This window comes from Flavobacterium sp. B183 (assembly GCF_023539155.1).
Classification (GTDB): domain Bacteria; phylum Bacteroidota; class Bacteroidia; order Flavobacteriales; family Flavobacteriaceae; genus Flavobacterium; species Flavobacterium tructae.
In genome coordinates this window covers 3,747,357-3,862,699 of the sequence record NZ_CP097434.1, presented here as the reverse complement: position 1 = coordinate 3,862,699, position 115,343 = coordinate 3,747,357, and the positions used below count along the sequence as shown (strand labels likewise).

General features: G+C 37.1%; 77 protein-coding genes, 2 tRNA genes and 3 rRNA genes (1 of these 82 only partly in view). 47 read left to right on the top strand and 35 right to left on the bottom strand.

Going from position 1 to position 115,343, the window contains the following annotated elements; translation table 11 throughout:
* From gldF to M4I44_RS16290, 3 genes are all read right to left on the bottom strand, one after another.
* A protein-coding gene (gene gldF, locus M4I44_RS16300; protein WP_249965382.1) for a gliding motility-associated ABC transporter permease subunit GldF crosses the window boundary here: on the bottom strand, positions 1 to 148 show its start. The gene continues 578 nt to the left of window position 1, outside the view; 148 of the gene's 726 nt are visible here — the first part of the coding sequence; the start codon lies at positions 146 to 148; its stop codon lies beyond the left edge, outside the window.
* Between the two features lie 195 nt (positions 149 to 343).
* Positions 344 to 640, bottom strand: a complete 297-nt coding sequence (locus M4I44_RS16295; RefSeq protein ID WP_089078387.1) for a putative quinol monooxygenase — start codon at positions 638 to 640, stop codon at positions 344 to 346.
* Between the two features lie 163 nt (positions 641 to 803).
* Positions 804 to 1,631 carry an S-adenosyl-l-methionine hydroxide adenosyltransferase family protein gene (locus M4I44_RS16290; RefSeq protein ID WP_249965381.1) on the bottom strand — a complete coding sequence of 276 codons (828 nt, stop codon included), beginning with the start codon at positions 1,629 to 1,631 and terminating at the stop codon, positions 804 to 806.
* Positions 1,632 to 1,870: 239 nt separating this feature from the next.
* Between M4I44_RS16290 and M4I44_RS16285 the strand changes: the two genes are divergently transcribed.
* From M4I44_RS16285 to M4I44_RS16260, 6 genes are all read left to right on the top strand, one after another.
* Entirely contained in the window at positions 1,871 to 2,821 is a 951-nt protein-coding gene (locus M4I44_RS16285) for a PhoH family protein (RefSeq protein WP_017496394.1), read from the top strand.
* Between the two features lie 147 nt (positions 2,822 to 2,968).
* Positions 2,969 to 3,331 (top strand): DUF1801 domain-containing protein, encoded by a 363-nt coding sequence (locus tag M4I44_RS16280; RefSeq protein ID WP_249965380.1) that lies wholly within the window; start codon positions 2,969 to 2,971, stop codon positions 3,329 to 3,331.
* 138 nt (positions 3,332 to 3,469) lie between these two features.
* Positions 3,470 to 4,300 carry a Cof-type HAD-IIB family hydrolase gene (locus tag M4I44_RS16275; RefSeq protein ID WP_249965379.1) on the top strand — a complete coding sequence of 277 codons (831 nt, stop codon included), beginning with the start codon at positions 3,470 to 3,472 and terminating at the stop codon, positions 4,298 to 4,300.
* A 186-nt stretch (positions 4,301 to 4,486) separates the two neighbouring features.
* Positions 4,487 to 6,835 (top strand): prolyl oligopeptidase family serine peptidase, encoded by a 2,349-nt coding sequence (locus tag M4I44_RS16270; protein WP_017496390.1) that lies wholly within the window; start codon positions 4,487 to 4,489, stop codon positions 6,833 to 6,835.
* 122 nt (positions 6,836 to 6,957) lie between these two features.
* Positions 6,958 to 7,434 (top strand): GNAT family N-acetyltransferase, encoded by a 477-nt coding sequence (locus M4I44_RS16265; protein WP_249965378.1) that lies wholly within the window; start codon positions 6,958 to 6,960, stop codon positions 7,432 to 7,434.
* A gap of 93 nt (positions 7,435 to 7,527) precedes the next feature.
* Positions 7,528 to 8,481 (top strand): phosphoribosylaminoimidazolesuccinocarboxamide synthase, encoded by a 954-nt coding sequence (locus tag M4I44_RS16260; RefSeq protein WP_070905695.1) that lies wholly within the window; start codon positions 7,528 to 7,530, stop codon positions 8,479 to 8,481.
* A gap of 84 nt (positions 8,482 to 8,565) precedes the next feature.
* Here M4I44_RS16260 and M4I44_RS16255 read toward each other — a convergent pair whose 3' ends face one another.
* A complete protein-coding gene (locus M4I44_RS16255; protein ID WP_249965377.1) occupies positions 8,566 to 9,105 on the bottom strand; it encodes an SRPBCC family protein in 540 nt (179 codons plus the stop codon).
* 358 nt (positions 9,106 to 9,463) lie between these two features.
* Between M4I44_RS16255 and M4I44_RS16250 the strand changes: the two genes are divergently transcribed.
* Positions 9,464 to 9,844 carry an ankyrin repeat domain-containing protein gene (locus M4I44_RS16250; protein WP_017496386.1) on the top strand — a complete coding sequence of 127 codons (381 nt, stop codon included), beginning with the start codon at positions 9,464 to 9,466 and terminating at the stop codon, positions 9,842 to 9,844.
* A gap of 295 nt (positions 9,845 to 10,139) precedes the next feature.
* Here M4I44_RS16250 and M4I44_RS16245 read toward each other — a convergent pair whose 3' ends face one another.
* From M4I44_RS16245 to M4I44_RS16215, 7 genes are all read right to left on the bottom strand, one after another.
* Positions 10,140 to 13,238: an efflux RND transporter permease subunit gene (locus M4I44_RS16245; protein WP_017496385.1), complete on the bottom strand. Its 3,099-nt coding sequence runs from the start codon at positions 13,236 to 13,238 to the stop codon at positions 10,140 to 10,142.
* Positions 13,239 to 13,314: 76 nt separating this feature from the next.
* Positions 13,315 to 14,580 (bottom strand): carbohydrate porin, encoded by a 1,266-nt coding sequence (locus M4I44_RS16240; protein ID WP_249965376.1) that lies wholly within the window; start codon positions 14,578 to 14,580, stop codon positions 13,315 to 13,317.
* Positions 14,581 to 14,584: 4 nt separating this feature from the next.
* The gene (locus M4I44_RS16235; protein WP_249965375.1) at positions 14,585 to 15,670 is read right to left on the bottom strand and encodes an efflux RND transporter periplasmic adaptor subunit; all 1,086 of its coding nucleotides are present in this window, start codon (positions 15,668 to 15,670) and stop codon (positions 14,585 to 14,587) included.
* Between the two features lie 11 nt (positions 15,671 to 15,681).
* Complete coding sequence (locus tag M4I44_RS16230) at positions 15,682 to 16,926, bottom strand: TolC family protein (RefSeq protein WP_070905699.1); 1,245 nt, start codon at positions 16,924 to 16,926, stop codon at positions 15,682 to 15,684.
* Positions 16,927 to 17,010: 84 nt separating this feature from the next.
* Positions 17,011 to 18,372, bottom strand: a complete 1,362-nt coding sequence (locus M4I44_RS16225) for a HAMP domain-containing sensor histidine kinase (protein WP_249965374.1) — start codon at positions 18,370 to 18,372, stop codon at positions 17,011 to 17,013.
* Positions 18,369 to 19,049 (bottom strand): response regulator transcription factor, encoded by a 681-nt coding sequence (locus M4I44_RS16220; RefSeq protein ID WP_017496380.1) that lies wholly within the window; start codon positions 19,047 to 19,049, stop codon positions 18,369 to 18,371. The genes M4I44_RS16225 and M4I44_RS16220 overlap by 4 nt, the downstream gene beginning before the upstream one ends.
* A gap of 183 nt (positions 19,050 to 19,232) precedes the next feature.
* Positions 19,233 to 20,321 carry a M42 family metallopeptidase gene (locus M4I44_RS16215; RefSeq protein WP_249965373.1) on the bottom strand — a complete coding sequence of 363 codons (1,089 nt, stop codon included), beginning with the start codon at positions 20,319 to 20,321 and terminating at the stop codon, positions 19,233 to 19,235.
* A gap of 81 nt (positions 20,322 to 20,402) precedes the next feature.
* On the opposite strand from M4I44_RS16215, the gene M4I44_RS16210 reads away from it, so the two are divergent.
* The 9 genes from M4I44_RS16210 to M4I44_RS16170 all read left to right on the top strand — a co-directional run bounded on the left by M4I44_RS16210 (position 20,403) and on the right by M4I44_RS16170 (position 35,971).
* Complete coding sequence (locus M4I44_RS16210) at positions 20,403 to 21,086, top strand: DUF4294 domain-containing protein (protein ID WP_017496378.1); 684 nt, start codon at positions 20,403 to 20,405, stop codon at positions 21,084 to 21,086.
* A 306-nt stretch (positions 21,087 to 21,392) separates the two neighbouring features.
* Positions 21,393 to 28,292, top strand: coding sequence for a S8 family serine peptidase (locus M4I44_RS16205; RefSeq protein ID WP_249965372.1), 6,900 nt, complete (start codon positions 21,393 to 21,395; stop codon positions 28,290 to 28,292).
* A 961-nt stretch (positions 28,293 to 29,253) separates the two neighbouring features.
* A 16S ribosomal RNA gene (locus tag M4I44_RS16200) occupies positions 29,254 to 30,767 on the top strand.
* A gap of 125 nt (positions 30,768 to 30,892) precedes the next feature.
* Positions 30,893 to 30,966, top strand: a tRNA-Ile gene (locus M4I44_RS16195).
* Positions 30,967 to 31,108: 142 nt separating this feature from the next.
* Positions 31,109 to 31,182, top strand: a tRNA-Ala gene (locus M4I44_RS16190).
* 154 nt (positions 31,183 to 31,336) lie between these two features.
* A 23S ribosomal RNA gene (locus M4I44_RS16185) occupies positions 31,337 to 34,215 on the top strand.
* Positions 34,216 to 34,369: 154 nt separating this feature from the next.
* A 5S ribosomal RNA gene (rrf, locus tag M4I44_RS16180) occupies positions 34,370 to 34,479 on the top strand.
* Together the 16S, 23S and 5S rRNA genes with 2 tRNA genes alongside form the textbook arrangement of a ribosomal RNA operon.
* 589 nt (positions 34,480 to 35,068) lie before the next feature.
* Positions 35,069 to 35,521, top strand: coding sequence for a DUF1569 domain-containing protein (locus M4I44_RS16175; RefSeq protein WP_249965371.1), 453 nt, complete (start codon positions 35,069 to 35,071; stop codon positions 35,519 to 35,521).
* 15 nt (positions 35,522 to 35,536) lie between these two features.
* Positions 35,537 to 35,971 (top strand): nuclear transport factor 2 family protein, encoded by a 435-nt coding sequence (locus M4I44_RS16170; RefSeq protein ID WP_026110194.1) that lies wholly within the window; start codon positions 35,537 to 35,539, stop codon positions 35,969 to 35,971.
* Positions 35,972 to 35,976: 5 nt separating this feature from the next.
* On the opposite strand, the gene nth is transcribed toward M4I44_RS16170, so the two are convergent.
* Both nth and M4I44_RS16160 read right to left on the bottom strand, forming a co-directional pair.
* Positions 35,977 to 36,621: an endonuclease III gene (gene nth / locus M4I44_RS16165; RefSeq protein ID WP_249965370.1), complete on the bottom strand. Its 645-nt coding sequence runs from the start codon at positions 36,619 to 36,621 to the stop codon at positions 35,977 to 35,979.
* A gap of 48 nt (positions 36,622 to 36,669) precedes the next feature.
* Positions 36,670 to 37,536 carry an alpha/beta hydrolase gene (locus M4I44_RS16160; protein ID WP_249965369.1) on the bottom strand — a complete coding sequence of 289 codons (867 nt, stop codon included), beginning with the start codon at positions 37,534 to 37,536 and terminating at the stop codon, positions 36,670 to 36,672.
* A 139-nt stretch (positions 37,537 to 37,675) separates the two neighbouring features.
* Here M4I44_RS16160 and M4I44_RS16155 point away from each other — a divergent pair, with 139 nt between their 5' ends.
* From M4I44_RS16155 to M4I44_RS16130, 6 genes are all read left to right on the top strand, one after another.
* Positions 37,676 to 39,103: a glycogen synthase gene (locus M4I44_RS16155; RefSeq protein ID WP_249965368.1), complete on the top strand. Its 1,428-nt coding sequence runs from the start codon at positions 37,676 to 37,678 to the stop codon at positions 39,101 to 39,103.
* A complete protein-coding gene (locus M4I44_RS16150) occupies positions 39,093 to 40,373 on the top strand; it encodes a glucose-1-phosphate adenylyltransferase (RefSeq protein ID WP_249965367.1) in 1,281 nt (426 codons plus the stop codon). The genes M4I44_RS16155 and M4I44_RS16150 overlap by 11 nt, the downstream gene beginning before the upstream one ends.
* A gap of 36 nt (positions 40,374 to 40,409) precedes the next feature.
* Positions 40,410 to 42,314 (top strand): 1,4-alpha-glucan branching protein GlgB, encoded by a 1,905-nt coding sequence (gene glgB / locus M4I44_RS16145; protein ID WP_249965366.1) that lies wholly within the window; start codon positions 40,410 to 40,412, stop codon positions 42,312 to 42,314.
* Between the two features lie 291 nt (positions 42,315 to 42,605).
* The gene (locus M4I44_RS16140; RefSeq protein ID WP_249965365.1) at positions 42,606 to 45,005 is read left to right on the top strand and encodes a glycoside hydrolase family 31 protein; all 2,400 of its coding nucleotides are present in this window, start codon (positions 42,606 to 42,608) and stop codon (positions 45,003 to 45,005) included.
* An 86-nt stretch (positions 45,006 to 45,091) separates the two neighbouring features.
* Positions 45,092 to 45,904 carry a M48 family metallopeptidase gene (locus M4I44_RS16135; RefSeq protein WP_017498477.1) on the top strand — a complete coding sequence of 271 codons (813 nt, stop codon included), beginning with the start codon at positions 45,092 to 45,094 and terminating at the stop codon, positions 45,902 to 45,904.
* Positions 45,905 to 46,049: 145 nt separating this feature from the next.
* The gene (locus tag M4I44_RS16130; protein WP_249965364.1) at positions 46,050 to 47,369 is read left to right on the top strand and encodes an MFS transporter; all 1,320 of its coding nucleotides are present in this window, start codon (positions 46,050 to 46,052) and stop codon (positions 47,367 to 47,369) included.
* Between the two features lie 142 nt (positions 47,370 to 47,511).
* On the opposite strand, the gene M4I44_RS16125 is transcribed toward M4I44_RS16130, so the two are convergent.
* The 5 genes from M4I44_RS16125 to M4I44_RS16105 all read right to left on the bottom strand — a co-directional run bounded on the left by M4I44_RS16125 (position 47,512) and on the right by M4I44_RS16105 (position 52,355).
* Positions 47,512 to 49,341 carry a serine hydrolase domain-containing protein gene (locus M4I44_RS16125; RefSeq protein ID WP_249965363.1) on the bottom strand — a complete coding sequence of 610 codons (1,830 nt, stop codon included), beginning with the start codon at positions 49,339 to 49,341 and terminating at the stop codon, positions 47,512 to 47,514.
* 123 nt (positions 49,342 to 49,464) lie between these two features.
* On the bottom strand, positions 49,465 to 50,196 hold the full coding sequence (locus M4I44_RS16120; protein ID WP_249965362.1) for a head GIN domain-containing protein: 732 nt from the start codon (positions 50,194 to 50,196) through the stop codon (positions 49,465 to 49,467).
* Between the two features lie 101 nt (positions 50,197 to 50,297).
* A complete protein-coding gene (locus M4I44_RS16115) occupies positions 50,298 to 51,281 on the bottom strand; it encodes a hypothetical protein (RefSeq protein ID WP_249965361.1) in 984 nt (327 codons plus the stop codon).
* The gene (locus tag M4I44_RS16110; protein ID WP_249965360.1) at positions 51,265 to 51,804 is read right to left on the bottom strand and encodes an anti-sigma factor; all 540 of its coding nucleotides are present in this window, start codon (positions 51,802 to 51,804) and stop codon (positions 51,265 to 51,267) included. The genes M4I44_RS16115 and M4I44_RS16110 overlap by 17 nt, the downstream gene beginning before the upstream one ends.
* A complete protein-coding gene (locus M4I44_RS16105) occupies positions 51,801 to 52,355 on the bottom strand; it encodes an RNA polymerase sigma factor (protein ID WP_026110196.1) in 555 nt (184 codons plus the stop codon). The genes M4I44_RS16110 and M4I44_RS16105 overlap by 4 nt, the downstream gene beginning before the upstream one ends.
* Positions 52,356 to 52,640: 285 nt before the next feature.
* Between M4I44_RS16105 and lon the strand changes: the two genes are divergently transcribed.
* From lon to M4I44_RS16075, 6 genes are all read left to right on the top strand, one after another.
* Positions 52,641 to 55,094, top strand: a complete 2,454-nt coding sequence (gene lon, locus M4I44_RS16100; RefSeq protein ID WP_089077906.1) for an endopeptidase La — start codon at positions 52,641 to 52,643, stop codon at positions 55,092 to 55,094.
* Positions 55,095 to 55,316: 222 nt separating this feature from the next.
* A complete protein-coding gene (porQ, locus tag M4I44_RS16095) occupies positions 55,317 to 56,336 on the top strand; it encodes a type IX secretion system protein PorQ (RefSeq protein ID WP_017498485.1) in 1,020 nt (339 codons plus the stop codon).
* A gap of 4 nt (positions 56,337 to 56,340) precedes the next feature.
* Complete coding sequence (locus M4I44_RS16090) at positions 56,341 to 56,943, top strand: murein L,D-transpeptidase catalytic domain-containing protein (protein WP_249965359.1); 603 nt, start codon at positions 56,341 to 56,343, stop codon at positions 56,941 to 56,943.
* Between the two features lie 122 nt (positions 56,944 to 57,065).
* Entirely contained in the window at positions 57,066 to 57,668 is a 603-nt protein-coding gene (locus tag M4I44_RS16085; protein ID WP_249965358.1) for a murein L,D-transpeptidase catalytic domain-containing protein, read from the top strand.
* A 46-nt stretch (positions 57,669 to 57,714) separates the two neighbouring features.
* Positions 57,715 to 58,407, top strand: coding sequence for a (d)CMP kinase (cmk, locus tag M4I44_RS16080; RefSeq protein WP_249965357.1), 693 nt, complete (start codon positions 57,715 to 57,717; stop codon positions 58,405 to 58,407).
* Positions 58,408 to 58,474: 67 nt separating this feature from the next.
* Complete coding sequence (locus M4I44_RS16075; protein ID WP_249965356.1) at positions 58,475 to 59,851, top strand: nucleoside permease; 1,377 nt, start codon at positions 58,475 to 58,477, stop codon at positions 59,849 to 59,851.
* Between the two features lie 74 nt (positions 59,852 to 59,925).
* On the opposite strand, the gene M4I44_RS16070 is transcribed toward M4I44_RS16075, so the two are convergent.
* Positions 59,926 to 61,578 carry a hypothetical protein gene (locus M4I44_RS16070; RefSeq protein ID WP_249965355.1) on the bottom strand — a complete coding sequence of 551 codons (1,653 nt, stop codon included), beginning with the start codon at positions 61,576 to 61,578 and terminating at the stop codon, positions 59,926 to 59,928.
* Between the two features lie 306 nt (positions 61,579 to 61,884).
* Here M4I44_RS16070 and budA point away from each other — a divergent pair, with 306 nt between their 5' ends.
* The 3 genes from budA to M4I44_RS16055 all read left to right on the top strand — a co-directional run bounded on the left by budA (position 61,885) and on the right by M4I44_RS16055 (position 65,590).
* Positions 61,885 to 62,667 (top strand): acetolactate decarboxylase, encoded by a 783-nt coding sequence (gene budA / locus M4I44_RS16065; RefSeq protein ID WP_249965354.1) that lies wholly within the window; start codon positions 61,885 to 61,887, stop codon positions 62,665 to 62,667.
* Positions 62,668 to 62,713: 46 nt separating this feature from the next.
* A complete protein-coding gene (locus M4I44_RS16060; protein WP_249965353.1) occupies positions 62,714 to 64,126 on the top strand; it encodes an L-dopachrome tautomerase-related protein in 1,413 nt (470 codons plus the stop codon).
* Positions 64,127 to 64,771: 645 nt separating this feature from the next.
* Positions 64,772 to 65,590: a helix-turn-helix domain-containing protein gene (locus M4I44_RS16055; protein WP_249965352.1), complete on the top strand. Its 819-nt coding sequence runs from the start codon at positions 64,772 to 64,774 to the stop codon at positions 65,588 to 65,590.
* A gap of 103 nt (positions 65,591 to 65,693) precedes the next feature.
* Here the strand turns inward: M4I44_RS16055 and M4I44_RS16050 are convergent, their stop codons facing one another.
* Positions 65,694 to 66,164 (bottom strand): Lrp/AsnC family transcriptional regulator, encoded by a 471-nt coding sequence (locus M4I44_RS16050; protein WP_017497155.1) that lies wholly within the window; start codon positions 66,162 to 66,164, stop codon positions 65,694 to 65,696.
* 189 nt (positions 66,165 to 66,353) lie between these two features.
* Here M4I44_RS16050 and M4I44_RS16045 point away from each other — a divergent pair, with 189 nt between their 5' ends.
* The 9 genes from M4I44_RS16045 to M4I44_RS16005 all read left to right on the top strand — a co-directional run bounded on the left by M4I44_RS16045 (position 66,354) and on the right by M4I44_RS16005 (position 84,232).
* Positions 66,354 to 67,169, top strand: coding sequence for a DUF1338 domain-containing protein (locus tag M4I44_RS16045; RefSeq protein WP_249965351.1), 816 nt, complete (start codon positions 66,354 to 66,356; stop codon positions 67,167 to 67,169).
* A gap of 83 nt (positions 67,170 to 67,252) precedes the next feature.
* Positions 67,253 to 68,806: an aldehyde dehydrogenase family protein gene (locus M4I44_RS16040; RefSeq protein WP_017497157.1), complete on the top strand. Its 1,554-nt coding sequence runs from the start codon at positions 67,253 to 67,255 to the stop codon at positions 68,804 to 68,806.
* A 156-nt stretch (positions 68,807 to 68,962) separates the two neighbouring features.
* Positions 68,963 to 72,094, top strand: coding sequence for a TonB-dependent receptor (locus M4I44_RS16035; RefSeq protein WP_249965350.1), 3,132 nt, complete (start codon positions 68,963 to 68,965; stop codon positions 72,092 to 72,094).
* 24 nt (positions 72,095 to 72,118) lie between these two features.
* Entirely contained in the window at positions 72,119 to 73,618 is a 1,500-nt protein-coding gene (locus tag M4I44_RS16030; RefSeq protein ID WP_249965349.1) for a RagB/SusD family nutrient uptake outer membrane protein, read from the top strand.
* 186 nt (positions 73,619 to 73,804) lie between these two features.
* On the top strand, positions 73,805 to 75,811 hold the full coding sequence (locus tag M4I44_RS16025) for a trehalase family glycosidase (protein ID WP_249965348.1): 2,007 nt from the start codon (positions 73,805 to 73,807) through the stop codon (positions 75,809 to 75,811).
* A gap of 220 nt (positions 75,812 to 76,031) precedes the next feature.
* Positions 76,032 to 78,167, top strand: coding sequence for a beta-galactosidase (locus M4I44_RS16020; protein WP_249965347.1), 2,136 nt, complete (start codon positions 76,032 to 76,034; stop codon positions 78,165 to 78,167).
* A gap of 133 nt (positions 78,168 to 78,300) precedes the next feature.
* On the top strand, positions 78,301 to 80,598 hold the full coding sequence (locus M4I44_RS16015; RefSeq protein WP_249965346.1) for an aminotransferase class III-fold pyridoxal phosphate-dependent enzyme: 2,298 nt from the start codon (positions 78,301 to 78,303) through the stop codon (positions 80,596 to 80,598).
* Between the two features lie 143 nt (positions 80,599 to 80,741).
* Positions 80,742 to 83,693 (top strand): FAD-binding and (Fe-S)-binding domain-containing protein, encoded by a 2,952-nt coding sequence (locus M4I44_RS16010; RefSeq protein WP_249965345.1) that lies wholly within the window; start codon positions 80,742 to 80,744, stop codon positions 83,691 to 83,693.
* A gap of 290 nt (positions 83,694 to 83,983) precedes the next feature.
* Complete coding sequence (locus M4I44_RS16005) at positions 83,984 to 84,232, top strand: hypothetical protein (RefSeq protein WP_017497164.1); 249 nt, start codon at positions 83,984 to 83,986, stop codon at positions 84,230 to 84,232.
* Between the two features lie 209 nt (positions 84,233 to 84,441).
* On the opposite strand, the gene M4I44_RS16000 is transcribed toward M4I44_RS16005, so the two are convergent.
* The 4 genes from M4I44_RS16000 to M4I44_RS15985 form a co-directional block, all read right to left on the bottom strand.
* Positions 84,442 to 85,938 (bottom strand): TolC family protein, encoded by a 1,497-nt coding sequence (locus M4I44_RS16000; RefSeq protein WP_249965344.1) that lies wholly within the window; start codon positions 85,936 to 85,938, stop codon positions 84,442 to 84,444.
* Between the two features lie 8 nt (positions 85,939 to 85,946).
* Positions 85,947 to 89,060 carry an efflux RND transporter permease subunit gene (locus M4I44_RS15995; protein WP_026110058.1) on the bottom strand — a complete coding sequence of 1,038 codons (3,114 nt, stop codon included), beginning with the start codon at positions 89,058 to 89,060 and terminating at the stop codon, positions 85,947 to 85,949.
* Positions 89,061 to 89,092: 32 nt separating this feature from the next.
* Complete coding sequence (locus tag M4I44_RS15990) at positions 89,093 to 90,193, bottom strand: efflux RND transporter periplasmic adaptor subunit (RefSeq protein WP_070908160.1); 1,101 nt, start codon at positions 90,191 to 90,193, stop codon at positions 89,093 to 89,095.
* Between the two features lie 223 nt (positions 90,194 to 90,416).
* Positions 90,417 to 90,851: a hypothetical protein gene (locus M4I44_RS15985; protein ID WP_249965343.1), complete on the bottom strand. Its 435-nt coding sequence runs from the start codon at positions 90,849 to 90,851 to the stop codon at positions 90,417 to 90,419.
* A gap of 173 nt (positions 90,852 to 91,024) precedes the next feature.
* Here M4I44_RS15985 and M4I44_RS15980 point away from each other — a divergent pair, with 173 nt between their 5' ends.
* Both M4I44_RS15980 and M4I44_RS15975 read left to right on the top strand, forming a co-directional pair.
* Positions 91,025 to 91,876, top strand: a complete 852-nt coding sequence (locus M4I44_RS15980) for an AraC family transcriptional regulator (protein ID WP_249965342.1) — start codon at positions 91,025 to 91,027, stop codon at positions 91,874 to 91,876.
* Positions 91,877 to 91,962: 86 nt separating this feature from the next.
* A complete protein-coding gene (locus M4I44_RS15975) occupies positions 91,963 to 92,526 on the top strand; it encodes a DUF417 family protein (RefSeq protein WP_249965341.1) in 564 nt (187 codons plus the stop codon).
* Positions 92,527 to 92,613: 87 nt separating this feature from the next.
* Here the strand turns inward: M4I44_RS15975 and M4I44_RS15970 are convergent, their stop codons facing one another.
* The 7 genes from M4I44_RS15970 to M4I44_RS15940 form a co-directional block, all read right to left on the bottom strand.
* Entirely contained in the window at positions 92,614 to 93,645 is a 1,032-nt protein-coding gene (locus M4I44_RS15970; RefSeq protein WP_249965340.1) for a hypothetical protein, read from the bottom strand.
* A 246-nt stretch (positions 93,646 to 93,891) separates the two neighbouring features.
* Positions 93,892 to 94,563 (bottom strand): hypothetical protein, encoded by a 672-nt coding sequence (locus tag M4I44_RS15965; RefSeq protein ID WP_017497173.1) that lies wholly within the window; start codon positions 94,561 to 94,563, stop codon positions 93,892 to 93,894.
* A gap of 79 nt (positions 94,564 to 94,642) precedes the next feature.
* On the bottom strand, positions 94,643 to 95,389 hold the full coding sequence (locus M4I44_RS15960; RefSeq protein WP_249965339.1) for a DUF5018 domain-containing protein: 747 nt from the start codon (positions 95,387 to 95,389) through the stop codon (positions 94,643 to 94,645).
* 14 nt (positions 95,390 to 95,403) lie between these two features.
* Entirely contained in the window at positions 95,404 to 96,189 is a 786-nt protein-coding gene (locus tag M4I44_RS15955) for an HmuY family protein (protein ID WP_249965338.1), read from the bottom strand.
* Positions 96,190 to 96,198: 9 nt separating this feature from the next.
* A complete protein-coding gene (locus tag M4I44_RS15950) occupies positions 96,199 to 96,915 on the bottom strand; it encodes an HmuY family protein (protein ID WP_249965337.1) in 717 nt (238 codons plus the stop codon).
* A 31-nt stretch (positions 96,916 to 96,946) separates the two neighbouring features.
* Complete coding sequence (locus M4I44_RS15945) at positions 96,947 to 99,331, bottom strand: TonB-dependent receptor (RefSeq protein ID WP_249965336.1); 2,385 nt, start codon at positions 99,329 to 99,331, stop codon at positions 96,947 to 96,949.
* A gap of 485 nt (positions 99,332 to 99,816) precedes the next feature.
* Positions 99,817 to 100,743: a phytanoyl-CoA dioxygenase family protein gene (locus tag M4I44_RS15940; protein WP_249965335.1), complete on the bottom strand. Its 927-nt coding sequence runs from the start codon at positions 100,741 to 100,743 to the stop codon at positions 99,817 to 99,819.
* Between the two features lie 396 nt (positions 100,744 to 101,139).
* On the opposite strand from M4I44_RS15940, the gene M4I44_RS15935 reads away from it, so the two are divergent.
* The 3 genes from M4I44_RS15935 to M4I44_RS15925 all read left to right on the top strand — a co-directional run bounded on the left by M4I44_RS15935 (position 101,140) and on the right by M4I44_RS15925 (position 106,865).
* Complete coding sequence (locus M4I44_RS15935; protein WP_249965334.1) at positions 101,140 to 102,195, top strand: hypothetical protein; 1,056 nt, start codon at positions 101,140 to 101,142, stop codon at positions 102,193 to 102,195.
* Positions 102,196 to 102,198: 3 nt separating this feature from the next.
* Positions 102,199 to 103,479: an amidohydrolase family protein gene (locus tag M4I44_RS15930; RefSeq protein WP_249965333.1), complete on the top strand. Its 1,281-nt coding sequence runs from the start codon at positions 102,199 to 102,201 to the stop codon at positions 103,477 to 103,479.
* Between the two features lie 479 nt (positions 103,480 to 103,958).
* The gene (locus M4I44_RS15925) at positions 103,959 to 106,865 is read left to right on the top strand and encodes a S8 family serine peptidase (protein WP_249965332.1); all 2,907 of its coding nucleotides are present in this window, start codon (positions 103,959 to 103,961) and stop codon (positions 106,863 to 106,865) included.
* An 841-nt stretch (positions 106,866 to 107,706) separates the two neighbouring features.
* Here M4I44_RS15925 and M4I44_RS15920 read toward each other — a convergent pair.
* The 4 genes from M4I44_RS15920 to M4I44_RS15905 form a co-directional block, all read right to left on the bottom strand.
* Positions 107,707 to 108,738 (bottom strand): hypothetical protein, encoded by a 1,032-nt coding sequence (locus M4I44_RS15920; RefSeq protein WP_249965331.1) that lies wholly within the window; start codon positions 108,736 to 108,738, stop codon positions 107,707 to 107,709.
* Between the two features lie 114 nt (positions 108,739 to 108,852).
* Complete coding sequence (locus M4I44_RS15915) at positions 108,853 to 110,385, bottom strand: sulfatase-like hydrolase/transferase (protein ID WP_249965330.1); 1,533 nt, start codon at positions 110,383 to 110,385, stop codon at positions 108,853 to 108,855.
* A gap of 705 nt (positions 110,386 to 111,090) precedes the next feature.
* Complete coding sequence (locus M4I44_RS15910; protein ID WP_249965329.1) at positions 111,091 to 112,698, bottom strand: class I SAM-dependent methyltransferase; 1,608 nt, start codon at positions 112,696 to 112,698, stop codon at positions 111,091 to 111,093.
* A 203-nt stretch (positions 112,699 to 112,901) separates the two neighbouring features.
* A complete protein-coding gene (locus M4I44_RS15905; RefSeq protein WP_249965328.1) occupies positions 112,902 to 113,882 on the bottom strand; it encodes a GlxA family transcriptional regulator in 981 nt (326 codons plus the stop codon).
* Between the two features lie 260 nt (positions 113,883 to 114,142).
* On the opposite strand from M4I44_RS15905, the gene M4I44_RS15900 reads away from it, so the two are divergent.
* Positions 114,143 to 114,550: a VOC family protein gene (locus tag M4I44_RS15900; protein WP_017497187.1), complete on the top strand. Its 408-nt coding sequence runs from the start codon at positions 114,143 to 114,145 to the stop codon at positions 114,548 to 114,550.
* A 10-nt stretch (positions 114,551 to 114,560) separates the two neighbouring features.
* Entirely contained in the window at positions 114,561 to 114,998 is a 438-nt protein-coding gene (locus M4I44_RS15895; protein WP_249965327.1) for a VOC family protein, read from the top strand.
* The last annotated feature ends 345 nt before the right edge of the window (positions 114,999 to 115,343 follow it).

Sequence of the window (115,343 nt, the reverse complement as noted above, 5' to 3'; positions counted from 1 at the left end):
AATCAGCATAACCTGAATTTAAAATGTTGTAGTCGCCCTCAAATACCCATAAAAATAGTCCGTTGCTGATTAAGAAAATGGCAATGACCAAATAACCTATAGGAGAGCCAAAAAAGGATTTTATTTCTCTTAAAATGATTGATTTCATGTATAACGTTTATTCGTTTATTTGTTTAATCGTTTAATTGTTTTTTTTGTTTCAGGTTTCAAGTTTCAAGTTGCTTTCCTTTGCGAACTTTGTGTTTTGTTAAACCTTTTAAATGTGATCTTTGTGTTCTTTGTGGTTAAACGGTTTCAATTTTCAAATCCAGCATATAACATGAAACTTGAAACTTGAAACAAATTAATTTAAACTTACCAGCTTATCCACACTCCAGGCTTCGGGTTTGGCGTTGAAAAGTTTTTTGGTGAAATTCCAAACCGTATTAAAGAGTTCAGATTGTCTGTAATTTTCTAAATCTTCTTCAGTTTCCCAGTAGCTGTAAGTGAAAAATATGCATTTATTATTTTTATCCTGATACAACTCTAAAAAACGATTTCCATTCGCTTCCCGTATTTTATTTTTTACACTTTCGAAATTCTCCAGAAAATCAGGGATTTTCTCTTCATGAAAACTCATTTTTACTATTCGAACAAACATATTGCAATTTTAAATTTCTGATTTTAGATTTTAGATTATGGATATCTCAAAAACTAAAGGTGCGCAAAAATACCAAAATTGATTGTTCTTTTGATGAAAAAAAATAAATTCGAAATTTTACGTATTTTAAGTTTGAAATTCCAGATCTGAAATCCAAAAAATATTATAAAAACTTAATCGTAATAACATCTCTGTAATTTAATCCTAAAAGGCTATTCGCTGAACCCACTTTAGACGGATTGCTTCTGAAAATGGCGATTTCAAGGAATCCGGCTTCGTTAAAAATTGCCAGTTTCTCTCCTTCGTAAGTTTTTATAGGGTATTTATCCGAACTAGCAATGGCAGAGTAATTGGGTAAAATGGTTTTGATACTTTTGGGTTTCATTACAATTTCATAAGCCCGACCTTTTGCAACTTCTGTAAACTGCCTTTTCGAAATATTGGTTACTACGTTACCGAAATGGTCAATGTAAATTACGTATCCTTTTATAGAGTTGTTGTCGCCGGCAACTACGGGCTGTAACTCTGTAATTTGCTTGATTTCTTTGATTTCTTTGCCAATAACATTAAGTAAGCCGCCTTTAGAAATGTGACAGGCCACCTTAATGAAAATATCCAAATCGTTAAATTCGCTGGGAAAGCGGTCGTGTATATTGATGGCAACAATTTTTTGCGGAACAATTTTCTGCGTAAGCATACTCAAAATACCATTATCAGCACAAATAAAGTAATGATCGTTCCATTGCATGGCAATATGCTGATTTTCTTTATTGCGTTCGATATCTACTCCAATTAAGTGAACGGTTCCTTTTGGGAAACTCAAATACGACGCGCCAATAACGTAACTTGCTTCGGCTGTGTTAAATGGGTCAATATCATGCGAAATGTCAACAAGTGTAACTTCCGGATATTCCGATAGTATTTTACCCTTTAGTGAACCAACAAAGTGGTCCTTTAAGCCGTAATCGGTAGTGAGGGTAATTATTGACATAATTTTGTTTATAACTATTGGTAGTATTTAAATCTAATTTTCATTAAATTTGAGAAATGCAAAGCTAGTAATAGTAATTGCAAAAATGAAGAAATGAAAAGACAAATTGCAATTATTGGCCAGAGTTTTCAGTCTCGGTCACACCAGCCGAAAACTCCCGCCGAAACTGCGACGAAAAAAAGACCCGACAACTACTGATTTATAAAAACTGATTTATTTTTAATTTAAAACTATCTCATTTGAACGAAAGAATTATTGAGCTCATAGACATCGCTCCAAAAGACTTTTGGGGTGCTCAGGATACGCATCTTGAAATCATTAAAAAGTATTACCCAAAGCTTAAAATAGTAGCGAGAGGGACCACTTTGAAGGCATTTGGCGAGAAAGAAGTTTTAGATGAATTCGAAAAAAGATTCCAGAGGCTTATGCTTCATTTTACCCGATACAATAACATTGATGATAATGTAATCGAACGGGTAATTATGAGCGATGGACAAGATGAAAAAAAAGCATACGATCATGACAAAATATTAGTTCATGGTGTTGGCGGAAAAATCATTAAAGCCATGACGCCTAACCAGCAGTTACTGGTAGATACCATCAAAAAAAATGATATGGTATTTGCTGTTGGACCTGCCGGAACCGGAAAAACGTACACGGGTGTTGCAATGGCGGTAAAAGCACTTAAAGACAAAGAAGTAAAAAGGATCATATTGACGCGACCGGCAGTAGAAGCAGGTGAAAACCTGGGATTTTTACCCGGCGATATGAAAGAAAAACTCGATCCTTACATGCAGCCTCTTTATGATGCGTTGCGCGACATGCTTCCCAACGAAAAACTCGAAGATTACATTTTGAAAGGAATTATTCAGATTGCACCATTAGCCTTTATGCGTGGGCGCACACTTGATAATGCTTTTGTAATTCTGGATGAGGCACAGAACACGACACATTCGCAAATGAAAATGTTCCTGACCCGTATGGGAAAAAATGCCAAATTTATGATTACAGGTGATCCCGGACAGGTCGATTTGCCACGCAGAACTATTTCCGGTCTGAAGGAAGCGCTTTTGGTACTGAAAGACATTGAAGGTATCGGAATTATTTATCTCGATGATAAAGATATTGTACGTCACCGATTAGTCAAAAAAGTAATTGATGCTTACAAGCAGATCGAAAATCACGACTAAGTTTAATTATAGTGAAATGTTAAATGTAAATCGTAAAATGTGTTTTAACATTTATTAATATTCGTTTTATACCTACTCTTTAATTAGAGAGGTGTAAAACGAATATTTTTTTTAATTAAGGTATGCAGATTTTAAATTAATAGTAAAATGAAACAACTAGATGATTTCTACCTAAAACAAGAAGAACCCGGGAAAGGAGTCTTTTTGGCCTTAAAAGAGATTATCTTAAGACAGGACAAAGAGATTACTCATGTTTTAAAATACGGAATGCCTTTCTTCTGTTATAAAGGGAAAATGTTTTGTTACTTATGGACGCATAAAAAATACAAAAAACCGTATATCGGAATTGTAGAAGGAAAACACTTTGATGAACCTTTTTTACTCCAGGAAGCCCGATCCAGAATGAAAATTATGCTTTTTGATCCTGAAGAAGATTTACCTGTAGAAAGAATAGAACAAATTATAGGACAAGCTCTCCATTTATACAAAAACGGAATTATTAAAGTTTGAATATTTAAAATGGAATAGTTAACGTAATAGTTAAATATATAATAAACTTGCTGTTTTTGAAGCTTTCGAAGCGGGTAATTTTTGCTCTTCTGCAAGCAAAGCCGTAATTTTGTCATTCATAAATACCTGAATTTTAATATGACGAAGCTTAAAAATATAAAAGTTGTAGTAACCGATTTAGACGGAACGTTACTCAACCCTCAACACAGAATATCAGATTATACCAAATGCATTTTTCAGGAACTTCACCATCAAAATTATCTTATTATCGTAGCAACAGGCCGTCATCATTTAGATGCCATGGCTATTATTGAAACACTTGAAATTCCCGTTTATCTGGTGAGTTCAAACGGAGCAAGGATTCATTCCCCTGAAAGAGAAGAGCTTTTTGCATTCGATTTAAAAAGTGATGTGGTAAAAGCGGCTTTAGATGTCGAGATTGATCCTGAAATTACAGTAGTTTTATTCAAAGAAAACGTTTGGCAGACGAATAGAATTAATGAGCGATTAAATGCTTTTCAGGCTGAATTAAAATACCGCCCTGAATTGGTAGATTATAAAACGCTGGAAGATTTTGCAGCCATTAAAATTTTCTTCTCGCATGAGAATCATGAAAAACTGGTAGCCCTAAAAGAGGCGATTTTGGCAAATTCATCCAGTGATTTACACCATGCATTTAGCTTGCCAACCTGTTTGGAATTCATGGACAAATCGGTTGATAAAGCTGTATCAATTCAGCGTGTTTTAGAAAAAGAAGGTTTTTCTTTAGAAGAGGCAGTCTCTTTTGGTGATGGTTTTAACGATGTACAAATGTTATCTGCAACCGGAAAAGGTTTAATTATGGGTAATGCTCCGGTCTTGCTAAAGGAAACTTTGCCTGATCTGGAGGTAATTAAAACCAATGCAGAGGACGGTGTTGCCAATTACATTGCTTCTAAGATTTTGAATAAAGAATTCGTAATGGATTAAAAATAAGAATTTGCTGTATTGCTTTTAAGTTTTAAACAGTTTTACAATCAAAGAATCTGAAAGTCTTCAAAATATGTTTTTGAAGGCTTTTTTTTTATCTCTTTTATGGATTGGCTGCTTGAAGTTGTAAAAACATTTTTTTAGTAAGTTTCAAAGTGTATTTTTGTTTTATCAAAAAACTATACCATGACAAAAAACATCTTTATTCTTGCCTTTTTTATGCTATCTATTTCAGGCAATAGCCAAACTCTGAAATTAGAAGAAATAATGAAAGGGGAAGGTTTTACTGGAAATCAACCGACTTACGGACGCTGGTCTTTAGACGGTAAAAAAGTATATTTCGAATGGAATCCAACCAATGATTTGGGTGCAAATACCTATTCCTGGCAAAAAGGAGCGGCAAAGCCAACTTTGGTAGAGCCAAAAGAAGCCGCCTTTTCTAAGCTGGATTTTAAAAGAAAACCAACTTCAGACGTAGTGTATTACAGCGACAAAGGAGGTTTGTACTCGTATTCCATCAGCACAAAAACAGTTAAGAAAATTATTCAGCAAAGCACTCCGGTTTCAAATGTTGAACTTGGGGCGACTTCAGGGATTGTTTTCTTTGAACAGAATGATAACATTTTCAAGTACAATGCAAAAGAAGGAACCGTTTTGCAGTTAACAAACTTTAAAAAAGGAGTAAAAAAGGAGAAAACGCCTGATAAAGAGTCTTTTTTAAAGACACAGCAAAAAGAACTGTTTCAGTTTGTGAGAGATGCTGCGGCTAAAAAACAATGGAATCTTGCCAAAAGCAAAGCCGTTAAATCTGATTTTGCAAAAGAATATTTTTATGGAAAAGACAACTTTTACAATTTAAAAGCAGATCCAAACGGAAATTTTGCCACTTTTAGTTTGGCTGAAGAATCAGACAATAAAAAAGAAAAGATGGAGGTTTTTATAACAGATGACGGTTATAACCAAACTCCTGATACAAAACAAAAAGTTTCGATAGCCAATCTGGTAAAGACTAAATTGGGAATTTATTCTGTGGCCAAAGACACGGTTTATTATGTTAATTTTTCGACTTTAAGTCATATTCAGGACAATCCGAAATATTATGAAACGTACGATAACTTAAAAAATAAAGCTAAGGAAGATCGTTTTATTACAGCTCAGGCTCCTGTGTATAACGAGAATGGTTCTGCAGCAATTGTAGAGATCAGAAGTCAGGACAACAAAGACAGATGGTTGGTGAATCTGAATCTTGAGAACGGGACATTTAAAGAAATCGAACATCAGCATGACGATGCGTGGATCGCAGGCCCTGGAATTCCATCCTATTCATTTGATTCCGGAGTTTTAGGTTTTTTAGCAGACAATGAAACTATTTATTTCCAATCTGAGGCGACTGGTTATTCACATTTGTACACATACAACCTAAAATCAGGGAAAAAGACTCAATTGACTACAGGAAATTGGGAAGTTCGTGATGTAGCCTTGTCTAACGATAAAAAAACATTTTATTTAACAACCAATACAACGCATCCGGGGAATAGAAATTTCTATAAACTGCCTGCAGCAGGTGGTGCTTTGGAACCTGTTTTAACCAAAGACGGAGCACATGAAGTAGTAGTTTCTCCGGACGAGAAATCACTTTTAGTACGTTATTCGTATAAAAATATTCCTTGGGATTTTTATATTGCTGACAATAAAAAGAATGCGAGTTTACAGCAAATATCATCTTCAGTTTCTGCAAGTTTTAAAGAATACAAGTGGAGAGAACCGGAAGTAATCACTTTCAAAGCTCAGGATGGAACTCCTGTAAACGCCAGATTATACACTCCAAAAACGGAAAATGCCAACAAAGCGGCAATCATTTTTGTTCACGGAGCAGGTTATTTGCAAAATGCGCACAATTACTGGAGTAATTATCACAGAGAATATATGTTCCATAATTTATTGACTGATTTAGGGTATACTGTTTTGGACATAGATTATAGAGGAAGTGATGGTTACGGTCGTGATTTCAGAACCGGAATTTACCGTTTTATGGGAGGAAAAGATTTGTCTGATCATTTAGATGGAAAAAAATATTTGGTTGAAAAATACGGTATTGACGCCAACAGAGTGGGTATTTATGGAGGATCTTATGGTGGTTTTATTACTTTAATGGGAATGCTGACTGCTCCGGGTGAATTTGCCTCAGGAGCTGCCTTACGTTCTGTTACGGATTGGGCACATTACAATCACGGATATACCGGAAATATTTTAAACTTTCCTGAAACAGATCCGGAAGCCTTCAAAAAAAGTTCACCTATTTATTATGCCGATAATCTAAAAGGAAATTTAGTGATGTTACACGGAATGGTAGACGATAATGTTGAATACAAAGACATTGTTCGTTTGTCTCAACGTTTTATAGAACTTCAGAAAAAGAATTGGAGTCTGGCATCATTTCCTGTGGAGGCTCACGGATTTAAAGAGACCTATTCCTGGATTGACGAATACAGCAGGATTTTAAACTTGTTTAATGCTACTTTATTGAAAAAATAAAATATACGCTAGTAGCTGTAAAGTCCCCATTTATGTATCATGAAAGGGGACTTTGCATTTTAAAGCAGAATTGAAACGAATTATAGGATTAAAAGAGAATAGTAACTTCTAATAAAGATAAAGTGATTGATAAAGTAGAAATTAGTGAGTACAAAGCTTTGATGTATGTTTGGGAATCTTCAGTGAAAGCTACACATGATTTTTTAAAGAATGAAGATTTTGAATTTTATAAAACAATAATCCCTGGTTTTTTTGACCATGTAACACTACATTGTATAAAGAATAGTACAAAGGAGATTGTTGGATTTATGGGCACGAATGATGAAAATCTGGAAATGCTGTTTGTTTCGGCAAATGAAATAGGAAAAGGTATTGGAAAAGAACTTTTACTGTATGCCATTCAAAATTTAAATGTAACAAAAGTTGATGTTAATAAAGATAATATACAAGCTTTGGAATTCTATCAGCATTTTGGTTTTGAAGTAAAATCGATGTCTGATGTAGACGGTTGCGGAAAACCATATCCGATTTTACATATGGAATTAACAAATGCGGAAAGGAATAACAGTAGCAGTTTACAAACCGGTAACTGCGACTGAGACCGTGACTAAAAAAAAGAATCTGAATAGGTTCTTTTTTTCTTTTAATTAGTTTTAAATTTGCATTCATAAAAAACAACACAACACTAGATAATGAGTAATACAATCACAACTACAAACTTTAGTTTCCCAAATCAGAAATCGGTTTATCGCGGAAAAGTAAGAGAGGTTTACAACATCAATGACGATCTTTTAGTAATGGTAGCAACAGACAGACTTTCGGCTTTTGATGTGGTTTTGCCAAAGGGAATTCCGTATAAAGGGCAAATTTTGAATCAGATTGCTACAAAGTTCATGGAGTTAACTCAGGATATTGTACCAAACTGGCTGATTGCAACTCCGGATCCAAATGTAGCTGTGGGACATTTATGTGAGCCTTTTAAAGTAGAAATGGTGATTCGCGGTTATGTTTCAGGACACGCTGCACGTGAATATGCAGCCGGTAAAAGACAAATTTGCGGAGTTACAATGGCTGAAGGGTTAAAAGAGAACGATAAATTTCCGGAGCCTATTATTACGCCTACTACAAAAGCAGATAACGGTTCTCATGATGAAGATATTTCACGCGAAGACATTTTGGCAAAAGGAATTGTTTCTGAAGAAGATTATCTTGTTTTAGAAAAATACACCCGTGCTTTGTTTCAAAGAGGAACTGAAATTGCGGCAAGCCGTGGTTTAATTTTGGTAGATACTAAATATGAGTTTGGGAAAACAAAAGAAGGTGTAATCGTTTTAATTGACGAAATTCATACACCGGATTCTTCCCGTTACTTTTATGCGGATGGATATCAGGAAAGACAGGAAAAAGGAGAGGAGCAAAAACAATTGTCTAAAGAGTTTGTACGCCGCTGGTTGATCGAAAACGGTTTTCAGGGGCAGGAAGGACAGCAAATTCCGGATATGAGTGACGAATATATTCAATCTGTTTCCGAAAGATACATCGAATTGTATGAAAATATTCTGGGAGAAAAGTTCGTAAAAGCAGATATTGATAATATTGATCAACGTATCAATAAAAATGTATTAGAGTACCTTTCAGGAAAATAATAATTTTTATACCTACCATATTACTAAACCCGACAGATTTTAAAAATCTGTCGGGTTTGTTATATAAAAAAGATTCTATAAATTTTATCCTTCCATTTTGGCTTTTAAATTTTCGAGACCTTTCTGCAGGTCATTGCCAATCATTTGGTCCATTTTCATCATTGGCAGCATAATATTCATTGGATAAGGAATAACACCGCTGATTCCCCATTTTACTTTAGTCTGATTTCCCGGTGCAGTCTCCGTTGACATAAAACCTACAGCTGTATCGTCCATTGGTTTTTTGAAACGTAAAGCAAAGTCAATGCGTTTTCCTTCTGTAATTTTCGTGATTTCCTGTTCTCCTTCACCAACTTCTTTTACTGTGCTTTCCCAGGCAGATACTGATCCAACATCTCCATCGGTTCCTGTATAAGTAGATTTCATTTTGGGATCTAGATTGGCCCAAACACTAAATTCATTTTGATTTTTTAAAGATCTGACATATTTAAAGACGCTGTCAACAGGTTTGTTAATGGTGATTTCTCTTTCTATGGCATAAGTCTTAGGCATAAAATTAGCTGCAATCAGTACGATAGCAACGATCAGGATTAAAACAATTAGAATTCTTTTTAAGATCTTCATAGTTTGTGGTTTTAGGTTGTTAGTTTTTTCTTTTCTGTAATTAAAAGTGTAACACCTTTGTTTGCAGAGTTTTTTGTTTCGTAAAGTTAAAAAAGTTACGGTTCTTATTTAATGCCATGAAAAAAAATAATAAGATTTTTTATATTTTTTTACTGTAAACTGTAACAAATCGAATCTTCCGGCGTCTATTAAGAAAGCTGACAATTAACATTCAAATTACTTTTTACAGCTTATATTAATTGAATGTTAAGAATTAGTTAAAACATGGTACTTTGTTATGCATAATACATGAGAATAAATTACCTTTACAAAGAATTTAAAAATCATCATCAATCAATCAATTAAAAAATCAATCATTATGAAAAATTCAATCGTTTATTTAGGAGTAGCTTTAGTAGCATTTGCAAATGTTTCAATGGCATCAAATCACACAACAGTTGTGAAACCACAATTAGAGATCGTAAATAGTTTCTCAACACCATTAAATGTGGCAGTTAGTAAAGGAGATTTAGATTTCGTTAAAAAATTATTAGAATATGGAGCTGACGTAAACGAGATGTCAGAAGGTTTATCACCTTTAATGATCGCTGCACGTTATAACAAAGTGGATATTTTGAAAGTATTATTAGCAAAAGGAGCTGATGCTTCTGCTAGAAATGAGAAAGGTTTTACCGCTTTGAAATATGCAGAGTTATCGAATGCGACAGATGCAATAGCCATTTTAAAAGGTTTAAAATAAGAGTTTAGAAGTTTAAATCTAGTTTTGAGTTAGTATATGAAACGACCTTCCTTGAGCAGAAGGTCGTTTTTCATTTTATAGGGGTGATGTCTTGTTTCTATTATTATTCCACAAAGCCACACAAAGCCACACAAAGCGCACACAGAGCATCACAGAGATTTAAAATGATTTAATGAAAGGAGGTGTATTTCTTTTCCTGAAATGATATAAAAAAAGCACCATTAAAAATAATGATGCTTTTTTCGAAAAAAACTTAATCAAATTAATTTAACCAATTAATCTATCTTCAATATTTTTATTCAATTGGAACATGTTTTTTGCGGTTGAATACCCAGAAGATTATAGGAAATACCAAAAGGGTTAGAATCGTTGCTGTAATTAAACCTCCAATGATTACAATGGCCAACGGTTTTTGTGATTCAGAACCAATTCCGGTAGAAATGGCGGCTGGCATTAAACCTATCGAAGCCATCAACGCGGTCATCACAACAGCTCTTGTACGGGCTTTTACTCCCATAAAAATAGATTCTTCGAGTGAGAATTTCGCTTTTAAATTATGATGGAATTCAGAGATCAGAATTACACCGTTTTGAATACAAATTCCCAGTAATGCGATAAAACCAACACCAGCAGAGATTCCAAAATTCATTCGGGTAAGATGCAGGGCAATGATTCCGCCAATAATGGCGAACGGAACATTAGCCAGAACCAAAAGCGAATCTTTAATATTTCCAAACAGAATGAATAAGAGCACAAATATCCCAATTAAACTGATCGGTACCACTTGCGCCAATCGGGCACTGGCACGAACCTGATTTTCAAATTCCCCTGTCCAGCCAACAGTATAGCCTGTTGGAAGTTTCAATTTAGCTACTTTTGCCTGTGCTTCGGCAATGGTACTTCCCAGATCTCGATCACGAACCGAGAATTTTACCCCAATAAAACGCTTGGTATTATCTCGATAGATAAAAGCAGGACCTGTGATAGTCTTTAAATCGGATATTTCTTTTAATGGAATTTTAATTCCGCTAATCGTTGGAACCTTAAGTTCGGCGATATCATTTTCATCTTTACGATACTCTTTTGAAAAACGTACTCTCACGTCAAATTTTTTGTCGTCTTCATATTTTTGAGTAGCTGTTTTTCCTCCAAATGCTAATTCTAAAACGGCCTGTGCATCACTCAGCGTTACACCGTAAGCAGCCATTTTATCTCGGTCCAGAACAACACTAATTTCAGGTTGCCCAACATTTCGTAGGATTCCGGCATCTTTAATACCCGGGATGTTTTTAATCTGTGCCAAGACTTCATTTGATAGTTCATCCAATTTGTCAAGATCATCTCCATAAATTTTTACGGCATTCGAGGCTTTAAAACCGGCAACAGATTCGGCTACGTTATCAATTACGGGCTGTGAGTAGTTATACGTAATTCCCTGATGAACTTTTAATTTATCGTCCATTTCGTTAATTAGTTCGTCCATTGTTATTTTTCGCGTCCATTCTGATTTTGGCTTTAAATCCACCTGAAGCTGTATAAAGCCGAAACCATTCGGATCTGTTCCGTCGTTACTTCTTCCGGTTTGCGACAAAACATTTTTAACTTCGGGAAAACTTTCCAAATCTTTTCGAATCATCGCTGCTGTTTTAACACTTTCAGGCAATGATGTACTCATCGGTAATTCGGCTGTTACCCATAAGGCACCTTCATTTAACTGAGGTAAAAATTCGGTTCCTAAAAAGGTAGCCGAGAAGAAAACCGTTACTAAAAGCGCTATAGATCCTACAAGCGCTTTTACCTTGTGTTTGAAAGTCCACGCAAAACCTTTACTTACTATTCGATCCCAGAAATTAACAAACGGATTGTTTTTTTCCTTCACATTCTTATTCAATAAAATATGTGATAAAACAGGTACCAATGTTAGTGTAAATAGTAAGGCTCCCATTAAAGCAAAACCAAGGGTATACGCCAAAGGTGAGAACATTTTTCCTTCTACTTTCTGGAAAGAGAATATAGGAAGCAGGGCTGTGATAATAATTAACTTAGAAAAGAATATGGCTTTACCCATTTCTGCTCCGGTTTTTTTAATCAGACTTCCTTTTGCTATTTTATTGTAGGCCGTCATTCCCAGTTGATGTGCCCGATGATCTAAAACTACGAATAAGCCTTCGACCATAACTACAGCACCATCAATAATAATCCCGAAATCGACCGCACCTAAACTCAACAGGTTAGCGCTCATTCCCATCATTTTAAGACATAAGAAGGCAAATAATAAGGAAAGCGGAATAACAATCGAAACGGTGAAAGTGGTCCTCCAGTCGGCCATGAAAAGGAATACCACACAGGTAACCAGAATGATTCCTTCAAATAAGTTGTGCATAACGGTTTCCGTCGTGAAGTTCATTAAATTATCACGATCGTAAAAGGTTACTAGTTTAATGTCTTTTGGAAGCACATTATCGTTCAGATCTTGTATTTTGGCCTTAATTAAAGCTAAAGTTTCTTGTGGATTTTCGCCTTTTCGCATGACGATGATACCTTCAACAACATCATCGTTCTTCGCTAAACCGGTTTGTCCGACTCTTGGCATCGCACTTTCATACACAGTGGCTAAATTCTTGACTAAAATTGGGTTTCCTTTGGCATCGTCGACAATAATATTTTCGAGGTCCTGGATTGATTTTAAAAGACCAACTCCACGAACAACAAAGGCCTGACCATTTTTTTCGATGATGTCACCACCAACATTCAGGTTGCCACCATTTACAGCATTATAAACCTGAAGTGGTGTAATGTTGTATTTGGCTAATTTTATCGGATCAACTCCAACTTCATAGGTTTTAGTTTGCCCTCCAAAAACGTTTAGATCGGCAACACCGGGAACAGAACGAAGTTGTTTGTCTATTACCCAGTTTTGATAGGTTAACAATTCTCTACTGTCTCTACTGTCACTTTTTACAATATATCTGAAAATCTCACCCGTTGGTCCATAAGGCGGCTGAACATCCGGTTCTACATCGTCGGGAAGAGATACATTTTTTAGTAAGTTATTGACCTGAAGACGTGCAAAAGTATCATCGACTCCATCGTCAAAAATAATTTTGATCACTGACAGACCAAACATTGTAATACTGCGAACGCTGGTTTTCTTTTGCACCGAGTTCATTGAGATCTCGATAGGTGAGGTTACAAAACGTTCGACTTCCTCGGCACTTTTCCCATTCCATTGAGTAATGATGATAATTTGGGTATTGGTTACGTCCGGAAAAGCATCGATTGGCATATTCTTGAAAGAAATGAATCCTGCTACGGCCAATAATCCCACCCAGAAAAAGGTAAAGGCCTTATTTTTAAGGGAGAAAGCTATAATGTTTCTTATGAATTTGTTCATTTTAAAAAGTATTTTTAAGGATGAATTTTTATTTATGATGCTTTTTTCTGAAGCATTTTATATGATATATTTCCGCTTAGAATTCTGTATGAAACCGCAAGGCAAAAAATTGTACCGGACCTCTGTCTTTATTATAGGCAGGATTGATGGCAAACTGATAATCCGGGGAAAGAGTAATATGAGTATTGGGTACTAAGAACGAATAGAAAACTTCTGCAATTTGTTCTATACCGTAGTTTAAAGTACCGTCACCAATCATGAAACCATCTCCGCCAAGTTTTTGATATTGTTTATGCGAATTGGATAATCCGTTAGCCACTATGGCAATACCGGCAAAATCCTTATTTCGGTTCCACATCTTTCCGTTCAAATGCATTCCTAACTGTGCCGATCGGTCAATTTCGGTAAAGGCCCAGGTTTCATTTTTACCGTCATTATAGCTCATTCGGGCAAACAATCCCCAAGTATCTCCGTGCGTATAATCCATGTTTAAACCAATGCCATATTTGGTGCGCCCATTTTGTCTGGTACTTTTTATGTCAGGCATTGTTATAAAATTTGAATTGGCTTCGTCGTAATTCCCCATTCCGGCAACATTTCGAAAGCCCAATAGTTTTAAGGTTGCCGTATCATTATTTTCAAAGACGAGCTGTTTTTCAATTTCAACGTTTATTGCGTTGGAATTTTTAAAACTGAATTCAACGTTCGGTCCGTTGGCATAAGTAGGTAAAGCACTTATAGAAGCTCTTACCTGCCAGGAATCAAACTGATAATTAGCGTACAATCCATCTGTATATCCTCGAGTATTTGCGGCATAATCCCAAGCTCCATGTGTCATTAATGCCCAATTTAAGAACTGTGTTCTGGGATCGTGTGAATAGGAGTTATTGTCAAAATAGTCAGCTAGCCCAAATTTTCCGAAAACCAGTTGTAATGATTGGTTGTTTTTAAACTGGAACTTTTGTTCTAAAAGCATTCTTGCTACATAAACAACGGGTTTGGCATCTCCAATTCTAAAGGTTTCCCCGTTAGGAAAGCCTCCCAATCCTCTTGCCTGAGACAAACCTTGACCTCCTGACATTTCAGGGTTAAAGGTCAAGGTAGCTCCTTTCCATAGCGGAACATCAAGGTATAAGGTTGATGTTAAGGATAAAGCGCCTTCTTCTTTAGGAGACATACTATTGGTACCTGAATAATTAGCATGAAAAGCCGGATGGTACTGGTATATAGATGTCATTTGAAAACCCAGACTATATTTTCGAATCGAATCTGTTTCCTGTGAAAAAGATAGTGTTGAAATAAATAGTGTGGCAAAACTCAATATTTTTACAGATTTCTCCATGTATTTATTCGTTTAGAGCGCGATAAATAAATAACTGATTGTTGGTAATTACTTTTTCGTTGTCTTTTAAGCCTTTTGAAATGTAGGTTACATCACCAACGACTCTGTATACGTCTACTTGTCTGGTCTCAATGTTGTTGCGGTCTTTGAAAATCATGACAAAGTTTTTACTCTTATCAAAAACAATTGCTTTACTGGGTACGGCTATCATAGAATCACCTTCATTGTAAGATAGTTTGATATTGGCATTCATATCAGGTTTTAACATGTACCCGGGATTCTCCAATTTTATACGTGCCTGCATGGCTTTAGTTTCGGGATCAATTACATTAAAGATTTTATCTACTTTTCCTTTGAAAACTTTATCAGGATAACTTAGCGTGGTAACATCAGCATCGATACCCAGTTTTACTTTGTTGATATCAATTTCGTTGATGTTGGCTAACGCCCAAACTTCACTGATTTCGGCAATATCAAAGATGTTTTCGGAGCGGTCATTTCGCAATAACATGTCCTGATTAATGCTTTTTTGAATGATAAAGCCACTAATTGGGGCCGTTACTTCGTAAATAGACCCCGCTTTGATATTGTAAATTTTATAGGTTTCCTGAACTTTACTCAATTGCGATTGCGCTTTATTTACTTCTGATTTCGCCTGAAGTACATCACTTTCAGAGTTTAATTTTCCGTCAAATAATTCCTGAGCTACTTTCAGATGATTTTTAGCAACCAACAAATCATTTTTGGCATCAATGGATTGTTTTTCAAAATCAGCAATATCAGTACTTTTTATGGTGGCCAAAACCTGACCTTTGCGGACATAATCTCCGAGTTCGACATTTACTTTGATTACGTTTCCGCCAACGAGAGGATAAACATCAATCATTTTGTTATTATCAGCCGTAATTTTTCCGTAAAAGCTCAATACATTTTTTACCGGTTGTGTTTTTGCTTCTGCTGTGGTAGTCGTTTTTAGCATCGATTCGCTTAAAGCAAAAGAAGTATTAGTGCTTGGGTTTTCAATTTCTTTTTTGCAGCTTAGGACTGATAAACTTACGAGAACAATTCCTAATAGTAGTTTATATTTCATTTTGTTTAGTTTTAGAATAAGTCTTTGTTGATGGTACTATTTAGTTCTTCACCCGAAAGGATAACTTTTTTCTTGAGTTCATTTACCTGAACAGAAGCCTGATTGTAACTTTCCATAAAATCAGTAAATTCTAATAAACTGATATTTCGTTTCTGGAAATTGGTTAAGATTCCTTTATAAACTGCTTCAAAATCTGAATTAACAGTAGGTTTTATGATCACATAGTTTTTACGGGATTCTTCCCATTTGTTCCATGCAGTTGTAATTTCGGTTTGCAATTGAAGGTCAAAATTTTGCTTTTCAATTTTTGATTGCTCGAGAATTGTTTTTGCGTACTTAATATTTCCTTTGTTTTTGTTCCAAAGAGGTAGCGGAATTCCTAGTGTCAGATTGGCTTCTCTGTTAAAGGCACCACTGCGCTGATCGTAAGTGGCACCAACGGTGATATCAGGAACAGAAAGGGCTTTTTGCCATTTTACATTGATTTCATTGGCTTCGATATCTTTTTGTTTGGCTAAATAGTCCGGGCGATTTGCAATGGCTTCATCCTGAAATGTTTTAAGATCAAAAGGGATGGTTTTGGTATACTTATTAAATTCTTCCTTAGTAACTTCCGGAACTACATTTTCGGTAGAATTTAGTAATAGTTTTAAGTTGCCCTGTTCTTCGATATTTTCATTGACAACCTCCATACGCTCATTTTTGAAGTTTAAGTAAAGCGATTGCAGACGAACAAGATCTCGTAAAGGAATATTACCTTTTTCGACCTGTATAGAGTAGGAGCTTATCAAATCTTCGATATGCGCTAGCTGGTTGTCAGTAGTTTCGAGACTTTTTTTGTTGTAGTATACAGTGTAAAAGCTCTTTCTCAATTGAAGTTTTAAAGTTCGCAGTAAATCATTGAACTGTAACTCGGCCAATTGTTCATTGGTTTGCGCCAGTTTTATTTCATTGCGCTTTTTTCCGCCTAAATAGATCAACTGCTCGATACCAAATGCTTTTTGCCCTTGTTTGCCAATATCAAAATATTGATTTCTTTCGGGGTTGTAAGCATTCAGCTCTGCTGTTAGTGACGGATTATCCCAAATCCGGGCCTGAATAGTTAATGCTTTTGACGCATCAATATTATATTGTGATGCCAACAAAAAGAGGTTGTTTTTAAGGAATTGGCTTTCACAGTCCTGAAGGCTGACCGTTTTTTGAGCCAAAACTACCGGACCGATAAGTACAAGTAGGAATGCACAGAGTTTTCTCATTGTATCAAATTTAATTTATACAAATATGCTATCACGGGACTTTAAGAGACCTTAAAATCTACCTTAAAAATAACTTAAAATAAATTACAAATGAAAAAATAACTGAAATAAATTCGTGTTAATATCTGGAACACTGTAGGTTATTGACGCATTGTGAAGTGTGAGAATGCGATGAACAATCCTTAATCCAAGACCAAAGCCAGTAGTGCCTTTCGAGTTTTTACCACGCATAAAAGGCTGAAAAAGATTTTTTTGTTCTTCTTCGTTTAAGGTTTGTCCTGTGTTTGAAATGGAGATGACTAAGTGATCATCCTGCGTACTTATAATTACTTTGGCTTGTTTATTATCTGAATAAACACAGGCATTTTTCAGGATATTGCTTATGGCAATTTCCAATAAGTTCTTATTACCATTTATTTCTAAAGCGGTATCCAGATTGTTGCTTTCTTCTATTTCAAATAAAATTAGAAATTCCGGATAACTTTTGTTCAGATTTTCAATAGCCGAAAACAAAATTTCATCCATACGATGAACTTCTTTGTTTTCGTTTTTCTTATTGTCTATTTTAGAAAGGATCAATAGCGAATTAATTAATTCAGTCAATTGATTGATGTCTGACAATATCGTTTTTAGAAAGTTTTTTCCTTTGTCAGATGTTGCTGGATCTGCAATTGTATTTTCAATCTGTGAGGTAATTCTGGATAGGGGAGTTCTCAACTCATGTGAGGCATGGGCTGTAAATTCTTTTTGTTTTTGATAGGAAACTTCAATTCGATCCATCATGAAATTAAATTCATTGGCGATCAGATCAATTTCATTTTTGTTGTTTTTTGAAGCAACACGAGTATCGAGATTATTCTCGTTGATATTTTTTATTTTTTGGTGAAAAATATTTAACGGGCTCATGGCTTTTTTAACCATAAAAGAGGTTAGAACCCAACAGATACAAGTAAAAAAGATATAGGAAATAATAAGCGTATACCTTAGGAAAAGTAATTTTCGTTTACCATAATCGTCGGTGGCAGATATCAGAGCATAAAAATCCCTGTCTTTTGTATCATAAAAAACACCATATACTTCGTAATCACCCTGCTGTTTAAAGAATGTTTTATGTTTTCTAAGGTATTTCAGATCTTCAATTGACCAATTAATCTTGGCATCGTCAATACTACTGTAGATGAGTTTGAAGTTAGAATCAAAGACCAGTGTTTTCTCATCATACAGTTGGTTAATGGAATTCTGATCAATAACTTTTAAAAGCTGATCGTCGACTTCTTTAACGTTAACGAGAAGTTTAATGTTTGAAAGAGCTTTAATTTCCAATCGATCACGAAATTCCTCTTTTCTAAAATTAGAGTATAAAACAAATATCAATGTAGAAGCCAATCCGAAAAGGATTGTAAATAATAAACTTACTAAAAGTGATATTCGGTTTTTTAAAGTCATTCCTGATCGCTTAAATAATATCCGTAACCCACTTTGGTACGAATAAGTTTAACAGTATGGTCCTTGTCTATTTTCTTTCTTAAAAAATTAATATAAACTTCAATGGTATTCTGATTGGTTTCGATGTGATAATCCCAAAGTTTTTCAGCAATAAATTGTTTCGATAAGACTTTACCTTTGGCATGGGCCAAGATTAAAATGAGCTTGAATTCTTTAGGAGTAAGTTTGATTTCTTCGTTTGATCGAAACACTTTCATATCGCTTTCCAGAATTTCCAGATCTGCAATCGTTATTTTAGTTTCTACTTGTTGTGGAATTTCTTTTCGACGTAGTAGAGAAGTGCTTCTGGCATACAGTTCCTTAAAATGAAAGGGTTTAACCAGATAATCGTCGGCTCCATTATCAAAAGAAGCCAGTTTATCCTCAATTTCACTAAAAGCAGTGAGCATAATAATCGGAGTTTTTTTATCGACTTCCCGAATACCTTTACACACTTCAATTCCATTACTTCCGGGAACATTAATATCCAGAATAATTAAATCATATTCATAGGGGAAATACTTCTTCAATAGTAATGAACCATCATAATAAGAAAAACACTCGAATCCATTTGAAGTAAAGAATGCAGAGATTTCTTTCGATAAGGTAAAATCGTCTTCGAGCAGGAGTATTTTCATAGTGTTCTGTTTGCGTTATGAGATTTGAGATGTAAAAAGTAAAAAGTAAAAAGTAAAATGTAAAAAGTAAAATGTAAAAGCAACAGACTAATCACTCTTAGCAGACGATACGCACCTCACATCTCACATTTTACATCTTACTTTTCACAAAAGGCTAGGGACTAATTACTAATCACTAGGGACCTATTTAAAATAAGAAAAAGTTTCGTTGTTTTCAATTTTCAGTAGGGATTCATAAATCAATTGAATCACATTTTCAACATCCTCTCTTTGTACCATTTCTACGGTAGTATGCATATAACGTAAAGGCAGGGAAATTAATGCCGAAGCCACACCGCCATTACTGTAAGCAAAAGCATCAGTATCTGTCCCGGTAGCACGCGATGTTGCATGACGCTGAAACGGTATTTTTTTCTCTTCGGCAGTATCAACAATAAGATCACGCAGTTTATTTTGTACAGCCGGGGCATAAGCAATAACCGGTCCTTTCCCCATTTTTAGATCTCCTTCTACTTTTTTATCAATCATGGGAGTGGTAGTATCATGACAAACATCAGTTACAATAGCCACATTAGGTTTAATAGTCTGAGCAATCATTTCAGCTCCGCGTAGACCAATCTCTTCCTGAACAGAATTTACGATGTACAAACCAAACGGTAGTGTTTTATTATTTTCTTTTAATAAACGAGCTACTTCGGCAATCATAAAGCCACCCATTCTGTTGTCGATCGCGCGGCATACAAATTTATTTTCGTTCAAAATCATAAATTCATCCGGATAGGTAATCACACATCCTACATGAACACCCAATGCTTCAACCTGCTCTTTAGTTTCACAACCTAAATCAATAAAGATGTTACTGATTTTTGGTGTTTCTTCCTTATCGCGCAAACGGGTATGAATGGCTGGCCATCCGAAAACACCTTTTACAATTCCTTTTTTAGTATGAATGTGCACTCTTTTTGAAGGTGCAATCAGATGATCTGAACCACCATTTCTGATTACGTATAATAAACCGTCATCGGTGATATAATTAACATACCATGAAATTTCATCGGCATGACCTTCAATAACTACCTTGAATGGAGCATCGGGGTTAATAACTCCCACAGCCGTTCCGTAAGTATCCGTAATAAAAGTGTCTACGTAAGGTTTTAGATAATTCATCCAAAGTTTTTGCCCTTCGCTTTCGTAGCCCGTAGGGGAGGCATTATTGAGATAGCTTTCCAGGAAAGCAATTGAGGTATCATTTAAGATTGATTTTGTGCTCATAAAAATATTTTTTTGCTAATTTATAAATTTGGTATCAGAGTTGTATATAAATATATAATTTTACATTTAAATTATGACTCGATGAGATTTACTGCCCCTATTTTATTTTTTATATTGATTTCGTTAACAAGTCAGGCTCAGGTGAAACCGAAAGAGAATGAGCAAATGGGTTACATATTAACGGAACAGGATTCTATTTTGAATGACACGATTGAACTGCCCGAAATTATTATTTCGAAGGAAAAGCTGGATCCCGAAGCACAAAAACAATTTGCGATTCTTCAAAACCGTGTTTACAAAGTATACCCGTATGCAAGACTTGCAGCTGATCGATTAACAGCGTTGAATAACGGAATGGCGCGCTTGAAAACCAACCGCGAAAAGAAAAAATACTTTAAGATTGTAGAAGATTATCTCAATAACGAATTTGAAGCTAGACTTAAAAAACTTTCCCGTAAACAAGGACAGATTTTAGTCAAGCTTGTTCACAGGCAGACTGGAATAACGACCTATGAATTAATCAAAACCTTAAAAAGTGGTTTTAAAGCTTTTGTGTCTAATACAACGGCAAGTCTATTCGACATTAGTCTGAAAATGGAATACAAGCCATTTGAATCCAATGAGGATTATTTAATTGAAACGATTCTGGTCAGGGCATTTGATTCCGGAAAACTCGTGAATCAAAAAGCAGCAAATCCTGTAAATTATGATGATTTGATGAATCATTGGGAAACAAAAGCAAAAGAGACTAAAGTCGAAAAATAGCACTATTTTATTTAAAGCATAATTGATAAAGACCTACAGATAATTCTGTAGGTTTTTTTTATTGTTTTAAGTTTTGGATTACAAGGTTAACTTAGGTTTAAGAGAATATACTTACTTATTTTTGCGAACTGAGATTTCTCTCTGACAGCCCGTAAAATCAGTGTTTTTTGTTATATATTTTGTAGTTAAACGATGATTACTTTGTTTTTTTAACAAATTAACTGGGAATATAATTTGTTAATTATAGTTTAATTTGTAGGTTTACGATCTTAACAACCACTAAGTTAACCAAAAACCAATTTATTTATGAGATTAAAACTACTTACACTATTGGTGTTATTAGTGGCCATTCCCATTTGGTCGCAGAAGACATCAGAAAGTGATTTTGTAATTTCTTTAAATGGAAACAAAATCACAACTACTTCAAATTTTAAACAGCAGTTTAAAGACAAAAAAAGTACAGCTAAGCAGAGCCTGAAAACAGAGTATACTTTGCTGCAGTTTACAAAAATTCCTTCTGTAGAAGAACAACAAAAGTTGAAAACACAAGGAATAACTTTACTTAGTTATTTATCGAATAACGCTTATTATGTAGAAATTGCTCCTGAGTTTTATAACAAAAGCAGTGTTTCTGATAACATAAGAGCAGTGATTGCAGTCGATCCGAAATATAAATTGGATCCTATGATTGTGGATAACGCTATCCCGGATTATGCTGCAGCAGGTGGTAACGGAATTAAAGTTGTTGTGAGCTATTTTAAAGGCGTTGATCGCAAGCGTGTTGAGCAGGATTTAGCAGGCTTGTTTTTAAAAAACACTAATAACGATACAACGTTTAATGAAATTTATATCCAAGCCTCCAAAGAAAAGTTAGAAGAGGTAGCAAAATTCAATTGGGTACAAAACATTGACTTGGTTGCTCCACCGGTAGAAAGTGATAATAAGCCGGGTGTAACTTCGCATAAAGCAAATGTTTTGGGATCTACTATTCCTGGTCTTGGTTATGGATTAACTGGTAAAGGAGTGAAAATTGGTGTGTGGGATGGTAACCTTGAACCTCACAAAGATCATACTGGCAGAGTTATCAATAGAGAATACGAATCAAATTCTTCACATGGAGATCACGTTTCAGGTACTATTGGCGGTGCCGGTTTATTGGATCCTAAGGCAAGAGGTATGGCTCCGGAAGTACAAATGTACGGTTGGAATTTTAATACTCAGTCTAACGGTTTAAGCGTTCAGCAAGAAAGAGTGAAAGCCGCGAATGAAGATGGTATTGAATTAACATCAAATTCGTATGGAGTAAATTTAACTTCAGGTTATAATACCAGAAGATACGATACCGGAGATCGTGGTGACGATAATGTTACCGTCTTATTTCCTTATCTTTTGAATATTTATTCGAATGGAAATGCACAAACAGCATACCCTAGCGGATTTAACACATCAACAAAAAATTCAAAAAATGCACTGCATGTAGCGGCAAATAATCCTGATGATTTAATCAGTTCTTATAGTAGTTTTGGGCCAACTATCGATGGACGTTTGGTTCCTCAAATTGCTGCTGTAGGTACAAATGTGTATTCATTAGATTATAGCAATTCGTATCAGATCATGAGTGGTACCTCTATGGCTACTCCTGGAACTACAGGTACAGTTGCTTTATTGTATGAAAGATACAAGAATATTTACGGGACAAAACCATTAGCATCTTTAATGAAGGCCTTAGTGACAGGAACTTCTAAAGACGCTGGAAATCCTGGTCCTGACTATAAATATGGTTTCGGAAATTTAAATGGTCTTAGAGCTGTTAGAGCTTTAGATAATAAAACGTTTTATTCTAACACAGTAGCTAACGGTCAAAGCTATGAGAAAGAAATTGTTGTACCGGCAGGATTAGTGACTTTAAAAGTGTTACTTGCTTACACAGATTTGCAGGGAACACCAGGAGCCTCTTCTGTTTTGGTAAACGATTTGGATGTGAAAATTGTAAAAGACGGTGTAACCACTTTGCCTTGGGTTTTAAATGCTACAACACCAAATGCTAATGCGGTTCGCGGAGTGGACAATTTAAATAATATTGAACAAATCACTTTGGATAATCCTGCTGCAGGAACGTATAAAATTATCGTTAGCGGTACTAGAGTGCCTATTGGTACACAAGAGTTTTCTGTAGTGTATGATTTAGTAGCTCCTGAATTAGTTTTAACTTATCCTATCGGAGGAGAGAAATTTAATACAGATACTACAGAGTACATTCGTTGGGACTATGAAGGAGAAGCAAAACCTTTTACAATCGAATATTCTGTTGATGGAGGGATTAACTACCAGGTTATAGCGAAAGATGTTCCTTCTGCTGCGAGAAATTTTGCATGGAAAGTTCCTGCAGGAATTGTGGCTAATGCAAAAGTAAGAGTAATTGCAGGTTCAAAAGTAGACACTTCAAGAGAGGTGTTCAATATTATTACAGAGCCTAAAAATTTAGTGATAGCGCCATCAGCATGTGGTGTTTCATCTTATAAAATGGATTGGGATCCAATTCCGGGAGCAAAGTATGAAGTGCTAAAAATGAATGGATACAACTTTGATGTTGTTGCAACAGTAACTGATCCGACTTATACTTTTGCAGTATCAGTTGGAGAAGATAACTGGTTTTCAGTAAGATCCATTGATATCGCAACAGGAATTGTTTCTGAAAGAGTAAGGGCAGTAAACGTTGAGCCGGTTTCTAAAGCTGTGGTAAGTGCTGCGACTCTTCCTTTCACAGAGAACTTTAATTCCAGAAAAGCTGCAAATTATGTCTTTTCAAAAGGAACAACTGGTGTAGTAAAGTATGAGTATATTAATGCAGATTTTGTAGACGGAGCAAAAATGGCCGGATCAGGTGATGTATCAGCTTCTCCTTGGGCAGCAAGCACATCGGCAAATGCTTTTGCTAACAACTCTAATTTTGTTAAGAAAGTTTCATTTTGTGATATCGACGCTACAAGTTTGACAGGTAAAACAATTGGACTTAAATTTAATTTAATCTGGACTACAGTTGGTGCTTCACCACTACCAAACAAAAACTTCTTTAGACTTGTTGTAAACGGAACTCCAGTGAATAGTTACGAAAATATAGGTGTTTACGGTGGAACAGCTACGTCAGGTAATACAGAGTTATTATACGATTTATCGGCTTATGCGGGAACTATCTTTAGTGTAGCTTTTGAATCGGTTATGGATAACGATGTGCAAGTAATAGCGAATGATAACGTTTACAATTCTGTTTTTATTGATAATGTTTCTATTTTTGAGGCAACTGCGACGGATGTTGAATTAACTTCATTAACTCCAAATGCAGGAATTACAGCCAGTGAAACTGTAAAAGTAAAAGTATTCAATCACTCTCCTGTAGCGGTAAGCAATGTACCCGTTTCTTATAAAATTGATAGTGGAGCAGAAGTGATTGAAACTATTCCGGGACCAATTAATCCTTTTACTGAAGTATCTTATGATTTTGTACAAAAAGCAGATTTTTCAACACCAAAACTTTATAAAGTAGTTGGAAATGTAAATTATACAGGTGATACAGTTATAGATAATAATACGTTAGTGGGAAGTGTTCGTAATACAGGAACTGATGTTTTAATGGGCGGAGCTGCTCCGGCATCTACTTGTGCAGCGACATTTACAGATAGTGGTTCGCGTTATGCAAATTATGGAGATAATCTTACGCAAACTATTACTTTTAAACCTGCAACAGCTGGAAATAGTATTAAGGTAACTTTTTCTGCCTTTAATGTGGAGCAGGACTATGACTACTTATATGTGTACAACGGAACAACTACATCTGCTCCTTTATTAGGTACCTTTACAGGAAATACTTTACCTCCTTCATTAACGTCAACAGCTGCAGGAGGGGAGTTGACTTTTAGATTTACTTCAGACAGTAATACAAATGAATTAGGATGGATTGCTGATATAGAATGTGTAGTGAAACCAACAGTAACAGATGTATCTGTAGTTTCAATTACTACACCTGAAGTTTTAGGTAAAAAGACTAATGCACACAATGTGACTATTAGAGTTAGTAATTTAGGAACGACTGCTTTGACCAATCATCCGGTATTTTATCAGGTAAACGGAGGAGCAAAAGTTACAGAAACTGTTCCAACTATAGGAGCTAATGCTACTGTAAATTTCACTTTTGCAACTAAAGCAGATCTATCAGTTGTAGATGCTACTTATACTATCAAAGCGGGAGCTGATTTGCCGGATGCAAATGCGGCTAACGATGCAGTCGAAAAAGTAGTGTACAATAAAAACGAATTACCGGTTCACACCAATACAAATGGATATGCTATTTCGCGCTTCAAATGGAATGATGTGGTTAATAATTCTGGAACTACAGCGTATTCAGATTTTAAAAACATAAAAATTCCGGTTTATGCTGGCTTTACTTATCAGCCAGAAGCAACAATTACAAAAACCGAAACACCAATAACCAGAGACTTATCAGCAACTGCAACGGGAGTTTTCACAATGGTTGTTATTGACTTGAATGGAGATGGTAATCTGACAGATGAATTTTATGCAGGGAATTTTTGGGTAAACACTACTCCAACTTCTGCGGCACCTGCTATACCATCAACAACAAGTACACATTATTTTAGACATAATGCTACATTAGCAGGAGGATTTACTATTCCGGCTAACACGACTTCTGGCGAGAAATTAATGCGTGTTCTTCATATGTTCCGTTCACCTTCAGAATATTTCAATGTGAATCTTGGGCCAACTTTTGATGGATTAACAAGTTCAAGAAGTGATTTTGAAGTAGAGGAGTACACTATTAACGTACTACCTTTTACAGCTGCCGATGCTAGTATTGATGCAATTTCAGCACCAATTAAACCAGGTAATGCTCCTGTGACAGTTTCAGCTGTAATTCGTAATTATTCAACAGTAGCTATTAATAATTTCCCGGTTGCTTACAAGATTAATGGAGGAGCTGAAGTAGTTCAAAATCAGACAACTTCAATTCCGGCAGGTGGAACAGCTCCTATTGTATTTACTACTAAAGCAGATTTAGGAGCACCTGGTGATTATACAATTCAGGTTTACACTAAACTGTCAGGGGATACCGATCCTTTAAATGATGCTAAGTCAATAAGTCTTTCGCATGCTGCAAATCATCCTGTAAATGTGACTGGAACTTTTGATGGAGTAAATGACTTTATCAAAATAGACGCTACAGCGGCATTGAATCTTACTAGTAATTATACTTATGAGCTTTGGGTAAATCAAAAACAACCTACAACTTTTGCAAGACTTTTAGATAAGAGTACAGCGTTAGTGTTTATTCATACTAATAATAGTTTGAGTTTGTATAAGGAAAATAGTTTAGTGATCTCTATTACTACTGCTACAGGATCGTACGTAATTAATACAGGAGTAAATACCATTAAACAAAACACATGGCATCACATCGCTTATACGGTAAGTCCGGCTTTCGTGTATACAGTTTATATTGATGGAGTTTCGGTTCCTTATACCAGTACAGGTACTGCTGGGGCAGCAAGCTCAAATGCTAGCGCACCTGCTTATGTAGGTAATAATACAGGACTAGCTCGTGGTTTAAATGGTAATATTGATGAAGTTCGTATTTGGTCAGGAGTTCGTAATCAGGCAACAATTGCTGCAAATTCAACGACGAAATACGTTGGAAACGAACCAGGATTATTAGCGTATTACAGTTTTTCAGAAGGGGACAAACCGTTCGTTTTTGATAGTACAATAAGTGATAACACTGCTGTTGTAACCAATGCTGATACTAATGGTTTAGGAGATGGTAAATTCTGGAATGTACCAGTTCTATTGCAAAAAATAGATTTTGTAAATCAATTATCTACAAGTTATGATGCACCTACCAAAACGTTTACTGTAATATTAAACAATGGGTCAGATATTACAAATGCAATTGCTAACTATACTTTAGGAATGAAAAGTATTGCAAAAATTGGAGGTGTGACACAAGTGAACGGAGTGACGCCAAACGATTTTACCAATCCAATTACTTTAACAGTAGAAGGTGTTGGCTTTAATACCGGAATTACCGAAACTTATACTGTGAAAGTAGTTACTGGTTTAAGTAATGAAAGTAAATTACTTTCTTATGATTTTAAAACAGTTTCGAATCCAGGTTTACCACAGGAAATTTACACAGATATTGTTGGAAATAACGCTACTAAAACAGTACCGTTCGGTTACAATGTTTCAAGCCTAGTTGCAGATTTTACAGTTTCGCCAGGCGCTGAGCTTTATGTTGACGGTGTAAAACAGCTTAATTCTAAAGTAACTGCTTCAGATTACCGTAATAGCTTCTTAGTAACAGTTGTTTCAGAGAATAAGCAATCTCAAACTAACTATACGGTAGATATTAATGCAAAAAATACTAAAGCAGGTATCTTGTCTTATTCAGTAGCTAATCAGGTAGGAACAAGTGTTATTGATCCTGTAGCTAAAACGGTAAAAGTTCAGGTAAATAATAATGCTAATTTAAGCGCTTTAGTACCTAATGTTCAGGTTTCTGATTTCGCTACATTGCGTATCGGTACTTATATTCAGACTAGTGGAGTGACAACACTTAATTATACTGGACCAGTATCTTATAATGTATTGGCACAAAGCGGAAATATTGAGTATTGGACGTTGACAATTGAATCGGCTAAACCTACAATTACACTTTTAGGTAATGCAGTCATTTCAATTGATAAAGGTTGTGTGTACACAGATCCAGGTTATACAGCTGCAGATAATACAAATGCTGATATTACTTCTTCGGTTATCGTTTCAGGTACTGTTGATGTAAATACTCCGGGACAATATGTAATAACATATACGGTAAAAGATGCATTACAAAATCAAGCTACAGTAACACGTACAGTAAATGTATCAAGTACAACATGTACATTGGGACTACCAACTAATGCTATTGAAGGTTTTGTATTATATCCAAATCCGGTTACCGAAGGTAAGGTTCACATACAATCAGCTTCAAGTAGTCCTAAAAACATTGTGATATCTGATATGACAGGAAAGAAAATACTTTCTGTTCAAACAGAAAAAACAGAATTGAATGTTTTAGGCTTGCCAAGCGGTGTGTATTTAATAAGAGTAGAACAAGATGGGAATACATCTATAGAAAAATTAATCATTAGATAATTTCACAGACTAGTTCTAGGTAATTAGCAATTTACAACCCGACAGGTTTTCAAAACCTGTCGGGTTTGTTTTTTTACTACCTATATATAAGGAGTAATTCTGTCCAGCTGAGCGAAAATGCAATAAAAGCAGTTTCTGTCCAGCTGAGCGAAGTCGAAGCTTGGTATTTGAGGTTCTATACTATATAAGGAGTGATTCTGTCCAGCTGAGCGAAGTCGAAGCTTTATCCCGCTATCCGCTGCAATCTTTTGCTTTTTAAAGGAAAAATCAAAAGGATTTCCACTACTATCGGGGCTAGGGTATGGGTTTTCAAAGGAAATAAGACAAGAAAAACAAAAACTTCGCGCCTTTGCGACTTTGCGAGATTAGTAAAAAACCAGTAAAAACGGGGCTTTGTATCTAAGAGTTTCATTTGAACGAAGAAAAACCTTTCAAACCTGAAAAAAGTTTAATTTGTAAAAGAGGTGTTATCAGAGTGTTAGGGGAAAGTTTCGAAAAAGATTAAAAATAAGTTTAAAAAAAGCTTGTAAAAGCGAATAAAGTGACTACTTTTGCACCCGCAACAGCGATAAACGTTCACTGAAATACTGACAAGCGAAGGAATTAAAACGAAAAGAAATTTTCAAAAAAAGATTCCAAAAAGCTTGCGAGTAAAGAAAGAAAGTTTTAAGTTTGCACCCCGCAAAACAAGGGGAGTTCATTGAAAGATTGGTAAGGAGAGAAGTTAAAAACGAAAAGAAATTTTCTAAAAAAAACTTCAAAAAACTCTTGCCGATTAGAAATAAGTTTTCTACTTTTGCACCCGCTTTGAGAAACAAGCGAGATTAATAAAAAAGAATACGTTCGTAGACATATTGAATTGACAGCTGTCCCGATTAATCGGGACAAAAGAATAAGAGTAATAGAATCGTAAGATTCGAAAAGAACCGATAGATATCATCGCAATATAATATAAAAATATACGATGAAGAGTTTGATCCTGGCTCAGGATGAACGCTAGCGGCAGGCTTAACACATGCAAGTCGAGGGGTATATGTCTTCGGATATAGAGACCGGCGCACGGGTGCGTAACGCGTATGCAATCTACCTTTTACAGAGGGATAGCCCAGAGAAATTTGGATTAATACCTCATAGTATAGTGACTCGGCATCGAGATACTATTAAAGTCACAACGGTAAAAGATGAGCATGCGTCCCATTAGCTAGTTGGTAAGGTAACGGCTTACCAAGGCTACGATGGGTAGGGGTCCTGAGAGGGAGATCCCCCACACTGGTACTGAGACACGGACCAGACTCCTACGGGAGGCAGCAGTGAGGAATATTGGACAATGGGCGCAAGCCTGATCCAGCCATGCCGCGTGCAGGATGACGGTCCTATGGATTGTAAACTGCTTTTGTACGAGAAGAAACACTCCTACGTGTAGGAGCTTGACGGTATCGTAAGAATAAGGATCGGCTAACTCCGTGCCAGCAGCCGCGGTAATACGGAGGATCCAAGCGTTATCCGGAATCATTGGGTTTAAAGGGTCCGTAGGCGGTTTAGTAAGTCAGTGGTGAAAGCCCATCGCTCAACGGTGGAACGGCCATTGATACTGCTAAACTTGAATTATTAGGAAGTAACTAGAATATGTAGTGTAGCGGTGAAATGCTTAGAGATTACATGGAATACCAATTGCGAAGGCAGGTTACTACTAATGGATTGACGCTGATGGACGAAAGCGTGGGTAGCGAACAGGATTAGATACCCTGGTAGTCCACGCCGTAAACGATGGATACTAGCTGTTGGAAGCAATTTCAGTGGCTAAGCGAAAGTGATAAGTATCCCACCTGGGGAGTACGTTCGCAAGAATGAAACTCAAAGGAATTGACGGGGGCCCGCACAAGCGGTGGAGCATGTGGTTTAATTCGATGATACGCGAGGAACCTTACCAAGGCTTAAATGTAGTTTGACCGATTTGGAAACAGATCTTTCGCAAGACAAATTACAAGGTGCTGCATGGTTGTCGTCAGCTCGTGCCGTGAGGTGTCAGGTTAAGTCCTATAACGAGCGCAACCCCTGTTGTTAGTTGCCAGCGAGTCATGTCGGGAACTCTAACAAGACTGCCAGTGCAAACTGTGAGGAAGGTGGGGATGACGTCAAATCATCACGGCCCTTACGCCTTGGGCTACACACGTGCTACAATGGCCGGTACAGAGAGCAGCCACTGGGCGACCAGGAGCGAATCTATAAAACCGGTCACAGTTCGGATCGGAGTCTGCAACTCGACTCCGTGAAGCTGGAATCGCTAGTAATCGGATATCAGCCATGATCCGGTGAATACGTTCCCGGGCCTTGTACACACCGCCCGTCAAGCCATGGAAGCTGGGGGTGCCTGAAGTCGGTGACCGCAAGGAGCTGCCTAGGGTAAAACTGGTAACTAGGGCTAAGTCGTAACAAGGTAGCCGTACCGGAAGGTGCGGCTGGAACACCTCCTTTCTAGAGCCTTACTGTTAGCCTAGTGCACGTTAAGGAAAAAAGATGATTATTTATGGGTCTCTGAATTGGAGATTGTATTACTCTTGCTGTTAATTTAAAAAAATGAAAGAATTAAGTAAAAACAGAGTCTCGTAGCTCAGCTGGTTAGAGTACTACACTGATAATGTAGGGGTCGGCAGTTCGAGTCTGCCCGGGACTACTTTTTAAAAAGAATTGATAATTAATAATTAACAATTGATAATTAAAAAGGACTGAAAGCTTAATTTAAAAGGAAATTTTAGAGGTTGAGTAACCGTTTTAAGTACTGTTAACTGAAAACTGTTAACTGACAACTAAAAAATGGGGGATTAGCTCAGCTGGCTAGAGCGCCTGCCTTGCACGCAGGAGGTCAACGGTTCGACTCCGTTATTCTCCACGAAATAATTGACAATTATCAATTGATAATTATTAATTATAAAAGTTCATTGACATATTGAGATAAGAAAATAATAAGAAAGTAGAAAGCGTTTTTTATTAGCAATAATAAAAGACAAAAAAAAACGGTCTTGTTTTAAGAAACAAGATTGGTACAATAAGCAAAATAAGGGCGTATGGGGGATGCCTAGGCTCTCAGAGGCGAAGAAGGACGTGATAAGCTGCGAAAAGCTACGGGGACGAGCACACATCGATTGATCCGTAGATATCCGAATGGGGCAACCCACTATGTTGAAGACATAGTACACCGATAGGTGGGCAAACCCGCTGAACTGAAACATCTAAGTAGGCGGAGGAGAAGAAAACAAAAGTGATTCCGTAAGTAGTGGCGAGCGAACGCGGATTAGCCCAAACCAATGATGTTACGGCATTGTTGGGGTTGTAGGACCACGACATTTTATGTACAAGGAACCGGAATCGACTGGAAAGTCGAGCCATAGAGAGTGATAGCCTCGTATGGGTAACAAGTATAATAGATAGTGGTATCCTGAGTAGGGCGGGGCACGTGAAACCCTGTCTGAATTTGGCGGGACCATCCGCTAAGGCTAAATACTCCTGAGAGACCGATAGTGAACCAGTACCGTGAGGGAAAGGTGAAAAGAACCGTGAATAACGGAGTGAAATAGATCCTGAAACCATACGCTTACAAGCGGTCGGAGCCCTTTTGTGGGGTGACGGCGTGCCTTTTGCATAATGAGCCTACGAGTTAACGTTGCTGGCAAGGTTAAGTGATTAAGTCACGGATCCGTAGCGAAAGCGAGTCTGAATAGGGCGCTTTAGTCAGTAGTGTTAGACGCGAAACCGTGTGATCTACCCATGGGCAGGATGAAGCGCTGGTAACACAGTGTGGAGGTCCGAACCGGTTGACGTTGAAAAGTCTTCGGATGACCTGTGGGTAGGGGTGAAAGGCCAATCAAACTCGGAAATAGCTCGTACTCCCCGAAATGCATTTAGGTGCAGCGTTATTTTAGTTATATAGAGGTAGAGCTACTGATTGGATGCGGGGGCTTCACCGCCTACCAATTCCTGACAAACTCCGAATGCTATATAATGATTGATAACAGTGAGGGCTTGGGTGCTAAGGTCCAAGTCCGAGAGGGAAAGAACCCAGACCATCAGCTAAGGTCCCCAAATATATGCTAAGTTGAAAGAACGAGGTTTGTCTGCCCAGACAGCTAGGATGTTGGCTTGGAAGCAGCCATTCATTTAAAGAGTGCGTAACAGCTCACTAGTCGAGCGGACGAGCATGGATAATAATCGGGCATAAGCATATTACCGAAGCTATGGATTTACAAGTAATTGTAAGTGGTAGGGGAGCATTCCAGCAGGGTTGAAGGTGTATCGTAAGGTATGCTGGACTGGCTGGAAAAGAAAATGTAGGCATAAGTAACGATAATGCGGGCGAGAAACCCGCACACCGAAAAACTAAGGTTTCCACAGCTATGCTAATCAGCTGTGGGTTAGTCTGGTCCTAAGGCGAACCCGAAAGGGACAGTCGATGGCCAACGGGTTAATATTCCCGTACTACTAATTACTGTGATGGGGTGACGGAGTGATGAAAGCGCCGCGAACTGACGGAATAGTTCGTTGAAGTACCTAGCTATATTCTCTATAGGCAAATCCGTAGAGAATGGTGAAATACGATAGTACTCGGAGTCTTCGGACAAAGAGATAGTGCGCCTAAGGGCTTCCAAGAAAAACCTCTAAACTTCAGGTAATTAGTACCAGTACCGTAAACCGACACAGGTAGTTGAGGAGAGAATCCTAAGGTGCTCGAGAGATTCATGGCTAAGGAATTAGGCAAAATAGACCTGTAACTTCGGGAGAAAGGTCGCCAGCGCAAGCTGGCCGCAGTGAAGAGGTCCAGGCGACTGTTTATCAAAAACACAGGGCTCTGCAAAATCGTAAGATGAAGTATAGGGCCTGACACCTGCCCGGTGCTGGAAGGTTAAGAGGAGATGTTATCTTCGGAGAAGCATTGAATTGAAGCCCCAGTAAACGGCGGCCGTAACTATAACGGTCCTAAGGTAGCGAAATTCCTTGTCGGGTAAGTTCCGACCTGCACGAATGGTGTAACGATCTGGACACTGTCTCAGCCATGAGCTCGGTGAAATTGTAGTAACGGTGAAGATGCCGTTTACCCGCAGTGGGACGAAAAGACCCTGTGCACCTTTACTATAGCTTAGTATTGACCTTGGATAAATGATGTGTAGAATAGGTTGGAGACTGTGAAGTGGCGTCGCCAGGCGTTGTGGAGTCATTGTTGAAATACAACCCTTTGTTTATCTGAGGCCTAACTCTTCGATGAAGAGGACAGTGCTTGGTGGGTAGTTTGACTGGGGTGGTCGCCTCCAAAAGAGTAACGGAGGCTTCTAAAGGTTCCCTCAGTACGCTTGGTAACCGTGCGTAGAGTGCAATGGCATAAGGGAGCTTGACTGAGAGACATACAGGTCGATCAGGTACGAAAGTAGAGCATAGTGATCCGGTGGTTCCGCATGGAAGGGCCATCGCTCAAAGGATAAAAGGTACGCCGGGGATAACAGGCTGATCTCCCCCAAGAGCTCATATCGACGGGGGGGTTTGGCACCTCGATGTCGGCTCGTCACATCCTGGGGCTGGAGAAGGTCCCAAGGGTTGGGCTGTTCGCCCATTAAAGTGGCACGCGAGCTGGGTTCAGAACGTCGTGAGACAGTTCGGTCTCTATCTACTGTGGGCGTTAGAAATTTGAGTGGATCTGATTCTAGTACGAGAGGACCGAATTGGACAAACCTCTAGTGTATCTGTTGTCCCGCCAGGGGCACCGCAGAGTAGCTACGTTTGGAAGGGATAAGCGCTGAAAGCATATAAGCGCGAAACCCACCACAAGATGAGATTTCTTTTAAGGATCGTGGAAGATGACCACGTTGATAGGCTATAGATGTAAAGGCAGTAATGTCATAGTCGAGTAGTACTAATAATCCGTAAGCTTATGTACACCCTTTTCCCGATAGCGCAAGCTATCGGGAGGAAACTTTCTTAAGTAAAAAACTTATTTGTTTCTTTATCTCAGTATGTTAAAATATTGTTTTAATTATCAATTGTTAATTATCAATTGTCAATTAAAAAGTTGCCCAAGCAACTAACAGCCTTAAGGTGGTTATTGCGGCGGGGCTCACCTCTTCCCATCCCGAACAGAGAAGTTAAGCCCGCCTGCGCAGATGGTACTGCAGTTATGTGGGAGAGTATGTCGTCGCCTTTCTTTTGAAGAACCCTATCCAAATCGGATAGGGTTTTTTGTTTTATACTATTTTTAAATTCTTATGCGCTTTGTGTAAATCTTTGCGATTAAAAAATAAAACGCGGATGATACGGATTCGCCAGGCGAAAACGCGGATTAAGACGGATTTTTTATTGGCTGTAGATGGCTTTTGCCCTTTCAGGGCGATGTTTGCTGTTAATTTTGGTTCATAGTGCTTCGCATTTCGGGCTTTCAGCCCTTTTTCCTTGCGTGCTTTGCGTATACCTTTGCGGACTTTACGGTTAAAAACTTTAGTTCTTTTTTTCTTTAAATATTCTTTTTATCACGGTATGCGTTAGGGATGGAAGCGATATCCTTTTGCGATGCCCATACTTTTAAAATTCCCTGAAACTTCTATCGCAAAAGATTTAGCGGACAGCCCGACCCAAAGGGGAACGCCATAACGATCTTTACTATATTTTTGCTAAGTAGGTATTAACTTAAAAATCTGAGAGTAATTTTTTTCGATGGGTTAAAATCAAAGATTGTAGTTTCAGATAAAAATCCTATTTTTACTTTAGTGTTTAATTTATCGAAAAATCGGAATACGATGAAAAATGTCTTTTATAAAGGAGATTGTGATGAGTTTGTAAAACGTATTAATTTGCTTCAACCGGATTCGAAAGGGCTCTGGGGTAAAATGGATGTGGCTCAAATGCTGGCACACTGTAATGTTTCCTATGAGATGGTTTACGATGATATTCATGCCAAACCAGGTTTCTTTTTGAAGTTTATTTTAAAGACATTGGTTAAAAATAAGGTGGTAAGTGAAACACCTTATAAACATAATAATCCCACTGCATCTCAATTTATTATAAATGGCACTCGCGATTTTAATCTTGAGAAAGAAAGGCTGATTGCGTACATTAATAAAACGCAATTGTTGGGTGAAAAAGATTTCGACGGTAAAGAATCACATTCTTTTGGCAGATTAACTGCGACAGAATGGAGTAATATGTTTGCTAAACATCTGGAGCATCATCTGAGTCAATTTGGTGTTTAATTTTATGCTTTGCTTATGAGAATGTTCTGTATTGTCAGTTTGCTATTTTTAGGATTAGCTGTAAACGCACAGCAGCAGGAAGTCCAAAAGAGTATTGAAACCTTTTTTGAAGGTTTTCACCAAAGAGATACCGTAAGAATGAAATCTGTTTGTGCGGATAGGATAGTCTTGCAATCTATTAGTGAGAGTTTGGTTAAAGGAAACAAACTTACAGAGGAGAATGTAGGTAAATTCTATAAATCAATTGCTACTATTCCATCTAATATTGAATTTTCTGAAAAGATTTTAAGCTACAATATTCAAATTGACGGAACAATAGCACATGTTTGGGCGCCCTATCAGTTTTATGTAAACGATAAACTGAGTCACTCGGGAGTAAATACTTTTACTTTGTTTAAAGAAAAAGACAACTGGAAAATCATCTATCTGATCGATACCAGAAGAAAATAATGCTTTTATGCAATTTGAGTTGCAAAGTAATGACAGGAGTCTGCAATTGTGCACTCATCGCATTTTGGTTTGGGTCTGCAGGTTTCTCTTCCTAAAAAAGAAATTGCCATCCCAATTTCGGACCAAATGGTTTTGGGCAAAACCTGCATTAGGTCTTTTTCTGTTTTAATTCCGTCTTTACTCTCTTTGATAATACCAATTCTTGGTGCGACGCGTATGACATGTAAATCGGCAATAATTCCTTCTGCTGGTTGATGAGTTTCTCTTAAAATTACATTGGCTGATTTTCTTCCAATACCTTTTAAAGCGGTTAATTCTTTCATGGTTAGTGGAATGTCTTCATCATTTTGAACCGTTTTTGCAATTTCCAAAAGCCATTGTGCTTTTGTGGGATAATTACGGACTTTGCTTATGTAAGGAATGAAAGTTTCTGCATCGGTTTGAGACAGACTTTTTAGTGTGGGATATTTTTCAAATAGTACAGGTGCAATTTTATTGATATTGGCATCAGAATCCTGAGCAGACAGAACAACCATTACTAATAATTGATAAGTATTTTGATAGTCTAAAGGATGTTTTCTTCCTTTATATCTACTTAGAATGGGTTCCAGTCTTGTTTCCCAATTTGTTGTTTCTCCAAATAAGTCCATCTTTAGTTTCTTTAGAATTGAACAATAGAAAATATAACTATCACAAAATTAAGGGGTTTTGATGAAATCTATCGTTTTTTTAATGACATTTTGATTGCCTAGAATTTTTCGGTGTCCTAAGCCTTCCGTTAGATATAAAGTTCCATTTTCCAATTGTTTATGAATGTGGATTCCTGCTTTAACCGAAACTTCGGGATCATCATGATCATGAATTACGAGAACAGGTAGTTTAATTTTTTGAGCTGCTTTGTAAGCTGAAAAATCATCCATTTTTACCTGATACTTATCTTCAAAATGGTCGCGTAAACGTTCGCTTATTTCTGGTTTTAGCTCTAGCTTGGCTACAAAATCATCCAATATATCCTGTACAATATCGCCACTGCCAATTATTATTGCTTTTTTTACCTGTAATCCGTCTTTAATCGCGTTTAGGACAGACATTCCGCCTAAGGAATGACCGATCGCAAATTCAAAAGGGCCAAATTGTTTTTCAATTTCTAAAATTGAAGCAATAAATTCAGACATAATCGTACTTTTTCCTTCGGATTTTCCATGTGCAGGAGCATCAAAACTTACCGTTGAAAAGCCATTTTTTAAAAGTTCATCGGCTATTTTGAATAATTGGGTTCCTCTTCCGGCCCAACCGTGTACGAGTAAAATTTTGCGATCACTTTTCCCGTATTCATACGTAACCACGCTTTTATTAATTACGGGAACGTAAATGGTTTTTTGAATACTTTTTTGCTCCATGTCCAATTCGCGTTTTGGAACTTTATGTTTTACAGGAGTTGTGAAAAGTTTTGCGGCATAAGTGGTAACCAGTTTTGTTGAAAAAAAGGCACAAATTTTAGCGGATGCAATAATAAACTTGGGAATTTTTAGAGATTTAGTAGGATTATTTTCCTTTTTTGACATATCAATAATTTTTTTCTGAGGGCTGGATTCTGTTTATTTTTTCCTAAATTTAAAAAAAGATAAAAGTAACACATTAATAGATGTTTACTGAAAAAAAGAATTGAGAAAATAGTATTTAGTACGCATATAAATTTTAAAAATGGAAATATTTCACATCAGTGCAGAGTGTTATCCAATGGCAAAGGTGGGCGGTTTGGCCGATGTGGTTGGCGCATTGCCTAAGTATCAGACTAAAGCTGGTCACGACGTTCGTGTTGTGGTTCCTTGTTATGATACAAAATTTAGAAAAGAAAACGATTTTGAATGTGTTCATTGGGGAAATGTGAAGTTGGGGAATTTTAATTTTCCGTTTAGTGTTTTAAAAGAAACAACAGATAAATTGGGATATGAGTTGTACCTGATTGAAATTAAAGAATTGTTCGATCGCCCAAATGTTTACGGATATGAAGATGATATTGAAAGATTCGTGTCCTTTCAGATTGCGGCATTAGACTGGATTATAGCACGTAATAAAGTTCCTGATGTTTTAAATTGCCACGATCACCACACCGGATTGATTCCGTTTTTAATTAAATATGCTTACAAATATGAAAGTCTTAGCAATGTAAGATCAGTAATTACAATACACAATGGTCTGTATCAGGGTTGGTTTGGTTTTGATAAGCTCTTTTATTTGCCGGAGTTTGATTTGAAACATGTTGGTTTCTTAGAGTGGGACCATTCGATTAACTCATTAGCAGTAGGAATCAAGTGTGCCCATGCTTTGACTACGGTTTCTCCAAGTTATCTCGACGAAATTAATAATGCCGCAAATGGTTTAGAAGCCCTTTTCAAATCTGTTCGACACAAATCAAAGGGGATTTTAAACGGAATTGATTTTGAAGTTTGGGATCCTGCCAAAGACCAAATGATTGAGAGTAATTATTCAATAGATACTTTTGAGATTGGAAAACAGCAGAACAAAGAAAAATTATGTGGGGAGTTTGAACTCGATCCTGCAAAACCATTATTCAGTTTTATAGGGCGTCTGTTTGAGGAGAAAGGAGGGGATTTGCTTCCACAGGCTTCGGCACTGGCATTATCCGAGAATTTTGAAAATATTAATATACTGATTCTGGGATCAGGAAATTCGTTGATTGAAGAACAATTAGTTCAATTGCGAAATGATTATAAAGGGAATTACAATGTTTTTATTGGGTATAATGAAGCATTAGCACATTTGATTTATGCAGGAGCAGATTTTATTTTAATGCCTTCGAGGGTCGAACCTTGCGGTTTAAACCAGATGTATGCACTGCGTTACGGAACGGTTCCGATTGTGAGAAGAACCGGAGGCTTGAGAGATACGGTAATAGATTTTGGCGACGATGGTAACGGAGTATGTCATGACCAGGCTTCGGTAGGGGATATTTGTTATTCGATCAATCGTGCCGTCAAATTATATGGGGATAAAATTAATTTTAAAAATATTAGAGCGAAAGGAATGGGTACTGATCATTCCTGGGAGCGTGCATGCCAAGAATACATCGAGATATACAACCTAATAATTGAGAAAAATGAAATTTAAGAAGAAGAATGTAGTTGCCATTATTTTAGGAGGAGGACAAGGATCACGCTTGTTCCCATTAACCGAAACCCGATCTAAGCCCGCAGTTCCAATTGGTGGAAAATACCGATTGGTGGATATCCCTATTTCCAATTGTATTAATTCTGATATTTTTAAAATATTTGTCCTGACACAGTTCAACTCGGCGTCTCTAAACGCACATATTAAAAACACTTTTAATTTTAGCATCTTTAGCCAGTCGTTTGTCGATATTCTGGCGGCAGAACAAACTCCTGATAATCCAACCTGGTTTCAGGGAACAGCAGATGCCGTTAGACAATGTATGTCGCATTTTTTAAAACACGAATTTGATCATGCCTTGATTTTATCCGGAGATCAATTGTATCAGATGGATTTTAATGAGATGCTCGAGGCTCATATTGCTGCTGACGCTGCAATTTCGATTGCGACATTACCGGTGAATGCTAAAGACGCACCTGAGTTTGGAATTCTTAAAACCAATCACGAGAGTTTTATCGAAGCTTTTATCGAAAAACCCCATGCCTCATTGTTACCCGAATGGGAATCTGATGTAAGTGAACACATGAAAGAGAAGGGTAAAAAATATCTGGCTTCTATGGGAATTTATATTTTTAACCGTGAATTACTCGTAGAGCTGATGGCCGATCAGGAAACAAAGGATTTTGGAAAAGAAATCATTCCGCAGGCTGTAGGCAAACATAAAATCCTGAGTTACCAATACGAAGGGTATTGGACCGATATCGGGAATATTGAATCTTTCTTTGAAGCTAATATTGGTCTAACGGCCGATATTCCTGAATTTAATTTGTTTGATAACGACAATAAAATTTTTACAAGACCTCGTTTATTGCCGCCGTCTAAATTTAGAAATTCTACCATCAATCAATCGTTAATTTCGGAAGGATGTATCATTAACGCCAAAGAAATTAAAAGTTCAGTCGTTGGAATCCGTTCCAGAATTGGAGAGGGAACTGTATTGGAGAATTGTTATGTGATGGGGAACGATTTTTATCAGGATCTGGACGAACTAAATCGTGAAGCTGCAATCAGTAAAATTCATGTTGGTATTGGCGAAAACTGTTTCATACAAAATGCCCTGATTGATAAGAATGTCAGAATTGGAAATAACGTTCACATTAGCGGCGGAAAACATTTGGATAATTTTACGAATGAGTTGTACAGTATCAAAGATGGTATTGTTGTCATTAAAAAAGGAGCTGTTCTCTCTGATAATTTTAGAATTGAATAAAATGCTTACAATTAATTATTGCCTTAAAAACCAAATATGTCTAAAGTAATTACGCATTCTCTCTTTACCGAATTTGATATTAATTTATTCAAAGCGGGAAAACATTACCAGTTGTACGAAAAATTAGGAGCGCATTTAATTGAAGTTGATGGGGTAAAAGGAGTGTATTTTGCCGTGTGGGCCCCAACAGCGCAATCGGTTTCTGTGGTGGGTGATTTTAATTACTGGACACAGGGTGAACATCTTTTACAGGTACGCTGGGATTCTTCGGGTATTTGGGAAGGATTTATTCCGGAGGTTTCAAAAGGGACTTTGTACAAATATAAAATTCAATCGAATATTGACGGAATCGTTACCGAAAAAGCGGACCCTTTTGCTTTATATTGCGAAAAACCACCTCATACCGCTTCTGTAGTCTGGGATTTGGATTATAACTGGAAGGACGAAAAATGGATGCAATCACGTCAGGAGAATAATGCATTAGACAAACCTCATTCGGTTTATGAAGTGCATCTGGGATCCTGGAAACGCGGAGAACATAATCGCTTTCTAACCTATTTAGAACTGGCAGATGATTTGGTTGCGTATGTAAAGGAAACCGGTTTTACGCATGTAGAATTTATGCCAGTTATGGAATATCCTTACGATCCTTCATGGGGATACCAGCTCACAGGGTATTTTGCACCGACTTCGCGTTTCGGAAAACCACAGGACTTTATGGTTTTGGTAGATAAATTACACCAGGCCGGTATTGGTGTTATTCTAGACTGGGTGCCGTCGCATTTTCCTGACGATGCACACGGTTTGGGCTTTTTTGACGGTTCACATTTATACGAACATCCGGATCGCAGAAAAGGATATCATCCGGATTGGAAAAGTTTGGTTTTTAATTATGGACGTAATGAAGTTCGCGCTTTCCTCATCAGCAATGCCGTTTTTTGGTTGAAGCATTACCATGCCGATGGTTTGCGTGTGGATGCCGTGGCGTCTATGTTGTATCTCGATTATTCGAGAAACGAAGGAGAGTGGGAACCGAATATTTACGGAGGAAGAGAAAATTTGGATACGATAAGTTTTCTTAAAGAATTCAATGAAGTAATCTATGCTAATTTTAATGGAGTTCAAACTATTGCAGAAGAAAGTACTTCGTTTCCAATGGTTTCCAGACCAACTTTTACAGGAGGTTTGGGCTTCGGAATGAAATGGATGATGGGCTGGATGCACGATACTTTAAAATACTTTCAGAAAGAAACCGTTTACCGAAAATACCATCAGAACGAACTGACTTTTTCGATGACTTATGCTTTTACCGAGAATTTTATGTTGCCGTTTTCGCATGACGAAGTGGTGTACGGAAAAAAATCGATTGCCAATAAAATGCCGGGTGACGAATGGCAGAAATTTGCCAATTTAAGATTGCTGTACGGTTATATGTTCACACATCCCGGAGCAAAGTTATTGTTTATGGGATCTGAATTCGGGCAAAGCGATGAATGGAATTTTGAAAAAAGTCTGGATTGGCATTTACTGCAATACGACTACCATTCTGGAATTAAAAAAGTAATTACAGATTTGAATCAATTATACAAAACTCGTCCTGCATTGTATGAAAAACAATTTTCGGGAGAGGGCTTTGAGTGGATCAATTATTCAGACCATCAGAATGCGGTTTTATCGTACATACGAAAAGGAAATAATCCTAAAGAGAATCTGATTATCGTTGGCAATTTTACACAGGTAGTCCGTGAAAACTACAGAATAGGAATTTCGGAAAAAGGTAAACTACAGGAAATTTTTAATAGTGATGCTGTTATTTATGGAGGAAGCGGTGTAGGAAATCTGCAGGCATTAACTATAGAGTCATCTCCTTATGATGGGAGAGATTATTCCGTAGCTTTAAATTTACCGCCTTTGAGTATCACCGTTTATTCATTTGTATAAAGGACACACAGATGACAGCAATTTAGACTGATAAACACGGATTTTATATTTGTATTGTTTAAAGTCAGTATTGTATAGATGACTTATTAGTCCGCTTAGCGGATAGTCAATATATTATTTTATCAGTTTCACGTTCTTAAATTATCGATTTGTTGAATTTTTAAGAGGATAATTAATACTCATTCAGAAAAAACGTTTTCGTGAATAATCCTTTTATTTATAGAGGGTTATCTGGTTTTTTTGTATGTTTGAAAGGGAGACTAACGTTATATAATTAATACAGAAATCGACATGATTACAAATACAGCATTAGAATACAAGGGCGATTTATATCCATCAAAAATTATCTCGCATCAACATGAAGGAGATTCTGTTTTTTTTCATACCGACAATAAAGTAATCTTAAAAGTCACTATTCTTAGAGACAGTTTGATTCGCTTTCGTTTTACGACCAAAGGGTATTTTAGTAACGATTTTTCGTATGCCGTCGATAAAACACAGCTTCACGGTTACAACTTTTTAGAACTTACCGAAGAAGAAGCTTATTTTCAAATCAGGACCAGTAAAGTAAAATGTAAAATTCAAAAGAGAGATTTACGTCTCGCTATTTACGATTTAAACGATTTTCTTATTCTGGAAGACGAACTTGGTTTTCATTGGGAAGAAAGTTATGAATACGGAGGAAATATCGTAAAAATGAGTAAATCCTCTAAAGACGGGGAGTGTTTTTACGGTCTGGGAGACAAAGCAACGCAGATGAATTTAAAAGGTAAAAGACTTGAAAATTTTGCCACCGATCAATATGCTTACCAAAAAGAACAGGACCCGTTATACAAAGTGGTTCCGTTTTATATTGGTTTGCACAATAAAGTATCGTATGGAATCTTTTTCGACAATACTTTTAGGACCTTTTTTGATTTCTGTCAGGAAAGAAGAAACGTTACCAGCTTTTGGGCAGAAGGCGGAGAAATGAATTATTATTTCATCTACGGCCCGCAAATGCAGGATGTAGTAACCACTTATACCGATTTGACCGGAAAACCAGAACTGCCGCCACTTTGGGTTTTAGGATACCATCAATGTAAATGGAGTTATTATCCTGAAAGTAAAGTAAAAGAAATCACCTCAAAATTCAGAGAACTCAAAATTCCGTGTGACGCCATCTATCTCGATATCGATTATATGGAAGGATTCCGATGTTTTACCTGGAACAAAAACTATTTTCCCGATCCTAAAAAAATGGTAGCCGAATTGGCCGAAGACGGTTTCAAAACAGTTGTGATCATTGATCCGGGAATTAAAATAGACAAAGAGTATTGGGTGTATCAGGAAGCCTTAGAAAAAGATTACTTCTGCAAAAGAGCCGATGGGCCTTATATGAAAGGGAAAGTCTGGCCGGGTGAATGTAATTTTCCCGATTATACAAACCCCGTAGTTAGAGAATGGTGGGCGGGGTTATTTAAAGAATTAATTTCAGATATTGGCGTAAAAGGAGTTTGGAACGATATGAACGAACCCGCAGTAATGGAAGTTCCCAACAAAACATTTCCCACAGATGTACGTCACGTATACGACGGAAATCCATGCAGCCATCGAAAAGCGCACAATATATACGGCACACAAATGGCCAGAGCTACTTACCATGGGGTAAAACGTTTTGTTTATCCTAAACGCCCCTTTGTGATCACCAGATCAGCCTACTCCGGAGCACAACGTTATACTTCTTCGTGGACAGGTGACAACGTTGCTACCTGGGAGCATTTATGGATTGCCAACATTCAGGTACAAAGAATGAGCATATCCGGAATGGGATTTACCGGTTCTGATATTGGAGGTTTTGCCGAACAGCCTACCGGAGAATTGTACGCCCGCTGGATTCAGTTAGGCGTATTTCACCCGTTTTGCAGAACGCATTCTTCCGGAGATCATGGCAATCAGGAACCTTGGGCATTTGATGAAGAAGTCATCAACATTACCCGTAAGTTTGTCAGTCTGCGCTATCAGTTACTCCCTTATTTATACACCATGTTCTGGCAGTATATTGAAGAAGGAGTTCCGATGTTAAAACCATTAGTATATTACGATCAGGAAGATACTCAAACCCATTATCGCAATGATGAATTCATCTTTGGGAATCAAATTTTAGTATGTCCGATACTCGAACCAAATGCTGTCGGCAGACGAATGTACATTCCAAGAGGAGAGTGGTACAATTACTGGACCAACGAATTTGCAACAGGAGGCAGAGAAGTTTGGATTGATACTAAATTTGATGAAATTCCGGTCTTTGTGAAAGCAGGAGCTGTTATTCCGAAATATCCCGTACAGCAATATGTTGGTGAACTCGAATTTGATGAATTAACACTCGATTTATACTTCAAACTCGGAAAAGAAAAGTCAGTCGTTTACGAAGATGCACAGGATGGATATGATTACAAAAAAGGACGTTACAGCTTTTTGTCTTTCAGTACCATTGGAAAAGAGAAAGAGCTTATCATTCAGTTACACAAAGAAGGAAAATATACAACACCTTATAGCAAATATAAAATCAATTTAATCGGACTGCCTTTTAAAGTGGCTGAAATTGAAATCGATAATGAGAAAATAGCATTTGACAAGGAAGGTTTTGAACTTAATCATTTTTTAATCGTTGATAAAGAGTTTAACGAGCTTCATATTATTGGCGAATAGTATAATCCTGATATTTTTTTTGGTAATTATATAAAAGTGGAAAAATTAATAATCGTATTTTTGTATGTTGTTATAATACCACTATCATGAGAAAACATCTAGCATCAGGCTTACTTGCCGTTGTTTTAGCGGCCGGTTGTGCGACTAATCCCATTACAGGAAAACAAAATTTGAATTTTGTTTCAAACAGTGAATTATTTCCATCTTCGTTTCAGCAATACAATACGTTCATATCCGAAAATAAGGTAATTACAGGAACAGCAGATGCGAAAAAAGTAGAATTGGTAGGAGGAAGAATTAAGGCAGCAGCTGAAAAATACCTGATTTACCTGGGACAATCGCAGTATTTGAAAGATTATCGTTGGGAGTACAAACTCGTAGACAATAAGGAGGTGAATGCCTGGTGTATGCCCGGAGGAAAAATTGTGGTGTACTCGGGAATTTTACCGATCACACAAAATGATTCCGGTTTAGCTACCGTTATGGGACATGAGGTTTCACACGCTTTAGCGAATCATGGCGCACAAAGAATGAGTGCCGCACAGTTACAACAAATAGGAAGCGTTGCTTTAGGAGCAGCCACAAGCGGTAAAACCCAGCAAACACAGGAAATATTTGCACAGGCTTATGGTCTGGGTACACAGGTGGGAGTAATGTTGCCGTTCAGTCGAAGTAATGAAACTGAGGCAGATAAAATTGGTCTGACATTAATGGCCATTGCAGGTTATAACCCGGATGATGCTATTGCGTTCTGGAGCAGAATGTCAGCCAAATCCGGAGGATCGGGAACACCGGAGTTTATGAGTACACACCCTTCAGATGCTTCAAGGATTGCCAATATAAGAGCTTTAATACCAGAAGCAAGAGCAACAGCACTCAAAGTGGGAATCATTAAATAGATTTTTTACGATAAAATAGACAAAGCTATCCTTTTCAGGATGGCTTTTTTTATGCTGATAATTTATTAATACATGAATTACTGAAAATTGATTTGATTGTAATAAAAAAGAAATAAATTCGTAGCCTGTTAACAAAACCATTACTATGAAGAACCTACAAAAAGGAGATAAGAAATTATTGAATGCCTGGGCATTTTACGACTGGGCCAATTCGGTTTACACTTTAACGATTGCATCGGCAGTATTCCCTATTTTTTACGAAGCTTTATTTACAGATCGCGACCATTATATTGATGTATTTGGAATGCATCTTAAAAACTCGGCCTTAATTAGTTTTATTACCGCAGCAGCCTTTTTGGTAGTGTCTTTTATCTCTCCTTTATTATCCGGAATTGCCGATTATGTGGGGAACAAGAAAGCTTTCATGAAATTCTTTTGTTATATGGGAGCCCTGTCATGCATGGGATTGTATTGGTTTGATCTCGATAATATTTATACAGGATTAGCCTTTTATTTCCTGGGATTGCTGGGATATTGGGGAAGTTTGGTTTTTTATAACTCTTATCTGCCGGATATTGCTTTTGAAGAACAGCAGGACAAAATTAGCGCCAAAGGGTATTCGATGGGGTATATTGGTAGTGTCTTGTTGCTGATTATCAATTTAGCAATGATTATGAAGCCAAGACTTTTTGGTATTACCGGAACCGATGGTGAAGCTGCGATGAAAGCCATGCGTTACTCTTTTATAATGGTTGGAGTCTGGTGGATTCTGTTCAGTCAGTATACCTACTATTATCTGCCAAAAGGAAGTAAAGCGAGTGGTCAGAAATTAACCAGTTCAGTTGTTTTTAATGGCTTTAAAGAGTTAAAAAAAGTTTGGGCTTTGCTAAAAGATAATATTGCTCTAAGAAGATATTTAAGTGGATTTTTTGTTTCAAGTATGGCGGTGCAAACGGTAATGCTTGTAGCGACTTATTTTGGAGCGCAGGAAATTGAGTGGGCAACCAAAGAAGATAGTACCATAGGATTAATAAAATGTATTTTGATTATCCAGTTAGTAGCAGTTGTTGGAGCAGTTTTAACCTCAAGAGCCTCGGCTAAGTTTGGAAACATTCCAACTTTGATTGTTATCAATAGTATTTGGGCTGTATTTTGTGCTTTGGCGTACTTTATAGTATTACCAATGCATTTTTATGTGATGGCTACTGTAGCCGGATTTGTGATGGGGGGAATTCAGGCATTGTCCCGTTCGACGTATTCAAAATTATTACCGGAAACAGAAGACACCGCTTCTTTCTTTAGTTTTTACGATGTAGCGGAGAAAATCGGAATTGTAATCGGAATGTGCGTTTATGGAATCATCGATCAGATCACCGGAAGTCCGCGTGCCGCAATTGTGATTTTGGCCATTTTCTTTGTGACGGCTATTTTTCTTTTAAGAAGAGTACCAAAAAAGGCACTTTAGAAAGCTGCTCTGTGGATGAAGTATAATGAATAACACGAATTGCACGAATTGTCACTAAACAGGGGCTCGCCTTTTAGAATTTGTGCAAATTCGTGGAATTCGTGTTTAGACTGTAGCTTTAAAAAGCACTTTTACTTCAATATTATTTAGATTTAAGCTGCGCATTGATTTTTACAAGCATTTGCGCGGCATTTTCGTTTTTAGGATTTAATTCCAACGATTTTAAATAATTCTCTTTGGCAGGACCTAATTGTCCAATGGCTTCATAAATTTCACCCAAGCTATCAAAAGCATTCGCAGAAGCCGGATATTCTGAACAATTAAGAGCAAAAATCTGAACCGAAAGATCAGTTAGCTTCTTATTAAACAAATTGTAACCAAAATTGTTTAGATCGTCTTCAAAATTATAGTCAGGATATTTTAATCTTAATTTTTTAAATTGATTAACAGCAGTTTCAAACGTATTCTCACTGAATATTTCGATTAACTGAGTCTGTGGCGTTCTGATTTGTTCCAGGCTAAGCTGCAAAAATCGCGTGGTACTAACTGCACGGGTGATCGTTATGGCTTGTAATTTATGATTGAGTAAGTTAAAATGAATTTCGTTCGGATAATTATCGATTTTGAAAGTATTGTTTCCTAAGTAATGCATCTTAGTTTTTTCGGTATCAAAATTCTCTTTTAAAAATGGAGAGTAAAGATAGAGGCCGTTATGCTCTTCAGCTATTTTAGTTGTTCCCATTCGGTCATATCCGTACAGAATCTCAGTATAATACCCTTTTATAGCATTTTTTAATTCTGATGGAATTTTAACAGCACCTCCCTTAATTGGTTTAGACCAGTTTAGTTTTGTGATGACTTCCTTTTCGATGTACGTCATTACAGGAAGTCTGTTAGGTTTGTCACCGTTGGCTAAAACGGCAATTCCGTTACCATTTTTCATGGTAGCAAGCAAATCTCCACCGGTTCCGGTATTAGAGCCATCATGCGAGAACCAGTCCAGATTTCCGTATCCAAGACTGCGCTGCCATCCGTAACTCCATCCTCGTGGACCTTTCATTGTAACTATGTTTGTAACCTTTTCAGCCACGGCTTTAGAAATCACTTTTCCTTTACCCGCAAGTGCTTTTTGCAATTCAATCGCAATTAAGGCCAGATCAGTAGGAGTAGACCACAATCCCGAAGGCGCAACTTGTGGCGTGATGGGAATTCCTGTTCGGATTATTTTACCATTACTGTTGTGTACTTTAGCAATATTAGTCAGAAAACCATTTTCATTGGGCTGAATCATAGTTGAATTCTGCAAATGCAAAGGATCAAGAAGCTGCTCTTTGACAATTTGTGCCAATGGCTTTTTGAAATGATCTTCCAGAGCACATTGAATAATTACATAACCGCCACCGCTATATTGCCAGTCGGTCTCAGGTTTGAAAAGAAATTCGATAGGCTTTTTAGATCGGGGTAATAATTTGCCCTGCAGACTTTCTACAATTGTGGGAATGGAATCTCCCTGATAATAATCTTCAAAACCGCCCTGACTTGTTCCGGCTGTATGGGATAATAGGTGCTTCCAGGTAACGGGTGTTTTTGTGGTAAAGTCGCTTTTAGGCAATTGCCATGATTTTAGATATTGAGAGATAGGGGCATTAAGGTTGATTAATCCTTTTTCCTCTAAAATTGTACAAACAATAGCGACGATAGGCTTTGAAATGGAGGCAGTAGAAAAAGCAGTGTTCAAATCAATTTTTTCTCCTGTATCTATTGCTTTTGCACCCCATTGATTCGTCCAGATTACTTTGTAATTTTCAAAAACGGCAACACTTAATCCTTTAAGGTTGTATTTTGACATCATTTCTGCAGTACCATTTTTTAAGCTGTCCAGAGATTTGATTTTTTCAGAAATAGTTGTTTCTTGAGAAAATGATAAAGTGCAGGAGGTAATCAGAAGTAAAACTAAAAAAGTTCGTTTCATTGGTAGTGATTTTTGATCGCGGTACCGCTTTTAAAGTATAAGCTCAATAATAAAAGAAAAGTAAGCTGTTTGTTCTTTGATTTGATGATGGTAAAATCTTTTATTATTGAGCTTTTTTTTAAATTAAGCTTTTGAGATACTTCCTGATCCTGAAACTTTTACACTTCTTTTTTCTGGATTTCCGCTGTATCTCACATCACCGGATCCAGAAACTTTTGCACTTATACTTTCAGTACAGTTTACGCGAACATCTCCTGATCCTGAAATGGTTACTTCGCTGTTTTTTGTTTTAAGATTTGTGGCATCGATATCTCCGGAACCTGATAATATGGTAGAAAAATTAGCCGCATTTCCTTTTAAATTTACATCTCCTGATCCGCTTAAAGTCAATTCAAGATCGTTGGAATCTAAAGCCAGATTAAAGTTTCCTGAACCTGATAATCTTGCCTGAAATTTGTCATTTTTAATTGGGTTTTTAGTACGGATGTCTCCTGAACCTGCAAGGCTCAATTGAGATATGGTTTCAAAAGGGATCGTCATTTCGATCTTTTTTCCAAGACTTGGAGAGAGATTAACGCCTTTCTCAACGTAAACTTTTAAAATGTTATTCTCCACTTCAACTTTTATGGCGGCCAATAAATTTTGTTCCCCTTGTAGTGTAATTTTTCCTTCTTTCCCTGCTACTAAATCCACATCAAAAAAACCGGAAATTTTTATACCATCATAATCAGAAGTAGTTCTGGTTTCAGAAACGACGTTGCCATTTCCTTTTATCTTTTTATTAGACCATTGAGCATTTGCAATAAAACTGAATAAAAATGCACTGCAAACGAATAATTTAACTGATGTTTTCATTGTTTTGATTGTTTTAGATTGTTATTTTTTGATTAATGCGGCATTACCATAGCTGGTAGTTACCGTTATTTTGCTTTGTCCTTTTTTCTTGTTGTAACCGCTTATTTTTTAGCACTGCCTTTGCTTTCCGCCACTGATGTTTCTAATGAACTGTCGTACTTGATATTCCCGTATCTGGTGTTAATGTCAAAATCAAATGAAAGATCAGCGCTGTAACCCAGTGATACATTCGTGTAGCTGCTCGCTACATTCACATTCTTTTTTTTCTCGTTCAGAGTGTCCACATTTATCTTTGAATAGGCAGTGTCAATATTCAAATTACCGGAGAGTTCTCCAACAGAAACACTTAAGTAATTTCCGGAACCCGTCAGCGAACTAATTTTTTGAAGTTTAAAAGTAGAGTAATTACTATCGTATTTGATATTCTGGCCTTCATCAAGCAAATACAAATCAGTGTAATTCGAGTCTATGTTTAAGTTTCCGGAATTGGTAATTTTCAGGTTAGAATAGCGTGCTTCAATATTTCCGTTTTTGATAGATTCAATGGTTGAGTTATCGCAATAGCCTATTTCGATTCGATTGCTGGAACCATTTAATTTTCCTAACGTTATCTTTCCGTATTTACAAGTGATATCTGTGGTAGATTCTAAACTCAGTGTTGTGATATCTCCGTACTTATTATTAAGTTTTACCGAACCGTTTTTCGGGATCTTAATAACATAGTTAATTTCAAAGAAATCTGCACTTCCTTTACTTCTTACCGAAGAATTTCCAAGGTTTGTCACCGCAGTAACCATCGATTTAAGGGCAGTAATGTCAACATCAATACTGTTCAGTCTTTGGTTTGCCCAGCTTTCATTTTTACTGGTTACCTTAATAGTAATGTCAATGTCTATTTTATCTTCATTCCAGGTACTGACGGTGATGTCTCCGTATTTGTTGTCAATATCAATACCTGCGTTCGAATTTACGATATAGGTTTTTTTAATGTTCTTTTGCTTAGTGATGTAACTATTATCATCGTTTGAGAACCCTAAAAAAGGAAGTAAAAGCAATAGGATGAGTATTTTATAATGTTTTTTCATGTGTAGTGTTAGTTTTAAAATTTTCATTTTCTTCAATGCGTTTCAATACTGTTTGTAAAAAGGAAATACGTGTTTCCAGATTACTGATCATGGCGTAAATAATTTGTTTGTTTTCACCGTTTTTCTGCAGTTCTTTCATGATTTTTGCATAATCGGTATCAAACACCTTCATTTGTTTTAAGGCATCGTTAATAATTTGTTCATTCTGAGGAGAACTTTTTTCTTTTAATTTTACTAGCTCATTATCGATTAAAATACTGAATATCGAATCGGTTCTTTTGGCTTCCTTCGAAGCAAACTTATACTGTTTAGGCTCCTGGTAACTGTTGTAGAATATAGATACCCCCAACAACACCACAATTGAAGCAGCAATGGCCCAAACCGCATTATTTTTCTTCTTAGGCTGTTTTTTGTTTAATTTATTTAAGAAATCAAGCTGATGGTCAGAAGTTAATTCGGCTACATCCCATTGGTTCTCAAACTTTTTGAATAATTGATCTAAATCGTCATTTTCCTTTTTCATATCTCCTCTAATTTTTTTCGTAAACTTTCTTTTGCTCTGCTTAGCGTCGTCCGGCAATTAGCATAACTGATGTTTAATATTTCACTAATTTCCTCCTGATCGTAACCCTCAATATAAAAAAGGGTTAAAACCATACGATAATTGTCTTTCAGGTTCGAAATCGTATCTAAGACTTGTTTTACTTTAAGTGAATTCAGATCAATGCTGTCACTTAATACACTGTCATTTTCCTCTATTTTATAAAGGGTTTTAGTCAAATCTTCTGCCTGAAAAGCATTATTCTTTTTATAAAAATCAATACTGTAATTGATGATTATTCTTTTTAACCACGCACCAAACGCTACTTCTTGTTTGTAATCATTGATTTTTGTAAAAGCTTTCAGAAAACCTTCCTGCATGACGTCCTGTGCAAAATGTTCATCTTTCACAATGCGGAATGCCACATTGTACATCGCTTTACAATAACGATTGTAAACTTCGAATTGCGCTTTTTGGTTGTTCTCCTTACAAAGCGTGATTAATTCTTCGATATTCTGGTTAGTTATACTCAAGTAATTGTTGCTAGTTTTTAATAATGACTTTGCTTTTTTGGGTTTGTTACAGTTTTGATAAAATTAATTTTTTTTTTTTTTAAATAATTGTCTTTCTTCGGTTATTTAACTTCTATCATACAATTTCAAAACTTTCTTTTTTGCTTTTGGCACAATGATTGTCTATTTTTACCGCTAATCTTGTAAATGAAATACTTTGCACAGATTTAGTAAAAACTACCGCCTGTAAAGTTATATTTGCGGTTAGTATGAAATATTTAATGACAAAACGACTTATATACTATTATGTCAAACCATAAAATACTCACAATTGACAATCTGTCACTTCAGGAATTTGACTCAGAAGCAGATTTGATTCCATTATTAACTCCGGAAGACGAAGAGGAAATGAATAACGAAGAGCTTCCGCTCTCGTTGCCTATTTTACCATTGCGCAATACCGTTTTATTTCCGGGAGTTGTTATTCCGATTTCGGCAGGAAGAGATAAATCAATCAAATTAATTAATGATGCCAATGCTGGCGGAAAAATTATTGGTGTGGTTTCTCAAATTAATGAAGAAGACGAAGACCCGTCAAAAGATGATATTCATAAAATTGGAACCGTAGCCAGAATTCTTCGCGTTTTAAAAATGCCTGACGGAAACGTAACCGTAATTCTACAAGGTAAAAAACGTTTCGAAATTGATGAAGTAGTTTCAGAAGAGCCTTATATCACTGCCACGATCAAAGAAGTTTCAGAAGAACGTCCGGCAGAAGATGATACCGAGTTTACCGCAATTTTAGATTCGGTAAAAGAATTGGCGATTCAAATTATAAAAGAAAGCCCAAACATTCCGTCAGAAGCTACTTTTGCGATTAAAAACATTGAAAGCCAGTCGTTTTTAATCAATTTTGTTTCTTCTAATATGAATTTATCCGTAAAAGAAAAACAAGGTTTGTTATCGATAAACGGATTAAAAGAACGTGCGCTTGAAACGTTGCGTTACATGAATGTGGAACTGCAAAAATTAGAATTGAAGAACGACATTCAGTCAAAAGTTCGTTTTGATTTAGACCAACAGCAGCGTGAATATTTCCTTCACCAGCAAATGAAAACCATTCAGGAAGAATTGGGAGGCGTTTCGCAGGAGGAAGAAATGGATGAAATGGGGTTGAAGGCCAAAACCAAAAAGTGGGACGAGAAAACGCAGAAACATTTCGAAAAAGAATTGTCTAAAATGCGCAGAATGAACCCGCAATCTCCTGATTTTGGAATTCAGCGTAACTACCTGGAATTGTTTTTAGAATTACCTTGGGGTGAATATTCTAAAGATAAATTCGATTTAAAACATGCACAAAAAGTATTAGATAAAGATCATTTTGGACTTGAAGAAGTAAAGAAAAGAATGATCGAACATTTGGCTGTATTGAAACTTCGTAACGATATGAGATCGCCTATTATCTGTTTGACAGGGCCTCCGGGAGTTGGTAAAACTTCTATCGGTCGTTCGGTTGCTGAGGCTTTAGGACGTGAGTACGTACGTATTTCCTTAGGTGGTTTACGTGATGAAGCTGAAATTCGCGGACACAGAAAGACTTATATCGGTGCTATGCCGGGACGAATCATTCAGAGTTTGAAAAAGGCCGGAACCTCAAATCCTGTTTTTATACTGGACGAGATTGATAAATTGTCGAGCGGTAACAGTGGTGATCCGTCTTCAGCCTTATTAGAAGTATTAGATCCGGAACAAAACAATGCTTTTTACGACAACTTCCTTGAAATGGGGTACGATTTGTCTAAAGTAATGTTTATCGCAACTTCAAACAATATGTCAGCCATTCAGCCGGCCTTACGCGACAGAATGGAAGTAATCAAAATGTCCGGTTACACCATCGAAGAAAAAGTTGAAATTGCCAAAAGACACCTTTTCCCGAAACAATTAGAAGCACACGGATTGACGGCTAAAGATTTGACCATTGGTAAAAAACAACTGGAAAAAATCGTAGAAGGATACACACGCGAATCCGGAGTTCGTAACCTTGAAACTAAAATTGCTCAGGTCATTCGTAATGCAGCAAAAGCAGTAGCGATGGAGGAGGAATACAATAAAAAAGTAACCGACGAAGATATCGTGACCGTTTTGGGGGTACCAAGATTGGAACGTGATAAATATGAAAACAACGATATTGCAGGCGTAGTTACAGGCTTAGCCTGGACCAGTGTTGGTGGAGATATTTTATTTATTGAATCGTTGATTTCGGAAGGAAAAGGAGCTTTGACCATTACCGGAAACCTTGGTAATGTAATGAAAGAATCGGCTACAATTGCTTTAGAATATATCAAAGCCAATGCTAAAAAATTAGGCTTGAATGTTGAATTGTTTCAAAAGTACAATATCCATTTACACGTACCGGAAGGCGCAACACCAAAAGACGGTCCAAGTGCCGGAATAGCCATGTTAACGTCTTTAGTTTCATTACTTACACAGAAGAAAGTAAAGAAAAGTTTAGCCATGACAGGTGAAATTACGCTTCGTGGTAAAGTTTTACCGGTGGGCGGAATTAAAGAAAAAATCCTGGCAGCAAAAAGAGCCAATATCAAAGAGATTATTTTATGTCATGAAAATAAAAGTGACATTGATGAAATTAAAGCCGAATATTTAGAAGGACTTACTTTTCATTATGTAAAAGAAATGAGTGAAGTTCTGGCTTTGGCTTTGACCGATCAGAACGTTAAAAATGCGAAAACGCTGAAATAGTTTAAAGTGTAGACTTTAAAAAACAAGATCTAAATTCCAAATTCCAATCTGAGAACTCAGTTTTGGAATTTGGAATTTTTTTTATTGAAATTTAATCTAAGGCAACAGTTTTGGAATTTGGATTTTTACTATTGGAATTTATTTTATCGTATTTTATTTTTATAATTGATATAATTTTATCTTCGCACTTGCGTTATCCCTCTATAGGATCGCCCCAAAAGAATGTTAAAACAGTTTGTTTTATTTTTATTAGTAACAATTTGCTCTGTTAGTTATGGGCAAATAGGAGGGCGTCACACCTATCAGTTCTTGAATTTAACGACCTCTCCTAGACAGGCAGCTTTAGGTGGAGAAACCATCACGATTTATGACGAGGATGTCAATCAAGTGATGTCTAACCCGGCAGCTTTAAATGAAGATATGGACAATCGTCTTGCTCTGAATTATGGGAGTTACTATGGAGAAGCTTCTTATGGAACTGCTTCTTATGCTTATACTTACGACAGACATGTGCAAACATTTTATGCAGGAGTGAGTTATGTCAATTATGGTTCATTTGAAGGTTATGATGAAAATGGTCAGGCTACTTCTAATTTTACCGGGAGTGAAGGCGCACTTTCATTGGGGTATGCTTATAATGTTCCTTATACTGATTTGCATATTGGAGCAAGTGCTAAGCTAATAACTTCAACGTTAGAAAGTTATAATTCGATAGGAGGAGCAATTGATTTAGGTTTTTTGTATGTAATTGAAAAAAATGACGTAAATTTGGGTCTGGTAATCCGTAATATAGGTACACAGTTTACAACGTACTCGGGTATAAAAGAAAATTTACCATTTGAAATTGTGGCCGGAGTTTCTCAGGAATTAGAGCATGTGCCCCTTCGCTGGCATCTTACATTAGAAAATTTGCAACAGTGGAACATCTCTTTTTCGAATCCCGTTCGTGGAGGAACCGGCATAGATGGATCAACAAACAAAGAAAAGGTTTCATTTTTAAACAATGCTTTAAGGCATGTTGTTTTAGGAGTAGAACTTTTCCCAAAAAAAGCATTTAATTTGCGTTTAGGATATAATTTTAGAAGGGGAGAAGAATTACGGGTGAATGAACAGCGTAATTTTTCAGGGGTGTCAGTAGGATTTGGATTAAAAATGAACAGATTAAAATTTAATTATTCATATTCCAGATATACTTTAGCAGCAAATACAAGTCTTTTTGGTCTAATTTTAAATTTTCAGTAATGATATGAAAATACTTAGTTTGTTTTTGTTTTTAACAGTTGGAGTTTTAACGGGTGCAAAACACTACTATAAAAAAGAAACCGCTATTTCCACTCTGGAAGTAGAGCGTATGAACCTTAGAGTAAACGAAATAAAAAACATGATGAGTATTGATTCTAAATACAATACCAAAATTGCTTTTTTCGTTGATATGAGCATACCGTCAGGCAAAAATCGTTTTTTTGTTTACGATTTGGTAAACAGTAAAATTATCGATCAGGGGCTTGTAGCACACGGCTCGGGATCAGAAACGGGTGTAAAAGGAAGTTTACGCTTTAGTAATACTCCTAATTCCAATTGCACTGCTTTAGGCCGATATGTGATTCAGAAATGTTATAAAGGAATCTTCGGAAAAGCCTATAAATTAAATGGTCTGGATGAAACCAATAATAATGCTTTAAAAAGAGCCATAGTGTTGCATTATTATTCTGCAGTTCCTTATGAAGAGCAAGATTATTACATCAGTAACAGCCATGGCTGTCCAATGGTTAATGAACAGTTCTTTAAAAGACTTGAAAAATATATAGATTGTTCTAAGTCAAATATCATTCTGGATGTTTATTATTAGCAAACCTGGAACATAGTTTAAAGATACTTAAATCATATTTTGCTGTTGTTTTTCCTTCAACAGCATTTTTTTTGTCCTGATTTTATTCCATTTTATATTTCCACATTGTCCAATATTATAGTATGAAGAAAATCCTTTTTATTTTTCTTATTGTATTGCTTTTCTTTATTGGGTATAAGATCAGCAGGAAAGACAGTACAGTTCCTTTAGCAGTAACAAGTACAATTGACAAAAGAAAGATCAATGAAATCAAGGAAATTATAAAAAGTGATTCAAAATACAATGACAAATATGCTTTCTTTATCGATATGAAAATTCCTTCCGGCAAGAATCGCTTTTTTATATACGATCTAAGAGCTAATAAAATTATTGATAAAGGTTTAGTAGCCCATGGTTTGGGGTCTGAAACTGGAATAAAAGGGAAGTTAAAATTTAGTAATGTCCCCAATTCACTCAGTACTTCATTGGGGAAATATGCTGTTGGTGAGCATTATAATGGAAAGTTTGGTAAAGCTTATAAATTATACGGATTAGATACCACAAATTCCAATGCATTTGATCGTAATATTGTTTTTCATTATTATTTTGATGTTCCGTATAAAGAGCAAAATGGATATATTTGCAACAGTTATGGATGCCCAATGGTGAACAAAAAGTATTTTGAAAGAGTGGCAAAAATAATTGACAATTCCGGATCCGATATTGTGATGAGTATTTACTATTGAAACCGGACCATCGCAGTAAATAAGTTTAAATTTAAAAATAAAAAAATTGAAAAAAATTACCATTGCAATTGATGGATTCTCCTCTACAGGAAAGAGTACTTTGGCAAAACAATTAGCAAAAGAGTTAGAATATGTTTATGTAGATACCGGAGCAATGTACCGTGCCGTAGCCTACTTTGCCATGAAAAACCAGCTTATTGCAGCCGATTTTTTTGATAAAGCAGCCCTTATAACGGCTTTACCGAACATTCAGTTAGAGTTTAAATTTAATGCCGATCTTGGTTTTGCCGAGATGTATCTTAATGGAGAAAATGTAGAGAAACAAATCAGAACCATTGAAGTTTCCAGTTTCGTTAGTAAAGTAGCAGAAGTTTCTGAAGTACGTTCCAAATTAGTGGAACAACAGCAGGAAATGGGGAAAAATAAAGGTATTGTAATGGATGGAAGAGACATTGGCACCGTAGTGTTTCCAAATGCTGAACTTAAAGTATTCATGACCGCCAGTGCCGAAACCCGTGCACAGAGACGTTTCGATGAATTGCAACAAAAAGGAGACAACGTTTCTTATGAAGATGTCCTGAAAAATGTAGTCGAGAGAGACTATATCGATACACATCGTGAAGATTCTCCTTTAATTATTGCCGATGATGCGATAGAAATAGATAATTCTTACTTAAACAGAGAAGAACAGTTTACAGCAGTGCTGGAATTAGCAACAGATGTTGTTAAAACAATTTAATTTTTTGTAGATATCATTTTTAATGGTAGTTTTACCGCTTCATTTATTTTAAAGACAATTTCATCGTATGGGAATTAAAAACAGGTTGATTATAATGAGCTTTCTTCAATTTTTTGTTTGGGGAGCCTGGCTTATAACAATTGGAAATTATTGGTTTGGAACTAAAAACTGGGAAGGAACTCAGTTTGGTTTGGTCTTCGGAACCATGGGAATTGCTTCTTTATTCATGCCCACCTTAACCGGGATTATTGCAGACAGATGGATTAATGCAGAAAAACTGTATGGTGTCCTGCACATTCTTTACGCAGCAGTTTTATTTGGTATTGCACACGTTACCACCCCCGATAATTTTATATACGTAATGTTTATCGCAATGTGCTGCTACATGCCAACCATTGCTTTGAGTAATTCAATTTCGTATACCTCGCTTAAATTAAATAATAAAAATATTGTAAAAGATTTTCCGCCTATCCGTGTTTGGGGTACCATTGGTTTTATCGCTGCAATGTGGATCACTAATTTAAGTGGAAGCAAAGCAACAGAATATCAGTTTTACATTGCCGGAGTTGGTGCGTTGATTCTTGGAATTTATGCCTTCACATTGCCAAAATGTAAGCCGCAGCGTCTTACTAAGGAAGATGCCTCTCTGGTTGAAACTTTAGGTTTGGAAGCCTTTAAATTGTTTGGAAATTATAAAATGGCCTTGTTTTTTGTATTCTCTATGTTTTTAGGAGGCGCTTTGCAATTGACGAATGCTTACGGAGACGTATTTTTAGACGAATTCAAACATTTTCCTAAATATGCAGATTCTTTTGTAATTAAATATTCGACTATCATCATGTCGATTTCTCAGGTTTCTGAGACATTATTTATTCTTGCAATTCCATTTTTCTTAAGACGTTTTGGAATCAAACAGGTAATGCTGATTAGTATGTTGGCCTGGGTATTGCGTTTTGGATTATTTGGTTTTGGAGACCCTGTAGGAGGTTTATGGATGATCATATTGTCATGTATTGTGTACGGAATGGCATTTGATTTTTTCAATATTTCAGGTTCGTTGTTCGTTGAAAGCAATACCGATTCAAAAATACGTTCCTCTGCACAAGGATTGTTTATGATGATGACCAATGGTATAGGTGCGGTTTTAGGAAGTTTAACTTCAGGTTGGGCTATTGATCGCTTTTTTACCAAATCGTTTACTAATACAACTGAATTGGCGTCATTTTTACAAACTGAAAGTACAAATTCAAAAATGCTTGATTTTGTAAAAAGTCAAGGTAATTCAGTTTCTGCAGATGGAATATTTACTAATCCTATTTTAATGAAAGACTGGCAAACCATCTGGCTGTCATTTGCATCTTATGCCTTAGTAATTGCAATTGCTTTTGCGATTTTATTTAAACACAAACATGACCCGAAAGAATTAGAGAATTTGAGTCATTAAAAATAAATCAGATAGTAGAAATCCTGTTTTCAACACCATTGAAAACGGGATTTTTTTTGAAATAACCTGTAGCATTAATTGACTCCTATTCGATTAAATTGAAACAACTCATTTTGGGCTGATTTTGCAGTAATATAGTATTGTCCAACAGGTAAATCAATTTCAATTGTGTTGTTTTTTGGAGCTACTAAAATAGATTGAATCGGAATTAGTAAATCTGCATTTTTAGTCGCATTATACTCTTCTGATAAGAAAACGTCAACCAATAGTTCTTCGTTTTTAAATTGTGAGAGCTTCCGGTCTTTCAGATTTACTTTTTTAAACGGCTGATTAGGGTAAACAGACTGCAGGTCGGCTTCAAGGTTATTAATTACAAAATAATCAGCACTTGATTTCATTAAAGTATCTTTTGCAAATACTGATTTAGGGAGCAGAACTAATTTTTCTTTCGTCTTCATTATAACAGTCTCCTGATTGATAGTAACAGGATCTATGTTCGAGTATTCTTTTAAGTAACTGCCCATAAGACGCTTTTTTCCTTCTTCTTCCAGATGACCATGACCTACATAAATGAAAATTTTTGCTTTTGGATCTTTTTCCAGTATCTTCATGATATTTTTGGCCTGGCCAATTTCCCGGTCTACCTTCTGATCTGAATTTTCATGCCCCACAAGAGTAAATCCCATAGCATTTGCTTTCCTTACAAAGTGACCAAAATAGGGATCTTTGATATAAAAACCATTTTTAGCATTTGGAACAGGTGCGGTATTAGTACCATAATTAGGTGTAAAGGTTTCCATAGAAATCACGGTGAATCCTTTTTCTTTCAAGACATCCAGAAGATTCATGGCAAACAATCGATGTTTGGGATAAAAATGATCCTCATTGAGTATAATAATCTGATTGTCGTTAGCGAGATCTCCAATTGCGGCAATTACAGCTTCTTCCTTTTTGACTTCATTTTTAGTTAGAGAATTTAGAACAGTTTGTTTAAAATCACTTTTATCGCTTTCATGTTCTTTAAGTAGTAAATTATATTCTTTATTATTGCCTATAAATGAATTGATCGTCAAGTATAAAGGGGGTTTTAACATTGTTTTTCTTGGATCTTTTATAGGTGCGTGCTTTATTTTTTCTCTTCCCTGAAGGTAGTTTTTATGTGGCTCAGCGGTGTAATAATTAAATAAGTGCATATAAGACAATTTATTCAAAGAGGTGCTGTCTAGATGAACCCTTCGTATATTTTCGTTAGCCATTTCCAAATGATTTGAATTGCCAGACATTCGTGTAAGTGAAATGACTTTTTTCGTTCCTTTTTGTTTTTCAAAAATTATAATGCCATTGATACTGTCATTTAGAATCAGCTTTTCGTGAACAATGGTGTCAGTTGGTTTTTCAATCTTTTCAAAGAAATAATAGCTTTCTAAATTTTGATTTGTTTTATAACTAAGTATTGCCTTTGCAGCAGAAATATCTTTATAATTCCCAATTCGTTTTCTTAGTGTACTTATATTAATCTTAGAAAGATCTTCATAGCTCACATTTTCCGGGATGTCGATGGAAACATCCAGTAATGTATTGTAAAACAAATCGCCTTTGTTTTTTTCTCCGGCGATATAATTGTGCTGTATAACATTTTGTTGAGCGGTTTTGCATCCAACCAATAGTAAAAAACAACTTGCAGAATAATAATATTTGTGAAATCTGACAGGAATTAATTTTATCATAGTTTTTTAAAAGTATAAAATAACAAATATCAATGCTTTCTCAAGGTTTGAATGTTGGTTTATTATCGTAAACCTGTATTATATTAACCCGTTGAGACAATTAATATAAAGATATCCCGTGCTTCTCTCTTAGAATACATAACGTCATCACAACTTTAAGTTTACTGAAACTTGATGATGGTGATTAACTTTTAGAGCTGATGATAAAATTGTACAGGAAAATTGTTTACATGTACAATTTGTCCTACTTTCTTTAGGGATATCTTTGCTAATATAACGAAAGAAAGTAATCTAATATATAAAGGCATGAGAAATAATAGTACCGGAATGGCAGTTTTTTTTATTGCAGTATTAGGCTTTTTGCCTGTAAAAGCACAGGTTCAGGAAGAAAGACCTGTTTTTCATTATTCTGTAATGGATGCGATGCGTAATGGCGTTTATACAGGAGAATTATCGATTGGAGAACTCGCTAAAAAAGGAAATTTCGGAATTGGTACTTACAATTATTTAGACGGTGAAATGATTGTACTTGATGGTATTTTCTATAGGGTAGATGCTTCGGGAGTGATTGGGGTTGCAACAAACAGCTTTAAGATACCATTTGGTTCAGTTGTTTTCTTTAAAGCTGATATGCAGTTTGAACTTACCGATACAAAAGATATCGAAGAACTCCAGAACGAGGTGATAAAAAGACTTCCTTCGGTTAATAAACCTTATGCCGTTCGCATAGAATGTGAATTTGAAAACATTACAGTCGGTGGTGCGAGGCGGCTTGATGAAAATGAGACTACCGGGCTGTCCGAACTCATGAAAACAAGACCTTTGTATAAAAGAGAACATATCTCGGGGACTATGGTTGGCTTTTACAATCCGCCTTATCTTTCAGCGATCGACTTGTCTCCGTTTCATTTTCATTTTATTTCCAGAGACCGTAAATATGGCGGGCATCTGATTTCCGGAAAATTAAGGACAGCAACTATAAAAGTAAGCATAGACGAAAAACCGGGTTATGAGGTTATTTTGCCCCAGCAGAATAAAGTCTTTAACAAACCCTGGACAAAGCAAGACGGCGTTAAAAGCTCTTACTAACAGAGTGCCGGTATAAACCGCTTTTATTATTTAAAATTCAACAAACATGACAAAATTAAAATTAGCAATTTCTACTATGATTTTGCTCGCTGCCGCTATGACCGCACAGCAAACGAAAGAAATCCAACATCTAAAATTTGATAATTTGGGATGGGAACAACTAGGAGATAAATTACAGCGTAAATATGTGTATGGAGAGCAGGGGATGCTGGCGTTGTTTAAGATGGATAAAGGTGCTAAAGTACCACTTCATCAACATCCAAATGAGCAAACTACTTATATTACAAAGGGAAGTGTAAAAGTAACCATGCAAGGTAAAGAGTACCTTGTTAGTGCCGGAGAGGTGTTGATTATTCCGGGGAATATTCCCCATCAGTTTGAATGTTTGGAAGATGGGACATTAGATATTGATTTTTTTGCTCCCCCACGTAAAGATTGGATTGAAGGGACCGCCAGTTATTTTGCAAATGCCCAAAAAACAGCCGAACCTCTCGAAGTAGTTGCCGCAATGGACATTCGTCCAGGTGACGTTGCTGTATCAGCCGAGGGTCGTGTTTTTGCAACCATTCATCCCTTGGGAAGTCAGAAGATGCAATTGGTAGAAATTGTAAACGGAAAAGCGATTCCTTACCCATCTGAAACTTATCAGAAATATGATGCAAAAGCAACCGACGCAAAATTTGATGCGATGTTGGGGTTAATCTTTGATAAAAACAATCAGTTATGGGTTACCGATATGGGACTCGAATTAGGTAAATCCAGACTTTGGGCCTTTGATATCAGTAAGAATAAAGTAGTTCAAAAAATTGAATTGCCTCAAACTATTGCGCCTAAAGGTACATTTACGCAGGATGTTGCCATTGATGAAAAAAATGGTTTTGCTTACTTAGCCGATATTGCCAATCCGGGTATTATTGTTTTGAATCTGAAAACAAAAAAAACACGCCGATTTAGCGGACATGTATCTTTGCAGGCAGAAGATAAAGATATGATTATTGATGGTAAAGTAACTTATTTTGGAGGAAAACCGGCTCGTGTAGCTATTGACCCGATTACACTTTCAAATGACAGGGAAACGATATTTTTTGGAGCAATGAATGGAACTTCATGGTATAGCGTGCCAGCCAAACTATTTAGAGAAGGTAAAAGTGATGCCGAAATTAGTAAAGCAATAAAAAAAGCAGGTGACAAACCTTTTAGTGATGGAGCTTTGACAGATGAAGAAGGGAATCATTATTTTACAAATCTGCAAGAACACGCCATAACAAAGTTGAATACTGCGGGTAAATTAACTACTATTTTACAGGACAATCAAAAATTGCAATGGCCGGATAATGTTTATAAAGGCCCAGACGGTTGGATGTATATTTCAGTAAATCAACTCAATAGTTCACCAGCTTTTACAGGTGCGGACGATCAGGGAAAGCCTCCATATTTTATTTATCGTTTTAAACCATAAATCGGCGTTTTGCGTATCGTGTGATAGAAGTATTATTTGCACCCGGTTAATTTTACCAAATATTACCGCTTTACAACCGATTATTACCTAGGTGATAACGTGTTTTTAAAACGCATAATTAAATGGTACGAATAGACTTACGTTTGTATTAGTAATATGATGGTTTGTTATAGATTCCGCTTTTGATTGTACAGTAAAAGTTAATATTAAATAGTATAACTAATAAATCCAGCAGATTTAAGAAAGGGCAAAGAATTTTGAGCATTCGTAAAATTAGGTTTCGCGTATAAAGGAATTGTTACAGCGGGGTTTAATTTTAGATTTTAAAAGGTAGATTTAATAAGTACAGTAACTAACCAATTCTAATTATTTACATTTAACCATTTTTAAGAGGGAGAAGATTCCCTCTTTTTTTATACACTGAATTTTACGAGACAATATAATGATAGTATCTAATTTGTTGCGGAAACGTAGTTTATTTCTATTTTATTTTAGCTTTAGGATAATTGAATGTATTGATATTCAGTGTTGTATTCTTTTTAGGATCTAGATTATATTCCATATTTACAGAAAAAAGTATCAATTATTCCGTAGTTGACGCACTTATTGAAACCGGCATTCAAATCTCGTAGGACCATTCTATATTTGTACTCAGAAAGCAAGTCTTATCAACTAACAGCACCTTTAAGAATTAAACAGCAGGCAAGTCATGATGATTTGTATATCATAAACTTTGATCTTAGCGAAGAGATCAACTGGATTCAGATTCGCGATATTAGTTATAAAGTAGGCTCTTTAGCGAATTTGGGACTCTTTGTATGGAAGAATAGCATAGAAAATATTTATGAACATACAGCCGGGAAGAGGATATTTACAATGCGTTTAATCGTGGATCAGAAATTACTTCGTCCAATGTATGTTCACAAACTAAAAGATAAATTTGAAAGCAAAGAACTTTGTTTTCACGATCTTATTGACAGCAATAGCAGAATACTGATCGATTCGATAAAGAATAAGGATGTTTTAAATCAATTTTCTAGTTTCTATCTCAAAGGAGTAGCTTTAAAATTATTAGGTAACTTTATTCAGCGGTATTCAGATGCTGTTTTGCCTTCGTGCAGGATAAAAAAAACAGACCTGACGGGCATGGAGATTTCTAAAAAGTATTTACTGCATAATTTAAAAAATAAATTCCCCGGAATTGGAGAGTTGTCAAAAGTTGCCAATATGTCGACCAGTAAATACAAAAGACTCTTTAAAGAAATTGAAGGTGTTACACCAAATGATTTTTTTAAAAAAGAAAAAATTATTCTGGCACATCAATTATTGTGTAGCGGATCTTATGATTCTATTGTTCGGTTGGCCTATGATCTTAATTTCACCAGAGTAGATTATTTTTCAAAAAAATATTTTAAAGTTTTTGGAAGAAACCCTTCCGAGGATTTGATTGAAAAATGTAAATAAGTATTTTTAGAACAGATGCTGTTTTCTCAAATTAAGTTTTAGAAAACAGCTTTTCTAATGTAAACCCGGATAACTTTAAACCTTTTACTGCTGGCATAAATGGTTATACCGGCAGGTTTTTCTCAAATGCCGATCCAAAAGAGAAAAACGAATCGGTGCTTCCTACACCTTCAATTTGATGAATTTGCTCGTATAAAATTTTGCGAAGCTCTTCATTATTAACTGCCACAATTTTAATAAATAAGGCATACTTTCCCGAAACCCAATGGCATTCTACAACTTCTGGAATTTCTTTTAATTTTTCGGCAATAGAATAGGAAAATCGTGCTTCTTTAGTCACAATTCCTGTATAAGTAGTGGTTTCAAAACCAATTTCTTTAGGATTTAATTTTACCGAAAAACCGGTAATAATTCCCGATTCCTGTAATTTTCTAACTCTTAAATGTACCAATGAATTGGATATGTTTAGTTCCTTGGCAAGATCTGAAAAAGAGATTCTTCCATTTTCACTTAGTTTATGTATGATTTCGCGGTCTAAATAGTCAGTATTTTCATTCTTCTTGATACTTGGCATGGTTTGGCGTAGTTTAGAGATTTCTATTATTTTGACAATTCTTAAGTTAAAAATGATTTTATAAGTGTCAAAATTACAAAAAAAATGATGTGAAATGTCGAATTTTAAATAAACGTAAAAGTAAGGTGTTATAATAACACTTTTATATATAAATTTGTGTGATAATCACACTATTTTAACAAAACGGAAATGGATAAAAATCAATTACTTATGAAATTATGGGAGCAATATGCCAATATTACCCCATCTGCAAGAAGAATACATGAATTACTGGAAGAAAGAGGAGAAGAGATAAAAAATGACCATATAGCGATTCGTACTTTTAATGATAAACGTGTAAATATTGAGGTTTTAGAAAAACCTTTCCTGAATGTTGGTTATGAAGCAAAAGGAGAGTATAATTTTGAAAGCAAAAAACTTTTTGCCAGACATTATGAGCACGCTACCGATAAAGATGCACCAAGAATTTTTATTTCGGAGCTGGAATTAGAAAAATGTTCTTCTGAGTTACAGGAAACAGTACAGAATATCCTGAACAGTTGTGATCAGAACTTATTTAACGATGCTGAATTAGTCTTAAGCGGATCGGTATGGAAAGGGAATTCACAGGCTATCTATAAATCTTTATTAGAAGAATCTGAGTATGCGGCCTGGATGTATGTTTACGGTTTCAGAGCCAATCACTTTACAATTAGTACCAATGCTTTAAAAGGGTTTAACACCTTAGAAGAACTTAATACTTTTTTGGAAAACAGCGGATGGAAACTGAATGCTTCCGGTGGAAAAATTAAAGGAACTCCGGAGCAATTATTAGAGCAATCGAGCACGCTTGCTGATCTGTATGTAGTGGATTTTGAAGAGGGGGGGGTAGAAATTCCATCTTGCTATTATGAGTTTGCCCTCCGTTATCCAATGGCGAATGGCGAATTGTATCAGGGATTTGTAGCATCGTCTGCCGATAAAATATTTGAAAGTACAGATGTAAAGCTGCAGGAGGCTAAATAATTACAGGAAATAAGTATAGTTATCGTTATCATAATCAGTTTTTTATAGTATAAAACTGGACAACCTATTTTAAAAAAGTCATAATGGCAGTAACAGAATTACAATTCGGAATAAAGGAAGCTTTAAGCCAATTGGGAATAAAAGAAGTTAATGAGGGAACTTCAACTGGAGTGAATCATTTTTCAGGAGGAGAAATTTTGGAGAGTTATTCTCCGGTAGACGGACAATTGATCGCAAAAGTTAAAACATCAACTGCTGCCGATTATGAAAAAGTGATGGAGGCTGCAACAGCTGCTTTCAAACAGTTCAGACTGATGCCGGCACCACAGCGTGGGGAAATTGTACGTCAGTTTGGGGAAAAGTTGCGTGTGCACAAAGAGGCATTAGGAAAATTAGTTTCTTATGAGATGGGGAAATCTTTGCAGGAAGGTTATGGTGAAGTACAGGAAATGATTGATATCTGCGATTTTGCAGTTGGACTTTCTCGTCAGCTTCACGGATTAACGATGCATTCAGAACGTCCGGGACATCGTATGTACGAACAATATCATTCGTTGGGAGTAGTTGGAATTATTTCGGCTTTTAACTTTCCGGTGGCTGTTTGGGCGTGGAATACTGCCCTGGCCTGGATTTGTGGAGATGTTTGCGTTTGGAAACCATCAGAGAAAACGCCTATTTGTGCCATAGCTTGTCAAAATATTATAAGTGAGGTTATCAAAGAGAATAATTTACCGGAAGGTATTTCAGGTTTGATCAATGGCGACTATACCATTGGAGAGTTATTGACAAAAGACACACGTGTTCCTTTGATCTCGGCTACAGGTTCAACCCGCATGGGAAAAATTGTAGCGCAGGTAGTTGCAGGACGTTTAGGAAAATCATTATTGGAGTTGGGAGGAAACAATGCCATCATTGTAACTCCGGATGCTGATATTAAAATGACGGTTATTGGTGCTGTTTTTGGTGCCGTTGGTACAGCGGGACAAAGATGTACGTCGACACGTCGTTTAATCATTCACGAAAGTATATTCGACAAAGTAAAAGATGCAATAGTGGCTGCTTACAAGCAATTACGCATTGGAAATCCGTTGGACGAAAAGAACCATGTTGGTCCGTTGATCGATACTCAGGCAGTTGAAATGTACCAGCAGGCACTACGAAAAGTGGTAGCCGAAGGAGGAAAAATTCTGGTTGAAGGTGGTGTACTTTCAGGTTCAGGATACGAAAGCGGCTGTTACGTAAAACCTGCTATCGCAGAGGCTGATAACTCATTTGAAATCGTACAGCACGAAACTTTTGCTCCGGTTTTATATTTATTAAAATACTCAGGGACTGTCGAGAATGCGATCGCCATTCAAAATGGTGTAGCACAAGGCTTATCCTCAGCAATCATGACTAATAATTTAAGAGAGGCCGAATTATTTTTATCGGTTACAGGCTCTGACTGTGGTATTGCGAATGTCAACATCGGTACTTCCGGTGCTGAAATTGGCGGTGCTTTTGGCGGAGAAAAAGAAACAGGCGGTGGGAGAGAATCCGGCTCCGATGCCTGGAAGGTGTACATGCGCAGACAAACCAATACCATTAATTATACTACTAGTCTGCCATTAGCACAAGGAATAAAGTTTGACTTATAAAATAAACGAATACCAACCGTTTTTCTAAAAGTCAAATCAAAGAGAATACCGCACTTTATAAGACAGTTCTGTAATCGAATGTCTCATAAAGTGCTTGCCTACAAATAAAAAAAACTAAAAAAAGCGAAATTTTAATTAACCAAAACCATTACCAAAATGAAAAAACTACTCATTAGGAAGTTCTATTTTCTTCCTTTATTGTTATGCTTGTGGTTGCCAAACATCAATTTTGCGCAAGCAAATCAAGCACAAAAGACCATTTCCGGAAAAGTTACTGATGACAAGAACAATACGCTGCCGGGTGTGAGTATTTCTATTAAAGACTCTAAATACAATGCTGCAACAGATATTGACGGAAATTATACTTTGGTATATTCATCAAGTCTTGTGAATCCGGTTATTGTTTTCTCTTATATGGGATTTATAGAGAAAAGTGAGGCCGTAAACAATCGTGGTGAACTTAATATTACCATGCAGGAAGAAACCAATAAACTGAATGAAGTAGTCGTTATTGGTTATGGTTCTCAGAAGAAAAGCAACGTTACGGGAGCTATTTCTACTGTTAAAAAAGAAAGTTTAGAAACCAGAGCGACAACAAGCCCTTCTGAAGCACTTCAGGGTTTAGTAGCGGGGGTAAACGTGCAGAAAAGCGGTGGTGTGGCAGGTGCCTCTGTGAGCGTAAAAATCCGTGGGGTAAATACCTTTGGAGCTACAGAACCACTTTATATTATTGACGGATTCCAGGGAGATATTAATACGATAAATCCAACCAATATCGAATCGATGGAGGTATTGAAAGATGGTGCTGCGGCTGCTATTTACGGATCTGTTGCTGCAAATGGTGTGATTATCGTAACCACTAAAAATGGACAAAAAGAAGGTGTAAAAATAGATTTCAGCTCTTTTTTAAGTATCACCAATCCATCGAAAACATTAGATTTATTGGATGCTGACGGATATCGCACAGTTCATAAAAGAATGTATGATGAGTATAACAAGTATGCAACTTCACCAAAAGCGCTTCCGGCTTATATAACGGCTCCGTCTGATGTTAATACAGACTGGCAGGATGAAGTTTTTCGTTCCGGATTTACACAAAACTACGGTTTGGGAGTTCAGGGAAGACAAGGTGATTTTAAATTTGCTTTATACGGAAACTTTGTAAAGCAAAAAGGAATTATTATCGACAATCAATTTGGTTCTCAAACAGGAAGTGCAAGGGTAAGTTTCAAAAAATCTATTTTTGATATTGATGGAAAAATGGCTTATATCGGAACCCAAAATGCATTGCCTAACTTTCAGTTGAAAGAAGTTTATACAATGTCTCCGTTAGTTCCGGTTTATGACGATAATGAGCAATACGGTTATGGATTGACTAACAAAAATGGTTTGCCGGCCGGAACGAACCCGGTTGCCGAAGAGCATTTTAGAAAAAGTAATAATGTAGGGCAGGATATTACAGCTAATATTGCTGCAACGGCTAATATTGCACCTTGGTTCAAATATAAATTGGCCTATTCTTATCGTGTGAAAAATAACCAGCAAACTGCTCATTTTCCTCCATTTATTGCTAATCCAAAAGAGGTACATCTTTATCCCTTGCAATCGGAGTTGAGAACAACCTGGAACGAGCAGATATTAGATAACATTATTACTATCGATAAAACTTTCGGAAAACATGTTTTTGGTTTAATGCTGGGGAATACTTTTAACAGTCAGGCATCCAACTGGAATCAGGTAAGTGTTGAAGGAAAAACAACTGATTATACTGTAGAAAATGGACAGTTGGTTTCGATTGACCGTCCGTCAGGATTTCTTGATCCGGGTTTTGAAACTATCGGAGCCGGAAGAGGAGGGACTTACACTGCAGACGGTTCAAAGTTTCAATACAATCGTGTTTCTTTCTTCGGAAGGTTAAACTATTCTTATAATGATCGTTATTTATTGCAAATGACCGTTAGAAGAGACGGTTCTTCTAAGTTTGGTGCAGACAGCCGTTGGGGAACTTTCCCATCTATCGCCTTAGGATGGAAAATCGAGCAGGAAGATTTTTTCCCGAAAGATATTTTTATCTCTACTTTAAAACTACGTGCGAGCTGGGGACAATTGGGTAACGAAGCTGCTTTAGGATACTATTCTGCTAATACTTTAATTAACACAGGAAATTCTTTAGGTTCAGGTTATGTACAGGGAGTTGGAAGTAATCCCTGGCCGGGAAGTATTGCGCTAGCATTAGAAAATAGAAATTTACAGTGGGAAACTACAGATTCTAAAAACATTGGTATTGATTATACTCTTTTGAAAGGAAAAATCAGCGGTTCGATGAACTACTATCACAATGTGACGGACAATTTATTAATTACAAAAAAACTGGCTCCATCTGCCGGAGTGGATGATCCGATTCTTAACGTAGGTAAGATTAGCAACAGCGGTTTTGAATTTGAAGTAAATTACCGTGATCAGGTTGGTGAATTTAAATACAATGCTGGTTTAAATTTTACAACTCTTAAAAATAAAGTAGTAGCCTTAGCAAACGAGGGGCAAACTATTTATGGAGAAGGATTAAAATTCAATGCCGAACATTTTCCAACTCAGGCACGTGTAGGAAGTCCAATTAGTGGATTCTACCTGTACAAAACAGATGGTATTTTTCAATCGGTTGAAGAGGTAAATGCTCACAATAAAAATGGCGTTTTATTACAGCCAAATGCAAAACCGGGTGATATTCGTTTTAAAGATATAAACGGAGACGGAGTTATTGACGATAGTGATAAAGCTTATTCAGGAACAGGATTGCCAAAAGTAGAAGTGAATCTTACTTTGGGAGCCAGCTACAAAGGATTTGATTTTTCAGCATTGATTGGAAGCGGCTGGGGGAATAAATTGTACAACGGAAACCGTTATTTTTATGAGTCTATGAGTTCAGGAACTAATATGCTGGCTTCTACATTAAACTCATGGACACCGGATAACCGTAGTGATATCCCAAGAGCTGTATTACAGGATCCTAACGGAAACAGCCGTGAGTCTGATCGTTTTCTGGAAAGTGGAAATTTTATAAGAATGCGTCAATTGCAGTTTGGATATACAATACCAAGCAAAATGTTAGGCAAAGCAAAAATAGACAAGCTTAGAATTTATATCAGTGCAGAGAATTTATTTACGATCACCAATTATTCAGGTATTGATCCTGAGTTCTCACGTAGTTCTGTACTTAATACCGGTATTGATCGTTTTGTGTATCCGTTTACAAGATCGTTTGTGTCGGGTATTCAGTATATATTTTAATTCTATTTTATAAAAGACATCATCATGAAAAAGATATTTTTATTATTTTCCACTATAGGTTTGCTGACTATAACAAGCTGTAGTGATTATCTGGAGCAGCAATCTCCGGACCAATTGACCTCAGAGAATTTCTGGAGAAATAAGGCCGATGCCGAATCTGCTTTGGCGGCAACTTACGGACAGCTTGAATGCGCTACCAACGAATGGTCTTTTGCCGAAGTAAAATGGCCGGTAGAAGCCTATCGTGAAGACATCAACGAATTAGGAAGCGATGCTTTGAACTACCAAAACTGGGTGGAACTTTCGACTTTTACTTATACGAACGGGAATAGTCAGTTTACCAGTTATTGGAAAATTAATTACAGAGGGATCAGTAATGCCAATCAGGTGATTGATAAATTACCAAAGGTTCCGGCTTCTGCTATAACAGATGCTGACCGTAAACAAATTGAGGCGGAAGCTCGTTTCTTACGTGCTTATTACCACATGAAATTGCTTTTGAACTGGGATAAAATTTATGTTAGAGATAAATACGTAACCAAAGAAAGCGATTTAAATGTTCCGTTATCGACAAGACCGGAGGCCTGGGATTTTATCACAAAAGAATTTAAAGCGGTGGCAGACATACTTCCTGCGAAGCAAACTTCTGATAAAACAGGACGTGCAACAAGCGGAGCAGCCAACAGCTACCTTGGATTTGCATATTTAACCAGAGCTTATGAAGAAACAGCTCAAAAGCAAGCTTTTTTAAACGAAGCGCTTACTGCATTGAATAAAGTTCAGGGGTATGAGTTAGTGAAGGATTATGTATCGATGTTTGACGGTACCACAAAAAATACCAAAGAGTCTATTTTTGAATTGCAATTTTCTGAAACTACGGCTAATGGTGCTTTCTACCGTAATGCTCTTCATTATTGGATGGCAGCGGGAGAACTTGGCGGCTGGGATGAAATTTTGCCAAGCCCTATGTTGGTAAACGAATTCAAAAAAGAAGGAAAAATTGCGACGACAGGAAATTATGATACGCGTTTTTACAGTACTATTTTCTTTAAAGATCCTTATTTTAATGATGCCAATAATCCTTTGGTATTAGGCACTACTTATGATGAAAAGTTTGAAGGGAAGGACAAACCGGTATACCGCAGATACATTCCAAGTACTCAGGACAAAATGAATCAGGAGTTTACGGCAATCAACATTCCTTTGATGCGATATGCGAATGTACTGTTGATGCAGGCTGAGGCACTGAATGAGTTAGGGCGTACCGGAGAAGCTATTCCGTATATCAATAAAGTTCGTGAAAGAGCTGATATGCCAGCCATGACCGGAACAACTGCAGCAGCTGTTAAAGCTCAGATTGAACACGAAAGAATCATAGAGTTCCCGTTAGAAAACTACCGTTTTTATGATTTACGTCGTTGGGGAAAAACGAAAGCAGCACTTGATGCAGTAGGACGTAGCGGTTTTGATGCCTCAAAAAACAATTTTTACCCAATTCCATTAACGGAATTACAAACAAATTAATTCGATGAATTGATTTTAATACCGATATAATATGAAAATATTGGATTAAAATAGAAATGAAATTGATATAACTTTAAAAAGAATAGCCTAATTTTCGGGCTATTCTTTTTATCTGATAAGTAAGGCAGCGATTGTTTGTGCTGATTTCATTTTATCAATTCTAACACATCATAAAAACAAAATAACATGAGAAAAAAGGAAATACTTTTTATTCTTGCGTCCTTTTTTATAGTTCAATCAGGCTGGTCTCAAAAGAAATATCCCAATTTAGAAGCGGCCCGAAATAGCATAAACTATAAAGGGAACCCTCTAAATGCGACAGATCGAAAATCACTGGCGTTTTCAGATAAAGGGGCTTGGTTTGGATTTGGATTTTTAGAACCATCAGTCGTGCAGGCCGGATTTTCTGGGCCTTTTTTAATGACAGAACAAAATGGTGTCTGGTTAAGTCCTTCGTTTGTTTCTTTAGAGCTTACGGATGAAAACAAAAAAGAAGCTATTCAATGGAAAAATACGCTGGTGAACCAGAACAGCTACAACAGTCATTTGGAACAGTCCTTTAAAAACGAAAAGTTAACGGTAAAACAGCAGTTGGTTTATTTGTCCGGTCATTCGGCTTTACAAAAAACAAGCATTACCAACACATCAGGAAAAACAGTAACCCTTTTTCCGTCCTACCACTCAACACTTTTTTTAAATGATTTGAAGCTTTCAAAAGAAGGCAAAACTTTAAAAATTGTTTCGACTAAAAGCACAGCAACAGGGTACATTCAGTTTTTGAATAGCACTCCTGAAATTGAAATTACGAATCAGGGGTACAAAGCTCAGACAGAGAAACTGGTTCTAAAACCAAATGAAACTAAGGAAATAGTGGTTTCTCAAACCTTCATTTTTTCTCAGTATTCCTGGAAAACCGAAAATGAAAACATTGCTAAAACAGCATTCAATACCTTACTAAACAACACACAAAAAGAAAAAGAAAATCAACTGGTGCAGTTAATTGCCAGGAAGAAAAATATTTACAAAGAGGCAGTTTACTCTAATTTGATTGCTAAACTGCTATTGACTTTACAAAACAATACCCGAATTGCTGCTGAAGGTTTGAAACACGGTGGACTTTTCCCGAGCTACAATTACGAATGGTTTCATGGTTTTTGGGCGTGGGACAGCTGGAAACACGCCGTTGCGGTTGCCAATTACAATTCAGAACTGGCAAAAGATCAGATGCGTGCTTTGTTTGATTATCAGGAGCCAAACGGGTTTATTCCGGATTGTATTTACAGAAACAATCTTCTCGAAGAAAACAATTACCGAAATACTAAAGCGCCGCTTGCAGCCTGGGCCATCTGGAAAATTTATGAAAAATCAAAAGACGTTAATTTCATAAAAGAGTTTTATCCGAAGCTAAAATTATATCACAATTGGTGGTACAAAGAACGCGATCACGATCAGGATGGTTTGTGTGAATTTGGTTCTACAGACGGAACTGTGATTGCAGCAAAATGGGAGAGTGGAATGGATAATGCCGTTCGTTTTGACGACAGTAAAATTCTGAAAAATGGAGAAAAAGCCTTTTCGTTAGATCAGGAAAGTGTAGATTTAAATTCCTTTTTATATGCCGAGAAAAATTATTTGCAGAAGATGGCAGAAGTTTTAAAACTAACTGAAGAATCGAAAAAATGGAAGGGAGAAAGTACTGCTTTGAAAGTTAAAATTCAAAATCAGTTTTGGGATGCTGCTACAGGTTGGTTTTACGATACAACTATCGATGGTAAAACCTTGATAAAAGCAATGGGGTGTGAAGGGTATTTGCCTGTTTGGGCAGAAGTCGCTACCGCTGAGCAAGCGCAGTTAGCCAAACAAAACATGCTTGATACGGCCAGTTTGAACACTTTTGTTCCTTTACCGACACTGGCAGCCAATCATCCAAAGTTCAAACCGGACAATGGGTATTGGAGAGGACCAGTCTGGCTTGATCAAAGTTATTTTGGTATAAACGGATTGGAAAAGTACGGCTATGTGAAAGAAGCAAACGAACTGGCTCATAAATTAATTTACAATGCCGAAGGAGTTTTAGACAAAGGAACTTCTATCAGAGAAAACTACCAGCCCATTACCGGAAGAGGACTAGAAGCTTACAATTTTAGCTGGTCGGCTTCCCATTATTTAATGTTGCTTTTAGAAGATAAGTAGTATATAAGTTGTTATAATATTTTAATACATAGGAGCATAGATTATAAATGTTATAAAAAGACGTTTCACTTATTTTTAATGCACATAAGTTATGTGAGAGAAACGTGTTTCTTTTTTAAGAATATGACTTATGTTTCTATGTGTTTCATAAAAATTTACAATTTGCATCCGACAGCTTAAAATAACTATCTAAATTTGATTAACACCAATAGTACAAATTATGTTCAACCACAACAGATCACTTACCAAAATAGTTGCAACGGCTTTGCTTATTGCGGGCTGTAATACAACAACCATTTTTTCTCAAAGTAAAAAAACGACAGCGACAGAAAAGAAAGATCCACAGCGTTTTTTCTCAAAACCAGATTTGATGCAGATCGGTGTTTATTATTATCCGGAACAATGGCCTAGAGAGCAATGGGAACGCGATTTAAAAAACATCAAAAAACTGGGATTTGAGTTTACACATTTTGCCGAATTTGCCTGGACGTATATGGAACCGGAAGAAGGGAAGTATGACTTTAAATGGCTGGATGACGCTTTGGCAATCGCCGAAAAAGAAGGTTTAAAAGTGATTCTTTGCACCCCAACACCAACTCCGCCGGCATGGATGGGGGAAAAGTACCCTGAAATTTATCTGGTAGATGCAAGCGGACGCCGTAGAGAGCATGGAAACAGAGCCAATCAATCGGTTTCAAATGAAAAGTACAGAGGCTTTGTCGAAAAGATAGTGACTGAACTTGGGAAAAGATACGGAAAGAATAAAAACATTATGGGCTGGCAAGTGGATAACGAGCCGGGAGCTCCGGATGATTTTAGTCCATCTGCACAAAAAGGATTTCAAAAATGGTTAAAGGCAAAATACGGTACAATCGAAAAATTGAATGCCGAGTGGCTGGGAAGTTTTTGGAGTATTCGCTATAACAACTTCGAACAGATTGCCATTCCAAATGCTGAGATTTATTTTGAAGACAAATTGAGTCCGCATGCCATATTAGATTTTAAAAGATTTACGGCAGATTCACAAGCCGAATATTTGAATTTACAGGCAGAAACACTTCGAAAATATGTTGATCCAAAGCAATGGATTACGACCAATTATACGAATGTAGTTTATGGTGCAGACCCAAGAAGAACCGATAAGATGGATTTTGCCACCTACACTATGTATCCGGTGAGTGGGAGAAATCAGTTAGGAGGTCAGAACTTTAGAATGGGACATCCAAATAAAATATCCGAAGCCAATGATTATTACAGATCGATTAATGGAGTTACCGGAGTTATGGAAATGCAGCCCGGGCAAGTGAACTGGGCGAGTATTAATCCGCAATTGCTTCCGGGAACCGTTCATATGTGGATTTCACAAGCTTTTGGAGGAGGCTGCTCTTTCACCTGCACTTATCGATACAGACATCCACTGGGAAGCAGTGAAATGTATCACGACGGAATCGTAGGTACGGATGGCGTAACCTTGACTACGGGAGGAAAAGAGTTTGTACAGTCAATCGAAGATATGAAACTGCTTCGAAAAGAGTACAATCCGAAAGCGGTACTTCCTGCTGATCTTGCCAAAAGAAAAACAGGATTTTTATGGAGTCATGAAAATCTGTGGGATTTGGAGAACCAAAAACAAACGGAGTTCTGGAGTACGTGGAGACATCGAAATACCTATACTTCAGCAGTAAAATCGACTGGTGCACCAATGGATTTTATTACAGAAGAAGATGATTTTTCGGCTTATCCGTTTATAGTAGCACCGGCTTACCAGCTGATCGATCAGAAATTGGTAGACAAATGGACGAAATATGTAGAAAATGGTGGTAACCTGATTTTGTCCTGCCGTACCGGTCAGAAAGATAAAAACGGGCATTTCTTTGAGGCCAAATGGAGTGCGCCAATCGTTCCGTTAATTGGTGCTGATGTTGACTTTTTTGACATGCTTGTGGCGGATGTAAACGGAACGATAAGTTCCGGAAACAATACTTATAAATGGAATACCTGGGCAGATGTTTTAAGTCCGAAACCAGGAACAGAAGTTTTAGCAACCTATGCCGATCAGTTTTATAAAGGAAAAGCGGCAGCAATTACCAGAAAACTAGGAAAAGGAACGGTTACCTACATAGCAGCAGAAAGTAAAGACGGTGATCTGGAAAGACAAGTAGTGAGATCGGTTTACGAACGTTCCAAAGTTGCTATCGAAGATTTGCCAAAAGGGGTTTTTGTAGAATGGAGAGACGGGTTTTACACAGGAGTAAATTATACCAATGAGCCGATACAGTTGGCAATTCCTCAGGGGAGTAAAATATTGGTCGGACAAAATCCTTTACAACCGGCTCAGGCGATTATTTGGAAATAAAGTAAAAGTCTGCCACTAATTCACGAATTTTTTAAGTGGCTTGCGTACAGTAGTTCGTGAATTACTTCGTCCGTTCGTTATCGCTCGGGGTCGCGACTAAAAAATAAAATAAAAACAATTTAATATAGTATCAATGATTTTTTCAGAAGCAGCTATTCAGGATTTAGTAAAAGAACATTACGGATTAACCGTTACCGTAAAAGCATTAAATGGATATGACGAACTGAACTTTCTTTTATCAAATGAGAAGAATGAAAAGTACATTCTAAAAGTTTCAAACGAAAGTCACCCTTTTCCTTTTTTAGAAGCGCAGATTAATATCATTCAGCATCTAAAAAAGAGCCCTGTTTCAAGTTGTTTTCAGCATTTCAGTATCAATAAATATGGAGAAGAACTGACTAAAATTGTCGGTAATTCTCAAACGTACTATATCAGAATACTGAACTTTTTGGAAGGTGTTTTTTGGGTGGATGAAAAAGCTAAAACAAAAGAATTACAATATGACCTGGGGAGCTTTTTAGGAAAGATGGATCATGCTTTACAGGATTTCTCACATCCTGCCATGCATCGCAATTATACTTGGGACATCAGTCGTGCGAGTGAAGCAGCGGACAATTTAAAATATATTCTAAATCACGAAAAAAGGCGTATTGCGGGCTATTTCCTCTTGCAGTTTGATACGGAAGTCTTGCCTCAATTGCATCGCTTGCGTCATGCTTATGTACATAACGATGCCAATGATTATAATGTATTAGTACAGGACAATCGTGTTAGCGGTTTAATCGATTTTGGCGATATGGTTTATACCGCTTTAATCAACAATTTAGCGATAGCCTGTACGTATGCCATGCTGGATGAAGAAGATCCGCTGGCCGTTGCAGCATTGATTGTTGAAGGGTACCATAAATCGTATGCTTTAACCGGGCAGGAATTGGATGTATTGTATTATCTGATTGCCGGAAGACTTTGTATCAGTGTAACACAATCCGCTTATAATGCCTCATTAGACAGCAACAACGAACACCATTTTATAACCGAAAAACCGGCGTGGAATTTATTGTTTAAACTGATTCAGATTAATCCAATCAAAGCGCAGGATGCTTTTAGAAAAGCCTGTGGTTTTGAAGGAGTAATTACTACTGACGATTACAGTGATTTATTGGAAGTTCGAAAAAAGAAAATAGGACGTAATTTAAGCATTGGTTATCAGGATAAGTTAAAAATTGTAAAAGGTGCTTTGCAATATTTATACGATGATAAGGGAAGAACCTTTGTAGATTGTGTCAATAACCCTTCGCATGTGGGACATTGTCATCCGGTCGTGGTTCGAAAAATGCAGAAACAGATTGCCACTTTAAATACCAATACCCGATATTTAAATGACGCTATAACAGCTTATGCCGAAAAACTTACTGCAACCTTACCTTCAAAGCTGAGTGTTTGTTACTTTGTTAACTCGGGGAGTGAGGCCAATGATCTGGCGATTCGAATGAGCCGTCATTTTACCAAACAAAAAGATATTATTGTATTAGATCATGCCTACCACGGAACTTCTACCGTTGCAATGGAAATGAGTCCGTATAAATTTGACAGTAAAGGTGGATTTGGTCAAATGCCGTGGATACACAAAGCGATTAATCCTGATTTGTATCGCGGCCCGTATAAATATGGTGATACCAATGCGGGAGAAAAATATGCTGCCGATGTGCAAAGAATAATAGAGGACTTGAAAGAAGAGAGCAAAGCTCCTGCGGTATTCATCTGTGAAACCTTATTGGGAGTAGGAGGTCAGATTCCGTTACCGGAAAATTATTTAAAAACAGCGTATGATTATGTCAGAGCTGCCGGAGGAGTTTGTATTGCTGATGAAGTTCAGGTTGGATTTGGACGAATCGGAGACCACTTTTGGGGCTTCGAATTACAAAATGTAGTTCCGGATATCGTGGTATTAGGAAAACCAATTGGTAACGGACATCCTCTGGCTGCGGTGATTGTAACGGAAGAAATTGCGGATGCCTTCAACAACGGAATGGAGTATTTTAACACCTTTGGCGGTAATCCCGTATCGATGACTACTGGTTTGGCCGTATTGGATGTGATTCAGGAAGAAGAAATGCAACAGCATGCTCTGGAAACCGGAAATCATTTAATGGATGGTCTTAGGAAATTAATGGCCAAATATCCAATTATTAGTGATGTTCGCGGACATGGTCTGTTTATTGGTGCCGAAATGGTAAAAGACAGATCAACCATGGAACCTGCTGTTCCCGAAATAGATATTGTAGTAGAAAAAATGAAAGCCCATGGCTACTTATTAAGCACAGATGGTCCATTGCACAATGTTTTGAAAATAAAACCTCCTATGACATTCAACAAACAAAACGCTGATGAAATGGTGCGATTATTAGATATTGCTTTAAGTGAATTATAGATAACGATTACACACAATATTGTCATTTCGAGGAACGAGAAATCACACTAGAAACCCGACAAAGAAGTTTCCATTCTGAACGGGATTCTGCTTGTGATTTCTCGTTCCTCGAAATGACACTTTACTTAATATAAAGTATTAAAATGAATAACCATACTATTCTTTCTGAGGCTACCATTCCTCTTGAAAGTCTCGAAAAACAATTAGAAGGTAAATTATTCTATGATCATACCATGCGCTTGCTTTATGCAACTGATGCAAGTGCCTATAAAGAAATGCCGCTCGCAGTTGCTATTCCAAAAACAAAAGAAGATATTCAGAAGATCATTGCTTTTGCGAGAGAGTATAAAAGCAGTGTAATTCCGCGTGCTGCCGGAACATCGTTGGCGGGACAGGTTGTGGGGAACGGAATCATAGTAGATATTTCGCAGGAGTTTACCAAAATTATATCGGTCGATGAGATCGCTAAAACGGCATGGGTCGAGCCCGGAGTTATACGTGATGAACTGAACCTTCATTTGAAACCTTATAAGTTGTTTTTCGGACCTGAAACTTCGACGAGCAATCGCTGTATGATTGGCGGAATGGTGGGTAACAATGCCTGCGGTGCAAGATCCGTTATTTATGGATCGACCCGCGAACACGTGCTTGAAATCAAAGGCTTTTTGGCCGATGGTCACGAAGTGACATTTGGCGCGTTAACCAATGCTGAATTTGAAGATAAATGTAACGGAATTAACGTCGTAAGTCCGTTGGAACAGGCCATTTATGTTCAGGTCAAAGAAATACTATCGTCAGCATCAAACCAAATTTTGTTTGAAGATCACTTTCCTAAAAAATCAATTCCAAGAAGAAACACCGGTTACGCTTTAGATTTACTGGCCGATACAATGCCTTTTAAAGATTCAAAAGAGCAATTCAATTTCTGTAAATTAATAGCAGGATCAGAAGGAACTTTGTTTTTTTCGACTGCTATAAAATTGAATTTGGTCGACGCGTTAAAACCTTATTCTGCATTGGTGTGCATTCATTTTGAAAGCATTAATGAATCACTTAAAGCCAATATTGAGGCTTTAAAATTTCAACCGGATAGCGTGGAGTTAATCGATCATTATATTCTGGAATGTACAAAAGAAAATATTGAGCAAAGCAAGAATCGTTTTTTTGTAAAGGGAGATCCTCAGGCAATTTTAGCCGTTGAATTTTTAAGAGATTCTCCTGAAGAAATTGACGCCATTGCCAAAGAAATGGAAGCTTTGCTTCGTTCTAAAAATTTAGGGTATCATTTCCCAATTGTTTATGGTGAGGATACTAATAAAGTGTGGGCTTTGCGTAAAGCAGGACTGGGTTTGCTGTCTAATATTCCCGGTGATGCCAAAGCGGTTGCCGTAATTGAAGATACAGCAGTAGATGTAAACGATTTACCGGATTTTATAGAAGATTTTAATGCGATCTTAAAAAAGCGAAATCTAAATTGTGTGCACTATGCGCATGCGGCAACAGGAGAATTGCATCTTCGTCCGATTATTGATTTAAAAACGGAAGAAGGGACGGTGCTTTTCAGAACTATTGCGACAGACATTGCGTATTTAGTTAAAAAATACAAAGGCTCTTTAAGCGGTGAACATGGAGATGGAAGGCTTAGAGGGGAATTTATTCCGCTGATGTTAGGCGAGGAAATCTATCAATTGTTTGTTCAGATTAAGGAAACCTGGGATCCTTGGGGTGTTTTCAATCCCGGTAAAATTGTGAATACACCACCGATGGACACCAGTCTGAGATATACTGCCGGACAGGATACCCCGATGCCGGAATCCTATTTTGATTTTTCGGAACACAATGGAATTTTGCGTGCTGCTGAGATGTGTAACGGATCCGGAGATTGCCGAAAAACTGAGAAAAGCGGTGGTACCATGTGTCCGAGTTATATGGCCACACGGGACGAAAAACATACCACGCGCGCCAGAGCAAACATGCTGAGAGAGACGATAACCAACTCTACCCAGGCTAATAAGTTTGATGATGACAATCTTGTTGACGTTTTGGATTTGTGTTTGAGCTGTAAAGGCTGTAAATCAGAATGTCCTTCGAATGTGGATATGGCCAAATTAAAGGCTGAAACGTTACAACAATATCACGATAAAAATGGAGTGAAATTTCGTTCCAGACTTATCGGGAATACTCCCAAAATAAACAAATGGTTTGCCACGATTCCGTGGATGTATAATTTATCCACAAAAGGAGCTTTGGGGAATGTGGTTAAAAAAACAACAGGATTTGCTACAGAAAGAAAATTGCCCTTGATGCATAAAATTACTTTCGCCAAGTGGATGAAAACGTATCGTCAAAAAGGGGATTTTAGTAACGGAAAAGTATATCTGTACAATGATGAATTTTTAAATTATTATGATGTCGAAATAGGGCAGACCGCGGTACAATTACTGAATCGTTTGGGGTATCAGGTCGAAATTCCAAAAATTGGGATTAGCGGCAGAACCTATCTTTCGAAAGGAATGCTGAAAGAGGCCCGTGAAATTGCCGAACAAAACATTAGAGATTTTGAGCAGGCGATTCCACAGGATGGTATTCTGATCGGAATTGAACCCTCGGCTATCTTAACTTTTCGGGATGAGTATCCCGATTTATGCCGAGGAGAATTAAAAGCGAAAGCAAAAAACTATGCTGCAAAAGCTTTCCTGATCGAGGAATTTTTGGCAAAAGAACTGGAGGAAGGCAGAATTTCTTCAAGTAATTTTACCGATAGGCAGGAACGTGTACGCATGCACGGACATTGTTTTCAAAAAGCCTTATCGTCATTGGTGCCTCTTAAAAAAATACTGGCTTTGCCCGAGAATTATACGGTTTTAAACATTCCGAGTGGTTGCTGTGGTATGGCTGGGTCTTTTGGCTATGAAAAAGAACATTATGAGTTGTCGATGAAAATTGGCGAGTTGGTTTTGTTTCCAACCATTCGTTCTGAAGAAGAAGCCACTCTAATCTCTGCCTCAGGTACCAGCTGCAGGCATCAGATTACTGATGGTACGGGTAGAAAAGCACAACATCCGGTTGAGATCTTGTATAAAGCGTTAAAATAGGCTGTAATGGACCTTTTTTGAGTTTTTAAATAATTCTAAAATGTAGAAAAATAGATTTTATTACTGAAATTAAGGCGGTTAACTTTCAAAAAAACAAAAAGTGTAGTAGAAATAGTTTTCGACGAACGATTTTTTTATCTCCGGTAATCAGGACTGTGGCAACTTGTTAATCAATTGTTTATAGTTTGTTGATAAATAATAGCTTAAGTTTATTTTTTTAACAAGCATTCAAAAGAATAATATTTAAATTTGAGTAGAGGTTAAAGGTTTGTCATTTTAAAACATCTATTATGGAAAAAGCTATAAAACTAAAAGTTCGCAAGGAATTAGATGGTCGCCAACAGTTGAACATTATAAAACTTAAAGGAAGTTTAATTTCTAAAGGGTATACAGAAATCATACATATTCTGGATCAGGATGATGAATTTCATATTAACTCTTTTGAAACACGATCTGAAAGTACCAACGAAGTTCAGGAGTTTATTACAGCTTTTATACACAGAGAAAACCTAACAGATACAATCTCGTTTTACAAATAATACTTTTACAGTAAACGATAAATAATGCATAAAAAACAAGAACCCCGTTTCGGTATAGAAACGGGGTTCTTTGTTTTAGAAAAGCTTGTCCAAAGTCTAAGTTCTAAGTTTCAAGTTTCAAGTTGAAACCTGCAACCTGCAACCTGCAACCTGCAACTTGAAACTTGGAACTTGAAACTTGGAACTTGAAACTTGAAAAAGGATGTTTATCACATCCCACCTCCTAAAGCTTTGTAAAGTAAGATCTGTGCATTTGCATTTTTCAACTGAATCTCTACAAAATCAAGTTCGGCCTGTAATTTGTTTTTTTGTGCATTGATGATTTCAAGGTAATTGGCGTAACCGCTCAGATACAAATCATTGGAAACATTTACAGCAATTTCAAGATGTTCAATCTCTTTAGATTTGTATTTCAGCACATTTTCAAAAGCTTCAGTTCGGTGCAGTAAAGCACTTAGTTCGTTATAAGCGGTTGTAATAGTGTTTTGATATTGTAGAAAAGAAATTTCCTGTCTTCGGTTGGCAGTAAAAAATTCCTGTTTGATTTGTCCTTTATTGAATATCGGAGCAGTGATTCCGCCTAATAATTGCCAGGCAAACGAACCGCTGTCAAAAAAAGTACTCAAAGAAAAAGAGTTCATTCCTACATATCCGCCTAAATTTAGAGTTGGAAAGAAGGCTGCACGAGCCGCTTTAGCATCTGCATTTGTAGCCCTCAATTCAAAGTAAGCTTCCGATACGTCGGGTCTTTTGTGTATGATTGTGTCTACACTTATTTTTTGATTTAAGACTTTAAGATAACCCGATGAAAAATCAGTGTTTCTTTCGATTTTTCCGCCGTATTCTCCAAGCATCGTAAGTAGCGCCTTTTCTGCCTGATCGATTTTAAGATTTAATTGTTCTGCCTCTGCCAATATATTGTTGTTTTGCGCATTGAATTGTTGTACAGCAAGTTCTGTTGCTTTTCCAACAGATCGCTGTGCCGAAACGATATGCAATGCATGCTGTTGTGTATCAAGGTTTCGCTTGTAAATTAGTGCTTGTTTGTCTAAGGCTACTAATTCGTAGTACAGCTCTGCAATATCGCCTAATAATTTAGTCTTCAGCAATCGCATTCCTTGTTGAGAGGCAAAATATCGGTCACGTGCCGCTTTCTTCCTATTGCTTAGTTTTCCCCATATATCAGCTTCCCAGGATACTTTTCCTCCCAGGAAAAAGTTAGGAGTAGTAGCCGTTGCAATTCGTTGTCTGTCGGATATGTTTTGAGACAAATTAGTATCAAAGTTACCAACGCCCTCCATGGTATATTTTCCATAACGAGTTCCCGAAGCATCGGCCTGAAAATCCAATGAAGGCAATAAAGCCAGTTTAGCTGCTTTCAGATGCGAGTTGGCTATTAGAATACGCTGTTCCATGATTAAATAATCCGGATTCTGAGCCATCGCTTTGTCTAATAATTGTTCTAATTTTTCATCCTTAAAATAAGTGGCTGTTTGCAGCGGAACAAAAGTAGTTCCGCTGTCAGCAGCTTTTTTTGAAGTAACATCGAAATTTTTGGGCAGTGTTTTAGCAGTCAGATTATCATTAACTTTTGGAGCAGAACAAGCTGTCAATAACAGAATTCCGGCCACCAGTAAGAGTGAAAATGACTTAAACTTATAGTTTTGATCAGTAACTGCTTTATATTGATTTATTGATTTTTTCATTATTGTATTTATTTTTTCAGTGCTTTTTCAAATTTGGCAAACAGTATATAAAGACCCGGTATGATAACAAGTCCAAACACCGTTCCGATGAACATTCCTCCGGCGGCTGCGGTACCAATCGATCGGTTACCAACGGCTCCCGCACCCGAGGCGATACATAAAGGAATCAGTCCTGAAATAAAAGCAAAAGAAGTCATTAAAATAGGTCGGAAACGCAGTCGGGCTCCTTCGATGGCAGCCTCGGTAATATCCCGTCCAATTTTGTTCTGCGCCATTGCAAACTCTACAATCAGAATGGCATTTTTGGCGAGTAATCCGATCAGCATGACGAGTGCTACCTGAGCATAAATGTTATTGTCGAGTCCAACCATTAAAAGCGCGAGATACGATCCAAACACCCCTACAGGCAAACTTAAAAGTACCGGAAACGGAAGCAGTAAACTTTCGTATTGGGCAGCAAGAAGCAAGTAGACAAACAGTATGCATAAAGCAAAAATGTAAATTGTCTGATTCCCGGACAGGATTTCTTCACGTGTCATACCCGACCATTCCAGTTCAAACCTGCTCGGAAGTTTTTCGGCAGCGATTTTCTCTACAGCGGCAATTGCCTCACCGGAACTGTATCCATCAGCAGGTTCTCCGTTGATCATAGCCGACATGTACATGTTGTATCGGGTTAAAACTTCGGGACCGTACACACGTTCCAGTTTGATGAAAGTGGAGAACGGGACCATTTCGCCGGCATCATTCTTAAGGTACATATCCAGAATACTTTCGGGATTCTTTCTAAATTGAGGACTGGCCTGAACCATTACTTTATACATTTGTGAGAAACGAATAAAATTAGTCGCATAAAAAGAACCCAGCATCGTTTGCAGAGTCGACATGGCATTGTCTACCGAAACTCCTTTTTTTGCAGCCTGATCGTAATCAATATGAATTAAATACTGTGGGAAAGTAGCATCAAAACTTGTAAAAGAGTTTTGTATTTCAGGCGAAGCATTTAGTTCCTTGATGAAATTTTTGGTTACGGCATCGGTATTAGTAATCGTTCCCCCCGATTTGTCGAGCAAGCGAAGTTCAAACCCGCTAGTATTTCCAAAACCGGGCACTGTTGGCGGTGCAAAAATCTCAATCTGAGCATCAGAAATGTTCTTTGTTTTCTCTCCCAGTTTGGTGATGAATTCGTTTACCGAGATATCACGATCGTTCCAGTCTTTCAAATTGATCATTCCCATTCCGTAAGAAGCTCCTGCAATTTCGGTTACAATACTGTATCCGGCAAGAGTGGTCACGTTGTCGACACCTTTAATTTCTTTGGCTAATCGGGTAACCTCATCCAGTACTTTTTCAGTACGTTCTACGGTGGCGCCCTGAGGTGTAGTCACACTTACATAAACCATTCCTTGATCTTCAGAAGGAATAAAACCACCCGGAACAAATTTGCTGGTTCCCCAGGTAAGCAGACAGAATAAAACCAATAATCCAGCCGTAACGGTAGTACGGTCTGCAAATTTGGCCAGTATTCTGATATAACCTGCGGTTACATTATCAAACCATTTATTAAAACCGTCGAAGAAACGATTCAGTAAAGAAGTCTTCTTCTCGTCCGGATTATGAGGTTTAAGCAAAATAGCACAGAGCGCAGGAGTTAAAGTAAGTGCATTGATTCCTGAGATTACAATACTAATCGCCATGGTTAAAGAGAACTGTCTGTAGAAAACTCCAACTGGACCGCTAAGAAAGGCAACAGGAATAAACACGGCACTCATTACTATGGTTATGGCAATAACAGCTCCCGTAATTTCTTTCATGGCACTTATTGTTGCCGGAAGTGGAGCCATATGTTCTTCGGAAATTTTAACATGGACGGCTTCGACTACTACAATGGCGTTGTCGACCACAATTCCGATCGATAGTACTAAAGCAAATAAGGTTAGCAGGTTGATCGAAAAGCCCATCATCGACATGAAAGCAAACGAACCAATAAGCGCTACTGGTACGGCTAAAACCGGTATTAAAGTAGAACGCCAGTCCTGAAGGAATATAAAAACCACAAAGGCTACCAAGATAAAGGCTTCGACGAGTGTTTTTAAAACCTCATCGATCGATGCGTCCAGAAAGCGCGATACATCGTAAGCAATATTGTAATCCATTCCGGGAGGGAACGAAGTCTTTTGAAGTTCGGCCATCTTTTCTTTTACGCTGGCAATTACTTCAGAAGCATTTGAACCCGGACGTTGTTTTAGCATGATAGAAGCCGAAGGTTTACCATCGGTTTTAGAAACCATTCCGTAACTCATCGATCCAAATTCGATCTTAGAGATATCCTTTAATTTTAGGATGGTTCCATCTGAATTAGCACGAATCGGAATTTCTTCATACTGTTTGGGTTCGTAGAATTTCCCTCCGTATTTGATCACATATTGTAGCTGATTGTCCAATTGTCCGGAACCTTCACCTACTTTTCCGGGTGCAGCAGAGATGTTTTGTTTTTGAAGAGAAGCAATTACCTCATTTGCCGATATAGCATAAGAGAGCATTTTTTGAGGATCAAGCCATACGCGCATTGAGTATTCTTTTTGTCCCATAATTTCGGCCCTTCCAACACCGTCAATACGTTTCAGTTCTTGTAGAATGTTGATATCGGTGAAGTTAAAGATAAATTGCTCGTCCTGAGTTTTATCCGTACTCGTAATATTCAGATACATCAGCATACTGTTCACCTCTTTCTCAGTTGTTACTCCGGCGCGAATTACCTCTTCAGGTAACTCATCGAGTATGGTGGTCACACGGTTTTGAACGTTTACGGCTGCCAAATCAGGATCGGTTCCTACTTCAAAAAAGACTTGTATCAGCGTCAGACCGTCGTTTGAAGTGACCGTTGACATATAGGTCATACCGGGAACACCATTAATAGCGCGTTCCAAGGGCAGTGCGACGGCATTGGCCGAAACTTCGGCATTTGCTCCTGTATATTTAGCCGTTACCGTTACAGATGGCGGAACAATATCAGGAAATTGTGTAATAGGCAACTGAAACAAGGCCAGTATACCAAGGAGCACTATCATAACCGAAATGATTAACGATAGTATTTTTCGTTTGATAAATAACTCTATCATTTTATATTTTTTTGATACTAATTAATAAGGGACTATAAGCTTGCGTTTTGGATGTTAATTTTGTCACCGTCTCGCAGTGATTGAGTTCCTTCTTGTACAATCAGGTCATCGCTTTTTAATCCTTTGTTGAGGATAAACACATCGTCAAGCGTACTTCCAATACTAATGTTGGTCATTTTTACAATTCCTTCTTTGTTCACGAGAAATACAAACTGTTTGTCCTGAATCGAAAAAACAGCTTTCTGTGGAATTAGAATCACATTCTTTTTAGGTTCTGATATAATTAGTTTTCCCGATGTTCCGTGTTTGATAAAACCTTGCGGATTATGAAATTTTGCTTTGTACTGAATAGAACCTGTTTGTCGGTCAATTTCACCGTCGGCAGTTCTTAATTCGCCTTTTTGGTTGTAAACAACTCCATTTGGTAATTCTAATTTAATGTCGCCGCCTGGTTTGTTCAGACTTTTGTCGGTCATCATTTGAAAATAGATGTTTTCAGGGATCGAGAAGTAAGCGTAGATATCATCGAGTTGAGAAACCGTTGTCAGTAGAGAGCCATTCTCTACAAGACTGCCTTCTTTGAACGGGATACGATCGATAGTTCCGTCAAAAGGAGCTCTGATAGTGGTGAAACTAATCTGCTGATTAATTGCTTTACGTTCGGCAACTGCATGGGCAACTTTGGCAGAAGCGGCTTCATATTTGGCTTTAGAAAGTTCCAGTTCTTTATCGGCGATTACTTTCTTGTTAAACAGGGTTTGTGCCTGCTCAAGCTCGACTGTGGCAATTCTAAGGTCTGCCATGGTACTTTTGTAGACGGCCTGAGCTTTTAGTAATTGTATTTGCAGCTCGACATCACTAATTTTAAAGAGCAGTTGTCCTTTATGTACCTTTTGTCCTTCGCTCACATAAACCTTATCCAGTAATCCGGGAATGCGAACGTGTATTTCTACATTGTTTTTGGCGTGCACATCAGCCACAAAACGGTTAGAAACGATCGTGTCCTGCAAGGTGACTTTGTAGACAGGCAGTGTCTTGATTTTCGAAGTCTCTTTTTTGGTTTTATCTCCACAAGAGCTCAGAAATAAAACAGATAAAACAATTAACAAGAATTGATTTTTTGTAGTGTTCATAATGAATTTTTAAATAGGGGTATATAAATGAAGGTGCTCCCCAACATTGATTTGCAGGGAGTCGTGAATAATTTAAATGTTAAATAAGGGATATTGTAACGACTACTGCTTTTAGAGGGCAGTAACGTTTGGATAAAATATTTTTATATCACAAGCTGTCCTTTACAATAAAACACAGAAAGTGCATTGCTAAGAGGAATATAAAAATGAAACGGATTATGACCTAGAATAATTGGTAAAGGTGCAGATGGGTATGACGCTGAATCTGGTAGACAGTGGCCATACCATAAATTAAGCGATTTTTGAAAATTCTGAATGGTACTAATTTGGTATAGTACGGTGTTTTTAAAGTACTGCTGTCTGAAGTTGTAGCACGGTGTTTGATTTTCTTTTTGACAATGAAATGAATGTCAAGATCTTTGGGACTAACCAAAGCGGAAGACGAAAATTGAGGTACTTCTGAAGCAGTGAAGTTCTCCTGAAGCTGACAAATCGTAAGTTCAGCAGTATGTTTACCAGATTCTCCTCCACTTAAAAAAGGGAGTAAGAGCAGCAAAATAATACCTATGAACTTTAATGGTTTCATGTATGCAGTAGAGAATTGTAGCTTGTCGTCTGTAAAGACAACTTCTATTTGATATGGGCCAAATATAGGCATTTGCAAAATAAAGGATTCTTAAAATTTTAAGAAAATATTAAAAATTGAGGATAGGATAACATTCCGGAAAGACACCATTCATTTTTAGGATGGTTTTACAGAGGCTTGATGTTATAAAAACAGAATTCATTCTTAATTTTGTAAAAAGAGAAAGAAGCACTAAAATTATTGAAATGAATAAAGTATTCTCCCAACAGGGAACATTTTTATTAGGAACAGATCGATCAGAACATTTTGTTTTGAATAAACCTGTTCAGTTTAGCGAGTATACTGTTTTATTCGTTAGTGAAGGCGAGGGAATTTTTCATGCTGATTTTGCCTCTTTTCATTTTAGAGGACCGGTTCTTTTGTTCTCAACACCTCAACAATCTATTTATATAAAAGAAAATAAACCTCTTAAATATAGTGTTTTACAATTTCATGGCGACTTCTATTGCATTGAGTATCATAGAAATGAAGTCGCTTGTAATGGCTTACTTTTCAATAATATTTATTTAGAGCCTTCTATACCATTAACTTTTGACCAGCATCAATTATATGCACAATTAATGGATCAGATTTCGGATGAACTAAAGCAGGAAACTCCTTCCGAGATTGTATTGAGAGCTTATATTCAGTTGTTCTTAGCCAAATCGAGCAGTATCAAAATGAACAGTATCGAGAAGAAGGAACTTCAAAAAGATGAAAAAATGGATCAGTTTAGGCTACTTTTGGAGGAGCATTTTCTGACCCTTCACAAACCAAGTGATTATGCGTCCTTATTAGCGATGACTTCTAATAATTTTACCAAGCAATGCAGAAAACGCTTCCATAAAACTCCAACGCAATTGATTCAGGAACGACAAATTCTTGAAGCTAAGAAACACCTGCACCTGACCAGAATGAGTATTAAAGAAATTGCTTTTGCTTTGAAATTTAAGGACGAATACTATTTTAGCAGGGTCTTTAAAAAAAGGACAAATATTTCTCCGCAAACCTTTCGAAAAACAACCGGAATCTCAATTGTGGCAGATTTGTCTAGTTAATATCCTTTTTCGTCCATTCTTTGCCAAACCTTCGAAAGGTAGTTTTGCTGTGTTATTTAAAAACAAATAATTTAAAAACTATAGCAATGAAAAATACCATTTTGAATACAATTGCAAATTTAGATCAGTTAGGGAAAAAAGCAGTACGTGCCGGAATCGTAATTGTTTTTTTATGGATTGGCGGACTTAAGTTCTTTACCTACGAAGCAGACGGAATCGTACCTTTTGTAGCTAACAGTCCTTTTATGTCTTTCTTTTACAATCAGCCCTCTGAGTACAAGGAATTTGTCAATAAAGAAGGGGAGCTGGTTACCGAAAACCACGAATGGCAGATCGCCAACAATACGTATGGGTTTGCCAATGGACTTGGAATTTTGTTAATCGGAATAGGGATTCTGGTAGGTATACATCAATGGGCACCTTTGGCAAGTCTGATCGGAAGTATATTGGTTTTTATACTGACTATAGGGACATTATCTTTTTTAGTAACTACCCCAGAAAGCTGGGTGCCGCATTTAACGGATGAACAATATGGCTTTCCTTATTTGTCAGGCAGAGGGCGTCTGGTTCTAAAAGACATTGTGATTTTGGGAGCTTCCTTAATTACGATGAGCGAATCGGCTGCATTGTATCTCAAGAGACCGTCTTAAAAAACTAAATCACAGTAATATCAGAAAAGCCTTTAGCGCTCAGGGCAGCTAAAGGCTTTTGCATTTTCAATTATTAAAGCTTTAAAACTATTGCACAGTTACGCCATAACTTAGATTTGAGGTTGCAGCACCTCTTTTAAATCTCATTCTGTTGTATGCTCCAACAGGAACTCCGGCCGGAATTTTCAGTACGGCTTTATAAGAAGTAAGACTTACAATTTCTAAAGGATAGGTGACAGCAGTGTTACTGGTATTGTAAATTTCTACTGCAGTAAGTTCATTTAATAAACCGCCTCGTACTTCAAGAGTTTCTCCTGAACGTTTCGTAGTTGGAAAACCAAATCTCTCTGTTTTGAAATAGTCAGGTTCCGTTACCTCAATTTTAAATCTGTTTTCTACACTGGCATTCTGAAGGGTGTAAGCTCCATTTTTAATACGAAGATCATATAATCCCAGCGGCATATTTTCCGGAAGAAAGTAATATACTCCATATTCAAGAAAAGGTGCCGCAGTTTCGCCATTGCCTAAGTACACGATTTCTGCTGTGTATTCTGTTTTTTGATCGGCAGCAGATACAAAGTAAACTCTGGTATCTTTAAGGCTCATCCATAAATCATTGATGATCGCCGGATCGCTTGTACCACGATTGGTCATTTTTGCCATAAAACCTTTGGCTAACGGTTCTTCCTGAGTTGAAGTCCATGTTCGCGGTTCCTTTTGTCTGAAATCTATTTTTAGGGTATATTTTTTTGTAGTACCTGCTTTTGATGTAACGGTATAAACGGTACCGTCTTTAAAAGCTACCTCTGCACCAGATGCCGGAGAGATAGTAGCCTCGGTACCCAGAATGATTTCCGGTTTAACCGTTTCAGGAAGTGTTATGTGGTTGCTCCAGGTAATTACTATATTTTCCTCAGTCAGAGCTGCACTAATCGCATTATTTTCAGTATCCTTGATGGTAAAAGATTCAATATGGGTGTAACCCGGAACTTTAATAACATCGGCCGGAATAGTATTTACCTTGTCGATATACTCCGTTTCGCACGAAACACATGCCAATGCCATAAAAAGCAGGGCTATTTGATATAAAAAGACAGGATTATGTATTCTTTTAGTCATGATTGTGTTGTCTATGTAATTTTTACTTGATTTTATTTATTAGTTTTGCTACTTATTGAATAAGCGGGCTATTATTTTTTAAAATGCCTGTTTTACAATGCTTACGGTAATTTTACAGAGCCGTTTGTGGTCATGGGGGAATGATTTAGGGAATAGGGTATTTTGCAGTCGATCGCCGGTCAGCATTTGCTGCAGTTACTTTTATCTATTTCGTGCTCCCATGTTCTTTTTTTACGCTGTTGTTAATTATTTTACTTGAGTCCAGTTATAGTTTACAGTACTGTTTGAAGATCCTGGAGTAATGCTGGTTACCTTAACCAGGTAAGCTTCTAATGCTGATGCAGGACTCGTAACTGATTGTGAATTTGTACCAGAATTAGTTCTCCAGATTACAATAGCTTTTGCAGGAGTCATAACATGTGTAAGGATGTTGTAAGAGTAGTATCCTAAGCCATAATTTGCTCCGGATATAGTTCCGTTGTATCCTAAAACATTGTACGGATCTGCCGGTGAAGTACCTACGTTACCAGATGCGTTTTTAACTACAATAGCAGAGTTCCAGCTATCCCAGTCATCACAAGTCTGATTTAAGTTAACAGTACCCACATACCATTTACCGGCATTACCTACCGGACGGATTGAACCTCCGTAAATACCTTCCCATTGAACGTTAACACCTCCAATTGCAGCCGCAACAGGAGTCCAGTTCGTATAGGTAGAAGATGGTGCAGCAGTTCTGTTTACTGTAACAGAGGTAGAAGTAACTGTACAAAGAGCTAAAGCAGATTTCTTAGTTAAATTTGATCCTTGCGATTGTTCTTTTGCTACCGCTTGTGTTTCGGCATTTTGTTCGTCAGTACTACAAGATGTAAATGAAATAGCAGCCACTGCTAAAATTGATAGAATTATTTTTTTCATAATGATTTATATTTGATAGATTAATTGGCTTCTTTCATTACCCTCGCAGTGTAAACAGGCATTTTTTATTTTCTTAAATTTAATTGGTGATCCTGAACGGATATTTCATGGTAGCTGACAGATTGTAACTTTCCATCATTAACCAGTAATCGGTATCCGGTTGAAGAGGTATAGTTGTATTGGCAGCATCTGCAAAAACATACATGACATAAAAACTTCCAATATCAAGACCTTCATTGTATTGTTTCATTTGCCATTTCTTGTTGCCTTGCGCATCTACCACAAACACTTTTGTCACCTCATAAGACGGCAGGAAGTTTTGTCCTTTTACCGTAAGCGGACTATCGGTACTAATCGAGAAAGTTTCTGTTGGACTTGACACTTCATTTACGACTAATTTAGGCTGTTGTATGACAACGTTCACCGTGTAAACCGCAGTTGTTCCGTCTGCCGCTTTTGTGGTATAGGTTACCGGAGTTTTGCTAAAAACAGGTATCAGTTCTTTTGCGGCAGGAGAAATAGTGGTATTTGCCGGTAATGTTATGGCAGCTTCAAGATATTGATACTCATAATAGGAAGGCAGGTAAACTGTAATGGTCTTCTTCAGATTATTTACAGCACTATGGATGGCCTGAGTGGTGCCCGGATTGGTTACACGAAAAGATACAATTCTTTTAGCATCCAGACCGGTAACTATTTCTGTAATCGGTGCTTCTTTTACATCTGTCCATCTTTCTTCCTCACTGCTGCATCCTGTTAGCAGAGTAAGTAAGGTAAAAGCTGAAGAAACTAAGGTTGTTTTTAATGGGGTAATTTTACTATTCATGTGAATTAAATTGGTTATCGGATTTCAAATTTGGTACTTCCCGCCGGTACCATTACATATTCAAAAGTGTAATACATGTGCGGAGTGTCTTTAAACCAATCCTTAGGGCTGTATACATCTTTATAAACAGATATCATTTTGATTTTTGCGTAATTACCGTTAGCGGTTTTCAGGATAATCGTTCTGGCTGGAATTACAGTACCGTTTGCGATTTTAAGTGATTCCCCAAGTGCATAGGCCACGTGCGCTTTCTGCGGATTCTTTCCATCCGATACCACTTCACCTCCAAAATCATACAAGTACCATCCTGTTCCGTTTCCAAATGAGCCCGCGTCATCAGTACCAATAAGGTCAATTCCGGTTCTAAACTGACTGTCTGCAGGAATATCGATAACTTCATTAAAAGGTTTGGCTACAATCGTGATTCCACCTATACCTCCCGCAAGAGAGCCGTTGTTTTGTGAGTTGCTGCCATTGTTTCCGGATAAAAAGCTCGCGTAAAGTCCGCCAAAAGCCAGATCCCATTTTCGGGTTTTTTTATAAGATCCCTCTACAGCTTTGTTTTCTTCAAGGCTGTAGTAAAGTGTTGCTGAAGGAGCAGTAGGATTTGCATCAGAAGTACTCCCTTGATAGTTTTTTACCTGTATTACTTTATAGAATAGACCTGTTGAAGGAATTTCGGTTTTTGGATCGGCTGCCTTATTTTCGTCTGCTGAGCAAGCGGTAAACAAAACGGTTAGAAGAAAAATGACCAATAGGGTTCTGGGCATTTTTTGGGTTAGGGTTTTGATTTTTGTCATGTTATTCAATTAATTGGTATTTAAATTTTTACTCCCGTCCTGCTGTACAAAGTATTTGAAAGTAAAATAGGGAGCAGGCCAGTTTAAATCAGTTACAGCAGGGGGATTGCCTTTGTAAGCATTTATGAGTTGAAGTTTTGCATATTTTCCATTAGGTAGACGCAGCACATAAGTACGATCCGGAATAGCCTGCATGATATGACTGCTTAAGCTGTAATAAAACCAACCTGCAGAGCTTTCAGAGGAAGACCATCCAATTTTAGTAACTTCACTGTTGTTAAAATCAGTATCTGAAGGCGCCTGATTGACATTTTTATAAGCTTCTTTCAATAACAGCACCGCCGTATTTTTTGCCGGACCACCATAACCGGGATTGTATTGGTATTTTGTATTGTTTATAAAAACTTCACTATTGTAAGGCCCTGTAAAAGCAATGTCCCAGTCGTTTGTTTTCATGAATTGTAAAGAATCTGCTTTTGTATGCAGCCAGATTTGTTTCTGATCGCTAAAGCGAAAAAGAAAAGTATGAAACCCTCTTTTTTCCTTGCCCTTTGTGTCACTGCTCATAGCAGCTCCGGTATCTCCGGCAAGATCTGAAACTATGGTGCTTTTACCATCCGTCAGAGTGGCTGTAGGATTTTCGTCAGTACTGCTGCAGGAAATAAAATTCATACCTATAATAAGTAGTACTAAAGGCCATTTTTTGAATATATGATTTGTTATCATGATGAAATATTTAAGGTAAATTATAGATTTATTAATCTTTAAAAAAACGATAGCTTATGCCGGCAAGTACTATTCTTCCGGGCTGTCCGGGCATTAGCGGATCGGTGTAGTTGAAAATATTATCAGTTGTAAATCGAATACTGAGATGGTCTTTTAACAGTTGTTTTTCTATACTGGCATTAGTAAGCCAATAATCCTTCACAAAAATGTCGTATTGGTCAATGAATTGATTACCGTTTCGATCCCCGAAAGGATACTTGCCTCTAAAATTAACCCTGATATTTGCATTAAGTTTCCACGGATTGTAGCGATAGAAAATAGAGGTATTGGCCATGTGGCGGGAACGATTTTCGATACCCCAGTAATCAGACGGACGTGGTTTATACGAATTCCCGGTTGCAGGATCATGTATGTTTTGGCTATAAGGCCATTTACCTGCACTGATACTGTCTTTGATACTGAGATCTTTAGCAATTAAATATTGATAACCGGCGCTTATTTCCAGATTTTTTATCGGACTGAGTTTTAAAGCAATTTCAAATCCTTTGTTAACAGCTTTAGGGAGGTTTTGATACGTATAAATAATTTGATTATTGGTTCCTGTAGCAACCTGAATGCTATTAATTTGATTGGTTATTTTATGATAAAAAAGATTTCCTTCTATTTTAAACTTTTTGGAAGGTTCCAAAACTAACCCTGCATTGTACGAAGTACTTTTTTCGGCCTGAAGATTTCCTGCAGTTTGATTGAGCACATATTGCCTGATTTCGCTGATTTGACCATCCTCTTTTAACTGCTGTAGTGTAGGAGCGAGAACCGCATTACCAATAACCAGATAATTTCCGTTAGGATTAAAGAAAACGAGGTAATTGGTTTTAAAATCAGGAGCTTTAAATCCAGTTCCAATACCTGTTTTAAAAGTCAGTTTAGGCGTAATGAAGTATTGTAATCCAAAACTGGGATTGAGTCTTCCTCCAAAATTATTAGTATGATCGTAACGGAGTCCGCCCACAGCTTTTACTTTCTCAACAGGAGACCATTCGCCCTGAACATAAGAGAAAAAAGTCTGTAGAGAATTGACACCATTCAGCGATTTATCGTTCATATTTTCCAGACTTCCGCCAATCCCGCCAACAAGCTGGTATGAATTGTTATTGCTGTAGGAGAATTGTTGTTCTACGCGGTGAAGCGTCTGTTTAAAAACATCCTCACTAACAGCATTATTGCTTTGCTGCCAGGCCACACTCATATCGGCAGTATAATGAGTGAGGTAGTATCGCGTAATGCCTCTTAAGTTACTATTGAAACGGTGATCGAACGAAAGTGAAAGGTTAAGATCCTGCTCGTCCTGATGATCTCCGGAAATGTGTCCAAGACCAAAATCCTTTTGCATAAAAGAACGTCGCAGACCGTAACGACCGCTTAAATTTAAATAACTCTCAGCACCGATTTGATAGCGTGATCTTCCCTGTAAGCTATAATTGTCGTAGGGTGGAGAAGTGGTGCCTTTAATGTATTTTGAATTGGTATTAAAACCGTCGGTTCGATAATAATTTGCCGCTATATTGGCGGTTCCTTTATTTTGTGCGAATGGAGTTTCACCTTCTACAGTGGCATCAAGAATGTTCAATGAACCATAACTTACAGAAGTCTGTAGCTGCGGATCAACTACGCCGTGTCGGGTAATAATATTAATGGTACCGCCCAACGCTTCACTGCCGTAAAGACTGGAAGATGCTCCTTTTATGATCTCAATACGTTCTATGTTAGACACACTGATTCTCGAAAGATCGAAATTACCATTGTTGCGTCCAACCATAGGCTGACCGTCAATAAGGACCATGATGTATTCGCTGCCAAAGCCCTGCATTTGAACACCTACAGATCTTGCTCCACCACTAATATTGTTGACAATTGCGATTCCGGTTTGCTCTTTTAAAACCTCATCAAGTCTTCGGCTGCCCATTAGTTCTATGGTTTTACGATCAATTATGGTTACGGGCATCGCACTATACTGAGCATTGACAAGACTTTCGGGATTACTCTTTTTGGAACGGCCTTTTACGCTTACTTCATTCAGATCAATACCAGGCTCCATAGTAATGTGCAGTGGCTTCATAGCGGAGCCATTCAAAACAATCTGTCGGATGTAATCTTTAAATCCCATAGTGGTGATTCTGATGTTGTAGGTTCCATTGGATACACCGCTAAATGAAAAGTACCCCGTACGATCTGATACTACTGACTTGCCTGAAGACTCCAGTGTTACGAGAACCTTTGGAAGCGGATTTCCGGCATGATAGACAAAACCGCTAAAATCGGAACTGTTTTGAGCCTGAACAAAACTTATATACAAAACAAGCAAACAAGTTAGTATTGTTTTTTGGACAGAGGCGTTGGTATTTTTGTTTTTCATTCTTTGTGTTATCCATTGTCTAAAGGAATAAGAGGATTATTATATCACTATTTTTATTTAGACTGTGTAAAAATAATAATTAATAATATAGTAATAGTATTTTTTTTACAGAATGGATAGAAATTAAGTAGGTAAAAGATTATCAATGTGAATTTAAACTTCAGCTAAAAGGTTTTAGCTAATTGTTTATTAGTCTTTTAGATATTTAACGAATAAGTAAGTTAAGTTCTGTATTTAAGAAAAATTTAACAAAATAAAAGAGGTGAAAAAGCATAAAATACGGTGACTTCTTCGGGTGATTTAAGTGCCCGTTAGTACAAAATCGTCTTAAAACAATAGAAAATAGCTTTTGAAAATTTTAAATACTATCTGTTTTGGATTTTGAATGGTGTGACAGCTGAGCTGTTCTGTTGACAATAGAGTTAAAAAAAAATCTCATTTCGAAATGAAATGAGATTAGCGAGGCTGCCATTAGGAGAAAACGTCTATATCCATTCTCCTGCAATATTGTGATCGTTTGGTAAATAGGTAAGATACTGCACCATGCGTGGGTTCTGACCTTTATTAGGTGTGGCACAATGAGGCAATGCACTGTTCCAGATGATAAAATCACCTGCTTTTCCGAGCACGGGCTCCGACTTCAATGTTTTGATAGCTTCTTCTCTGGGATTGACATTCGGATCAAGGTTGTTTAACCAATCGTCTATTTTGTTATGAAATCCGGGAACACAATGAAAAGCACCATCTTCTGGTCCGCAGTCGGTGAGGTAGAGTAGTCCCTGTATTTCAAACTGAATGGGCTGTCTTAAACTCATGTCCCAGTGAAGCGGACTTCCCAAGAAGGTAAAATCTCTGGTTTCCGGAGGGTTGAAACTTACTTTATCGATAGTTTTATAAATCTGGTCAGTGTTGTAAAGCTGTTCGTAAGCTTTTCTAATTTTCATTGAAAAACGGTTTCGGTTTAAAGTTTCATGATCTGAAAAATTAAGCATTAAGCCTTTTTGATCTTCGTGTCTTTCGTACCAGGTTTCTTCTTTAAAAGGATCCATTTGCAGAAAATCCCAGATGGCACGTTGTGTATCTTCACAATCTTTCTCCGAAATAGCATTTTTTAGAACCACATAACCGTTTTCATTCCAGAATTCCAGATCTTCCTGTGAGAGAACATCAGTGGTAATACCTTCAGATTCATAATTGATATTTCGTTTTCTGTTACTGATCCATATTTTAAAAGTATCAAAATCAGGTTTTTCAAAATACAAATACTGTAAAGTGTCTTCCATACCAATACCCAATTGGAACAAAGCCTTAATTTCTGCATTCCAGGTTTCGTCATCAGTCTGAACGGTTGAACCGTCCGGCTGTAAAGTGCGTTTCCATAACTTTTCAAGAACAGTTAGTGAGTCTGTCATTTCGGTAGGTTTTATCATTTATAAATCAATACTTTCAAAAGTAAGGTATTTAGAGCGGTCTGCTAAAAGTAAAAATACGTGTTTTTATCTTTAGTTTATGGTTTGTATCTTACATCTCACATTTTTATAGTCACGCTCCGTTAAAGAACAAAATAAAGATATCGGATTTTAAATTATGACATCAGACATACTAAAACAGGTGTATTTACTTATTAATAATTGTGCTTTTTTGCTTATACTTGTTGGGAGTTTACGGGCTAATAAATGGAATGTAAGCGGCTAAGTTTTTTAGCTATTTTCATAGTTAAGAGCTGAATTTTTACTTTCCAAGGTCATCCAATAAGGAGTATGCTAAAAATCCTTTAAAGAGTAAGCAAAACTTAAAATTCAGAGATAATGGACATCAGTTTTTTTTCCTCCACTATTGTTCAGGTCGCTATTTCACTGATCATAAGCTGGGCGTTATTTGCCTTATTGTGCAGTATGATTCTTGAACTAACGGTACAAATAAAAAGTGAAAGAGGTCGGTTTTTCAGAAGTAAAATTATTGAAAAGCTATTTGATTTTTCCAATCAGATCAATTGGGGATTGTTAATGTACAACAACAGCAATATCAGATTATTGACGAAATCGGAAAAAGCGCCGCCAACCGAAATTACTTCCAAAACTCTCGCAGAAGTGCTGGTGGATACGGTTGCAAATGCTCAGGCGGCCAAAGTACTGTTACAGGACGATGAGGTAAATCATGAGAAGAAGTACAGCAATGACCTGTTGAATAATTTTGAATTTGCGATTACTTATTTAGGACAAAGTGATTTGATTCTGATGTTGAAAAATGCCATGAACAAAGCCAAAATTAGAGCTTCCGGTTCGGTAAATGGGACGGTAGAAAAGGTCCTTTATGAAGAATTGATTAAAGAAGTCACCATTTGGTTTGATCAGTTTAGTGACCGAACCAGTGTATGGTATAAAAAACTCTCCAGAAAACGCTTGTTTATTATCGGGCTTCTGGTGAGCTGTATCATTAATATTGACAGTATCGTTTTGTTCAAGTATTATGATACTAATCCAACGGCAAGAACCGCCATGATTGATTATTATACGAAGAACAAGATGCAATTAGAAGTACTCAGCGCAAAATATGGTACGCCGGGACAAGCTACAGCAACTGATACTGCAGCCCTAAATTCAACCAAAAAAGATATTAAGGGTTTATCCAAACAAATAGATAGTTTAAAAACCAACTTAGATTTGCCTATTGGGTGGAAAAAAGCGCAATGTGCCGATGTGAAAAGCAGTTCAGAAAAAGATTGTTTCACCTTCTCTTGTATTCTGCTTAAAATACTGGGGATCATTATCTCGGCCTTTGCGGCAAGTTTAGGAGCTCCGTTTTGGTTTGATATTTTGAAGAAAGCAACTTCTACAGCACAAACAGTAATTAAAGAAGTATAGATTATGGAAAATAATTACAAAAATGCTCATACGCATATATTCACCATGAATAATGCGCCAAAAAACTTCCTGGAATTGTATATGCCTCCATTTTTGGCAAAAGGAGTTGATAATTTTACGAACACCGACCTTGGTGCCTGGCTGATCAGACAGTTGGCAAGCAGTAATAAAGGGATGGCCAAAAGATATGCTACCTTCCTTCAAATTGGTAAAAGTAAATACCAGACTGATATTTTTGAAGATTTAATGTCCCGATACCCTAACGAAACATTTCAGTTTATTACGCTATGTCAAAACTTAGAATATTTAGGTGTTGGCAGATCTGTTAGCGGTTTCGAGGGACAAATAGAGGAAGTGATTGATATCAAAAGAAAATACCCCACGAATATTTTGCCTTTTTTCGGACTTGATCCAAGATGGAAAAGCAGTGGAGCCGAAATTCAGAAAACGGTCGAGCGTTATTTCGAAACTAAAATCGAAGTGGGCGGAACGTATGTATATCCGTTTCAGGGACTAAAAATGTATCCAAGTACCGGACATTATGCTTTTGACGCAAAACTTAGGAAGACCATGGAATGGGCTGCCGACAATGGTGTTCCAATAATGACACACACTTATTATTTGGGTGGAATTTATAATTATGATAAAGATTATATTAAACGTAATCTAAATCCCATTGACCCGTATACTGGAAATATACATGGAGCACCGAATACAGTACCGAAATTTATTGAGGAGAAAGGAGGTTTGTTCGGAAATCTCTTTAATGGAAACGACCGAAAAAGCTGTAGAAGTAGCTGCTCTTATTTTCTTGAGCCACATTCGTATGAGTCTATGTTGAATACCATTAAAGACCTTAAAATATGTTTTGCACATTTTGGTGGAGTGAAGCAAATACAAGTAACACAAGGAAAAAATAAAGAGAGCAATCAAATCAATCCATACGGGGTGTTAAGAAAGAACTGGTTTTGTCAGATACAAAACCTGATGGCTCAGCATCCGAATGTTTATACAGATATATCATATGATGTAGCAGAATGTCTTTTAAAAGAAAACAATGCGCTTTATGAAGTGTTTTTTGATGAGGCCAATAAATCTTATGGCAATCAAATTTTGTTTGGTACCGATTATTTTATGACGGAGAAAGACAGTTTGGAACAAGTTGCGGTGCAGGGATTTAGAAATTATGCATCGAATGCCAAGCTTCAAAATGGGAACTCACTATGGGATCAAATGGCAAGGAATAATATCAATAATTATTTGAAGAGCAAGTATTATCCTTAATGGTTTTAATCAATCGTACTGTTTAGTTAATAAAGTGAGATTAAATTTTTTAACCTCCAGAATCAATTGATTCTGGAGGTTTTTTTTGAGGTAATAAAGGCTGAAAGGGCAAGAGTGAAGAGACGATCTGAAATCAACCCTTAAGAACTGTAATTCTTATAATTGTATTTTGGTTCAGAAGATTTTGTACTGTAAAAGCTCTTTCTTGTTAATTATCTTTAAATCAGGTATTTATACTCTTTTCTGCTTCGCTTAGTTTAGCGAGTTTTGTTGTGTTTGAAATAAAATCCTACAAACTATAGTAAGTTTGTAGGTAAATGGCACTTTCATAGATACGCTTACTACAATGTTAAATCTTACAATATTCTACCAATTATTTAACCTTTAAACCATTCAAATTATGGAAACCAGAAGCCCCCCTTTTTAGTTGTAAAGATTTTTGAGATATAAAGAATGATTCACCCCTTAAATCAAATTATATGAAAAATTTATACAAAATTATGTTGCTGTGTGTCTGTGGAGCCACTTACGCACAAACCCAGAATGATATTGCAAAAATTAGGTCCGGAAGTAACGTGTCTGAACTACAGTCTTTGAGTCAGAGATACCAAACCGAGGCGGACCAGAAGAAACAAAGAATCAGTAATCTTGCAAAAACTAATGGCTGGCGTACTTCATTTAGTAATAAAAATGGAACGACAAGCGAATTAGTAGATGTAAGTGCCGACGGCAAAACGCCTATCTATTTTGCTACTGAAAATGTAAATGCCGCAAAATCCACTCGGGCAAATTACTTGAATTCTGGTGGTGGTTTAGGACTGAATCTTAACGGACAAAATATGACGGCTTATGTTTGGGATGGGGGTGCTACACTTCCTACTCACAATGAGTTTGGCGGAAGAGTGTCAATTAACGATGGGGTTACTACTATTGTTGCCGGAAGTAACAACAGCCAGCACGCCAATCACGTAACAGGTACTATTGTTGCGGCAGGTACTGTAGCAGCATCCAAAGGAATGGCCTTTCAGGGAAATGCCAGAACGAACGAATGGACTAACGATTTGTCTGAAGCCACTACAGCGGCGGCAAACGGAATGTTAATCTCCAATCATTCTTACGGATGGGCTACAAGAAACTCTGCTGGAACAGTTCTGATCGCTCCGTGGCAGTTTGGTGCTTATCAAACTACTGCCAGAGACTGGGACAATCTGATGTTTAATGCTCCTTACTACCTGCAGGTGAAATCAGCCGGAAATGACGGTGGTGATAACACCGCAAATACAAGTCCGTTAGGTGGTTTTACCGCTTATGATAAACTTACAGGATTTTCGACCTCTAAAAACAATCTGGTGATTGCTAATGCTAATGACGCTGTGATAAGTTCAACAGGAGCTTTAACAAGTGTTACCATTAGCGGATCCAGCAGTCAAGGACCTACAGACGATTTGAGAATCAAACCGGATCTTGCCGGAAACGGAGCCTCTGTTTATTCGACAGCCACACTTACAAATCCGGTAACACCATTAACCAATAGCAGTTATGGTAATGCCAGCGGAACTTCAATGGCAGCTCCAAATGTAACCGGAACACTACTTTTGCTACAACAACATTATAAAAATCTGACCGGAAACTTTATGCGTGCTGCTACTCTAAAAGGATTGGCGCTACATACCGCTGACGATGCAGGAGCTGTTGGTCCTGATGCTATTTTTGGATGGGGTTTGCTAAACGCAAAATTTGCTGCGGAAACCATTACAAAAAACGGAACAGCATCAATTGTTCAGGAAAGTACACTGGCGAATGGTGGTACTTATACATTGTCGGTAACTTCAGACGGAGTTAATCCGTTAATTGCTTCTATTTCATGGACAGATCCAGCCGGTGTTGCTTATTCAGGAAGTACACCAAATATTGGTACAGCAAAATTGATAAACGATTTAGACATTCGTGTGACTAATGGAGCAGGAACGAATTTTCCATACCGATTGCTTACAGCAACAACAAACGGATTGGGTGACAATACCAGAGACCCTTTTGAGCGCATCAGAATTGTTGGTGCAGCGGGAACGTATACCATAACCGTCACCCATAAAGGAAGTTTGGTCAATGGAAGTCAGAATTTTTCAACAGTGGTAACCGGAATTACCGTACCGGATCTTTACATCAAAGACAGACCGTTTGATGTGGGATTACAACCAAATCCGGATTCAGGGCCTATGTGGATCAGTGATGATATTTGGGTAAGACAAACTATTGATGGAGGAACTGCACATGAAAATCCTGAGTTTAAATTAAGCTCTCCAAACGGAGTGTATGTTAAGGTGTACAACAAAGGAACGATTCCTAGTGCATCCGGAAAAGTGAAACTGTATTTTGCAAAAGCTTCTTCAGGATTAACATGGCCTACCAACTTTGTTAATTTTTATGTAGGGACTGTATTGCATGGTGACTATATCGGTGATGCAGTTATCCCGGCAATTGCTGCAGGTGGAAATGCTACAGTAGTGATTCCTTGGTATCCGCCAAATCCTGCTGATTTCACTTACGATGTACACCATTTTTGTTTAGCGGCAAGAATAGAATCATCCGAAGATCCGATGTTTAATGAACAAACTAATGTGGGTATAGGTGTAAACACCAAAAACAACAACAATATAGCCTGGAAAAATTTAAGTGTTTACAACCTGAACACGACAGATTTTGTTCCTCCAACTGCAGTATTCATCAGAGGAATCAGATCTAAAAATATCAACGTGAGATTTATAGACAGAGGATTTAACGAACAGTTGAAGAATAATTTCTTTGATTTGGGCGGTACAGTCGAAGCTACACTGGATCCAAAACTATTTGAAAGAGCGCAGGCCAATGGAAGTCTGAAAGGCGTACAGATTTTAGATAAAAATAAAATCCTTATTACTTCCAGAGAAGCATCTATAGCAAATCTGCCTATTGATATCGATGAAACTTTCGGAATCACATTTGATTTCAAAGTGGCAAAAGATTTCCCTGTTGAAGAGCAAATTACCTTAGACCTTGTTCAGGAAGATGCTAAAAGCGGAGAACTTGAAGGAGGAGAGCGTTTTGCATTGGTAAAAGCTAAACCGAATACTAAAGCCGGAGCCACGTCACTTGTTGAAGCTCCTGAATCTCGTATGGTTGCTATCTATCCGAATCCGACAAACGGTATATTTAAAATAGCCGTAAATAGTGAGGAGCAGGGAACATTAAAAATAACAAGCATTTTCAATACGGTTGTTTTTGAAGAGAAAACAAATAAACAAAAAGAATTTAGTGTAAACATCTCCAAACAAGTTCCGGGAATTTACATCGTTCAGTTTATCTCTGAAAAAGGAAAAGTAGTTACCAGAAAAATAATTAAAAACTAATATTTTCCGCTTGAAACACTTATTGCTTTAATGAGTGTATGAAATTGAAGGAAGTCGTCTCAAGGTAAAACTTGAGGCGATTTCTTTTTTTATAAAAGAAAAGCTTTGCAGACTTTGGCTTTTAAACGCAAAGTACGCTAAGTTTTTTTTATGTGTAGGTTTTATATAAAAAATATAAAGTCCGCAAAGCTTTGTCTAAGTATAGCTTTGCGAACTTTGCCTTTCTAAGCGTAATACAGCTAAAATTCTTAGCGTGCTTCGCGTTAAAATTTTCAACTTCAAATGGAGTGAAGTACTTTTACATTTAACGCAAAGTGCGCTAAGTTTTTTTATGCACAAGGTTTTATGTGAAAAGCATAAAGTTCGCAAAGCTTTGTCCAGATATAACTTTGCGAACTTTGTTTTTCTAAGTGTATGCAGCTAAAATTCTTAGCGTGCTTTGCGTTAAAATTTTTAGCCTCAAATGGAGTGAAATACTTTGACATTTAACGCAAAGTACGCTAAGTTTTTCAAGCACAAGGTTTTATGTGAAAAGCATAAAGTTCGCAAAGTTTTGTCCAGATATAGCTTTGCGAACTTTGTTTTTCTAAGTGTATGCAGCTAAAATTCTTAGCGTGCTTTGCGTTAAAATTTTTAGCCTCAGATAGAATGAAGTACTTTGATATTTAACGCAAAGTGCGCTAAGTTTTTTTATGCGCAAGGTTTTATGTGAAAAACATAAAGTCAGCAAAGCTTTGTCCAGATATAGCTTTGCGAACTTTGCCTTTCTAAGTGTATGCAGCTAAAATTCTTAGCGTGCTTTGCGTTAAAATTTCCAACTTAGATGATTAGTGCTCTATTTTCAAGGATGAACTTTTGCAACATACGAAGACACTGTTACGGTACCCGAATCATCTTTGACCGTATAAACACCTAAAATACTATTTTGATAAGCAGTATTAGCACTTGTACTGTCAGCATTCGGAAAATCAATATCTATCCAGTTGGCTTCTCCAAATGAGCCATCTGAATTTCGGTTTACAGCAACAAAGGAAGCTCCCATATCTTTTCCGTTAACACTAATCCAGTCAGACGGCATATGATAGCCATTGTCTTTGGATGCAGTGATTCCTTCAAAATATGTAACTACAGACAAAATCGTCTCATTCTTGTAACTAAATGATTTTAAGTTACTTGTTTTTCTCGTTTTGGAATTATAATCGACCAGAAAAGCCTGGCTTATTTCCCCTAATTTAGCACTCGAATAACCGCCTGCCATAGTATAATGATCACCGCCATTGTGCCAGATACCGTACAAAGTAGTCGTTAAGGAATCGGGAACTTTAAAATCAATGTATTCTTTAGTGACAATATCATATAGGAATGCATATCCATTCTTGTCGTTCTCTACATCATAATTTCCAACAGCGATTCCGCCCATTATACTATGAACAAATACATTATTGGTATTACCGTCATTTGGCGACACCTGAATCCAGGTTCCTGAACCATCTACCGGACCTTCGTAATAAAAGCCAAGATTTCCGCTTGGAGCTTTACCCGAAGAGGTAGATATTTTATAAGAGCCTACTATTTGTACTTTGCCATGATGTCCGTTATTAGGACCGTAACAAGAGGTATTGATAACCGTTGCTGTTGGTGTACTTGGAAAATTTACAATGTTCCATTTGCCCTGATTACCGCTTCCATTAAGTGGTCCTTCATAAATTAAGCCCTGAACAATATCATTAAGGCCTATTAAACTACCTGAAATGTATACATTTTCAGATCCTGTTACGCCTCTTACGCCTTGTATACTGGTTTCTCCGCCATTAGGATAATTGAAATCCGTATACTTTGCCGTATTGACTTCCAGATTTATATTTTCTGACATAATTTTTCTTTTTTGATTGTTGTTTTAACCCGTTGGGAAAAATTAAATTTTGTTCAATTCCACCCAACGGGTTATTGTTTTATACTTTTTTGGAACTGTGTCCTGCAACTGTTTTTAGTTAAACGTTGTCGTACTATAAACATCTTTTGGCGCATTCACCCAAAGTTTCTCTACTTCCAGCTGATGCAGTTGTTCTTCTAATTCGTGTCTGATTTCACTATAAGCCGGATCGTAGGCCAGATTTGTGATTTCCAACGGATCATTAACTAAATCATACAACTCATACTGTTTGAAGTAGGCCGTAGCGGCATCAAAGTAATAATCGAATTTCCATTTTTCGGTTCTGATACATCGAATGCGATTCGCAGCTCTTACGATCGTCCAGGTACTGTTAGAACCTGCTTTGATATCATCGTAAGTAAACAAAATACTGTGCTGAACAGGAGTGTTGTCCTGCATTATTGGCAGTAAACTGGTACCAGCAAGTCCCGTTGGCGGATTAGATACGTTGGCCATATCAATAAAAGTTGGAAAAATATCTGCTAAGGTTGCTAAAGCCATAGAGTGTTTGACAGGATGATCTTTAAACAATATCGGATTAGATATAACAAGCGGAACTCTTAAAGCTTCTTCGTAAGCGACAAAAGTTTTCTGACGTAATCCGCCGTGAGCTAGTCCCATTTCTCCATGATCGGATGTCATTGTAACTAAGGCTGAATCGGCTAGTTTTTTGCCGTGTTCATCTTCTCTGTACAATTCGTCAATCAGGTAGCCAAACTGTTTGTCGGCAAGACTTAACAAATAACCGTAAAAATTAATATAATTCAGTTTATCTTCGGTACTATTGATCGCTCCAAGGGTTAAAGCCATATTAATCAGAATTTGTTCCTGAGCCATAGGTTTTTTATTTTCCAGTAAATTTTCGTTTACAGTAGCAGGAAGTCCTATTTCTCTGGTCAGCCAGCTGTCCGGATGGTATCCTGATGTACCTGCTGTATTGGGATAAGCCAATACATCATGAGGATTTACGAGTGAAAGAATCAAACAATAGGGTTTATGATTTCCAGCAGCTCTTTGTGCTCTCACTTCTTTTAGATATTGGATAGCCTCGGCAGTGTATCTGGCGTCGTGATTGGCGTAGCCACCCCCAAAATTAAGTGGGTTCACATCTTCACCGGCATCGGGAGAAATCCAGCCCATAGCCCCAAAGAGTGAAATATCGGCAGCCGTTAAATCTTCGTAGTTTGTTTTAGTTCCATTAGGAGCGACACCTTTACTCATGTGCCATTTTCCTCGGTATTGCACATCATATCCATCGGCCCAAAGTGTATTCATAATATTAGGCAATGTATTGCTAAGAGTAGGCTCCTGAGGCGACAATAGACCACCTTCGGTTAGCGTTTGACTTACGCCATGTTTCGCAGGGTATAAACCTGTAAATAAGGTCGAACGGCTAGGGGAGCACATGCAGGTATTGCAAAATGCACGGTCGAAACTAAAACCATTCTTTTTTAGAAAAGTCAGTGTGGGAAGATTTTCTTCCTCCCATCCCGGTGGGAAATGTTGAGTAGCGCGCTGCTCATCAGTAATAATTAAAATCATGTCCGGCTTTTGGCCAATTTCGTTAAGTTTTTCTTTTAAGTTCATTGTTTGTGGTTTAAGGGGTTAATAAATAGATAATTGTTGGTATATGGATTTGTAATTCATATCGATAGGTCAGTTTGAAATAATTCAAAAAGAGGGATTGGATTATCGTAAAAATTGAGGCGTGAAGAGAGAATTACAGTAGTACTTTTTCAATATAATGTTCGAACAAAATAAATTGTAAAAGGCTTGTAGAAGATACTGTAGTGCAGTGTTGAATCTGATTAATAAGAATAAAATTACAATAAGTAGACAGATTTGAATTACGTATAAATACCTGTTTTGTAGTAGTTTATCTAATTTTTAAAAAGTACAAAGAGTTCAATAATCTAAAGGACTTCAATTAGAAAGATATTTTGTTATTGAAGAGACTCTTTTATGTATAAGGGATAGAGGTAAAGAGCAGTAATTTCCGGACTAAAAGTACTAGTGTAACTAAGAATTCTAAGGCTGACGGGAATTATGCTAAACGGCTAAAAAATGTTTAAATACCCCGTTGTGTTGAGTTTAATCAAAGAAAAATGAGTAATCACGTAGAAACATAGATTTTAATCTAAAAGAGAAAAAAGAAAAAACATTCCTTTCACTTGATATCAGGTGTTAAATGAGGTGAAATGCTTTTTTACGGATGCTGAACCTATGTTCCTATGTGTTAAAATGAATTATACTCAAAAAGTTAAAAACAATAATAATTTTGAGTTTTAGTTTTTAATTCCCCTTCAATAAATTGATACTTACTGTAGCGATATCGGCATCCGGGAATCGTTTAAAAATCGATTGGTCCGGAAATAATCCGGCTTCTGCTGCGACTTTATTAAAAACGTCGATTTCCACAATATACTGGTCCGAGAAACCGTGAGTAGCATCATAAGCTGTTGCGGGAGTTTTTCCGATATTAGCGGCTGCAAGTTTCGGATTGATGGTATGCAATTCAATCAACAGCAAGCCAAATTTACGCACATAAGGCGACCATTTTTGTAAATGTTCCAACAGATTGTCTTCGACCAGATTGTTACTGATTCTTTTTCCTCTGTAAGCAAATGCCCCGGTAGACGTACTGATTCTATCTTTGTTGATGTGTTCGGGATCTTTCCAAATTCGATTGTGATCTAAAAAAGTCCTTACGTTAAGCAAATCTTTCAAATCAATATTGTAGTTTTCTTTCAGATCCTCCGAAAGAAGTTGAGGGTTTCCAATATCGCCCCAGATCACCTTCGCCCAGATGTCGGCCTTAATAAGATTGGCTCTGGTTACTTTTAAAGCCGCCTGATTATAGTCGGCACCAACTAAAAACAAAGGGTAGTCGTCGAGCATTTTTCCACGTAAAGTCTGCCTGTCTATAACTTCGAAAATATGCTGCAAAAAAGCACCATTACCACAACCCATATCAAGTATTCCTTTAGGTTGTTTTTCGATTGGTAAATTAAACAGGCTGACAATAATTTCGTCCACCACTTTAAAATAAGTATCGTGAGCACCACCGCTTCCCCAAACATTCATTTCGCGATCTACGTGAATTTCATTTTCTCCATCGGTTATCATTCTTAAAACTGACGGATCTCCAAAAATCAATTCTTCGATTTTGGCGAAGGTGGGCAAATAAGAAACTGTAACACCGTAAGCACTGGCTCTTTTAGCGTAAAACAAACCGGTTTCGGTAAACTGATAATTACCATTTTTTTCTAAGAACCATCCAAGATGTACAAAAAAATCCAGTATTTTTTTAAAGTTTTCTGGAGATTTATGAAACTCTTCGGGTTGGAAAGAAGTCTCCATAAAGTATTTGTGAAACATTCCTTTCATGGCCAGACGTACAATGGTGGGACCAATCAAATGTCCTTCGACGTGTTTTAAAACCTGTTCCTGAAGACTGTTTTTTAAAGGATCATCAGAAGGTGATATTCCATATCCTTTTTTATATTTTTCAAAAATAAGATTGAGTTTTTCAAAGGGTACGTCGTCAAACAGTCGTGGATGAAACTGCCCGGAGAATTGGAGTAAATCAACAACATCCTGATAGAGATGAAACAGCGAAAAAGCGATTTCTGTTTTTTCGTTTGTGATGATGGTTATTTCCTGTGTACGATTATCTACTTCATATTCTAAAAAGCCCTGAGAGGCCAGAATTCTCAAACCCACATTCAGATAACCTTCATTTGCTTTAAAAGTAGTAGCTAACTGCGATAGTTGTACTTGCTTTTGATCTAGGATATACTCTAAAACTTTATGATTTTGTAGCGCAATTGCAACTGGAGCAACAGCCAGGCCGTCAAGGTGTCTGAAAATAGAACTGCGAAGTTGTGATTTATCGGTCATAGAAAAGGGTTGAAGGTTAGTTAAAAATAGTGATTTTTTAATTTACGACCGTCGCTTTTTTAGGGGCTATTTTAAAATTCTTTTTGTAGCTACTTTTCGCAAGTAACTATTGGGAACCTCAAAGCAAGTGAAACGTCTTTTTTTAGAGCAAAAAACTGTTTTTCTATGTGTTAAATTAAGGGATTGACAAGAAGTAGAAGTAATCAGCTCACCGCCATTTTATTATACTTATTGCGATATTCCAACGGATTTAACCCTGTTACTTTTTTAAAAATGGTTCGAAATGCTTTTGTATCGGTATAACCTACATCATACATTACCTCATTGATATTTTTACGGCTGGTCTCGAAACTTTTTTTGGCGTACTCAATTTTCACCCGATTGATGTATTCTAAAACTGAATTGTTGGTTGCGGCTTTAAATCGTCTCTCAAAACTTCTTCTTCCCAGCAATACCATTTCGGCCAATTCATCAATGGTGATTTTTTCCTGAATATTATCTTCAATAAAATTCTGAACCTGTTTAATGGCATCGTCGTTATGATTCTTCTGTCCCTGAAACATAGCAAAAGAAGCCTGACTGTCTCGATCGATATCGATGGCAAAGTATTTGGAGGCAAGTATAGCCGTCTCTCTGTCGGTATATTTTTCGACCAGATGAAGCAATAAGTTCCAGTACGAATGGGCACCTCCGCTGGAATAAAGACGATGTTCTTCGGTAATTATACTTCCGTCTATGACTTCTACTTCGGGAAACATTTCTCTAAACTCATTTTGAAATCCCCAATGGGTAGAGCATTTTTTGCCGTTTAACAGACCAGTGGAAGCTAACAAAAATGCTCCAACACATAATGATGCAATCTCGGCACCTTTATGATATTGTTCGCTGATCCAGGGTAATAGTCCTTGATTTTGAGCAATCGCAGCTTTCATGTCTCCAAATAAGGCAGGAATTACAATTAAATCAGTGGCGGTAATATCTTTTGTGAGCTGAGACGTATTAACGGAATACAATCCGTTATTAAGCTTTACTTCTTTCTCTAAACCTACTAATTGTACGTCAAACAATAATTTTTTGCCGGAGGCGGTCATAAATTGATTTACAGCCGAAAATAAGTATTGTGGATCTGCAATTGCCTGCAGAACCGAACTTTCAGGAACAAGAATGCTTACTTTTTTTATCATGGTTTTTTATAGGTTAGATCAAACTACGTTAAAGATTTATAATTGACTGACTGTTGCTGAGCCCTTAATTTTACTTGGTTGACTGTTGAATGCAACACTTTACCGGAATCATTGCGATACAACAATTGATTTCAATGCAACTTCAAAGATAAAGATAGTTTGTCGTAAATGCCCTTTTTGTTGTCGTTTTTGTGTAGGTGGATTCTGTGATTTCTGCTCCATCTTTGTACTATCAATTAACAATTAAAAAATCACACAAAATGGCAACAAAAATTTTCATCAATCTGCCGGTAGCAGATTTACAAAAAGCAATGTCTTTTTACACAGCAATCGGATTTACAAATAATCCTCAATTTACAGATGCTACAGCAGCCTGTATGGTTCTAACCGAAGAAATTTATGTGATGTTGTTGACTCACAATAAATTCAGTGAGTTTATCAATAAAGAAATCGGTAATGCTTTCGAGAAAGCTTCGGTAATTAATTCCTTGTCAGTAGAAAGTGTAGACGAAGTGAATGAAATGATCAATAATGCCTTAAAAGCGGGAGGTAAAGAAACTGCAGAGCCGAAAGACTATGGTTTTATGCAGCAACGCAGTTTCGAAGATTTAGACGGACACCTTTGGGAAGTTCTGTATATGGATCTGGCGAAAATCCCACAACAATAACCCTATTAAAATGGCACAGCTTAATTCTTATTTAACATTTAACGGTAATTGCAGAGATGCGATGTTGTTCTACAAAGCATGTCTTGGTGGCGAACTCGAACTGCAAACCATAGCCGATTCACCAATAGGGGAAGAGCTGCCGGAGAAAATGAGAAGATGTATTTTGCACGCCACTCTTAAAAGCGACACTCTTACCATTATGGGATCGGATATGGCTCCCGAAAACCTGACAAAAGGAAATGCCTTCTCGATGATGCTCACGTTTGACAGTGAAGAAGAAACACGAAAAGTTTATGCTGACTTATCTAAAGACGGTCAGGCTACCCAACCGTTAGAAAGGACTTTTTATGGAGCTTTGTTCGGGAATCTTACGGATAAGTTCGGACATCAATGGATGCTCTGTTACTCGTGCCAAGAAAAAAAATCTTTATCTGTTGGGTATAATTAATTCGTGATGATTATACCCAATCGAATAAAGCTATAAATTGACTTCTAACAGCTAATAACTTCTAATGAGACGCCTAAGCAAAAAGGTGGTCTCATTTTTTTATTTCTTTATATCAAACCGGACAGGTTTTAAAAAACTGTCCGGTTTATTAAATGTAACGTTTATATACGACATCTTTTACTTTACTGATCCTTATTTTGAAGCACATTAAGTAAAAGTATTAGAAGTAATTTTTTAAGAAAGTATAAAATAGAATGCACTTTACAGAATCACTTTAGAAAAAATCCTACACAGAAGTGGTAGAATGGTTGTTTGTTAACTGTTTTATTTTAAGTTGTTTATCGT

Bases quoted from the DNA above. Each gene is read 5' to 3' on its own strand.
- M4I44_RS16295 (WP_089078387.1), bottom strand. From the start codon at position 640: ATGTTTGTTCGAATAGTAAAAATGAGTTTTCATGAAGAGAAAATCCCT.
- M4I44_RS16290 (WP_249965381.1), bottom strand. From the start codon at position 1,631: ATGTCAATAATTACCCTCACTACCGATTACGGCTTAAAGGACCACTTT.
- M4I44_RS16280 (WP_249965380.1), top strand. From the start codon at position 2,969: ATGAAACAACTAGATGATTTCTACCTAAAACAAGAAGAACCCGGGAAA.
- M4I44_RS16275 (WP_249965379.1), top strand. From the start codon at position 3,470: ATGACGAAGCTTAAAAATATAAAAGTTGTAGTAACCGATTTAGACGGA.
- M4I44_RS16270 (WP_017496390.1), top strand. From the start codon at position 4,487: ATGACAAAAAACATCTTTATTCTTGCCTTTTTTATGCTATCTATTTCA.
- M4I44_RS16260 (WP_070905695.1), top strand. From the start codon at position 7,528: ATGAGTAATACAATCACAACTACAAACTTTAGTTTCCCAAATCAGAAA.
- M4I44_RS16255 (WP_249965377.1), bottom strand. From the start codon at position 9,105: ATGAAGATCTTAAAAAGAATTCTAATTGTTTTAATCCTGATCGTTGCT.
- M4I44_RS16250 (WP_017496386.1), top strand. From the start codon at position 9,464: ATGAAAAATTCAATCGTTTATTTAGGAGTAGCTTTAGTAGCATTTGCA.
- M4I44_RS16245 (WP_017496385.1), bottom strand. From the start codon at position 13,238: ATGAACAAATTCATAAGAAACATTATAGCTTTCTCCCTTAAAAATAAG.
- M4I44_RS16240 (WP_249965376.1), bottom strand. From the start codon at position 14,580: ATGGAGAAATCTGTAAAAATATTGAGTTTTGCCACACTATTTATTTCA.
- M4I44_RS16235 (WP_249965375.1), bottom strand. From the start codon at position 15,670: ATGAAATATAAACTACTATTAGGAATTGTTCTCGTAAGTTTATCAGTC.
- M4I44_RS16230 (WP_070905699.1), bottom strand. From the start codon at position 16,926: ATGAGAAAACTCTGTGCATTCCTACTTGTACTTATCGGTCCGGTAGTT.
- M4I44_RS16225 (WP_249965374.1), bottom strand. From the start codon at position 18,372: ATGACTTTAAAAAACCGAATATCACTTTTAGTAAGTTTATTATTTACA.
- M4I44_RS16220 (WP_017496380.1), bottom strand. From the start codon at position 19,049: ATGAAAATACTCCTGCTCGAAGACGATTTTACCTTATCGAAAGAAATC.
- M4I44_RS16215 (WP_249965373.1), bottom strand. From the start codon at position 20,321: ATGAGCACAAAATCAATCTTAAATGATACCTCAATTGCTTTCCTGGAA.
- M4I44_RS16210 (WP_017496378.1), top strand. From the start codon at position 20,403: ATGAGATTTACTGCCCCTATTTTATTTTTTATATTGATTTCGTTAACA.
- M4I44_RS16205 (WP_249965372.1), top strand. From the start codon at position 21,393: ATGAGATTAAAACTACTTACACTATTGGTGTTATTAGTGGCCATTCCC.
- M4I44_RS16175 (WP_249965371.1), top strand. From the start codon at position 35,069: ATGAAAAATGTCTTTTATAAAGGAGATTGTGATGAGTTTGTAAAACGT.
- M4I44_RS16170 (WP_026110194.1), top strand. From the start codon at position 35,537: ATGAGAATGTTCTGTATTGTCAGTTTGCTATTTTTAGGATTAGCTGTA.
- nth (WP_249965370.1), bottom strand. From the start codon at position 36,621: ATGGACTTATTTGGAGAAACAACAAATTGGGAAACAAGACTGGAACCC.
- M4I44_RS16160 (WP_249965369.1), bottom strand. From the start codon at position 37,536: ATGTCAAAAAAGGAAAATAATCCTACTAAATCTCTAAAAATTCCCAAG.
- M4I44_RS16155 (WP_249965368.1), top strand. From the start codon at position 37,676: ATGGAAATATTTCACATCAGTGCAGAGTGTTATCCAATGGCAAAGGTG.
- M4I44_RS16150 (WP_249965367.1), top strand. From the start codon at position 39,093: ATGAAATTTAAGAAGAAGAATGTAGTTGCCATTATTTTAGGAGGAGGA.
- glgB (WP_249965366.1), top strand. From the start codon at position 40,410: ATGTCTAAAGTAATTACGCATTCTCTCTTTACCGAATTTGATATTAAT.
- M4I44_RS16140 (WP_249965365.1), top strand. From the start codon at position 42,606: ATGATTACAAATACAGCATTAGAATACAAGGGCGATTTATATCCATCA.
- M4I44_RS16135 (WP_017498477.1), top strand. From the start codon at position 45,092: ATGAGAAAACATCTAGCATCAGGCTTACTTGCCGTTGTTTTAGCGGCC.
- M4I44_RS16130 (WP_249965364.1), top strand. From the start codon at position 46,050: ATGAAGAACCTACAAAAAGGAGATAAGAAATTATTGAATGCCTGGGCA.
- M4I44_RS16125 (WP_249965363.1), bottom strand. From the start codon at position 49,341: ATGAAACGAACTTTTTTAGTTTTACTTCTGATTACCTCCTGCACTTTA.
- M4I44_RS16120 (WP_249965362.1), bottom strand. From the start codon at position 50,196: ATGAAAACATCAGTTAAATTATTCGTTTGCAGTGCATTTTTATTCAGT.
- M4I44_RS16115 (WP_249965361.1), bottom strand. From the start codon at position 51,281: ATGAAAAAACATTATAAAATACTCATCCTATTGCTTTTACTTCCTTTT.
- M4I44_RS16110 (WP_249965360.1), bottom strand. From the start codon at position 51,804: ATGAAAAAGGAAAATGACGATTTAGATCAATTATTCAAAAAGTTTGAG.
- lon (WP_089077906.1), top strand. From the start codon at position 52,641: ATGTCAAACCATAAAATACTCACAATTGACAATCTGTCACTTCAGGAA.
- porQ (WP_017498485.1), top strand. From the start codon at position 55,317: ATGTTAAAACAGTTTGTTTTATTTTTATTAGTAACAATTTGCTCTGTT.
- M4I44_RS16090 (WP_249965359.1), top strand. From the start codon at position 56,341: ATGAAAATACTTAGTTTGTTTTTGTTTTTAACAGTTGGAGTTTTAACG.
- M4I44_RS16085 (WP_249965358.1), top strand. From the start codon at position 57,066: ATGAAGAAAATCCTTTTTATTTTTCTTATTGTATTGCTTTTCTTTATT.
- M4I44_RS16075 (WP_249965356.1), top strand. From the start codon at position 58,475: ATGGGAATTAAAAACAGGTTGATTATAATGAGCTTTCTTCAATTTTTT.
- M4I44_RS16070 (WP_249965355.1), bottom strand. From the start codon at position 61,578: ATGATAAAATTAATTCCTGTCAGATTTCACAAATATTATTATTCTGCA.
- budA (WP_249965354.1), top strand. From the start codon at position 61,885: ATGAGAAATAATAGTACCGGAATGGCAGTTTTTTTTATTGCAGTATTA.
- M4I44_RS16060 (WP_249965353.1), top strand. From the start codon at position 62,714: ATGACAAAATTAAAATTAGCAATTTCTACTATGATTTTGCTCGCTGCC.
- M4I44_RS16050 (WP_017497155.1), bottom strand. From the start codon at position 66,164: ATGCCAAGTATCAAGAAGAATGAAAATACTGACTATTTAGACCGCGAA.
- M4I44_RS16045 (WP_249965351.1), top strand. From the start codon at position 66,354: ATGGATAAAAATCAATTACTTATGAAATTATGGGAGCAATATGCCAAT.
- M4I44_RS16040 (WP_017497157.1), top strand. From the start codon at position 67,253: ATGGCAGTAACAGAATTACAATTCGGAATAAAGGAAGCTTTAAGCCAA.
- M4I44_RS16035 (WP_249965350.1), top strand. From the start codon at position 68,963: ATGAAAAAACTACTCATTAGGAAGTTCTATTTTCTTCCTTTATTGTTA.
- M4I44_RS16030 (WP_249965349.1), top strand. From the start codon at position 72,119: ATGAAAAAGATATTTTTATTATTTTCCACTATAGGTTTGCTGACTATA.
- M4I44_RS16025 (WP_249965348.1), top strand. From the start codon at position 73,805: ATGAGAAAAAAGGAAATACTTTTTATTCTTGCGTCCTTTTTTATAGTT.
- M4I44_RS16020 (WP_249965347.1), top strand. From the start codon at position 76,032: ATGTTCAACCACAACAGATCACTTACCAAAATAGTTGCAACGGCTTTG.
- M4I44_RS16015 (WP_249965346.1), top strand. From the start codon at position 78,301: ATGATTTTTTCAGAAGCAGCTATTCAGGATTTAGTAAAAGAACATTAC.
- M4I44_RS16010 (WP_249965345.1), top strand. From the start codon at position 80,742: ATGAATAACCATACTATTCTTTCTGAGGCTACCATTCCTCTTGAAAGT.
- M4I44_RS16005 (WP_017497164.1), top strand. From the start codon at position 83,984: ATGGAAAAAGCTATAAAACTAAAAGTTCGCAAGGAATTAGATGGTCGC.
- M4I44_RS16000 (WP_249965344.1), bottom strand. From the start codon at position 85,938: ATGAAAAAATCAATAAATCAATATAAAGCAGTTACTGATCAAAACTAT.
- M4I44_RS15995 (WP_026110058.1), bottom strand. From the start codon at position 89,060: ATGATAGAGTTATTTATCAAACGAAAAATACTATCGTTAATCATTTCG.
- M4I44_RS15990 (WP_070908160.1), bottom strand. From the start codon at position 90,193: ATGAACACTACAAAAAATCAATTCTTGTTAATTGTTTTATCTGTTTTA.
- M4I44_RS15985 (WP_249965343.1), bottom strand. From the start codon at position 90,851: ATGCCTATATTTGGCCCATATCAAATAGAAGTTGTCTTTACAGACGAC.
- M4I44_RS15980 (WP_249965342.1), top strand. From the start codon at position 91,025: ATGAATAAAGTATTCTCCCAACAGGGAACATTTTTATTAGGAACAGAT.
- M4I44_RS15975 (WP_249965341.1), top strand. From the start codon at position 91,963: ATGAAAAATACCATTTTGAATACAATTGCAAATTTAGATCAGTTAGGG.
- M4I44_RS15970 (WP_249965340.1), bottom strand. From the start codon at position 93,645: ATGACTAAAAGAATACATAATCCTGTCTTTTTATATCAAATAGCCCTG.
- M4I44_RS15965 (WP_017497173.1), bottom strand. From the start codon at position 94,563: ATGAAAAAAATAATTCTATCAATTTTAGCAGTGGCTGCTATTTCATTT.
- M4I44_RS15960 (WP_249965339.1), bottom strand. From the start codon at position 95,389: ATGAATAGTAAAATTACCCCATTAAAAACAACCTTAGTTTCTTCAGCT.
- M4I44_RS15955 (WP_249965338.1), bottom strand. From the start codon at position 96,189: ATGACAAAAATCAAAACCCTAACCCAAAAAATGCCCAGAACCCTATTG.
- M4I44_RS15950 (WP_249965337.1), bottom strand. From the start codon at position 96,915: ATGATAACAAATCATATATTCAAAAAATGGCCTTTAGTACTACTTATT.
- M4I44_RS15945 (WP_249965336.1), bottom strand. From the start codon at position 99,331: ATGAAAAACAAAAATACCAACGCCTCTGTCCAAAAAACAATACTAACT.
- M4I44_RS15940 (WP_249965335.1), bottom strand. From the start codon at position 100,743: ATGACAGACTCACTAACTGTTCTTGAAAAGTTATGGAAACGCACTTTA.
- M4I44_RS15935 (WP_249965334.1), top strand. From the start codon at position 101,140: ATGGACATCAGTTTTTTTTCCTCCACTATTGTTCAGGTCGCTATTTCA.
- M4I44_RS15930 (WP_249965333.1), top strand. From the start codon at position 102,199: ATGGAAAATAATTACAAAAATGCTCATACGCATATATTCACCATGAAT.
- M4I44_RS15925 (WP_249965332.1), top strand. From the start codon at position 103,959: ATGAAAAATTTATACAAAATTATGTTGCTGTGTGTCTGTGGAGCCACT.
- M4I44_RS15920 (WP_249965331.1), bottom strand. From the start codon at position 108,738: ATGTCAGAAAATATAAATCTGGAAGTCAATACGGCAAAGTATACGGAT.
- M4I44_RS15915 (WP_249965330.1), bottom strand. From the start codon at position 110,385: ATGAACTTAAAAGAAAAACTTAACGAAATTGGCCAAAAGCCGGACATG.
- M4I44_RS15910 (WP_249965329.1), bottom strand. From the start codon at position 112,698: ATGACCGATAAATCACAACTTCGCAGTTCTATTTTCAGACACCTTGAC.
- M4I44_RS15905 (WP_249965328.1), bottom strand. From the start codon at position 113,882: ATGATAAAAAAAGTAAGCATTCTTGTTCCTGAAAGTTCGGTTCTGCAG.
- M4I44_RS15900 (WP_017497187.1), top strand. From the start codon at position 114,143: ATGGCAACAAAAATTTTCATCAATCTGCCGGTAGCAGATTTACAAAAA.
- M4I44_RS15895 (WP_249965327.1), top strand. From the start codon at position 114,561: ATGGCACAGCTTAATTCTTATTTAACATTTAACGGTAATTGCAGAGAT.